96 protein-coding genes and 1 pseudogene (1 of these 97 running past the window's edge) are annotated in these 111595 nt (G+C 71.7%); 38 read left to right on the top strand and 59 right to left on the bottom strand.

Going from position 1 to position 111595, the window contains the following annotated elements:
• Nucleotides 1-118 (top strand): annotated as a pseudogene (locus AB0G15_RS15080) (IS630 family transposase); the annotation flags it as partial.
• Between the two features lie 143 nt (nt 119-261).
• On the opposite strand, the gene AB0G15_RS15075 reads toward AB0G15_RS15080, so the two are convergent.
• The 4 genes from AB0G15_RS15075 to AB0G15_RS15060 all read right to left on the bottom strand — a co-directional run bounded on the left by AB0G15_RS15075 (nt 262) and on the right by AB0G15_RS15060 (nt 6757).
• Nucleotides 262-1122, bottom strand: coding sequence for a tetratricopeptide repeat protein (locus tag AB0G15_RS15075; RefSeq protein WP_362839307.1), 861 nt, complete (start codon nt 1120-1122; stop codon nt 262-264).
• A 105-nt stretch (nt 1123-1227) separates the two neighbouring features.
• Nucleotides 1228-2982: a substrate-binding and VWA domain-containing protein gene (locus AB0G15_RS15070; protein WP_362839304.1), complete on the bottom strand. Its 1755-nt coding sequence runs from the start codon at nt 2980-2982 to the stop codon at nt 1228-1230.
• Nucleotides 2983-3069: 87 nt separating this feature from the next.
• Nucleotides 3070-5679: a bifunctional FO biosynthesis protein CofGH gene (locus tag AB0G15_RS15065; RefSeq protein WP_362839302.1), complete on the bottom strand. Its 2610-nt coding sequence runs from the start codon at nt 5677-5679 to the stop codon at nt 3070-3072.
• Between the two features lie 247 nt (nt 5680-5926).
• Nucleotides 5927-6757: an arylamine N-acetyltransferase gene (locus AB0G15_RS15060; protein ID WP_362839299.1), complete on the bottom strand. Its 831-nt coding sequence runs from the start codon at nt 6755-6757 to the stop codon at nt 5927-5929.
• A gap of 86 nt (nt 6758-6843) precedes the next feature.
• Here AB0G15_RS15060 and AB0G15_RS15055 point away from each other — a divergent pair, with 86 nt between their 5' ends.
• Entirely contained in the window at nt 6844-7482 is a 639-nt protein-coding gene (locus tag AB0G15_RS15055) for a TetR/AcrR family transcriptional regulator (RefSeq protein WP_362839296.1), read from the top strand.
• Between the two features lie 490 nt (nt 7483-7972).
• On the opposite strand, the gene AB0G15_RS15050 is transcribed toward AB0G15_RS15055, so the two are convergent.
• The 5 genes from AB0G15_RS15050 to AB0G15_RS15030 form a co-directional block, all read right to left on the bottom strand.
• On the bottom strand, nt 7973-8878 hold the full coding sequence (locus tag AB0G15_RS15050; protein ID WP_362839293.1) for a DNA-3-methyladenine glycosylase 2 family protein: 906 nt from the start codon (nt 8876-8878) through the stop codon (nt 7973-7975).
• 23 nt (nt 8879-8901) lie between these two features.
• Entirely contained in the window at nt 8902-9996 is a 1095-nt protein-coding gene (locus AB0G15_RS15045) for an NDP-sugar synthase (protein ID WP_362839290.1), read from the bottom strand.
• Nucleotides 9997-10013: 17 nt separating this feature from the next.
• A complete protein-coding gene (locus tag AB0G15_RS15040; protein ID WP_362839288.1) occupies nt 10014-11135 on the bottom strand; it encodes a glycosyltransferase family 1 protein in 1122 nt (373 codons plus the stop codon).
• 91 nt (nt 11136-11226) lie between these two features.
• On the bottom strand, nt 11227-12144 hold the full coding sequence (locus AB0G15_RS15035; protein WP_362839286.1) for a lysylphosphatidylglycerol synthase transmembrane domain-containing protein: 918 nt from the start codon (nt 12142-12144) through the stop codon (nt 11227-11229).
• A 148-nt stretch (nt 12145-12292) separates the two neighbouring features.
• A complete protein-coding gene (locus AB0G15_RS15030; protein ID WP_362679154.1) occupies nt 12293-13132 on the bottom strand; it encodes a class I SAM-dependent methyltransferase in 840 nt (279 codons plus the stop codon).
• A gap of 127 nt (nt 13133-13259) precedes the next feature.
• On the opposite strand from AB0G15_RS15030, the gene AB0G15_RS15025 reads away from it, so the two are divergent.
• Nucleotides 13260-14228, top strand: coding sequence for a lysylphosphatidylglycerol synthase domain-containing protein (locus tag AB0G15_RS15025; RefSeq protein ID WP_362839283.1), 969 nt, complete (start codon nt 13260-13262; stop codon nt 14226-14228).
• Here AB0G15_RS15025 and AB0G15_RS15020 read toward each other — a convergent pair.
• The 5 genes from AB0G15_RS15020 to AB0G15_RS15000 all read right to left on the bottom strand — a co-directional run bounded on the left by AB0G15_RS15020 (nt 14180) and on the right by AB0G15_RS15000 (nt 19286).
• Nucleotides 14180-15271, bottom strand: coding sequence for a glycosyltransferase family 4 protein (locus tag AB0G15_RS15020; protein WP_362839280.1), 1092 nt, complete (start codon nt 15269-15271; stop codon nt 14180-14182). The two genes, AB0G15_RS15025 and AB0G15_RS15020, sit on opposite strands and share 49 nt — an antisense overlap.
• Nucleotides 15271-16164, bottom strand: coding sequence for a glycosyltransferase family 2 protein (locus AB0G15_RS15015; protein ID WP_362839277.1), 894 nt, complete (start codon nt 16162-16164; stop codon nt 15271-15273). The genes AB0G15_RS15020 and AB0G15_RS15015 overlap by 1 nt, the downstream gene beginning before the upstream one ends.
• 257 nt (nt 16165-16421) lie before the next feature.
• Nucleotides 16422-16853 (bottom strand): hypothetical protein, encoded by a 432-nt coding sequence (locus AB0G15_RS15010; RefSeq protein WP_362839275.1) that lies wholly within the window; start codon nt 16851-16853, stop codon nt 16422-16424.
• Nucleotides 16850-17107 carry a type II toxin-antitoxin system prevent-host-death family antitoxin gene (locus tag AB0G15_RS15005; RefSeq protein WP_362839272.1) on the bottom strand — a complete coding sequence of 86 codons (258 nt, stop codon included), beginning with the start codon at nt 17105-17107 and terminating at the stop codon, nt 16850-16852. The genes AB0G15_RS15010 and AB0G15_RS15005 overlap by 4 nt, the downstream gene beginning before the upstream one ends.
• Nucleotides 17108-17189: 82 nt before the next feature.
• Entirely contained in the window at nt 17190-19286 is a 2097-nt protein-coding gene (locus AB0G15_RS15000) for a hypothetical protein (protein WP_362839269.1), read from the bottom strand.
• A gap of 267 nt (nt 19287-19553) precedes the next feature.
• On the opposite strand from AB0G15_RS15000, the gene AB0G15_RS14995 reads away from it, so the two are divergent.
• The 5 genes from AB0G15_RS14995 (at nt 19554) to AB0G15_RS14975 (ending at nt 27202) form a co-directional block, all read left to right on the top strand.
• Entirely contained in the window at nt 19554-21011 is a 1458-nt protein-coding gene (locus AB0G15_RS14995) for a hypothetical protein (RefSeq protein ID WP_362839266.1), read from the top strand.
• Between the two features lie 154 nt (nt 21012-21165).
• On the top strand, nt 21166-22785 hold the full coding sequence (locus tag AB0G15_RS14990; protein WP_362839264.1) for an LCP family protein: 1620 nt from the start codon (nt 21166-21168) through the stop codon (nt 22783-22785).
• Nucleotides 22786-23212: 427 nt separating this feature from the next.
• Nucleotides 23213-25288, top strand: coding sequence for an acyltransferase family protein (locus tag AB0G15_RS14985; RefSeq protein ID WP_362839261.1), 2076 nt, complete (start codon nt 23213-23215; stop codon nt 25286-25288).
• A gap of 100 nt (nt 25289-25388) precedes the next feature.
• Nucleotides 25389-26480 (top strand): glycosyltransferase, encoded by a 1092-nt coding sequence (locus AB0G15_RS14980; protein ID WP_362839258.1) that lies wholly within the window; start codon nt 25389-25391, stop codon nt 26478-26480.
• Nucleotides 26465-27202, top strand: a complete 738-nt coding sequence (locus AB0G15_RS14975) for an acetoacetate decarboxylase family protein (RefSeq protein WP_362839254.1) — start codon at nt 26465-26467, stop codon at nt 27200-27202. Before AB0G15_RS14980 ends, AB0G15_RS14975 begins: the two co-directional genes overlap by 16 nt.
• Nucleotides 27203-27247: 45 nt before the next feature.
• Here AB0G15_RS14975 and AB0G15_RS14970 read toward each other — a convergent pair whose 3' ends face one another.
• From AB0G15_RS14970 to AB0G15_RS14940, 7 genes are all read right to left on the bottom strand, one after another.
• The gene (locus tag AB0G15_RS14970) at nt 27248-28123 is read right to left on the bottom strand and encodes a sugar kinase (protein ID WP_362839252.1); all 876 of its coding nucleotides are present in this window, start codon (nt 28121-28123) and stop codon (nt 27248-27250) included.
• 13 nt (nt 28124-28136) lie between these two features.
• Entirely contained in the window at nt 28137-29018 is an 882-nt protein-coding gene (locus tag AB0G15_RS14965; protein WP_362839323.1) for a glycosyltransferase family 2 protein, read from the bottom strand.
• A gap of 213 nt (nt 29019-29231) precedes the next feature.
• On the bottom strand, nt 29232-29999 hold the full coding sequence (locus AB0G15_RS14960) for a CDP-alcohol phosphatidyltransferase family protein (protein WP_362839250.1): 768 nt from the start codon (nt 29997-29999) through the stop codon (nt 29232-29234).
• A complete protein-coding gene (locus tag AB0G15_RS14955) occupies nt 29977-31017 on the bottom strand; it encodes an iron-containing alcohol dehydrogenase family protein (protein ID WP_344743295.1) in 1041 nt (346 codons plus the stop codon). Before AB0G15_RS14955 ends, AB0G15_RS14960 begins: the two co-directional genes overlap by 23 nt.
• A gap of 5 nt (nt 31018-31022) precedes the next feature.
• Nucleotides 31023-31757, bottom strand: a complete 735-nt coding sequence (locus AB0G15_RS14950) for a phosphocholine cytidylyltransferase family protein (protein ID WP_362839247.1) — start codon at nt 31755-31757, stop codon at nt 31023-31025.
• A gap of 106 nt (nt 31758-31863) precedes the next feature.
• Nucleotides 31864-32511, bottom strand: a complete 648-nt coding sequence (locus AB0G15_RS14945) for a DUF5941 domain-containing protein (RefSeq protein WP_362839245.1) — start codon at nt 32509-32511, stop codon at nt 31864-31866.
• A 222-nt stretch (nt 32512-32733) separates the two neighbouring features.
• A complete protein-coding gene (locus AB0G15_RS14940) occupies nt 32734-34491 on the bottom strand; it encodes a CDP-alcohol phosphatidyltransferase family protein (protein WP_362839242.1) in 1758 nt (585 codons plus the stop codon).
• A gap of 155 nt (nt 34492-34646) precedes the next feature.
• Between AB0G15_RS14940 and AB0G15_RS14935 the strand changes: the two genes are divergently transcribed.
• Complete coding sequence (locus AB0G15_RS14935; RefSeq protein WP_362839239.1) at nt 34647-36152, top strand: bifunctional cytidylyltransferase/SDR family oxidoreductase; 1506 nt, start codon at nt 34647-34649, stop codon at nt 36150-36152.
• A 136-nt stretch (nt 36153-36288) separates the two neighbouring features.
• On the opposite strand, the gene AB0G15_RS14930 is transcribed toward AB0G15_RS14935, so the two are convergent.
• On the bottom strand, nt 36289-37320 hold the full coding sequence (locus AB0G15_RS14930; RefSeq protein ID WP_362839321.1) for an ExoA family glycosyltransferase: 1032 nt from the start codon (nt 37318-37320) through the stop codon (nt 36289-36291).
• Between the two features lie 93 nt (nt 37321-37413).
• Between AB0G15_RS14930 and AB0G15_RS14925 the strand changes: the two genes are divergently transcribed.
• From AB0G15_RS14925 to AB0G15_RS14915, 3 genes are all read left to right on the top strand, one after another.
• The gene (locus AB0G15_RS14925) at nt 37414-38883 is read left to right on the top strand and encodes an LCP family protein (protein ID WP_362839236.1); all 1470 of its coding nucleotides are present in this window, start codon (nt 37414-37416) and stop codon (nt 38881-38883) included.
• Between the two features lie 57 nt (nt 38884-38940).
• Complete coding sequence (locus AB0G15_RS14920) at nt 38941-39309, top strand: STAS domain-containing protein (RefSeq protein ID WP_362839234.1); 369 nt, start codon at nt 38941-38943, stop codon at nt 39307-39309.
• A 341-nt stretch (nt 39310-39650) separates the two neighbouring features.
• On the top strand, nt 39651-40046 hold the full coding sequence (locus AB0G15_RS14915; protein ID WP_362839232.1) for an STAS domain-containing protein: 396 nt from the start codon (nt 39651-39653) through the stop codon (nt 40044-40046).
• 10 nt (nt 40047-40056) lie between these two features.
• On the opposite strand, the gene AB0G15_RS14910 is transcribed toward AB0G15_RS14915, so the two are convergent.
• The 3 genes from AB0G15_RS14910 to AB0G15_RS14900 all read right to left on the bottom strand — a co-directional run bounded on the left by AB0G15_RS14910 (nt 40057) and on the right by AB0G15_RS14900 (nt 45227).
• On the bottom strand, nt 40057-41106 hold the full coding sequence (locus AB0G15_RS14910; RefSeq protein ID WP_362839229.1) for a LacI family DNA-binding transcriptional regulator: 1050 nt from the start codon (nt 41104-41106) through the stop codon (nt 40057-40059).
• 7 nt (nt 41107-41113) lie between these two features.
• Nucleotides 41114-43630: a glycoside hydrolase family 3 C-terminal domain-containing protein gene (locus AB0G15_RS14905; RefSeq protein ID WP_362839226.1), complete on the bottom strand. Its 2517-nt coding sequence runs from the start codon at nt 43628-43630 to the stop codon at nt 41114-41116.
• A 247-nt stretch (nt 43631-43877) separates the two neighbouring features.
• Nucleotides 43878-45227 (bottom strand): DUF1996 domain-containing protein, encoded by a 1350-nt coding sequence (locus tag AB0G15_RS14900; RefSeq protein ID WP_362839224.1) that lies wholly within the window; start codon nt 45225-45227, stop codon nt 43878-43880.
• Between the two features lie 366 nt (nt 45228-45593).
• Between AB0G15_RS14900 and AB0G15_RS14895 the strand changes: the two genes are divergently transcribed.
• The 18 genes from AB0G15_RS14895 (at nt 45594) to AB0G15_RS14810 (ending at nt 71325) form a co-directional block, all read left to right on the top strand.
• Nucleotides 45594-48593 carry a discoidin domain-containing protein gene (locus AB0G15_RS14895; RefSeq protein WP_362839222.1) on the top strand — a complete coding sequence of 1000 codons (3000 nt, stop codon included), beginning with the start codon at nt 45594-45596 and terminating at the stop codon, nt 48591-48593.
• 1179 nt (nt 48594-49772) lie between these two features.
• The gene (locus AB0G15_RS14890; RefSeq protein ID WP_362839219.1) at nt 49773-50333 is read left to right on the top strand and encodes a hypothetical protein; all 561 of its coding nucleotides are present in this window, start codon (nt 49773-49775) and stop codon (nt 50331-50333) included.
• A gap of 59 nt (nt 50334-50392) precedes the next feature.
• Nucleotides 50393-51268, top strand: coding sequence for an effector-associated domain EAD1-containing protein (locus AB0G15_RS14885; RefSeq protein ID WP_362839216.1), 876 nt, complete (start codon nt 50393-50395; stop codon nt 51266-51268).
• A gap of 158 nt (nt 51269-51426) precedes the next feature.
• On the top strand, nt 51427-54621 hold the full coding sequence (locus AB0G15_RS14880; protein WP_362839213.1) for a WD40 repeat domain-containing protein: 3195 nt from the start codon (nt 51427-51429) through the stop codon (nt 54619-54621).
• A gap of 8 nt (nt 54622-54629) precedes the next feature.
• Complete coding sequence (gene amrS, locus AB0G15_RS14875; protein WP_362839210.1) at nt 54630-55697, top strand: AmmeMemoRadiSam system radical SAM enzyme; 1068 nt, start codon at nt 54630-54632, stop codon at nt 55695-55697.
• 62 nt (nt 55698-55759) lie between these two features.
• Nucleotides 55760-55951: a radical SAM-modified peptide, FtsH ternary system-associated gene (locus AB0G15_RS14870; RefSeq protein WP_362839207.1), complete on the top strand. Its 192-nt coding sequence runs from the start codon at nt 55760-55762 to the stop codon at nt 55949-55951.
• Nucleotides 55942-56646 carry a hypothetical protein gene (locus AB0G15_RS14865; protein WP_362839204.1) on the top strand — a complete coding sequence of 235 codons (705 nt, stop codon included), beginning with the start codon at nt 55942-55944 and terminating at the stop codon, nt 56644-56646. The genes AB0G15_RS14870 and AB0G15_RS14865 overlap by 10 nt, the downstream gene beginning before the upstream one ends.
• Nucleotides 56647-56648: 2 nt before the next feature.
• Nucleotides 56649-57905, top strand: coding sequence for a ThiF family adenylyltransferase (locus AB0G15_RS14860; RefSeq protein WP_362839201.1), 1257 nt, complete (start codon nt 56649-56651; stop codon nt 57903-57905).
• The gene (locus AB0G15_RS14855; RefSeq protein ID WP_362839199.1) at nt 57902-59392 is read left to right on the top strand and encodes an effector-associated domain EAD1-containing protein; all 1491 of its coding nucleotides are present in this window, start codon (nt 57902-57904) and stop codon (nt 59390-59392) included. Before AB0G15_RS14860 ends, AB0G15_RS14855 begins: the two co-directional genes overlap by 4 nt.
• Nucleotides 59389-60402 (top strand): JAB N-terminal domain-containing protein, encoded by a 1014-nt coding sequence (locus tag AB0G15_RS14850; protein WP_362839197.1) that lies wholly within the window; start codon nt 59389-59391, stop codon nt 60400-60402. Before AB0G15_RS14855 ends, AB0G15_RS14850 begins: the two co-directional genes overlap by 4 nt.
• Complete coding sequence (locus AB0G15_RS14845; RefSeq protein ID WP_362839194.1) at nt 60399-61340, top strand: hypothetical protein; 942 nt, start codon at nt 60399-60401, stop codon at nt 61338-61340. Before AB0G15_RS14850 ends, AB0G15_RS14845 begins: the two co-directional genes overlap by 4 nt.
• Nucleotides 61337-63499, top strand: coding sequence for an ATP-binding protein (locus tag AB0G15_RS14840; RefSeq protein ID WP_362839191.1), 2163 nt, complete (start codon nt 61337-61339; stop codon nt 63497-63499). Before AB0G15_RS14845 ends, AB0G15_RS14840 begins: the two co-directional genes overlap by 4 nt.
• Entirely contained in the window at nt 63496-64689 is a 1194-nt protein-coding gene (locus tag AB0G15_RS14835; protein ID WP_362839189.1) for an AAA family ATPase, read from the top strand. The genes AB0G15_RS14840 and AB0G15_RS14835 overlap by 4 nt, the downstream gene beginning before the upstream one ends.
• Nucleotides 64689-65465, top strand: a complete 777-nt coding sequence (locus AB0G15_RS14830) for a hypothetical protein (protein ID WP_362839187.1) — start codon at nt 64689-64691, stop codon at nt 65463-65465. Before AB0G15_RS14835 ends, AB0G15_RS14830 begins: the two co-directional genes overlap by 1 nt.
• Nucleotides 65466-65482: 17 nt before the next feature.
• A complete protein-coding gene (locus AB0G15_RS14825; RefSeq protein ID WP_362839184.1) occupies nt 65483-65743 on the top strand; it encodes a hypothetical protein in 261 nt (86 codons plus the stop codon).
• Nucleotides 65736-66323 carry a hypothetical protein gene (locus AB0G15_RS14820; RefSeq protein WP_362839182.1) on the top strand — a complete coding sequence of 196 codons (588 nt, stop codon included), beginning with the start codon at nt 65736-65738 and terminating at the stop codon, nt 66321-66323. The genes AB0G15_RS14825 and AB0G15_RS14820 overlap by 8 nt, the downstream gene beginning before the upstream one ends.
• Before the next feature lie 9 nt (nt 66324-66332).
• Entirely contained in the window at nt 66333-67985 is a 1653-nt protein-coding gene (locus AB0G15_RS14815) for a hypothetical protein (protein WP_362839179.1), read from the top strand.
• 10 nt (nt 67986-67995) lie between these two features.
• Complete coding sequence (locus AB0G15_RS14810) at nt 67996-71325, top strand: WD40 repeat domain-containing protein (protein WP_362839176.1); 3330 nt, start codon at nt 67996-67998, stop codon at nt 71323-71325.
• 126 nt (nt 71326-71451) lie between these two features.
• On the opposite strand, the gene AB0G15_RS14805 is transcribed toward AB0G15_RS14810, so the two are convergent.
• The 4 genes from AB0G15_RS14805 to AB0G15_RS14790 form a co-directional block, all read right to left on the bottom strand.
• Nucleotides 71452-71865, bottom strand: coding sequence for a YchJ family metal-binding protein (locus tag AB0G15_RS14805; RefSeq protein WP_362839173.1), 414 nt, complete (start codon nt 71863-71865; stop codon nt 71452-71454).
• Between the two features lie 139 nt (nt 71866-72004).
• Entirely contained in the window at nt 72005-72445 is a 441-nt protein-coding gene (locus tag AB0G15_RS14800; RefSeq protein ID WP_362839170.1) for a hypothetical protein, read from the bottom strand.
• 67 nt (nt 72446-72512) lie between these two features.
• Nucleotides 72513-73004: a TIGR00725 family protein gene (locus AB0G15_RS14795; RefSeq protein ID WP_362839168.1), complete on the bottom strand. Its 492-nt coding sequence runs from the start codon at nt 73002-73004 to the stop codon at nt 72513-72515.
• Nucleotides 73005-73319: 315 nt separating this feature from the next.
• Nucleotides 73320-74483: an acyl-CoA dehydrogenase family protein gene (locus AB0G15_RS14790; RefSeq protein WP_362839165.1), complete on the bottom strand. Its 1164-nt coding sequence runs from the start codon at nt 74481-74483 to the stop codon at nt 73320-73322.
• Between the two features lie 163 nt (nt 74484-74646).
• Between AB0G15_RS14790 and AB0G15_RS14785 the strand changes: the two genes are divergently transcribed.
• Nucleotides 74647-75948 (top strand): UDP-glucose/GDP-mannose dehydrogenase family protein, encoded by a 1302-nt coding sequence (locus AB0G15_RS14785; RefSeq protein WP_362839318.1) that lies wholly within the window; start codon nt 74647-74649, stop codon nt 75946-75948.
• A 635-nt stretch (nt 75949-76583) separates the two neighbouring features.
• Here the strand turns inward: AB0G15_RS14785 and AB0G15_RS14780 are convergent.
• From AB0G15_RS14780 to AB0G15_RS14760, 5 genes are all read right to left on the bottom strand, one after another.
• The gene (locus tag AB0G15_RS14780) at nt 76584-76820 is read right to left on the bottom strand and encodes a DUF397 domain-containing protein (protein ID WP_362839162.1); all 237 of its coding nucleotides are present in this window, start codon (nt 76818-76820) and stop codon (nt 76584-76586) included.
• Between the two features lie 399 nt (nt 76821-77219).
• The gene (locus AB0G15_RS14775) at nt 77220-77345 is read right to left on the bottom strand and encodes a hypothetical protein (RefSeq protein ID WP_362839159.1); all 126 of its coding nucleotides are present in this window, start codon (nt 77343-77345) and stop codon (nt 77220-77222) included.
• A 97-nt stretch (nt 77346-77442) separates the two neighbouring features.
• The gene (gene purE, locus AB0G15_RS14770; RefSeq protein ID WP_362679025.1) at nt 77443-77946 is read right to left on the bottom strand and encodes a 5-(carboxyamino)imidazole ribonucleotide mutase; all 504 of its coding nucleotides are present in this window, start codon (nt 77944-77946) and stop codon (nt 77443-77445) included.
• Between the two features lie 256 nt (nt 77947-78202).
• Nucleotides 78203-79360 (bottom strand): 5-(carboxyamino)imidazole ribonucleotide synthase, encoded by a 1158-nt coding sequence (locus tag AB0G15_RS14765; RefSeq protein ID WP_362839156.1) that lies wholly within the window; start codon nt 79358-79360, stop codon nt 78203-78205.
• 125 nt (nt 79361-79485) lie between these two features.
• Nucleotides 79486-80430: a hypothetical protein gene (locus tag AB0G15_RS14760; protein ID WP_362839153.1), complete on the bottom strand. Its 945-nt coding sequence runs from the start codon at nt 80428-80430 to the stop codon at nt 79486-79488.
• 295 nt (nt 80431-80725) lie between these two features.
• On the opposite strand from AB0G15_RS14760, the gene AB0G15_RS14755 reads away from it, so the two are divergent.
• Complete coding sequence (locus AB0G15_RS14755; protein WP_362839150.1) at nt 80726-81295, top strand: GtrA family protein; 570 nt, start codon at nt 80726-80728, stop codon at nt 81293-81295.
• Nucleotides 81296-81407: 112 nt separating this feature from the next.
• Here the strand turns inward: AB0G15_RS14755 and AB0G15_RS14750 are convergent, their stop codons facing one another.
• The 9 genes from AB0G15_RS14750 to AB0G15_RS14710 form a co-directional block, all read right to left on the bottom strand.
• On the bottom strand, nt 81408-82685 hold the full coding sequence (locus AB0G15_RS14750) for an ATP-binding protein (RefSeq protein ID WP_362839147.1): 1278 nt from the start codon (nt 82683-82685) through the stop codon (nt 81408-81410).
• A 3-nt stretch (nt 82686-82688) separates the two neighbouring features.
• Entirely contained in the window at nt 82689-83357 is a 669-nt protein-coding gene (locus AB0G15_RS14745; RefSeq protein WP_012888073.1) for a response regulator transcription factor, read from the bottom strand.
• Between the two features lie 251 nt (nt 83358-83608).
• Nucleotides 83609-84091 (bottom strand): bacterioferritin, encoded by a 483-nt coding sequence (gene bfr / locus AB0G15_RS14740; RefSeq protein ID WP_362679010.1) that lies wholly within the window; start codon nt 84089-84091, stop codon nt 83609-83611.
• 15 nt (nt 84092-84106) lie between these two features.
• Nucleotides 84107-84286, bottom strand: coding sequence for a (2Fe-2S)-binding protein (locus tag AB0G15_RS14735; protein ID WP_362679007.1), 180 nt, complete (start codon nt 84284-84286; stop codon nt 84107-84109).
• 298 nt (nt 84287-84584) lie between these two features.
• Nucleotides 84585-85202 carry an MBL fold metallo-hydrolase gene (locus AB0G15_RS14730; RefSeq protein WP_362839144.1) on the bottom strand — a complete coding sequence of 206 codons (618 nt, stop codon included), beginning with the start codon at nt 85200-85202 and terminating at the stop codon, nt 84585-84587.
• On the bottom strand, nt 85199-86284 hold the full coding sequence (locus AB0G15_RS14725; protein ID WP_362839315.1) for an S-(hydroxymethyl)mycothiol dehydrogenase: 1086 nt from the start codon (nt 86282-86284) through the stop codon (nt 85199-85201). The genes AB0G15_RS14730 and AB0G15_RS14725 overlap by 4 nt, the downstream gene beginning before the upstream one ends.
• 76 nt (nt 86285-86360) lie before the next feature.
• Nucleotides 86361-87398 (bottom strand): adenylate/guanylate cyclase domain-containing protein, encoded by a 1038-nt coding sequence (locus tag AB0G15_RS14720; RefSeq protein ID WP_362839141.1) that lies wholly within the window; start codon nt 87396-87398, stop codon nt 86361-86363.
• Between the two features lie 3 nt (nt 87399-87401).
• Nucleotides 87402-87920, bottom strand: a complete 519-nt coding sequence (locus AB0G15_RS14715) for a PH domain-containing protein (RefSeq protein WP_362839138.1) — start codon at nt 87918-87920, stop codon at nt 87402-87404.
• 33 nt (nt 87921-87953) lie between these two features.
• Entirely contained in the window at nt 87954-88778 is an 825-nt protein-coding gene (locus AB0G15_RS14710) for a biotin--[acetyl-CoA-carboxylase] ligase (RefSeq protein WP_362839136.1), read from the bottom strand.
• Between the two features lie 153 nt (nt 88779-88931).
• Between AB0G15_RS14710 and fdhD the strand changes: the two genes are divergently transcribed.
• Nucleotides 88932-89861, top strand: coding sequence for a formate dehydrogenase accessory sulfurtransferase FdhD (fdhD, locus tag AB0G15_RS14705; protein WP_362839133.1), 930 nt, complete (start codon nt 88932-88934; stop codon nt 89859-89861).
• A 165-nt stretch (nt 89862-90026) separates the two neighbouring features.
• Here fdhD and AB0G15_RS14700 read toward each other — a convergent pair whose 3' ends face one another.
• The 4 genes from AB0G15_RS14700 to AB0G15_RS14685 all read right to left on the bottom strand — a co-directional run bounded on the left by AB0G15_RS14700 (nt 90027) and on the right by AB0G15_RS14685 (nt 95729).
• Complete coding sequence (locus AB0G15_RS14700; RefSeq protein WP_362839131.1) at nt 90027-90500, bottom strand: GNAT family N-acetyltransferase; 474 nt, start codon at nt 90498-90500, stop codon at nt 90027-90029.
• Nucleotides 90497-93133 carry a phosphoenolpyruvate carboxylase gene (locus AB0G15_RS14695; RefSeq protein WP_362839128.1) on the bottom strand — a complete coding sequence of 879 codons (2637 nt, stop codon included), beginning with the start codon at nt 93131-93133 and terminating at the stop codon, nt 90497-90499. Before AB0G15_RS14695 ends, AB0G15_RS14700 begins: the two co-directional genes overlap by 4 nt.
• Nucleotides 93134-93267: 134 nt before the next feature.
• Entirely contained in the window at nt 93268-94968 is a 1701-nt protein-coding gene (locus tag AB0G15_RS14690; protein ID WP_362839125.1) for a hypothetical protein, read from the bottom strand.
• Nucleotides 94944-95729 (bottom strand): ABC transporter ATP-binding protein, encoded by a 786-nt coding sequence (locus AB0G15_RS14685; RefSeq protein WP_362839122.1) that lies wholly within the window; start codon nt 95727-95729, stop codon nt 94944-94946. The genes AB0G15_RS14690 and AB0G15_RS14685 overlap by 25 nt, the downstream gene beginning before the upstream one ends.
• A 102-nt stretch (nt 95730-95831) precedes the next feature.
• On the opposite strand from AB0G15_RS14685, the gene AB0G15_RS14680 reads away from it, so the two are divergent.
• The 5 genes from AB0G15_RS14680 to AB0G15_RS14660 all read left to right on the top strand — a co-directional run bounded on the left by AB0G15_RS14680 (nt 95832) and on the right by AB0G15_RS14660 (nt 100703).
• Nucleotides 95832-97436 carry an acyl-CoA carboxylase subunit beta gene (locus tag AB0G15_RS14680; protein ID WP_362839119.1) on the top strand — a complete coding sequence of 535 codons (1605 nt, stop codon included), beginning with the start codon at nt 95832-95834 and terminating at the stop codon, nt 97434-97436.
• Complete coding sequence (locus AB0G15_RS14675) at nt 97433-97639, top strand: acyl-CoA carboxylase subunit epsilon (RefSeq protein ID WP_362839116.1); 207 nt, start codon at nt 97433-97435, stop codon at nt 97637-97639. The genes AB0G15_RS14680 and AB0G15_RS14675 overlap by 4 nt, the downstream gene beginning before the upstream one ends.
• A 101-nt stretch (nt 97640-97740) precedes the next feature.
• On the top strand, nt 97741-98685 hold the full coding sequence (locus tag AB0G15_RS14670) for an NYN domain-containing protein (RefSeq protein WP_362839113.1): 945 nt from the start codon (nt 97741-97743) through the stop codon (nt 98683-98685).
• A 75-nt stretch (nt 98686-98760) separates the two neighbouring features.
• The gene (locus tag AB0G15_RS14665) at nt 98761-100170 is read left to right on the top strand and encodes an AlkA N-terminal domain-containing protein (protein ID WP_362839110.1); all 1410 of its coding nucleotides are present in this window, start codon (nt 98761-98763) and stop codon (nt 100168-100170) included.
• Entirely contained in the window at nt 100167-100703 is a 537-nt protein-coding gene (locus AB0G15_RS14660) for a methylated-DNA--[protein]-cysteine S-methyltransferase (protein ID WP_362839107.1), read from the top strand. Before AB0G15_RS14665 ends, AB0G15_RS14660 begins: the two co-directional genes overlap by 4 nt.
• A gap of 67 nt (nt 100704-100770) precedes the next feature.
• On the opposite strand, the gene AB0G15_RS14655 is transcribed toward AB0G15_RS14660, so the two are convergent.
• The 12 genes from AB0G15_RS14655 to AB0G15_RS14600 form a co-directional block, all read right to left on the bottom strand.
• Nucleotides 100771-101706 (bottom strand): hypothetical protein, encoded by a 936-nt coding sequence (locus AB0G15_RS14655; protein WP_362839105.1) that lies wholly within the window; start codon nt 101704-101706, stop codon nt 100771-100773.
• Nucleotides 101703-102323 (bottom strand): hypothetical protein, encoded by a 621-nt coding sequence (locus tag AB0G15_RS14650; RefSeq protein ID WP_362839102.1) that lies wholly within the window; start codon nt 102321-102323, stop codon nt 101703-101705. Before AB0G15_RS14650 ends, AB0G15_RS14655 begins: the two co-directional genes overlap by 4 nt.
• A gap of 209 nt (nt 102324-102532) precedes the next feature.
• Nucleotides 102533-105418, bottom strand: a complete 2886-nt coding sequence (locus tag AB0G15_RS14645; RefSeq protein WP_362839099.1) for a hypothetical protein — start codon at nt 105416-105418, stop codon at nt 102533-102535.
• Nucleotides 105419-105470: 52 nt separating this feature from the next.
• A complete protein-coding gene (locus AB0G15_RS14640; RefSeq protein ID WP_362839097.1) occupies nt 105471-105878 on the bottom strand; it encodes a flp pilus-assembly TadE/G-like family protein in 408 nt (135 codons plus the stop codon).
• 284 nt (nt 105879-106162) lie between these two features.
• On the bottom strand, nt 106163-106594 hold the full coding sequence (locus AB0G15_RS14635) for a TadE/TadG family type IV pilus assembly protein (RefSeq protein WP_362839094.1): 432 nt from the start codon (nt 106592-106594) through the stop codon (nt 106163-106165).
• Nucleotides 106585-107109, bottom strand: coding sequence for a TadE family protein (locus tag AB0G15_RS14630; protein WP_362839090.1), 525 nt, complete (start codon nt 107107-107109; stop codon nt 106585-106587). The genes AB0G15_RS14635 and AB0G15_RS14630 overlap by 10 nt, the downstream gene beginning before the upstream one ends.
• Nucleotides 107096-107350 (bottom strand): hypothetical protein, encoded by a 255-nt coding sequence (locus tag AB0G15_RS14625; RefSeq protein WP_362839087.1) that lies wholly within the window; start codon nt 107348-107350, stop codon nt 107096-107098. Before AB0G15_RS14625 ends, AB0G15_RS14630 begins: the two co-directional genes overlap by 14 nt.
• Before the next feature lie 2 nt (nt 107351-107352).
• Nucleotides 107353-108288 (bottom strand): type II secretion system protein, encoded by a 936-nt coding sequence (locus AB0G15_RS14620; RefSeq protein WP_362839084.1) that lies wholly within the window; start codon nt 108286-108288, stop codon nt 107353-107355.
• On the bottom strand, nt 108281-109168 hold the full coding sequence (locus tag AB0G15_RS14615) for a type II secretion system F family protein (RefSeq protein ID WP_362839081.1): 888 nt from the start codon (nt 109166-109168) through the stop codon (nt 108281-108283). Before AB0G15_RS14615 ends, AB0G15_RS14620 begins: the two co-directional genes overlap by 8 nt.
• Nucleotides 109165-110466, bottom strand: a complete 1302-nt coding sequence (locus tag AB0G15_RS14610) for an ATPase, T2SS/T4P/T4SS family (RefSeq protein ID WP_362839079.1) — start codon at nt 110464-110466, stop codon at nt 109165-109167. The genes AB0G15_RS14615 and AB0G15_RS14610 overlap by 4 nt, the downstream gene beginning before the upstream one ends.
• Nucleotides 110463-111305, bottom strand: a complete 843-nt coding sequence (locus AB0G15_RS14605; RefSeq protein WP_362678929.1) for a hypothetical protein — start codon at nt 111303-111305, stop codon at nt 110463-110465. Before AB0G15_RS14605 ends, AB0G15_RS14610 begins: the two co-directional genes overlap by 4 nt.
• Before the next feature lies 1 nt (nt 111306).
• Nucleotides 111307-111595 carry the end of a hypothetical protein gene (locus AB0G15_RS14600; RefSeq protein WP_362839076.1) on the bottom strand. Its footprint extends 413 nt past the window's final position, so the window shows 289 of its 702 coding nt (coding positions 414-702); its start codon lies off the right edge, out of view; the stop codon is at nt 111307-111309.

Below are 111595 nucleotides of genomic sequence, written 5' to 3'. Positions count from 1 at the left end.
CGCCTGGATCGCCGACTGGAACGACAACCCACGCCCATTTGTCTGGAAGAAGACCGCCGAAGAGATCCTCGAATCACTCGCCAGATATTGCCGACGAATTTCTGACGCAGGACACTAGGACCTCGTCGTCCGCCGGACCCGCCCGGGGCCTGGTTCCGGCGGGGCCCGGTCAGGCAGGGCCCTGTCCAGGCGGTGCTTTCCAGGGGCCGGGCCTCACCGTCCGGGCCTGGTTCGGACCCGCCCGGGACCGGTCCCGGCGGGTCAGCCCTCCCCGTCCCCGTCGAGTTCCATCGCCCGGTTGATGTCGACGAGCGAGTCCTCGTAGCGGCCGAGGGAGCGCAGGACCTCGCCCCTGCGGATGTAGGCCCAGGTGTACTCGGGGTCGAGCTCGATCGCCCTGCTGAGATCGGCCACCGACTCCTCGTCCCGCCCGATCTCGTGCAGGACCGCGCCGCGGCTCGCCAGGGCGCGGTCGTTGTCGGGCTCCAGCTGGAGGGCGTGGTTCAGGTCTCCGAGCGCCTCGTCGAACGCGTCCATCATGCGGTGCGTCTCCCCGCGCGAGACGAGCGCCCAGACGCTGTTCGGCTCCAGGCTCAGGGCGTGGGAGAAGTCCGTGATCGCGTCCGCGTAGCGGTCCATCTGGTAGTACAGGTCGCCGCGGGCGTTGTACAGGTCGGCGTCCTCGGGAGCGAGCATTATGGCGCGCATCAGGTCGGTCTCCGCGTCGTCGTACCGCTCGAGCCCGCGCAGCAGCCTCGCCCTGTCGCCGAGGAGCCAGACCTGGTCCGGGGTCAGCTCGATCGCACGGTCGAAGTCGGCCAGCGCCTCGGCGGGCCGGTGGAGCGCCGCGTGGGCCTGGCCCCGGCTGCCGATCGCGAACGCGTACTCCGGATCGATCTCGATCGCGCGGTCGAAGTCGGAGACGGCCTCCTCGAACCGCTCCATCCTCCGGTACAGCTCGCCCCGGTTGGCCCACGCGATGTCGTCGGCGGGGTCGAGCCGGAGCACCTCGGTCAGGTCCGCGGCGGCCTCTTCGAAGCGCTCCATCTCCGTGTAGGTCTTGGCACGCTCGATGAGCAGCCTCCGCCGCTGCCCGCCGTCCCCCGAACTCGCCTCACTCACAAACTCAGCCCTCTCTCTAGATCACCAGCGATCGTAGGCGGTGATGCGCCAATAAAGCATCACATTTCACCATGTCGACCTGGTCGTGAGCGAGACGAACGCCGTTCAGGCGGGGGTGCGGCAGGTGGGGTGGCACAGCCGCCTGGCGAGGGCGGACAGGAAGACGTCGATGATCTCCTCGGGGCCTTGGGCGACGTGCAGGGAGCCGTTGGTGACGGAGGTGACCTGGGTGAGGGCCGCGCGGTCGAGGTCGGTGCCGAAGGCGAGGACGACGACCTGGACCGGCGCCTCGGGGTCCCACTCCTCGCGCAGCGCCCGCACCAGGCCGGTGCCCGAGACACCCTTGCCGTCGTCCTTTCCCGCCGTGATGACGACGAGGGTGTTGTTCATGTCCTCGTCGTAGACCTCGGTCATCTCCCGGAACCCGGCGAGGATCGAGTCGTACAGGGCGCTGGGCTGCTTGGAGGAGGCGCGCAGGGTGCGGGTCAGCTCCTCCAGGCGGCCGCGCCGGACGACCTGCCCGCCGTCGGGCTCGACGACCGGGCCGATGCGCACCCGCTCGCGCTGGTCCCTGCCCCTGGCCGAGGAGAAGTCCCACAGGCCCATGTGGGTCGAGTCCGGGAAGAGCTGCAGGCCGAGCCTGGCGGCCTCCAGGGCGACGGTCAGCCTGGTCTTCCCCTTCTGCCCCCTGATCGGCTCCGCCATGTGCCTGCCGGTGTCGGTCATGACCAGGATGTTGGTCGGCGGGGCGAGCCTGCTCCACGCCTCCAGCGCCTCGTCGATCATGGCGGGCAGGATGGTCGGGCGGGTGCGGGGCGCCTCGGTGGGGATCTCGGGACCGGGTGAGTACGGGCCCAGGGAGCCGTCGGCAGAGCGGAACCCCGCCCTGCGGGCCCCCTCCTGGGTCTCCGGGGAGCGCAGCCAGGCGGCGAAGGCCCGCGACCCGCTCGCCTTCGCCTCGTCGGAGGAGGTGACCACGTACGGGTAGTCGAGGTTGATCGTTCCCTCGCGGGGGTGCAGGGCGACCACCGGGTCGTCGGAGGGCAGGCGGTTGTGCGCCCACACCGCGGACTCCGGCACGATCACCACCGGCCGCTTCCAGAAGGAGCGGTCGTCGACGGTGGCGAGCATGCTCCGGTAGTCGGGCGCCGACCCCGCCTGCGCCCAGCGGACGAACGCGGTGAGCGCCCGGTCGGCCTCGGGGCCGCTGCCGACCACGTCCCTGGCCGCGGCCACGGTGGCGATCCCGGCCCCGGCGAGCGACGGGTCGGGGACGCGGACCACGTCGGGCTCGTTCTCGTTGGGCCGGATCCGGCCGCGGGTGGTCGAGGGGAAGACCATCCGCCAGTTCATGTCGGTCCTGCCCAGGGCGAAGCGCCGGGCGAGGGACTTGCGGGTGGCGAAGACCAGGGGCGAGGTCGCCACGACGGTCTCGGTTCCGGCCAGGTTCGCGGCCCCCTGCTTGCGGGCGAGGCGGATCCAGGCCGAGGAGTCGGAGATCCAGCCGTCGGGACGGCGGCTGAGCACCCCCGCGGTGCCGCCGAGCAGGGTCCGCAGCACGGTGGCGGGCGGCTGCTCGGTCACCTGCACCAGCACGCACCGGCCGTCGACGCCCGTCCGGCTCCGGTTGAACCGCCCCGCCGCCTCCATGACGGCCGGGGCGATGTCGATGGCGGCGGCGACGCCGACCAGCACCGGGTCGCGGGACGAGCACGAGTTCCCCACCCGGCCGGACACCAGGGCGGCACCGCCCACCAAGGCGACCGCGACCGCGACCGCCGCCAGTGACAGGCGCAGGCGAGCCTGACGCCGGCGCCGCTCGATGCCGGCGGCCACGCGGTGTCGACCGGAGGAGGACAAACCCGTACCTCTCCCTACATATGCCTACAAGGGAATGATGATTGTGCCCACGAACCCCTCACGGAAGACGGACAGATGTAGAACTCGTTATAATTTCGCCGACGGCTCCAGGGAGAGCAGCGGGAGGGCGTTGGGGCGGACGCTGCGGCAGACGCCGTCGCTCGCCCTGGCCGCGGCCACCCGTCCGGCGTCCGGCACGCCGTAGGAGGTGGTCCGCTGCCGGACCGGCCTCCCGGTCGGGGCGACCATGGCCTCGATCTCGCTGATCGTCTTGAACGAACCGTTCTCCGACCCGGCCATCCTGCTGATCGTCTCCTCCATCAGCGTGCCGCCGAGGTCGTTGACCCCGCCCAGCAGCACCTCGCGGCAGAGCCCGTCCTGGAGCTTCACCCACGAGCACTGGATGTTGGCGATCGCGCCGTGCAGCAGGACGCGGGCCAGCGCGTGCACGGCCCGGTTCTCCCGCGCCGTCGGCCCGGGGCGGGCGATCCCCGCCAGGTAGATGGGGGCGCTGTGGTGGACGAACGGCAGCAGCACGAACTCGGAGAACCCGCCGGTCTCCTCCTGGATGCGGCGGATCAGCCGGATGTGCTGCACCCAGTGCGCGTGGTTGTCGACGTGGCCGTACATCATCGTGGAGGTCGTCGGGATGCCGACCCGGTGCGCGGTGGAGATCACCTCGACCCACTCCCTGGTGGGAAGCTTGCCCTTGGTCAGCACCCAGCGGACGTCGTCGTCGAGGATCTCGGCCGCGGTGCCCGGGAGCGAGTCGACGCCCGCCTCCCTCGCGGCGACCAGCCAGTCCTCGATGGACAGGTTGGTGCGGCTGGCGCCGTTGATCACCTCCATCGGCGAGAACGCGTGGACGTGCATCTCCGGCACCCTGGCCTTGACCGCCCTGGCGATGTCGAAGTACGCGGTGCCGGGCATGTCGGGGTGGATGCCGCCCTGCATGCACACCTCGGTCGCCCCGGCCTGCCACCCCTCCCAGGCGCGGTCGGCGACCTGCTCCAGCGAGAGGGTGTAGGCGTCGGCGTCGGTACGGCGCTGCGCGAAGGCGCAGAAGCGGCAGCCGGTGTAGCAGACGTTGGTGAAGTTGATGTTCCGGTTCACCACGTAGGTGACGTCGTCGCCGGCCGCCTCCCGGCGCAGGCCGTCGGCGATCCGGCAGAGCTCGTCCAGCGCCGCGTCGTCGGCACCCGCTCCGTTCTGGTCGCCGGCGAGGTCCAGCAGGACGAGCGCCTGGGCGTCGCTCAGCCGCGCCGGGTCGCTCTCGGCCTGCCTGAGCGCCTCCCGCACGTCACCCCGCACGATCGAGGAGGCGGCGGGCAGACGCTCCCGCAGCGCCTCCCAGTCGCCGTACACATTGTCGAAGTCGTCGCGGCGGTCGGCGCTGCGGCCCTCGGTGTCGACGGCCGTGTGCAGGTCGACGCGGCCCACGGAGACGAAACCGCCGTCCGGCTCCTGCCAGGGGCGGCCGGTCGGGACCGCGTCCTCGCGGGCGAGCCCGGTCTCCGGGTCCGCCAGGGCGGCCACGTGCGCGTTGAGCCTCGGGTCGAGCCAGGGCTCCCCCGCCAGCACGAACTCGGGGTAGATGGTGAGCCGCTCGCGCAGCGCGAACCCGGCGGCGGCCGTGCGGGCGGCGAGGTCGTCGATCTGCGGCCAGGGACGCTCGGGGTTGACGTGGTCGGGCGTGAGCGGCGAGACGCCGCCCCAGTCGTCGATGCCCGCCCTGATCATCAGCTCGTACTCGGAGTCGACCAGGTTCGGCGGGGCCTGCACCCTCATCTTCGGCCCCAGCACCAGCCGGGTCACCGCGATGGTCGCGGCCAGCTCCTGCAGGTCGGCGTCCGGCATGCCGCGCATCGCGGTGTCGGGCTTGGCGCGGAAGTTCTGGACGATGATCTCCTGGATGCCGCCGTACTCGCGCGCCACCCTGCGCAGCGCGAACAGCGACTCGGCGCGGTCCTCGACCGTCTCCCCGATGCCGATGAGGATGCCGCTGGTGAACGGCACGTTCGTCCGCCCGGCGTCCTCCAGCACGCGCAGCCGCACGGCGGGGTCCTTGTCGGGCGAGCCGTAGTGGGCCTGCCCCTTCTCCTCGAAGAGCCGCCGCGAGGTCGTCTCCAGCATCATGCCCATGGAGGGCGCGACCGGCTTGAGCCGCTGCAGGTCCTGCCAGGTCATCACGCCCGGGTTCAGGTGCGGCAGCAGCCCGGTCTCCTCCAGCACCCGCACGGCCATCGCGCGGACGTAGGACAGCGTGTCGTCGTAGCCGTGCGCGTCCAGCCACTCGCGGGCCTGGTGCCAGCGGTCCTCCGGCCGGTCGCCCAGGGTGAACAGCGCCTCCTTGCACCCCATCGCCGCACCCTGCCTGGCGATCTCCAGCACCTCGTCGGGGCTCAGGAACAGGCTTTCCAGCTTGTGCGGCGCGGTGGCGAACGTGCAGTATCCGCAGCGGTCGCGGCAGAGCCGTGTCAGGGGGATGAAGACCTTACGGCTGTAGGTGATGATCCCTTGCCGCCCGACCGCCTCCAGGCCCGCGTCCCGCACCCTCCCGGCGTGGTCGAGGAGGGTCTGCAGATGTTCGTCCCGCGCGTGCAGCAGGACGGTGGCTTCGGCGATATCGAGAGCTTTGCCGTCGCGGGCCCTGGCCAGAGCCCGGCGCATCGCGTTGTCGGTGGGGTTAGCGCTCATGACGGCACAGTACGGCGCGACACGAACGTATGGGGCGGCGGGTGCCCGCTCGGGCGGATCGGCGTCTCTCCAACATGCGGATCTCGTTGTCAAGACTTCGCGGCAGGGGAAGGGCGGGAGCCGCCGCGTCTCGTCGCATCTGAGGCATGATCGCTGAGATTCGCGTTCCGCGCCGCCGGTTCCGCAGGCCGATGTCGCCGCCTCGTCCGGCCTGTACGGCGTGCCGGTCTCGGATGATCGTGGCGCGTCATGCCTCCTGGCGGGCCAGCCATTCGGCGTGCTGGTGGGTGGTGCGGCTCCACAACGTGTCGATGCCCTCGGGGCCGAGGTCGGCCAGGGGGACCCCGATGTCGTCGGCGAGGGCGGCGGCGAACGAATCCCGGTCGCCGAGCACGCGGCGCTCGACATGGGTGCCGTCCAAGGTTGCGACGGTTACCGTGCGGGCCAGCAGCGTCACCGAACGTTCATCCCAGAGGCGGTAAGCGATGAGCAGCCGTTCCATGAGGGAGCCTGCGGCGCGGGTGGTCGCACGCCGGGTGAAGTCGGCTAGCCGGCGCGGAGCGGTGCGCAGGTCGTAAGAGCGGATGGACCCGCGCTCATGGTGGTACCAGCGCCACGTAGTGGCGTCGACGCGCTCCAAGCGATAGGTCAGCGGCCCCTGGTGGTGGACGCCCTCACGCAGGGGGAGGGGTTCCACGAAACCGTCCGCGATCCCCACGTCGGCCAGCCATGTGCCGGCGTCCAGGTGGACCAGGAGCGCGATGTGGCCGCCCCATTCCGTCTCGCCGCCCGAGCGCCGCCGCACCGCGGCCTCGTGCACGGTGACCCTGAATCCGGCGCCGCGCAGGAGCAGCGCGAGCGCGCCGTTGAGTTGGTAACAGGTACCGCCCCGTCGGTCGGGGCCGAACTTGGCGATCAGGGCCGACGGCTCCAGCCGGATGTCCCGGCCGAGTTGGATGTCGATGTTCTCGTAGGGGACCGTGCGCCGCCACGCGGCGTGCAGGGCCCGCAGGGTTTCCACGTCAGGGCGGAACGGTCCGCTGTGGCCGATGCGCTCCAGGATCGCGTCGATGGACATGGGGATCTCCTTCGCATAAGTGGAGAATTTCTTCCATTTCTGAAGCTATCAAAAATCGGAGAAAAAATTCCACTTATGATGGGCAGGTGACCGCTACCGACCCCGCGGCCGGGCTACGAGCCGACGCGCGCCGCAACCGCGAGAGGCTTCTCGCCGCCGCCCGCGGCCTCATCGCCGAACACGGCCCCAAGGTGTCTCTGGACGACGTCGCGCGCCGAGCGGGCGTGGGCGTGGGAACCGTCTACCGCCGTTTTCCCCACCGAGACGCGTTGATCCAGGCCATCGCCCTCGACGACTTGCGCCGGGTGGTGGACACCGCTCAGGCCGCCGAGGCCGAGGAGCCCGATGGCTGGGGCGCCTTGCGCCGCTTCGTCCGCACGACCACCGCCGACCTGCTGCTGGCCTACCGCCTTTCCGCCTGGTTCGCGTCGGCCTGGGACGCTCTGCGCACCGACCCGGAGAACGTCCGGCTGCGCCGGTCGCTGATGCAGGCCCTCGACCGGATGTGGAGCCGCGCCCAGGCCGAGGGCGCCGTGCGCCCCGACCTCACCAGCGGTGATTTCGCCCTCCTCCTGGCCCGAGTGCTGCGCCCGCTGCCCAACCTGCCCGACGGGGTGGACGATCCCGAGCGCTCCCTCGCGATCGTCCTCGACGGCCTGCGCACCAGTACCCCCACTCCGCTTCCGGGGCGAGGCCCGACGGCCGACGACCTCGACGTGCCCTGAGACTCGAGCCGAAGAACCCTCGGAGCGAGCGGCCGGTCTCATCGTGACCTAGGCATTCGTACAGATGCCTCACCTTCGTTGCAGGTGCCCGGCGACGACCGCCCAACCGACGAACCAGTGGCTCTCGCGCCGAAAGGCCGGCCGTCGCTCCAGCGGCAGACAGCGGAACACCGCCCGCGCCGAACCGGTGAGTGCCGGGCCGGGGACCCGATACTTCAGATCTTCTAAAGCATGCGGTCAAGCAAGTCTCGATAGACGTAAATACTTGCAGGCGCATAAATTAGAGATGTCACCAGGAACCCCGCATTCGCGGGAAATCCACCCGGATCCTCCGAGGAGACCCCCTCGGACCCCGCCCGGCAGGAGCCGAAAATGATCGCATTTCTCATCGTCCTCGTCGCCGTCGCCGTCCTCGCCCCGCTGATCGGCGCCGACACGCGCGACAGCCTCGACTGGCATCGCGACGAACCGTCCCCCGACGAGGGAGCGCTCAGAACGACCGGTAGTCGCGCACGGGCATTCTCGGCCCGCGAGCGGGTGGCCGCACACCGCCCAGCCCCAGCAGCCGGCTGACCCGGTGCCGGTGCCCCCGGTAGGGAGCGAGCAGCCGCAGCATCCGCGCGTCGTCCACCCGCTCGCCGCTGAGCGACCAGCCGACCAGCGACGGCAGGTGGAAGTCGCCCACCGAGACGGCGTCCGCGTCGCCGTGCGAGCGCTGGCGCACCTCGGCGGACGTCCACACCCCGATCCCGGGCAGCGCCCTCAACAGCCGATCCGCGTCGGCGCTGCCCTCGATCGCCTCCAGCTTCCCCGCGTGCCGGGCGGCGTTCGCGATCGTACGGGCCCGCACCGCCTCCGCCCCCGCGCGGTGCCAGTCCCACGACGGGATCGACCGCCACACCTCGGGCTCGGGGAAGACCCTCATCCCCTCGGGCGCGGGACCCGGCGCGGGCTCGCCGTAGCGGCCCAGCAGCCACCGCCACGCCCGCCACGCCTCGGTGGAGACCACCTTCTGCTCCAGCACGGCAGGGACCAGCGCCTCGAACACCCGCGACGTCCTGCCGATCCTGAGCCCCGGATAGCGCCTCGCGGCGTTCCGCAGAACCCCCGGCCAGTCGTGGCCGGGAACGAACCCCGACACGTCGTCGCCGGCGCCGAGCAGCGCGGGAAGCGTCTCCAGCATCCACTCCGCCCCGGGCCCCCACGCGGCGGCCGCCACCCGTCCGCCCGTTAGGGCCACGCGCAGCGTCCCCGGCCCGTCGGGAGTGCGCGAGGTCCGCCAGAAGACCCCGCCGGGCGCCGTCCTCAGGGTGGGGTCGCCGGTCCCGCGCCGGTGCGGGTCGAGGGCCAGCGCCAGGTCGACCGGCCACGGCGCGCACCACTCACGTTCCCTCACGAAGGTGCCCGCGCCGCGAACGGTCAGATGTCGCTGGAGAAGCGGATCGCGAACTCGGGGAGCACGACGCCCGGCCACACCCGGCTGCCCGCGATCAGCTCGTTCCCCGAGCCGACCACGGCGCCGTCGCCGAGGACCACGTCCCTCAGGACCGCTCCAGAGTGGACCCGCGCCCCGAGGCCGACCACCGAGTCGACCACGACCGCGCCCGAGTGCACGACGCAGTCGTCCCCGAGCACGCTGCCGCTGATCTGCGCCTCCGACTCCACGACCGCGCGGGCGCCGATCACGGAACCGCCGGAGACCTTGGCCGCGGGCGAGATCATGGCACCGGGCAGGGCGAGGAAGTCACCGGTGGGGCCCGGCAGGGCCGGTGAGGCGAGACGGCCGAGCACCAGGTCGCGGGAGCCCTTCACGAAGGCGGCGGGCGTGCCCACGTCGAGCCAGTAGGAGGCGTCGGCATGGCCGAGCACCAGGGCGCCGTCCTCGATCAGGCCGGGGAAGGTCTCGCGCTCGACCGAGACGACCTCGCCCGCCGGGATCGTGTCGATCACCGAGCGGGTGAAGACGTAACACCCGGCGTTGATCCGGTTGGTGACCGGATTGGGGGTCTTCTCCAGGAAGGCGGTCACCCGCCCGTCCTCGTCGGTCGGCACGCACCCGAAGCGCGAGGGATCCTCCACCTCGGTCAGGTGCAGGGTGACGGCGGCCTTCCTGGCGACGTGCGCCGCGACCTGCTCGCCGATGTCGTGGCCGGACAGGATGTCACCGTTGAGCACCAGCACCGGGGCGTCGGGACCGCAGGTCAGCGCCTCGGCCGCGTTGCGGATGGCGCCGCCGGTGCCGAGCGGGACCTCCTCCGTCATGTATTCGAGCGAGAGTCCGAACGCCTCGCCGTTCCCGAAGGCCTCGGAGAACATCTCCGCCCGGTAGGAGGTGGCGAACACGATGCGCCGCACGCCGGAGGCCCTCGCCTTGGCGAGCTGGTGCGCCAGGAAGGGAACCCCGGCCGTGGGCAGCAGGGGTTTCGGGGTGCCGAGCGTCATCGGGCGCAGGCGCGTCCCTCGTCCACCGACAAGGAGGATCGCCTCTAGATCGGGCAAGGGGGTCTCCATCATTCCGCGAGGTTAGCTCACTACTCGGCCGCGCGCTGGTAGGAGAGCAGGTGCGCCTCGGCCGAGGCGTCCCAGGTGAACTCCTTGGCGCGGGCGATCCCCGCCAGGGACAGGGCCCCCCTGCGCTCGGGCGACGAGAGCAGCGTGCGCAGCGCCTCGGCGATGCTCTCGGCGTCGGGCTCGGTGTAGGCGACCGCGTCGCCGCCCACCTCGGGCAGCGAGGTGCGGTGGGTGGTGAGCACCGGCGCGCCGCAGGCCATGGCCTCCAGCACCGGCAGCCCGAAACCCTCGCCCCGCGACGGGAAGGCCGCGACCACCGCCCCGCCGAGGAAGCCGCACAGGTCGGCGAACGACAGGAAACCGGGACGGAGCACCCGCACGGTCGAGGGGACCTCCTCCACGGCGGCGTCCACCTCGACGTCGCGGATGCCCCCGGCGAGCACCAGGGCGGGCGGCTCCGGGATGTTCTCGACGGCGCGCACGAAGCCGCGGATCAGGTTTGGCACGTTCTTACGCGGCTCCAGCGGGCCCAGGAAGGCCACGTACGGGGTGCCGTGCAGGCCGAGCCGGTCGGAGGCGTGCGTGATCTCGCGCTCGGACGGCGGGTGGAACAGCGCCGGGTCGACGCCGTGGTAGGCGACGTCGATGCGGGTCGGGTCGGCCGAGAGGATCCTGATCAGCTCGTCCCTGGTCGCCTTGGAGGGCACGATCACCCGGGTGGCGTGCCGGACCGCGGTGCGGGTCGCGGCGCGGAAGAACGCCGCCTTGACCGCGTCGTGCTGCAGCGGCTCGGTGAAGCAGGTGAGGTCGTGAACGGTCGCCACGGTCGGCAGGCCCGAGCTCAGCGGGATCGAGTAGTAAGGGGCGTGGATGACCTGGGCGCCGACCTGCCGGGCGAGGAACGGCAGACCCGTCTGCTCCCACGTCAGGCGCGCCGCCCGGTTGGTGATCCCGTGCGGCCCCGGCACGATCCGCGCGGAGGGCGCCAGGCCGGCGTATCTGGCGGCGTCGGCGCGCTGGCAGACGACCGCGAGGTCGGCGCCCGCCCTGTCCAGTGCGGCGACGAGTCCATCGACATACCTGATCAGCGCACCGCGATCGGCCGGAACCGCGGCCGCGTCCACGAGCACTCTCGGCGGCAAGAAGGATCGCTCCCCTCATGATCCAAGGCGGGACGACCGTCCCCTTCTTCTGTTTACTCTATTGCCAGACTCTCCGGAACCGTGGGGGAAATCACACTGCTTTTCCCGAAGCGTGGCCCTTCCGGGACCCCTCGGCGCGGCGCGCGACCAGCCCCGCGAGACCCGCGCAGAGGAGATCGCCAAGAATGATCACAATCCGGGAGCAGAGCGCCGCCGCGATGGCCGATCCCTGATCCAGAACCGGCGCCAGGACGGCCACCATCGCCACCTCGCGCACCCCCGCTCCCGCCGGGACGACGAACGTCATGATCCCCAGGCACCACGACAGCGCGAACGCGCCGACCGAGAACAGGACCGCGGGAAAGCCGGAGGATCCGAGGTCGTGGACGATCGCCGCCAGGTGCAGCCCGTACGCGATCCAGCCGAGCAGTGCCCAGCCCAGCGCGGTGAACATGCCCCTGCGGGTGAGCGGGCGTTCCAGTGGCTCGCGTTTGAGCTTCCGCAGCCCGAACCCGAGGACCGCGTTGACCACCCTCGGCTCGAAGGCCACCGCGAGCACCGGGATCAGCAGGAACACCCACGCGTACGGCGCCACCGACCCCGGCATCGCCGCCAGCAGGGTCACCCCCGAGACCACCAGCCCGCTGCCGAGCTGCACCGGCAGCGTCAGGAAGAACGCCGCCGCGCTCCGCGACCGGGGCACGCCCAGCTCACGGCCCATCTCCATCTGGGCGATCACCGGCCACAGCGAGCCCGGGATGTACTTGCCCAGCTGGCCCACGAAGAAGACCTTCGCCCCGTCGCGCAGGGGCAGCGGCGAGCCCAGGTCGGCCAGCAACGCCCGCCACGTCATCATCCCGCCGCCCAGCGCGGCGAGCACCGCGACCAGCGACAGCGCGAGCGACGTCCACGACAGCCGGGCGAACCCCGCGCGGATCTCCTCCCACTGGCCCACCACCACCCACGCGCCGAACCCGAGCGCGACGAGCAGGAAGGCGACACGGACCACCCGCCTCAGGGTGGACCTGCCGGATCCGGTGCCCGCGGTCACCGGGGACCCGCCGGAGTCGCGGCCGGGGCCGTACCGGCTCCGGCGGTCACGGCGCGTCTCCCGGCGCGACGACCGAGGAAGGGCTCACCGCAGGCACGTGGAGAGCTCACAGGGGACGTACCGGCTCTGGCGGCCGGGGCAGGGAGGGGCCGGCCGGGCGGCGGTCGCCCTTGGTCGCCACCCACAGGTAGGTGGGCACCACCGGCAGCAGGGCCCGCAGCACCGGGCGGGGCAGCCTCGACAGCACCCCGCCGGCCACCCGTCCCACCAGGCCGGGGAAGAGCTCGTTCCCGGCGAACGCGGCCGGGGTGGCGAGCACGGGGAAGGTGTAGTCCCACACCCGCAGGCCGCGCACCATCCTCCGCAGGCCCCGGCGGGTCCGGTAGCGCTCGTAGTAGCTGTCGGCCCGGCCGGAGAGCCGCACGTAGCGGTCGGCGAGCGCGGGCGGCAGGTAGGACAGGAACGGCAGCTTGTAGTGCGGCTCCATCACCCCGAGCCGGTTGCCCAGCCCCAGGTAGAGGACGCCGTCGTCGGAGAGCACCCGGCGCATCTCGGCCATGATCGCGTCCGGGTCGACCACGTGCTCGTAGATGTGGTTGAAGACCAGCACGTCGACCGAGCCGTCGGGGAAGGGCAGCGCGGTGCCGTCGGCGCACACGAACTCGACCCGCTCGCCGAACCTCTGGGACGCCTTGCGCAGGCCCGGCACGTCGATGTCGACGCCGAAGGTGCGACTCGCGCCCGCCGCGGCCAGCTCGTCGGCGATGAAACCCGCCGAGCAGCCGATGTCGGCGACCGTCAGACCGGCGAGGACGTCCTTGTCCCTGCCGAGGAAGTGCCCGAGCACCGCGACGATCTTCGCGGCCTTCCTGCGGCGCTTCTCCTCGTCCAGCATCGCCGCCTGGAACTCGGAGTACTCAAGCTGCGCGACCCGCTCGGCGCTCATCACTTACTCACCGTTCCTCTTCTTCCCTCCGCGTGACGCGGTCCGCCACCGCTCCGCCACGCCGCCCAAGAGTACCGGTGACCGGTGACCCTACCGCCGGGTAAGGAGACCGTCGTACCCTGGGCGGATGCTCAGCCGACTGCGGTCAAGCCGCCTCCTGCGGGTGCTGCTCGCGCTGGTCGCGGTGGGTTTCCTCGGCTACGGCCTGGTCAGGAACCGTGACGAGACGGCGGCCGCGATCTCGCAGCTGTCGTGGTGGTCGCTCGGCGGCTCCTACCTGTCGGTGATGGCCGGGATCGGCGTCATGGTGCTGGCCTGGCGGGCGGTTCTGGCCGGGATGGGCTCGCCGCTCCCCCTCGGGAGCACCGCGAGGGTGTTCTTCGTCGGCCAGCTCGGCAAGTACGTGCCGGGCAGCGTCTGGGCGTACGCCGCGATGATCGAGCTCGGCCGCGACCACGACGTCCCGCCCCGGCGCATGTTCGGCTCCGTCTCCTTCGCCCTGCTGGTCTCCCTGGGCTGCGCCCTGCTCGTCGCGGCGGTGACCCTGCGCGAGACCCTGACCCGGGCGACCCAGGCGTGGTACCTGCTGGCGCTGGTCCCCGTCATCGCCGTCTGCCTGCACCCGGCGGTGCTCACCTTCGGGCTCAACCTGGCCCTGCGGGTCGCCCGCCAGGAGCCCCTCGGCCAGGGCCGGCTGCTCAGCGGCAGGGCCGTGCTCGTCGCGGTCGCCCTCACGGTCACCGGCTGGCTGGTGTACGGCCCCCACCTGCTGCTCCCGATGGCCGACCTGGGCGCCTCGGGCGCCTCCCTCTATCCGGTGGCGGTCGGCGCCTACGCGCTGGCCTGGGCGACGGGCATCGTCACGGTGATCGTCCCCGCCGGGATCGGCGTCCGCGAGGGGGCGCTGGTGCTCGCCCTGGCGCCGGTGCTCGACTCCCCCAGGGCGCTGGTGGCCGCGGTGGTGTCGAGGGTGATGTTCACCCTGGCCGACCTGAGCTGGGCCGGGATCGGCTTCCTGTGGGGACGCCTCTCCGGCCCCGCGGACCGTCAGCGCGAGGAGCCGGAGTCCGAGCCCGAGACCAGCGTCTCGACGTAGGAGGCCCAGTACGGCTCGGGGTCGACGGCCTTGACCCCGGCGCGCAGCCGCTCGGGCTCGCCCGGCCGGTAGAACGCGGCCAGCGCGGCGCGCAGCGCCTCCACCGAGCCCGGCTCGACCAGCAGCCCGTCCACCCCGTCGGTGACGTGGTCGCCGAGCGTCCCCGCCCGGCTGGCGACGACCGGCACCCCGTGCTCGTGGCCGAGCCACACCTGCTGGCTCGCCGTCCCGCTCCGGTAGGGCAGGACCAGCGCGTCCACGTCCGCGAACAGCCCGGGAACGTCGGCCGAGGCCACGTACCCCGGCCGCAGCTCCACCCGCCCGTCCAGCCCCAGCTCGGTGACCAGCGCCCTGGTCGTCTCCTCCAGGCCGCCCCAGAACTCCCCGGCGACCCGCAGCGACACGCCCTCGGGCAACGCGCGCAGCAGCAGGTCCAGGCCCTTGTAGGGCCGGACGAGGCCGAAGAACAGCAGCCTGTCGTGCACGCCCTCGGCCGGTCCGCGGCGATCGGCCCCCGAGGGAAGGTGCGGGGCCATCTCGGCCACCCGCACGGGCGTGGCCGCCAGTTCGCGGGCCTTGCCCGCCTGTCCCTCGGAGTGGACGAGCACCGCGTCCACCCGGCGCAGCAGCGCCTTCATCAACGGCGTGTCGTACGGCTTGCGCTCGTGCGGCAGGACGTTGTGGCAGAGCGCCACGACCCGGGTCCGGCGGCGCAGGCCGTACAGGATGCCCAGGTACGGCGGGACCTGCACCGGGCTGAGGACGGCGAGGACGACCAGGTCGGCGCTCCGAAGCCGCCTCCCGGCGCGGACCCAGCCGTCCGGGCGGCGCCAGTCGAGGTCGCGCCGGACGTGCGGGAACGGCTCGCCGTCGGGTGTGTCGGCGGTCTGCTTCCCCGGATACAGGAAGGAGGGGTACTGCGCCCGCCACGACTCGATCACCACGTCGTGCCCGGCGGCCCGCAGCCGGTGGGCGAGCTCGGTGGTGTGCGCGGCCCCGCCGCCCTTGTAGGGGTACGTCGGCCCGACGACGGCGATCCGCACTACTCGCTCCTGGAGCGCACGATGAGGTCGGCCAGCAGCGCCAGCGAGCCGATGAGCAGGCCGGACAGGAAGATCACGATGGTGTTGCTGGTCAGGTAGAACCCGTAGCGGACGATGTCGACGACGCCCTTGACCAGGCCGATGCCGACCAGCCAGAGCGCGGGCGGCATGAGGACCTTGAGCGGGTTGAAGTACATGACCATCCGCAGCACCTGCAGGATGTAGCGGTAGGCGTCGGAGACGAAGCTGAACTTGGACTTGCCCGCCCGCTTGCTGTAGCCGATCGGCAGGTAGTAGACGTCGTGCTGGTTCGACAGGAACGACAGCGTGATCGTCGTGACGCAGGAGAACCCGGGCGGCAGCAGCCTCAGGTAGGGCTTGGCGACCGACTTGCGGAACGCCCGCAGCCCGCTGTTGAGGTCGGGGATCTTCTGCCCGGCCAGTCGCTCGGCCACCTTGCGGATGAACCACTTGGCCGGGACCCGCAGGAGCTTGTGCGAGCCCTCCTCGCTGGTCCGCGCGCCCACGACCTGGTCGATCGCCGGGTCCTTCTCCAGGATCTGGATGAGCTCGGGGATGCGCTCGTTCGGGTACGTCATGTCGGCGTCGGTCCACACGACGATCTCGCCGTTCGCCTCCTGGGTGCCGATCCTGCGCACCGTGCCGGAGCCGCCGTTGCGGTGGAAGGCCCTGATCCGCATGTTCGGGAACCTGGGCGCGGCCTCCTGCAGCCTGGCCAGGGTCTCGTCGGTGGAGAAGTCGTCCACCGCCACGAGTTCGTAGGTGTATCCGCTGTGGTCCATGGCCTCGCAGATGCGCTCGACCTCGGCGATGACGTGGTCCTGCTCGTTGTAACACGGCAGGACGATGGTCACGTACGGCGTTGCGTCCACGGCTGATCCACTCTCGGGCTCTCGGGCATGCTCTCGACGGGCGAGGATACTCTGCCCGGGCGGGACCCGAGCGCACATCACCTTCTCGGGACGGCTTCCCGGTGTGGCTTTGGGCCGCTCCCACCGGACCGGCTCATTCCCCGCCCATACCCTCCGTCACCCGGAGGCCACCTGTTTCCCCAGCCCTGCCGACAACCACGCGTTCGTTCCCGATCCAGTGGTCTTGACACAGCAACTTCTCGAGAGGAAGCAATGTCTCAGGGAAGTTTCGCGTCGGCCGGCAGAAGAGTGAAGGCGTCCGCCCCGTTGAGCGGGGCGATCACACGGAAGTGCCGTTCGTCCAGGGTAAAGATCGTCGCCGTGTCGTACCGTGCCGCCAAGACGACGTTCATGCAGTCGGTGACGCCCAACTTCAGATCCGCGTAACGCGTGTTGACCGTGACCGCGTCGTCGAGTTCCCTTTCCCCGCTTGGCACCAGGGTGTAGGCCCCCCTTGCCACATCCGAGAGGAATCGGTTGGCTGTGGCAACGCCAAAACGCTTGGTCAAAAGGTAGTCGGTTTCGGCGATCACCATGTGCGTGATCAACATTGGCCGCCTGAGCTGAGAGAGCACCTGCACACAGGCAAGGTGTTCAGCGGCGGCCGAGTCGATCGTGGCCAGGATCGCCCCGGTGTCCGCGACGATCACTCGCCGAATCCGTCAAGATTCTCGTCGGCGCGGGAGGCCCACACGGGATCTCCGCTGGAGGCGTAGCCCACGGCGGGCATGACTCTCCTGGGTTGACGTAGCGGAATGACCATGGCGATGGGCTCTCCCCTTTCGGTGATCGTCAGCGTCTCACCCGCCTTGACGCGGGCGAGGACCTGACTGGTTCCGTGCGTGAGGTCACGCACGCCCACCGTGTGGTCTTTGAATTGATCGTTGAACAACGGCTCACTCATGTGGCAATCGTAACTCCAAAGTGGTCACATCGGCAGGGAAATCGCGTTCCGACCAGCGAGGACGGCTCATCGGTTCCGTCTCTCACGTGTCCCTGTTCGCCCGCGGAACGGTCATCCAGACGTCGGCGGCCAGGGACCAGGTGCCGTTGGGGGCGTCGACGAGGGAACGGTCGTCCTGGCGGGTGCGGAGGTTCATGATGTGGACGGGGACGCCGTATCCGGAGAGCTGCCGGGACTCGGCGGCGAGCAGGACCGGGGTGCGTCCGGCGGCGCGGACGCGGGCGGCCAGGCGGGCGACGTCGGCGGACCTGGGGATGTCGGAGCGGTAGATGGTGAGCCGGGCGGCAGGGAGGCCGCAGACGCCCCGGACGACCTGGGTGAAGCGGGCGGCGGTGACACGCTCGATGACGAGCACCGAGGCGCGCGGCGGGAGGGCCGCGCACATGGTCTCGACCGCGGCGAGCTCACCGCGGTCGACCGGGCTGAACGCCGTCCCCCCCGAGGTGATCACCGGGGGGACGAGGAGGAGGACCGCCCCGGCCGCGGCGAGGCCCCTGCGCGCGCCCTGGCCGTACCCCGACCTCCGCGCCCTGTCGCGCGTCCAGCGCAGGCCCCAGACGGCGAGCAGGATCAGGCCGGGGATGACGACGGGGACCAGCCGCCGGGCGGCCCACGGGTGGTCGGGGGTGATGCCGGGCCGGTAGAGCGTGGTGACCGTGGTCCAGCCGATGACGGCGAGCGGCAGCAGCCAGCCGGGGGCCGTTCCCCTGACGAGCCTGCGCGTGAGCACGACCGCGGCGAGGACGGCCAGAAGCGCCGCGGGAAGCCCGATGTACCAGATCACCCAGTGCGCCGAGTTCTCGTAGTAGAGCCGGGAGCCGTCGAGCGGCAGGCGGTTGATCCGCTGGACGCCCTTGATGAACTCCGCGGTCGTCTGATCGTCCCGCGTGACGGGGTGCCGGACCACGGTCTCCAGCCACGGCCGGGCGGCGAAGGCCGCCGCGACCAGCGCGACCAGTCCGGCGGCGATCTCGGGCAGCCGCCGGACACCGGCCACCCGCCGCAGCGGGGCCGCGAGCCGCGGGGCGAGCGCCGTCACCACCACGGTGAGGACCACGACCGCGCCGCAGATGGCCAGCAGCGGGACGACCGAGTCCGACAGGTAGTCCAGGTACGGCCTGGACAGCAGGTAGGCGGCGGCCAGGCCCGACCCGGCCCCCGCCACCAGCCCGCCGAGCAGCGGCACGCCCAGCCGCCCCCCGTCGCGGTCCCCCACCCGGCTCAGGGCGATGAGCAGCCCGGCGTAGACGAGCACGGGGAGCACGTCGCGCAGCCCGTCGATCCTGACCAGGACGGCCAGTCCGAACACCAGCCCGGCCAGGGCGGCTCCCGCCCGTGCCGCCCCCTCACCGGGGCCGGGGCCGGAACGGAGTCTGGCCTCGGCGTCGTACAGCAGGGCGAGGCCGCCGAAGAGCAGGACCAGGGACGGGATCTCGCTGAAGGTCGTCCGCGAGGTGTAGAGGATCGGGAGGCAGACGGCGAAGGCCGGCGCGGCGAGGAGTGCCCAGCGAGCCCCGGCGAGCCGGGCGACGACCCCCGCGAGGACCAGCACGGCCGCCGCCCCCAGCACCGGCGGCACCAGCAGCAGCCCCGCGACGTCACCCAGCCAGGCGCCCACCGCGTGGAGCATCGGCGCCCCCGGCATGAACTGCGGCACGACCGCGCCGCCGGAGGCGTAGAAGCCCACGCTGTCGAAGTGGAGCGCCGGGTCGGTGCCGCCGAAGGCCCATTCCTGGGAGGGGATCGGCAGCGAGCCGTGACGGGCCAGCCAGACGCCGTACTGCGCGTAGGTGGCGGGGTCGCGGCGGACGATCAGCTGCTCGCCGTGCAGCAGGCCGTTGAAGATCCCGGAGGCCAGGGCGGCGGCGACCACCCCGGTGACCTGCCAGGCGGTCGCCTCGACGGTCTCCGGCAGGCGGCGCAGGCCGTACCGGCACAGCAGCGCGACGGCCGCCAGCCCCAGCGGGACCGCGACGAGCGGCCGGAACCAGCCGAGCAGCAGCAGCGGCAGCCCGGCCAGCAGCCAGCCCGCCAGGACGAGCACGGGCACGACGGAGACCACGGCGAGCACCCTGCCCGCCGAGGGCCTGCGCGTACGGTCCGTCCAGCCGGTGGTCATGATGCGAACCGAGCGTAGTGCCACTTCCGGCCCGCACCTGGCACGCCGGGCCCGTACCGGGGCCGCGTCCGGGCGGGGCCGGGTTCAGGCGAGGCCGGGTTCAGGCGGGGCCGGGCCGGGGCCGGGTTCAGGCGAGGCCGGGCCGGGGCCGGGTTCAGGCGGGGCCGGGAGCCGAGCGGGACCCGGGGGCGCGGACACGGGCCCGGCGCGAGCGCGGGGCCAGGTCGAAGCCGGTAGCGTACGCGCAGCGTTCGAGGAGGGGGACGAGTGATCGGGTGGGTGCGGCGGTGTCGCGGGTTCCGGGGCGACCGCGAATTTCCTGACCGCCGCGGGCTCCGGGGCCGCCACCTGCTCCTGGAGCACCGCTGGTTCCTGGTCGTGCTGGTCGCGGGGATCGCGCTGCGGGTGATCACCATGCTCGGCTACCGGCCCGCGCTCTGGTTCCCCGACTCCTACACCTACGTCGTCACCGCGCTGAAACCCCGGCCCGACCTGGTCCGCCCCGCCGGGTACCCGATGTTCATGCGATTGCTCGAACCGTTCCACGAGTTCGCCGTCGTCGCGCTGGCCCAGCACCTGCTCGGGCTGCTGATCGGCGTGCTGGTCTATCTCACCGCGCGGCGGCTGCGGGCGCCAGGCTGGGCCGCCGCGCTCGCGTCCGTCCCCTCCCTCCTGGACGCCTACCAGATCCAGCTGGAGCACCTGCTGGTCTCCGACACCCTGTTCGCGGTCCTGGTCGTGTCGGCGGCCTGCCTGGCCGTGCGTGGGTCCGTCGGGTGGCGTACGGCGTGCGGGATCGGGCTGCTGCTCGCGGCGGCGACGCTGACCAGGACCGTCGGGCTGCCGCTGGTGGCCCTCTTCGCGGCCTGGCTGATCTTCAGGGACCGGGGCCGGGTGCTCGCGGCGGGGGTGATGCTCGCCGCCGCGACGGTGCCGATCCTCGGGTACGGGGCCTGGTTCCACGCGACGTACCAGCGGATCGGCATCGTGGGCGCGAACGGCGTCTTCCTGTACGGCAAGACGATGACCTTCGCCGACTGCGGCGTGATGCGACCGCCGCCCGACCTGGCGGTGCTCTGCGACCCCCGACCTGCGGCGCAGCGGCCTCCCGCGCAGGAGTACGTCTGGGCGCAGGACTCGCCGCTGGTCAGGCTGCCCGGCATCACCTTCACGAAGACGAACGACACGCTGGCCGGGCGGTTCGCGTCGCTGGCGATCCTGAGCCAGCCGCTGGACTATCTCGGCTCGGTCGCCTCGGAGCTGGCCCGCTCGTTCACCGTGGGCCGCCCGGTCTACCCGGACCAGGAGATCTACGACTACTACCGGTTCCCGGCGACCCCGCCCGCGCCGCCGGGGCGCTATCCGGCGACGGTGGGCGCCGAGGCCGCGAAGCGCTACGAGAGGGGCCCGATCTCCACCCGGATCGTCGAACCGTACGCGGGCTGGATCCGTACCTATCAGGGAATCGCCGGACTGCCTGGCGCGGCGGTCCTGGTGATCCTGCTGCTACCGCCCGCGGCGGCGTGCGTCCGGCGCTTCCGCCCGGACACCACGGCGTGGGCGCTGCCCTGGTCGGTGGCGGTGGTGCTGCTGGTGATGCCGGCGGCGGTGGCGGAGTTCGACTACCGGTACGTCCTGCCGGCCGTGCCCGCCGCCTGCCTGGCGGCGGCACTTGTCGTACGTAAACCTAATTTCAGTAACATTCCTACTAATGTCCGCATTTGAGTATGCTGGCCGCCGGATCCATCATGGCGGTGTCAGGGGGCGGTCTTGGCCAAGTTCGCATCATCACGACTCCTGGCGCGCACCTCGTGATCTACCCTTTGGGCTCGATGATCGAGCACGAGCACCGGACGACGCCCCGTAGCGGGAGGCTCGCATGAGCGACCACCGGCAGGCGGCCGTCAGGGACCGCCGGAGCGAACCCGCCTCCCACGGCCGCCGCGGCGCGCGGCGCGCGGGAGGGGACGGCCCTCCCCCGGAGACCTCGCCGAGAGACCTCCCGACGCAGCCCAGGGAAGCGGCGCCGAGGAGCAAGGGCCGCAAGCAGCGGCGGCTCACCGGCGGCGCCTGGGCCGGCATCGCGGCGACCGGACTGCTGGTGCTCGGCACCCTGGGCGGCTACGGGGTCTACCGCAACACGGTCGGCAACATCGACGGTGTCGAGCTCGCCGGCAAGCTCGGCAACAACCGCCCGGCGCCCGTCAAGGGCGCGCTCAACGTGCTGATCGTGGGCTCCGACACCCGCGAGGGCGACAACCTCAAGTACGGCCAGAAGATGGCCGACGCGGGCAAGCGCACCGACACGATCATCCTCATGCACATCGCCCCCGACCGCGACAAGGCGACGTTCGTCAGCTTCCCCCGCGACTCGGTGGTCGACATGCCCGCCTGCCAGTCCGAGACGGGCGCACCGGTGGCGGCCCGCACCGAGATGATCAACGCCGCCTACAACGAGGGCGGCATCACCTGCACGATCACCACGATCGAGGCGCTCACCGACATCCGCATCGACCACTTCGTCGAGGTCGACTTCACCGGCTTCAAGAACATCGTGGACGCCCTCGGCGGCGTCAGGGTCTGCCTGACCAAGCCGGTCGACGACAAGAAGGCCAAGCTCCAGCTCCCGGCGGGCTGGCACCTCCTGGCGGGCGAGAAGGCCCTGGGCTACGTCCGGCTGCGCGGCTACGGCGACGGCAGCGACATCGGCCGCATCAAGCGCCAGCAGGTCTTCCTCAGCCAGGTGGTGAAGAAGGCCACCAGCAGCGAGCTGCTGACCGACCCCGTCAAGATGCTGAACTTCATCAACACCGCCGCCAAGTCCGTCCGGATGGACGAGGAGCTGGCCAAGGACACCGGCACCCTGCTCGAGATCGGGAAGAGCGCCCAGAAGCTGACCGCGGGCGGCGTCAAGCTGATCACCGTCCCGTGGGGTCCCCACCCCGACGACCCCAACCGGGTCGCCTGGGTGCAGCCGTACGCGAACCAGCTGTTCGCCGCGATCAAGAACGACACCGAGGTCACCCCGCCCCCGGACCCCAAGGCCAAGCCGGCCGTCAAGCGCGAGCAGGTCAGGATCCAGGTGTTCAACGGCACCGACACCCCGAACAGGGCCAGGGAGGTCGCCGCCGAGCTGGCCGACCAGGGCTTCGTGGTCACCCACGTCGGCAACGCCCGCCCGGCGACCGGCAACGTGCCCACCACCACGGTGCGCTACGCCAAGAAGGACGCCGCCGACGGCGTCTCGTACGGCGACGCGCTGGCCGCCAGGCTCTCCGGCGACAAGCGCGCCCCGGTCGCGGGCAAGGTCAGGCCGGTCACCACCGAGAAGTACGTCCCGTCCGTGGCGCCCCCGCCCACCCCGGGGGGCAAGGCACCGACCGGGCCGGTCATCCAGCTGGTCATCGGCGCCGACTGGCCGGGTGTCCGCGCCCTCCCGAAGATCCCCGACGCCCTCACGGACAAGGTCGTCGACAGCAAGACCAATCCCTGCACCTGACGCCCCCTTCGCGGCGGTCCGGCCGCCGTGACCGGATGCGGCTGGATGCGGCCGGGTGACCGGACCGGGCCGGACGGCGGTGCGACCGGCCGCCGCGTCCGCTCACCCGGCCGGGTGAGCGGACGGAACCGGACCACACGGACGAAGGCGGCGGAGCCCGGCGAACCGGGCATCATGCTCGGGTGGCGGGGAGTCACCGTCCGGGGAGGCGTCGGGAACCGGCTGTTCACCGGGCCGTGGACAGTCACGATTACCCGAGAACCGCCCGAATCAGAGTGCGTGTGTGCGACAGAGGGCGCACAGTCGGTTTAGGGTTGGTCAAGGCCGCGAGGCGAACGCCCGCCCGCACCTCCGGCCCGCCCCCGGGCACCCCGCCAGTCTGCCCGACTACTCCCCGGTCTCCGACAGATAGCTGAGCCTTCCCCTCGTGAGCGACATCCGATCCTTCCAGGTGCCGGCCCCCCAGGACGACGGCGGTTCCGAACCCGGCTCCGGCGGGTCCACCGGCGGGCAGGGCCGGAGATCCGCCCCGTGGCCCGGTCACGCGCAGGCGCCCGGCGGGCCCCAGCCCTCGTGGCCGGAGCCGCCGTCCCCGGATCCGGCCGCCTCCGGCAGGGCGTCCCGGCGCGACGCCGGAGTCGACCGGGAGGAGAGCCCCGGCGAGGTCACCGAGTGGGGGGCCTACCCGGCGTACCGCGAGCCGCACGCCGGCGGCCCTCACGACTCCCACGACCCGCTCGACCTGTCCAAGCCCCTGGACGCCGAGCCGGTCCCCCAGGAGCCCTCGTGGGGCCGCGAGGAGCCCTCGTGGTCCCAGGAAGGTCCGGCGTGGGCGCAGGACTCGTCGTGGGCGCAGGCGTCGTGGGCGCAGGAGGACCCCTCCCCCTCGGTCCCGCCGTGGGCGCGGGAGGACTCCCCTCCCTCGGTGCCGCCGCGGGCGCGGCAGGATCCCTCCCCCTCGGCGCCGCCATGGGGGCAGGAGGACTTCCCCCCGTCGTGGGCGCAGGACGGCCCCACTCCCCCGCAGGGCGCCCCCCAGGTGCCGGCCCCCCGGCCCGACTGGGCCCCGCCGCCCACGTCGCCGCGCGTCCCCCCGCCGCCGGGAGCCGCGCCCCCTCGGGCTCCCGGCCAGGCGCCCGCCCCCGGATATCCCGGGGTCCCCGGGGATTCCCAGCTTCCCGGACGGCCACGGCTGCCCGGAGAGCCGCAGGCTCCCGTGCGGTTCCCGGACACGGGACGACCGCCGTCCGCCCCGCGGCCCCGCCAGGAGCCGCGGCCGGCCGGTGAGCGTCCCTTCTCCTACTGGGAGAACACCAGCCGGGAGAGCGAGCCCTCGTTCTGGAGCCAGGGCCCGCAGGCCGAGCAGGAGCTGCGGGCCGAGCGCGAGCGCGAGCCGGTCGCCGAGGAGGAGGCCCCGGCCCCCGCGGCCAGGAAGAAGCGCGAGCCCTACCTCGACAACGTGAAGTTCGTCCTGATCGCCCTGGTGGTGACGGGCCACTCGCTGGTCCCCACCCTGAAGGCGCACTCGGCGGAGGCCGCGTACCTGTTCATCTACATGTTCCACATGCCGGCGTTCGTGCTGATCAGCGGCTACCTGGGCCGCAACTTCTGGAACTCCAACGCGAAGATCAACAAGCTGGTCGACACCCTGCTGATCCCGTACGTGGTCGTGGAGATCGGCTACGCGCTGCTCCGCTACGGACTTGGCCAGAAGTGGACGCTGACGATAATTGATCCGGCCTGGCTGAACTGGTATCTGCTGGCACTGGTCCTCTGGCGGATCTCCACGCCCATCTGGACGCGGATGCGGCAGCCGCTGCTGGTCGCGGTGGTCATCTACATGGCCGCGGGCTTCTCGGAGATCTCCGGCGACTTCAGCATCGACCGCTTCTTCGGCCTGCTGCCGTTCTACGTGCTCGGCCTGCTGCTCAAGCCCGAGCACTTCGACCTGCTCAAGCCCCTCTGGGTCAAGATCACCTCCGCGGTGGTCCTCGCCGGCGCCGCCGGGGTGGCGATCGTCATCGCGCCCCGCGTCCCCCTCGACCCGATCTACTTCCGCTACAGCTTCAAGGCCATGGACATGTCCTGGTGGCTGGGCTTCGGCGTACGCGGCGCCGTGCTGGTCGCGGCGCTGGTCATGACGGTCGCGGTGCTCGCGCTGGTGCCCCGGGGCGAGACCTGGTTCTCCGACCTCGGCACCCGCACCCTGTACGCCTACCTGCTCCACGGCGTCGTGGTGGTCATCGCCAAGGACCAGGGCTGGCTGAGCTTCCCCTGGCTGTACGGCCCGCTGGGCGTGGCGGCGATCGCGTGCAGCTCGCTGGCCCTGGCCATCGTGCTGTGCCTGCCGGAGACCCGCAAGCTCTTCAAGTGGATGCTCGAACCCCGCCTGGTCTGGCTCTACCGCCGCCCGTCCCCGCCCGCCGACACCACCGCCGCTACCACCGCACCGGCCGACGCCGCACCCGCCGCCAGGGAGAGTTCAGCGCCAGTTACCCGGTAATTAACCCCCCACATCCGGTGATGACGGAACGAACCCTCAGCATCGGGATATGCGGGTATGCGTCGCGACAATCGCTCATCACCCAGAGGACGCCCGGATCATGCATCGGCAGATCCGGTCGCTCCTCGACGCCGGGCATGAGATCACCTACGTCGCCCCCTTCACCGACTGCAACGTCACCCCGGATCCCGGGATCCGGGCGATCGACGTGCCCCGGGCGACCGCCGGGCGCCGCAGGCGGGCGCTGAAGGCCGCCCGGGGGGCCCTGAAACGCGGGGTGGAGGGCGCCGACCTGCTGGTCGTACACGACACGGAACTGCTGTTCCGCCTGCCCAGGCGCCGCCCCGCCACCGTCTGGGACGTGCGAGGAGACGGCGGGAGCGCCTGGGGCGCTGACGCGCCGGGCACCGGCCTCGGCCTCCCCGGCCCCCTGCGCCGGACCCTGCCCGCGCTGGTACGCCGGGTCGAGGCCCGCGCGGAGCACCGCCTGCACCTGATCCTGGCCGAGGACTCCTACCGGGAGCGGTTCTCCGGCCCCCACCCGGTCGTGCCCAACGCCGCCTACGTGTCCCCGAACCCGCCCCCGCCGCCCGGCCGGAACCGGGTGGTCCACGTGGGCCACCTCTCCGAGGCCGGAGGCGTGGCCGAGCTGATCGAGTCGGCCCGGCTGCTGCTCCCGTACGGGATCAGGCTCGACCTGATCGGCTCCGCCGACGTCCGGATCAGGCCGCTGCTGCGGGACGCGCAGCGGGAGGGCCTGCTCGACTGGTACGGCTACGTGCCCAACCGGCACGCGCTGCGGATGGCCGAGGGGGCGATCGCCGGCCTGTCGCTCCCGCACGACGCGCCCGGCCCCCGGCCCGTACCGGCCAAGATCATCGACTACATGTCCCGGGGAGTCCCGGTGATCACCACCCCCCTGCCCGCCGCGGCGTCCATGGTCGAGAGGACCGGGTGCGGTGTCGTCGTCCCCTTCGGGGACGCCCGGGCGGCGGTACGCGCGGTGCTGGCGTTGCGGGACGACCCCGAAGGGGCGGCCGCGACGGGCGCGCGCGGCCACGCCGAGGCCCTGGCCCACCACAACTGGCCGGACCACGCGGGCGCGTTCGTCGGGCGGCTGGAGGAATGGGCGGGCAAACCAGTGACGTCCGGCCTGGAGATTGGTGTACTGGAGGCATGGCACGCCATCTGATTCAGGGGCGCGAGGTCACCATGCCGGTCCGCGTCCGCGACGTCATGGTCTGCAGCGCGTCCTACCTGGTCAGGGCGGACGCCGCGCGGGCGGTGATCGCCTACTCGCATCTGGACGTCGCCGAGGTGCTACCCCGCAAGGCCCTGTGCACGCTGGTGTTCGCCGACTATCTCGACAGCGACCTGGGCGGCTACCACGAGTTCGGCGTCGCCTTCCTGGCCAGGCCCCCCGGCTCCGGCCACGTTCCCCGCGGGGGGCTGCGCGCGAACCTGGCCGAGCTGCACCGCACCGGCGCCGGGGCGTTCGTCCACTGGCTCCCGGTCGACCAGGGCTTCACCCTGGAGGCGGGTCGCGCCATCTGGGGCTTCCCCAAGGAACTCGCCCACATCGATCTGCGCATGTCCTCCCCCTACAAACGGTGCATCGTGCGCAAGGACGGCCGCCTGGTGCTGGACCTGCTGATCAAACCGGGCGTCCCGGTGCCGGGCACCGGCATGATGACCCCCCTCGACGCCTACAGCCACCTGGACGGCGTCACCCGCCGCATCCCCTGGTCGCTGTCCCCCCGGGGGATCCGCACGCGCCCCGGCGGCGCTCTCATCCGCCTGGGCAACCATCCGATCGCCAAGGAGCTGAGCGAGCTCGGCCTGCCCAAGCGCGCCCTGGTGACGAGCACGGTCGCCCACCTGGCCATGACGCTCGGCGAGGCCAAAGAACCCTGAGGGCACTGAGGGCATTGAGGGCTCGGGGAGGAGCCGCCCGCGGGATCAGGCGTCGAGTTCCAAAAGGGGCAGCTCGGCCCTCGTCGGCAGGCCCTGCCAGTCGCTGGGCCCCGACGAGGCGAAGGCCGCGAGCAGGCCGCCCCGGCGCAACCGGTCGGCCGGGTGCAGACCTTCCAGCAGCGCGCTGAGATAGCCCGCGACGAAGGCATCCCCCGAGCCGTTGGGGTCGACCACGGGCGTGGAGAGGCTGGCGGCGTCGTGGCGGACACCGTCGACCCGCACGCTCGCCCCCCGGGCGCCGCGGGTCACGATGACCTCGCGATCCCCGGTGAGCGCGGGCTTGACCAGGTCGAGCTCGGTCTGCCGGACGAACAGCACGTCGGCCGAGCAGGCCAGCACGCTGAGGATCTCCTCGGCCTCGCGCAGGTCGGGCCAGAGCTGGTCGTGGTAGTCGATCGCCACCGAGACCGCGACCCCGGCGGTCCGCGCGGCGCGCACGGCGGCGTGCATGGCGTCGCGCGCGCTCAGCGCGGCGGTGATCCCGCTGACGTGCAGGACGCGGGAGGCCGCGATCCGGTCCACCGGGACGTTCCCCTGGGCGAGCCTGACGCCGGTGCGGTAGTACGTGACCCTGGACGCCTGGCCGAGCCTCGACTCCTTCAGGAGGATCCCGGTCGGGGACCCCTCGTCCACCCGGGCGTCGGAGACGTCCACGCCCTCGCCGCGCAGCGCGGTGAGGATCCTGGCCCCCAGCTCGTCGCCGCCGACCTTGCCCAGCCAGCCCACCCGGTGGCCGAGCCGCGACAGCCCGACCGCGACGGTGAACTCGGCCCCGGCGACGTCCAGCCTGGCCTCGTGCTCGTGGCGGATCCGGCCGCTGGTGACGACGCCGAACGCCTCGCCGAGGGTGTAAACGTCCACTGCGGATCGGGGATCAGACGATCGGCGGGCGGCCGAGGCGGAGCATGCGCCAGGCGGTGTTCCAGCCCATGGGACGGCGCTCGCCCGCGGGCTCGCGGAGCCCCTCGGTGAAGCCCTTGAACCAGGCGCGCAGGGCCGGCCTGGAGCGCTCGCGGACCAGGGTCAGCACGATCCAGTTGAGGAGGTAGAGCGCGGCCAGCGCCCAGGGAAGGTTGCGGCGGGCCAGCCAGACCCGGTTGCGGGCGTTGAGGCGGTAGAAGTCGGTGTGCCGGGTCGGGGGGACCTGCGGGTGGTACATGACCGTCTGGGCGTCGTACTCGATGCGGTAGCCCTCGCCGAGGAGCCTCCAGGCCAGGTCGGTCTCCTCGTGGGCGTAGAAGAAACGCTCGGGGAGACCGCCGACCTGGAGGAAGGCCGAGCGGCGGATGGCGCACGCGCCGCCCAGGAAGGTGGTGACCGGGGAGGACCGCTCGGGGTCGCCCGCGCGCAGGCGGGGGACGTGGCGGCGCTGGCCGATGCCGCCGTCGGGGTCCTTCACCCTGAAGGAGACGACCGCGAGGTCGTGCTCGGTGGAGAAACGCTCCCGCAGGTGGGAGACGAGCCCCATGTCGGCGTACCAGCCGTCGTCGTCGAGGAAGAGGACGACGTCGCCCGAGCACTCCTCGACGCCGCGGTTGCGGCCCGCGGGAATGCCCGCGTTGTGGTTCAGCCGCACGCTCCTGATCGAGGCCGAGGAACCCGGGGGCACGGTGGCCGACAGCTCGGGAACGTCCGTGCCGTTGCCGACGATGACCACCTCGACGTCACCGTCGACCTGGTTCAGCGCGGACTCGACCGCCCGGTCCAGCTCGGGGACCCGGTTGCCCATGGTGAGGATGACGCACGAGATCTTCAACGGGTCATCGTCCTGACGCGTCGAGAGCACGTACGGAGCATACTTTCATGACCACCGAGTCTGCTGGGCCGGGAATTCTGGCGGGGCTGGAGTTTCCCGGTATACCGGAGTTTCCTGGCATACCGGGGGACAAGCGTATCGGAACCGCTGGCGAACACCTGCCAAACAGCGGGGTGTTCGCACTTACGACGCGCCCGGACGCCATCCGGTTCCTCATGAAAGCCGCCTGGACGCCAGGATGCTGATCAGATGCAGGATCGTCTGCAGCACGGCGACGACCACGCAGGCCACCACGAGGATCCTCGTCGCCGCCAGCCCTCCGTTGAGCGCGTCCCAGATCGCGGCGACCACGATGAGGAGGGACAGCTCGACCGCCTGCACGATCCGGTGGAATTTCAGCGCCGCGGCCGCCCTGCGCGCCATGCCCAGCCCGCGCGACCGGAAGTGCTCGGCCGAGGACTCGGTCGCCGCGACCAGCCCGGAGCGGGCCCGGGCCACGTCGACCAGGTCGGTCTCCGCCTTGATCAGGATGGCGCCGAGCGCGGCGGCGAACCCGGTCACGGTGTACCAGTCGGGCAGGATCTCCGACGCCCGGAAACCCAGCCCGATGAGGATGGCCGCCTCGGCGAAGTAGTGGCCGACCCGGTCGAGGTAGACGCCGGTGATGGAGGTGCGGCCGGTCCAGCGGGCCAGCTCGCCGTCGGAGCAGTCGAGCAGCAGGTAGAGCTGGACCAGCAGGGCCGCGAGGACGGCCGCCCAGAGCCCCGGCAGCGCGAGCACCGCCCCGGCCAGCAGGCCGGTGAGGATCATCAGCCAGGTGGTCTGGTTGGGGGTGATCGGCGTCTTGGCGAGGAACCAGGTGACGTAGATCGACAGCTTGCGCATGTAGAGCGCGCCGGCCCAGTGCTCGCCGCTGTTGCGGTCCATGGTCGAGTGCGGCTGGGCCACCGCACGGAGCTCAGCGACCGACGGCCCGGACATAATCCTCCACCCGATCGTGAATCTCCGGCTCCGACAGGCGCAGGTGCTCGAGGATCGTGTAGCGGCCGGGGCGCGTGGCCGGGGCCAGCATGACCGCCTCGGTGAACTGGGCCGGGGACAGCCCCACGTCGACGGGGGTGACCGGCAGCTCGTGCCCGCGCAGGCAGTCGACGACCTGGTTGAGCCTCCGCGAGTCCTCGCGGAGGAAGAAACAGAATGCGGCACCTATCCCGGCGAGCTCGCCGTGGTTGGAGGTGCCGGGAAAGAGCTGATCCACGGCATGCAGGATCTCATGGTCTCCGCCACTCGAAGGACGCGAGGACCCGGCGACCACCATCGACATGCCCGACAGGATGAGCGCCTCGGCCAGCACGGTGAGGAACGCGTCGGACTCGATCGAGTCGGATCTGCCGATCACCGCCTCCGCCGAGGTCCTGGACATCGCGCAGGCCAGGCCATCGATCGGCTCCCCGCGCTCGCTCGCGCCGAGCTGCCAGTCCTCGATCGCCGAGAGGTTGCTGACCACGTCGCCGACCCCGGACCGGACCAGCGAGGCGGGCGCGTCGTGTACGAAATCGAGATCCACCATGATGGCCAGCGGCATGGGCACGCCGAAGGAGCCCTTGCCGCCGTCGTGCGTGAGCGAGGCCACCGGCGAGCAGATCCCGTCGTGCGACAGGTTGGTGGCCACCGCCACCATCGGGATCCCGGCCAGCGACGCGGCGTACTTGGTCACGTCGATGGTCTTGCCGCCGCCGATGCCCACGACCGCCTCGTACGCGCCCTTGCGCAGGTCGGCACCGAGCGAGATCGCCGCGTCGACCGAGCCGTCGGGCACCCGGAAGACCTGGGCCTCGCCGAGCGAGGGAGTGATCACCGAGGCGATCCGGTCTCCCTGGCCCGCGCCCACGGCCACCGCCACCCGCCCCGAGGTCGCCACCCTGCTGTCGGCCAGCAACGAGCCCAACTGGGCGACAGCGCCCCGGCGCACCTCCATGGACAGGGGGGCCGGGAGCATCCTGGCTAGTATCGGCACGCGATCTCCCGCGCCTTGGCGAGGTCGTCGTGGTTGTCTACCTCGACCCACGGGACGTCGCCGATCGGAGCGACGGCGATCTTCTCGCCGCGGGCGACGAGCTCCTGGTAGCCGTCCTCGTAGTAGAGCTGCGGGTCGCGCTCGAAGGTGGCCTGGAGGGCGTCGGCGAGGCGGTCGCCGATGCCCGGCCGGATGAGCGTGGCGCCGATGTACTCACCGGCGGCGGCGGGCGGGTCCATCAGCTTGGTGATCAGCCGCAGGTGGCGGTCGCCGTCCAGGGTGACCTTCATCTCCTCGTCGGCGAGCTTCTTGACGTCGTCGACCGCGAGCAGGATGTCGGTGGTCGCCGGCGCGGAGAGCAGCGTCTCCTCCACCGAGACGGGGTGCACCGTGTCGCCGTTGACCAGGAGCACGCCCTGGTCGAAGTAGTCGCGCGCGCACCACAGGGAGTAGGCGTTGTTCCACTCCTCGGCCTTGTCGTTGTGCACGAGGGTGAGCTTCACGCCGTGCCGCCGTTCCAGCTCGGCCTTGCGCTCGTGTACCGCCTGCGCCTGGTAGCCGACGATGACCACGACGTCACGGAGATCGGCCGCCGCGAGGTTGCGCAGCGAGATGTCCATGATCGTGGTGTCGCCGTCGACCGGCACGAGCGCCTTGGGCAGCGTGTCCGTGTACGGCCGCAGGCGTCGTCCGGCCCCGGCGGCCAGCACCATTCCCAGCAACGTGCACTCCTCATTCGGGTGAGAGCCTCCCGGCGGGCACTCCTAGGCCCCAAAGATTAGTTGCCTTCGGACCCTGATCGTGTAATCCGGGGTTCGCCGGACGTTCTCAATCGTGTGCGCCGAGGTCGGCCGCGTCCACCCCGGTGTTCACCCCGGTGTCCACCCCGACCCGCGGGGCGGCCAGCCAGCAGGTGACGCTCTCCCAGGAGAAAAGGCACCACAGGTAGAGCGCGAACAGGGCGAACACCAGCGTGACCTGCCCGGCGAGCCCGCCGAGGGCGATCAGCAGCATCCGGCCGTCCCAGCCGAGCCCGGAGGTGGCCAGCCAGGACGGCGGGTAGACCCGCTGCCTCAGCCGGTAGACGACGTCGTAGTGGTGGAAGGCCATCGCGCCGAGCAACATGAAGATCAGCCACGGCGGCACGCCGTGCGCGAAGCCCACCGAGGCCACGAAGCCGTACTCGGTGAGGCGCAGGATCGGCGGCACCAGCCAGTCGAGCCGGCCGTCGTGCGGGTGGGAGCTTCCGAGACCGGCCAGCAGCAGCGCCACCGCGGGGGCGAACACCGCCGGCCCGTCGGTGCCGGCCACCCCGACCAGCAGCAGCACCCCGGTCACGAACATCCCGACGATCGCGGGCGGCAGCGGCGGGAGCTGCCCGGCCACCAGGGCTCCCATGCCCCTCGACAGCACCCCGTCGTCCCGGTAGGCGACCACGACGCTCCGCGGCACCGGCGCCATATGCACAGAAATCATGATCGCACCTGTTTTCCCACTCGTCGGGCGGAGGATCCGTCCCGCCGGTCGCGGACCCCGTCGCCCCGGGTCATTCGTCGTGCCGGTCACGGGTCCCGCCGTTCCGGGCCGTTCTTCGTGCCGGTCACGGGTCCCGCCGTTCCGGGCCGTTCTTCGTGCCGGTCACGGGTCCCGCCGTTCCGGGCCGTTCTTCGTGCCGGTCATGGATCCTGTCGTCCCGGGTCATCGGCTGAGCGACCTGCCCATCCGGCCGAAGAGGATGTAGAGGGCGGCGATCCCGCCCCAGGCCAGCAGCGCGATGAAGGTCACCCGGGCGTTGAAGAGGGCGGCGGTCACCGCGATCAGGGCCATCCGCTCCCCGATGGGCAACACGATGATCTTCTTGAACCAGCGGGTGAGCGACGCCTTCTCCATGGCCCGCGAGAGCCGCACGACCGCGTTGCCCGCCCCGGGCCCGGCGCCGTCCCCTGCGGCCGCCCTGCCCAGAGAGTCCGCCCGCCCGCCTCCGGGACCCGCCGTCCGCTCGTCCCCGGGCCCCGCCCGCTCGCCTCCGGCACCGGCGGCCGGTGCGCCGGCCCCGTCTTCCCCGCTCTCGCCCGCGCCCGGTGTCCGTCCCGCGTCGGCCCCCGCGAACGCGGCCCGCCGCTCCGGCCGGTACGGCGCCACCGACCGCCTCGCGTCACCGGCCGGGTCGGCCAGCGAACCCGCCGTCCCGGCCCAGGCCGCGCCCACCCGGCTCGCGTCGGCGCGCGCCCCCGAGTACGAGAAGTCGATCGTGTGGCGGAGCATCTGCAGGATCATCGCGGACACCGCCAGCGCCCAGATGCCGTCCGGGCCGCCGCCCGCGACGTCCAGCCCGGCCGCGTACCCGATGGCGAGGCCCAGGTAGACGGCGTACTCCTTGACGCGGTCGAAGGTGGCGTCCAGCCACGCCCCGAGCGGCGAGAAGGTCCGGGTGTAGCGGGCGAGCTGGCCGTCGACGCAGTCGAGCACGAACGACAGGTAGAGCAGGACCGCCCCGGCGATCAGACCTGGCCGGGTGCCCACGGAGAACCAGATCGCGGCGAGCGCGGCGAAGCCGACGGAGATGCCGGTGACCGCGTTCGGCGTCAGGCCGAGCCCGGCGACCGACTTCACGAGGTGCCTGGACCAGGAGCTCACCCCGTACGTGGCGAAGAAGCCGTCGCCGGTCTTGACCGCGGCGTCCAGCCGGGCCTCGCCCTCGTCGACCTCGGCCAGCCGGGACACGGCCGCGTCGGCGTCCGCCTGCCCGGCCATCCGGTCGGCGTGCAGGCGGCCGAGCCTGGCCGCGCGCACCTGGACGCCGGAGCGGACCAGGCCGACCAGGAGCAGGCCGGGGGCCTCGCCGCCGTCCATCGGGCCGAAGGCGCCCGTCTCGGCCAGCTCGGCGAGCCTCTCGGCGGTCTCGGCGAAACCCGCGAGGTCGGACACGCCGACCTGGAAGGCGCCCCTGAAGGTGCCGTTGGTCTCGCCGGCCTCGTGGAAGGAGGTGCCCGCGGCCACCACGGACCTGCCGTCGGTCCTGACCGGGGGGCGCGCCGGTCCCGGGGCCGCGCCCACCTGGTCCACCCGGCCCGCCTCGCCCACCAGCGCGCCGGTGTCGCGGGCCGGGTGCTCCACGAGCATGGCCAGCGCCTCGGTGTGCGCCACCAGGTCGCCGGCGACCACCAGCACCGGGCCGATGGACGAGCGGGCCACCTTCGCGATCCTGCGCAGGTCGTCGGCGAGCCCCCTCGACCCCTCGGTCCCGATCATGTGGGTACCGCCGGGCGCGTGGATGATGTCGCTGGAACGGGCCACCACGTGCACGTCCCGTACGGGAAGGGAGGCGAGCTGGCCGGTCAGCCTGTCGAGCAGGGTCCCGCCGGAGCACCTGAGGCCGGACGTCTCGGTGGTGGCGAGCACGACCGCGACCGCCTGTGAGGCGTCGGACGGGGCGATGGCGTGAGGGTCAGGCAATCCGGGCTCCTTCGTATCCGACGGGATCACCGTACGAATCGGGGAGTGCGCACTCAGCGTAGCTAGATCTTGACGGGATAGCACGGGAGCACGCCGGACGATCGGGTACGCACCCATTACGCTCGCCATATCCGAACTGTCAAAGGAATCTGATCGTGGCCGAACGTGAACCGCGTCCCCGAACCGTCGGTGTGGTCCTGGCAGGCGGCGTCGGCCGGCGCGTCGGCCACGACACCCCCAAGCAGCTGCTGGAGATAGCCGGCAGGACGATCCTCGAACACACCCTCGCCCTGTTCGAGGGATCACCGGAGATCGACGAGATCATGGTCCTGATGGCGCCCGGCTTCACCGGCGAGGTGGAGCGGATCGTCGAGCGCAACGGCTTCACGAAGGTCGGCAGGATCCTGGAGGGCGGCGCGAGCCGCCCGGAGACCACCTGGCGGGCGCTGCGGGCCCTGGGCGCGCGGGAGTGCCTCGTGCTGCTGCACGACGCCGTACGCCCGCTGGCGGAGCCCAGGATCATCGCCGACTGCGTCGAGGCGCTGAGGACCTTCTCGGCGGTCGAGGTGGCGATCCCGAGTTCCGACACCATCGTGGTGACCTCGCAGGGGCCGCACGGGGAGATCGTCAGCGACGTCCCCGACCGGGCCGGCCTGCGCCGCGTCCAGACCCCGCAGTGCTTCCGGCTCTCGGTGATCCGCGAGGCGTACGAGCGCGCCTTCGCCGACCCCGGCTTCGCCGACCGGCCGCCCACCGACGACTGCGGGGTGGTGCTGCGCTACCTTCCCGACGTGCCGATCCACGTGGTGCCGGGCAGCGAGCGGAACATGAAGGTCACGCACCCGGTGGACCTGTTCATCGCCGACAAGCTCCTCCGGCTCGCCGCGAGCGACGTCCCCGCCCGTTCCGGCACCGCCCTGCGCGAGGCGCTGGAGGGCAGGACCGTGGTGGTGTTCGGCGCGGACGGCGGCGCCGGCGCCGAGGTGGCGGAACTGGCCGGGCGGCACGGCGCCCGCGTGTTCCCCCTCCTCGGCTCACCTGGCCTCCCGCGGCCGGCGTGCTCCCCGGGGTCACCGGGGTCACCGCCCCCCTCGGGAACACCGGACCCCTCCGAGACGCATGACCTTCCCGGTACGCGGGACCTTCCCGGTGCGCCGAGCCTTCCCGGTACGCCGGACGGGGTCCGCGTCGACGACTTCCGGGCGGTGGCCGACGCGCTCGCCCGGGTCGTCAAGGAGACGGGCGGGATCGACTACGTGGTCAGCGCGGCGGGCGCGTCCCCGGGCAGGATCGACGCGGTGGACGACACCGCGATCGCCGAGACCGTGAGCCTGAACCACCTGGGCCCCGTCACCGTCGCCAGGGCGGCCCTCCCCCATCTCCGCGAGACGCGGGGACAGCTGCTGTTCCACGCCCCCTCCCGTGCCCGGGACGCGGCGGGAGACGGCCTGCGCTCCTTCGCGGGAGCCGCCGTGGCCGGCCTGACCCGGGCGCTCGCGGAGGAATGGGCCGGGTACGGGGTACGGGTCAACTGCGTAGATCCCGGGCGGGCCGAAGCCACGGCGCCGCCGGGCCCGCCCGCCCCGCACGCCGTCGCCCGCACCTCGCTGGACGTGCTCGCCTCCGGCGTCACCGGCCAGGTCGTCGACGCCCGCCCCTGAGCGGCACCCGCCCCGGGCCCCCGCCCCGACCGGCACGGTCCCGGACCGGCGCGCCTCCCCGGCACCCGTCCGGGCCAGCGCGGCCCTTTGCCCCCGTCCCCGCGGGCGCACGCTCCCGGCACGCGCCCCGGCGGGGTCAGCCGCCCGCGCGGCCGGGCTTGCCGAGCCTTCTCGGGCTCGTCAGGAAGCCCCAGCCCCACGACATGTGCATGGTGACGTAGACCAGCGGCAGCCGGACGAGCGCCGGGGCGGGCAGGCCGCTGCCGGTGACCGCGGAACCGGCCAGGATCGCCGCCAGGTAGCCGCCCGGGATCAGCAGTCCCGGCCAGAAGAACGGGGAGACCACCAGGCCCGCGAGGATGGCCAGCACGGCCATGGGCGGCGCCAGGTAGCGCAGGTTGATCGTGCCCTCGTGGGTGCGGGCGACCACCCTGCGCCAGCGGCCGTAGTGGAAGTACTGCTTGGCGAGCGCCTTGAGGTCGGGCCTGGGCCGGTAGGAGACGCGCATCCGGGGCTGGAACCAGACCAGGCCGCCCGTCTCGCGGATGCGGTGGTTCATCTCCCAGTCCTGGGCCCGCTGGAAGTGCTCGTCGTAACCGCCGACCCGCTCCAGCGCGGAGCGGCGGAACACGCCGAGGTAGACCGTGTCGGCCGGGCCGGCGGTGCCGCCGGTGTGGAACCGGGCGCCGCCGACACCGATCTTGGACGTCATCGCGCGGGCCACCGCCTGCTCGAACGGCGTGACGCCCTCGGCCGCCATGACGCCGCCCACGTTGTCGGCGCCGGTCTCCTCAAGGGTCTCCACCGCGACCTGGAGGTAGTCGTCGGGGAGCATCGCGTGGCCGTCCACCCTGGCGATGATCGTGTTGCCGGAGGCGGCGATGGCGGCGTTGAGCGCGTTGGGGGTGCGGCCGGTCGGATTGGGCACGACGACCACGCGAGGGTCGTCGGCGGCGATTTCGTCGGCGACCTCCTGGGTACGGTCGCGAGAGGGGCCGATCGCGAGAACGACCTCGATCGGTCCCGCGTACCGCTGCGAGAGCACCTGACGCACCGCCTCCCGCAGATGGCGCTCCTCGTTCAGCACCGGGATGACGATGGAGATGGGGGGCCAGACACGTGTCTCGGAAGACGACGCCGGCGCGGGCGAGTCGGGGAACTGCTTCATGGCGTCGCTCACGCTACTGTACGAACGGGTACCTCATCGACCCAGCTGGAGCCTAGGGGGCCATGCATGCGCGACCCGGAGGAGGATTCGGGTGTGCACGTAGGCGGCGACGCCTACGGCAGCGTTCGGGTGAACCCGAGGCGTGATCGCAGGTCGGCGAGGGGTGCCCGCACCAGGCGGCGCGGCCTCGTGATCGCCGGCGCGCTCTCGTGCCTGGTTCTGGGCAGTTCCGGGGTGACCTGGGCGCTGACCAATTACGCCACGACGAAGATCGAGGCGGTCGACGCGGGGGTCCCCGGCTCGCGGTCGAGCACCGGCGCCATGAACATCCTGGTGGTCGGCGTCGACAAGCGCGACGACCTCACCCGCAAGCAGCAGAACCAGCTCAAGCTGGGCCGCGAGACCGGCGAGCGCACCGACACCATGATGGTGATCCACGTGTCGGAGGACCACAGCAAGGTCACCGTGGTCAGCCTTCCCCGCGACACCTGGACGACGGTCCCCGGCAAGGGCATGCACAAGATCAACGCCGCCTACCAGCTCGGCGGCCCGAAACTCGCGACGCGCACGGTGCAGACCGCCACGGGCCTGACCCTGCACCACTACGTCGAGGTCAACGTGCTGGGCTTCATCGAGGTGGTCGACGCCCTCGGCGGCATCTCGGTCTGCACCCCGGTCCCGATCAACGACCCGAAGACCGCGCTCGACCTGCAGCCGGGCACCTACTCCTTCGACGGCGTCAAGGCCCTCTCCTACGCCCGCACCCGCGCCACCGCCCGCTCCGACCTCGACCGCATCGACCGCCAGCAGCAGGTGATCTCCGCGCTGCTGAACCAGGCGCTCAGCGGGGAGACGCTGACCAACCCGGTCAGGCTCGCCTCGTTCGTCGACACCGCCCTCGACACCATCCGGGTGGACGACGCGCTGCGCGGGGACCTGCTCGGCCTGGCCGACCAGCTCAAGGACGTCTCCACCGACGACGTCGCCTTCGCCACGGTCCCGCTCGCGGACGTCGACTACAAGACGCCGACCGGCGAGTCCGCCGTGCTCTGGGACAAGGAGGCGGCCAAGGAGCTGTTCCGCAGGATCGCCGCCGACGAGACGCTGGTCAAGCCCGTCAAACCCGGCAAGTCCACGCCCACCCCGGCGGCCTCCCCCTCGGCTCCCGCGCTGACCGTCGCGCCCTCGCGGATCGCCCTCAGGGTGCTCAACGGCACCACGATCACCGGCCTGGGCGCGCAGACCAGGGCCGACCTGCAGAGAGTCGGCTTCCTGGTGCCCGAGACCCCGGGCAACACCCCGCAGAAGGACTTCGACAAGACCGTCATCCGGTACGGCCCCGGGCGCGAGGATTCGGCGCGCACGGTCGCCGCCGCGCTGCCCGGGGCGGAACTCCGCCCGCTGGAGAGCCTGGGCGACGAGATCGAGGTGGTCGTCGGCCGGAAACACGCCCCGGCGAAGAAGGTCACCGTGAAGGAGACGGCCGCCTCGCCCGCCCCGAGCGCCACCCCCGCCGCGACTCCGACAGCCAGAACGGCAACGGACAATATCTGCAAAAAGTGAGCTAAGTGCATAACAACCTTCTGTCAGGGCAGCTAGGAAGGCACGGAGGTGATGATCGTGATCTCAACATTCGATGTTCAGACATGGCGCAGCGGCACCTGTGTGGTCGTGCAGGCGACGGGCGAGCTCGACATGGCCGTGGCTCCCCGGTTGCGAGCGGAGATCGACGGCGCCCTGCACGAGGCGGGCAGCCCGAACCTGGTGATGGACCTGACCGGAGTGCCGTTCTGCGACTCGGTGGGGCTGGGGGTCCTCGTGGGCACGCTCACCCGTCTCAAGGAGGCCCACGGCCGCCTCATGCTGGTGGTGAGCCCCGGCATGATCACCCACCTGTTGACGATCACCAATCTCGACCGGCACTTCGAGACGCGGGACAGCCTGCGCGAAGCGCTCGACGCCATGGCCCCGAGCCACTCCTCGGGCTGACCTCTCCCAGGTCAGGCCGGCTTTCCCAGCCGGCTCACGCTTCTCTCCCGTCATTCGGGAAACGGTTTCCCGCACGTCCACACCCCTGTGCCGCCGAGGCCACCAAGCTGTTTCCTTGAATAGCTGGCACATATGCAGGTTGGCATCTACACTTCGCTTCGAAGCTATACGATCACGGAAAGCGATGATTCGCACCGTTAGGGAGTATCGTGGCTTCAGATAGTCCACCCCCTCCGCGCCCGCACGACGCGACCGGGGAGACGACGATCTGAGGCCAGGCGTCAGAGCGACACCCCCTGGCCGGATACGTACATTCACGTGAGCCTGCAGGGAAGTGGGCGATGAACGCACTTCAACTCACGAGCGAGCACGCGGACGGCTTCGTGGTCATCACGGTGGCCGGTGAGCTCGACCTCGCCACCAGGCCGGACCTGTCGGCCTTCACCCAGGACGTCATCGACGTCCGCCCCGGCACGGTCATCATCGACCTGGCCGGTGTCACCTTCATCGACGCCTGCGGCCTGAGCGCGCTGATCGCCGTCAAACGGTACGCACGCGAGCACGACACGCCTCTGCTCCTGGCCGGAGCCCCACCGGTCGTCCTGAAGCTCCTGAAACTGACCAACCTCGACGCCTCCTTCACCGTGATCTCCCGCACGATGGCGATGAGCCCCCCACCGGGCTGCTCACAGGCCGCCTCGCACGTCCAGGCGACCAGCCCCCTCGCCGACCGCTAGGAGGCCCGGCTCAGGCGGACTCCCTGATCACCAGCGTCGGCTCGAAGATCCGCGAGGTCACCGGCTGGTCCGGATGCTCGATGTGGGTCAGCAGCAGCCGTCCCATCTCGGCGGCCATGTCCTCGACGGGGTGGCGGACGGTGGTGAGCGGCGGCCGGCAGGCCAGCGCCGCGCTGCTGTCGTCGAAGCCCACCATGGCCACGTCGCCGGGCACGCTGCGCCCGTGCTGGCGCAGCACCAGCAGGGCGCCCTGGGCCATCAGGTCGTTGGCCGCGAAGACGCCGTCGATGTCGGGATGCTCGGCGAGCAGCCGTTCCATCGCCACCTCGCCGCTGTGGAGGGTGAAGTTTCCCTCGGCGCAGGGGATGTAGGGATGGCCGTGCACGGCCATCGCCTCCTGGAAGCCCGCCAGGCGGTCCTGGCTGGCCGGGACGTCGAGCGGGCCGGAGATGGTCGCCAGCCTGCGGCAGCCCCGGGCGACGAGATGGTCGGCGGCCAGCTTGCCCCCGGCCCGGTGCCCGACGTCGACATAGCTGATCGGGATCGGCCTGGCCGGTCTGGCGAAGAGCACCGCGGGCAGCGAGGCGTCGGCGAGCAGCTTGGGCAACGTGTCCTCGGCGCTGATGGAGACCAGGATGGCCCCGTCGACGTTGCCCCGGCGCAGGTAGCTGACGACCTGGTCGCGGGTCTCCGGGGTGTCGGCGAACATCAGGATCGGATAGATGCCCAGCGGGCGCAGGAAACCGACGACACCCCCGGCCACGCGCCCGAAGAACGGATCGGCGAAGACGTGGCCGGGAAACGGGCTCTCCTCGCTGCTGCCCGCCCCGGAGACGATCAGGGCGATCGTCCCCGTACGCCGGGTGACCAGGGAGCGCGCGGCCTGGTTGGGAACGTAGCCGGTGAGGGCGATCGCCTGCTTGACCTTCTCCTGGATCGTGAGATCGACATTGCGGATCCCGTTGATCACGCGCGAGACCGTGGCACGGGAGACTCCTGCCGCCCGCGCCACATCCTCCAAGGTCGGGGGTGCCGACACTCGCGGTGGGCCTTCGCTCATAGGGCTTTTATAGCACAGCGAGAGAGCGCTCTCCCGAGAGCTCTCCCGAGGTCGGCGGCTCCGTGCCGAGAAGCACCGCCGCGCTCAGCGGCAGATCGGCGGCCGAGCGTCCGGCCAGCACCGTGAAGACGCCCTCCTCGGCCCGCCAGGCGTGATGCTCGGCCGACCAGTGCCGGAAGGCCCGCGCCGGGACCTCCACCGTGACCTCGGCGACCTCGCCCGGCCCCGCGTCGGCGAGGGCGTAGCCGGCCAGCCAGCGCGCGGGACGGGTCACGCCCGTCTCCGGACGGGACAGGTAGACCTGGACGACCTCGCGGCCGACGCGCTCTCCGGTGTTGCGCAGCCGTACCCGGACGGGCAGTGGGCTCTCCGGGGAGACGTCCCAGGGCGCGGAGACGTCCTCGTAGGACCAGGACGTGTATCCGAGGCCGTGCCCGAACCAGTACGCCGGCGGCTCGGGCCACCGCAGCCAGGCGCGGTACCCGATGTCGAGGCCCTCGGCGTAGGCGAGCGTCCCGTTCTGCGGGACGGTGGAGACGAGCGCCCTGTCGGCCCAGGTCGTGGGCAGCCGCCCACCGGGTTCGGCCCGGCCGAACAGGACGTCGGCGAGGCCGTGCCCCGCCTCCTGCCCGGGGAACCAGCTCAGGAGCACGGCCGGCGCCTCCTCGCGCCACGGCAGGATCATGGGACCTCCGGAGTTGACGACCACGACGGTCGCCGGGTTGGCCGCGGCCACGGCCCGGACCAGCTCGTCCTGTCGTCCCGGCAGCTCCAGGTGGGTGCGGTCGGCGCCCTCGTTCTCGATCTCCTCCGTGGAGCCGACCACCACGACGACGGCGTCGCAGGTGCGGGCGAGCTCGACCGCGGCGGCCAGCTCCACCTCGTCGGCGCGCCGGGGCGGGTCCGCGGCCAGGACCGAGGCGATCCCGCTGCCGGGGTCGAGCCGCCGCCGGGAGACGAGCTCCACGTCCCGGCCCGCCGTCACGGGGAACCGGGCGCGCCGGTACGGCGGGGACAGGTGCACGGTGGCGGGGTCGTCGGTGTCCCGCTCCACCTCCTCGTCGACCAGGACGTGGCCGTCCGCCTCCAGCAGGACGTGCCCCCATCCGGCGACGGCCAGCTCCCACAGTCCGTCCACCTCCGGACGCAGCAGGGCGTGGATCTCGACGGTGGCGGCGGCGTCGATCCGCGCGGGCTCCAGGATGCGGCCGGTCAGCCGGTGCTCGGCGTGGATCTCGGCTCCGGCGGCGTCCAGCAGCCGGACCAGGACGCCGGGCTCACCGGTCAGGGGATCGCGGGCGTTGTCCGTGCCCAGCGGGGTCGGCCGGTCGTCGAGGTGCGGGCCGGGGCGGTGGAGCACCTCCGCCGTACCGGACAGCGCCTCGCGGATGCCGTCGAGGGGAGACACGACGGACACGGGGTACACGCCCGCGCTGCCGCCTCCCTGGATCCGGGCGGCGGCGGCGTTCGGCCCGATCACGGCGACCCTGCGCAGCCGCGCGGGGTCCAGGGGGAGCAGCGAGCCCTCGTTGCGCAGGAGGACGGTGCTCGCGGCGACGGCCCTGCGCAGCAGCGTGCGGGCGGCCCCGTGCCCTCCCCGCTCGCCGCCGTCCTCCCGCCCGGCGGCGCAGGGGAGGGTGGGCGGGGGGTCGGCGGCATCGGCGCCGAGGTCCAGCGCGCCGACCCGGGAGGCCAGCCGGAGCAGGCGCCGGACCTTGTCGTCGATCGCGGCCTCCGGCACCTCGCCCGCGCGCACCGCGGCGACCAGCGCCTCCCCCCAGGTTCCCTCCGGCCCCGGCATCGCGAGGTCCTGCGCGGCGCGGGCGGCGGGGCCGGTGGAGCGGACGCCGCCCCAGTCCGACACGACCACCCCGTCGAACCCCCACGCCCCCTTGAGCGGGTCGGCCAGGAGAGGACTCTCCGACATCGTGGTCCCGTTCACCCCGTTGTAGGCGGACATGACGACCCAGACGCCCGCCTCCACCGCGGCCTCGAACGGCGCCAGGTACAGCTCGCGCAGGGTCTGCTCGTCGACGCGGGCGTCGAGGGTGAGCCGTTCGGTCTCGGAGTCGTTGGCGACGTAGTGCTTGGCGGTGGCCGCCACCCCGCCCGCCTGGACGCCCCGGACGCAGGCGGCACCGATCCTGCCGGTCAGCAGGGGGTCCTCGGAGTAGCACTCGAAGTGGCGCCCGCCGAGCGGCGAGCGGTGCAGGTTGAGCGTCGGGGCGAGCAGGACGTCCACGCCCTTGCGCCGCGCCTCGCCGGCGAGCAGCCCGCCCAGCAGTTCCACCAGGTCGTCGTCCCAGGTGGCGGCCAGCGCGGTCGCGGAGGGCAGGGTCAGGGAGGTGCTCCGCTCGTCCCACCCCTCCCCGCGCACGCCGACCGGGCCGTCGGAGGTGACCATGGCCCGCAGCCCGATGCCCGGCTCCGCGTGGGTGGACCACACGGTCGCCCCGGTGAGCAGCCGCACCTTGCGTTCCAGGTCCAGCTTCTCCACCAGCCGGTCGAGCTCGTCGATGCCCACGTGTGTTTCCCTTCGCTGTCGGAGAGCGCTCTCCAGTACGTCACGGCGCTCCCGCGGTGTCAATGTCCGGCAACGGACACGCCGGGGCCCGCGTCGGGAGAGGCTCTGTCGAAAAAGGCCCTGTCGAGGAGGCCCTTGCCGGGAGAGCCCCTGCCGGCAAGGGCCTTGCCGGGAAAAGCACGTGCCCGGCCCCGGCCCGCGGGTGCCGGAGTCCGGGGCACCCGGGGCCGGAGCCGGGCACATGCGGTCAGGGGAGCTCGAAGTTCTCCGTGAGGGCGGCGCCGCGGTGCGGCTTGTACAGGTCGTAGCCGCGCGGGTTGCACTGGAGGCCACCGTTGATGCAGTGGGTCACCAGGGCGTCCAGGATGGCGGGGTTGTCCCAGGCGTTGAAGAAGTCGTAGTGCCAGGTGTAACCGCGCCCGCTGGCCAGCCGCGCCTGCGACAGGTCACCGCCGGCGGGGAAGGCGATCTTGAACTCCAGCATCGGCACCGCCACCGGGTGGCTGGGCGGGCAGTAGCCGGCGACGGGGTAGGACATGTGGCTCTTGTGGTCGGCGCTGTCGAGGTTGACGCCGTCCCAGCAGCTCGGCGCCTGGTAGCGGACGTTCACCTGGCTGCCCGCCACGCAGGACGTCGGGATGTCCCAGCTCTTGGAGATGTCGCCGCACTCGAAGCCCTCGACGGCACCCGGGGAGTCGCGGAACTCCGCCAGCGTCGCGGTCGGGCTGCCGACGACGAAGCGCAGGCCCTGCGGGAAGGGCCGCACCTCCCAGTAGCTGAGGATGCCGGACTTGTAGTAGATGACCTGGTTGCCGGTCGGCTCGATCAGCTGGTTGCCCTTGTAGAAGCTCGGGAACCAGTAGGCCGACCTGTCGTGCGGGTTGGTGCACGAGGTGCCGCCGCCGAGGAGCGACGACTGCGTGCTGTGCGCGTTGGTCGTCCTGTTGCCGACGAAGGTGTGCATGTGCGAGGCGCCGGGCAGGCCGGGGTAGATGATCGGGTCGTCGGGCCGGTTCGCCGTCGGGGAGCAGTTGGCCTGGAACTCGTGGTGCGTCACCTCGTCGGTGAACGTCGGCTTCGGCCTCGGGGTGACCGGGGATCCGCCGGTGCCGTACACCTTGAACTCCCACAGCGAGTAGCCGTAGCCGGTGCCCCGGGCGGTGCCGTACATCCGCACGTACCGGCCCGAGCCCGAGACGTTGAGGGTCTGGGTGCCGCCGGTGCCTGTGGTGGTGGAGTGGACGTCGGTCCAGGAGGAGCCGCCGGCCGAGGTCTGGATCTTGAACGACCTGGCGTACGCGCCCTCCCAGTTGAGGACGACCTGGGAGATCGTCGCGGTGGCGCCCAGGTCGACCTGGAGCCACTGCGGGTCGGCGGCGGCGCTGGACCACCGGGTCCCGTTGTCGCCGTCGAAGGCGGCCCCGGCGCCGTAACCGCCCCCTTCCGAGGAGGAGGCGGTCGCGGGCCGGCTCTGGGAGATCAGGCCGTCGGCCGCGCTTGCGGGGGAGATGATCGCCAGACCGGCCGCGACCAGCGTGGTGAGGGTGGCGGCTACCAGTCCCAGGCGGAACCTGACTGGACTTCGGGATGGGCGCATTGCCTCTCCTTCAGTGGGGGGTGGCCGTTGGGAACGGCGCAGGGAGAGCGCTCTCCTATGAGGTTGATCCCCTTTGTTGCGAATTGTCAAGATGACGGCCAACCCGATCTGAAACCCGCCGTTCACGTCACCGACACAGGGACACGCCCGCTTTGTCGCCGCGGACGCGTCGAAGGACGTGCGGAAAAGTGGACTTTGAAGGGGTATGTCCATCGAGACGAGGTTTCGGGTGCGTGATCAGCGCGTTTCGATCTCGCGAGAAGAAGGGCCTTGACACCGCTCGATCTCCGGGAGCACCCTCGATTACGGAGAGCGCTCTCCCCTCCTGTCGTCCCTTGGCAGGCATCCCCCTTTCGAGGAGAGATCGTGTATCCAGCTCGTAGTTCGGGCCGCTTCCGGTTGGGCCTGCTCATCGCCGCCCTGGCGGCACTGGTCCTGTCCGGCCTGGCGTTCCCCGGCCCCGCGGCGGCGGCCGACGGCCTGCTGTCGCAGGGCAGGAGGGCGACGGCCTCGTCGTCCGAGGGCGCCGGTTACGTCGCGTCGCTGGCCGTCGACGGGAACCTGACGGGCACTCGCTGGGCCAGCGCGTTCAGCGACCCGCAGTGGCTCCAGGTCGACCTCGGAGAGACGGCCACGATCAGCCGGGTGGTGCTGACCTGGGAGGCCGCGTACGGCAAAGCCTTCAAGATCCAGACCTCGGCCGACGGCTCCTCCTGGACCGACGTCCACTCCACCACCACTGGCGCCGGCGGCACCCAGACCCTGGACGTGACCGGCTCCGGCCGGTACGTGCGGATGTACGGCACCGCCCGGGGCACCGGCTACGGCTACTCGCTGTGGGAGTTCCAGGTCTACGGCAGCACGGGCGGCTCCCAGGAACCCGAGGAGCCCGGCACCTGGACCGAGGTGTGGAAGGACGACTTCAACGGCTCGGCCGGCACCTCCCCCTCGGCCGCCGACTGGATCCTGCGCACCGGCACCTCCTACCCCGGCGGCGCCGCGAACTGGGGCACCGGCGAGGTCGAGACCATGAGCGCCTCGACGGCCAACGTCTCCCTCGACGGCACCGGCAACCTGAACATCAAGGCGATCAGGGACGGCGCGGGCAACTGGACCTCGGGCCGGATCGAGACCCAGCGCACCGACTTCGCGCCGCAGCCGGGCGAGATGCTCAGGTTCAGCGCCCGGCTCAAGCAGCCCGACGTCGCGAACGCCCTGGGCTACTGGCCCGGCTTCCGCGCGACCGGCGCCGCCTACCGGGGCGACTACAACAACTGGCCGTCCGTCGGCGAGACCGACATCATGACCGGCGTCAACGGCCGCGACCAGCTGGCCAACACCCTGCACTGCGGCACCGCGCCCGAGGGTGTGTGCAACGAGTACAACGGCCGCACCAGCGGTTTCGCCACCTGTGACGGCTGCCGGACCGGCTACCACGAGTACGCGCAGGTCATCGACCGCACCAAGACGGACGAGGAGATCCGCTTCTATCTCGACGGCAGGCAGACCTGGGTGGTGCGCCAGAGCCAGGTCGGCGTCACCGCGTGGCGGGCGGCCCTGCACCACGGCTTCTACCTCCGCCTCGACCTCGCCATCGGCGGCTCCCTGCCCAACGCGCTCGCGGGAACCACGACGCCGACCGCCGCCACCACCTCCGGCGGCGTGCTCAGCGTGGACCGGATCTCGGTCGCCAGGCAGGCCGGCACCGTCCCCGCCGCGATGACCGACCCGGCGACCCCCGCCGGGCCGAGCACCGTCAGGGTGACCGGCTCGCAGGGCAACTGGCAGCTCCAGGTGAACGGCGCCCCGTACGTGGTCAAGGGCCTGACCTACGGCCCGCCGCAGGCCGCGGCCGACGGCTACATGCGCGACCTGGCGGCCATGGGCGTCAACACGATCCGCACCTGGGGCGTCGACGACACCCACACCCCGGCGCTGCTCGACAGGGCCGCCCAGCAGGGCATCAAGGTCATCGTCGGGCACTGGCTCAACCAGGGCGCCGACTACGTCAACGACACCGCGTACAAGAACAGCGTGAAGAACGAGATCGTCGCCAGGGTGAACGCCCTCAAGGGCCGCCAGGGCGTGCTCATGTGGGACGTCGGCAACGAGGTCATCCTCACCATGCAGGACCACGGCCTGCCGGCCGACGTGGTCGAGCAGCGGCGGGTGGCGTACGCGAAGTTCGTCAACGAGGTGGCGCAGGCGCTCCACGCCGCCGACCCCGGCCACCCGGTCACCTCCACCGACGCCTACACCCACGCCTGGACCTACTACAAGGCCCACTCCCCCGCCCTCGACCTGCTCGCGGTCAACTCCTACGGCGCCATCCACACCGTCAAGCCGGACTGGATCAGCGGCGGGTACACCAAGCCGTACATCGTCACCGAGGCCGGGCCCGACGGCGAGTGGGAGGTGCCCGACGACGTCAACGGCGTCCCCGACGAGCCGACCGACCTGCAGAAGCGGGACCAGTACACCGCCGGCTGGAACGCGATCAAGGGCCACCCCGGCGTCGCGCTCGGCGCGACCGAGTTCCACTACGGCCTGGAGAACGACTTCGGCGGGGTGTGGCTCAACACCACCACCGGCGGCTGGCGCAGGCACGGCTACCACGCGCTCAAGGCGGCCTACACCGGGCGGCCCTCGGCGAACACTCCCCCGGAGATCACCTCGATGACGGTCGGCTCGCGGACCGCCGTCCAGGCCGGGAAGACCTTCACCGTCGAGGTCGCCGCGACCGACCCGAACAGCGACCTGATCCGCTACAACCTGATGTTCGGCAACAAGCACATCAACGGCAACCGCGGCTTCGACAACGTCAGGTTCGTCCAGACCGGCCCCGGCAGGTTCACGGTGACCGCGCCGGAGCAGATGGGCGTGTGGAAGGTGTACGTGTACGCCTTCGACGGGCACGGCAACGCGGGCATCGAGCAGCGGTCGTTCCGCGTCGTCCCGCCGGCGGTCGCCGGGACCAACGTGGCGCTCGGCAAGCCGACCACCGCCTCCTCCTACCAGGCGACCGGCGACGGCGGTCCGTTCACCGCGAACCGGGCCACCGACGGCAGCTTCACCTCCCGGTGGGCCAGCGAGTGGGCCGACCCGCAGTGGATCCAGGTCGACCTCGGCGCGACCACCGCGATCAGGCACGTCCAGCTCGGCTGGGAGGGCGCCTACGGCAGGGCGTACCAGATCCAGGCCTCCGCCAACGGCTCGACCTGGACCAGCGTCCACTCGACCACGACCGGCGACGGCGGGTTCGACTCCGTCGATCTCAACGCGTCGGCCAGGTACGTCCGGGTGAACCTCACCCAGCGCGGCACGGCGTACGGCTACTCGCTCTGGGAGTTCGGCGTCTACGGCTAGTTCCTCTGGCTGCCCGTATGAACCCGATCGACGGTGCCGCTCTCACCGCGTCCGGCCCGCGACGGAGCCGCACGCGCGAGCGACAGCCCGTTCCGAGGACGCGCCGCCCGGGTCACCGACCCGGGCGGCGTGTCACCGGCCTCCTCCCGGAAGCCCTTCGGAAGTCCCGCGTCGGAAGTCCCGCGAGGCTTTGGTCCCGACCGTCAGGCAACGCGCGAGGAGGGCACCGCCCAGGTCCTGCAGGAGCCGGGGTCGCCGCTCCTGAAACCGCGGTCGAGCCAGTGGACGATGTTCTTGCCCCTGGCAGGTAGTAATCCTCGTCCACCAGGATCGCCGCCGTCCTCGTCGAGAAGCAGTAACGGGCGTTGATGTTCTTCTGCCACTTCCTCGCGAGAGCCGCGGCCACGATCGGCCGGGCATGATCGACGTGAGCCCGCACACGCGTCCATCCCCGTCCGCCATGTGCCCGTCCGGTTCACGGCCCCGAATTCTGGACCGTCACCAGGGTCTTACCGCAAGCCCCCCTGCCCGCTATACGTTGAAAGTGGCGAGGAGTCCGGGTGTTTCCGTGGGCCTGACGCGGGGGTTCGTCACCTGACGGAACCCGGCGTCGCCGCCGTGCGCCGGTCGTCCCCGACACCTCCAGACGCGCCGCAGAGAGCGTTTCCTGTTGCCGGATAAAGCATGACATATCAGCATAAAGATATAATCGACAACAGCAGTGCGGCTCCGTAGGACAACAACCCGAAACCTCCGGCACATAAGTCGATCTTTGTGGTCCGCCCTTTGACCAGGGCCTCTCCTTTCATCGATCAAGACAGTGGCCACATTAACCCCAAACCGCGCTTTTGGTCATAAAAGACTCGTCAGGGGAATGGGAAAATCTCGCGTCAGATCCCTGGAAAGAATGTGGGCTTCACCGCGCATCGACCCATTACAGTCGACCACAGGCATACCGTCACGCCCCGCGCCGGGCTCTTCCCCCGTTCCCGCAGCACGAGGACGCAAATGATCGAGATTCCTCTCCCCGCCCTCCAAGAACAGGACCTGAGCCTCAGATCCCTGGACGTAGCGCGATCCGAGGATTTCCCGTCCGCACCCGGCGATCGACACTCGCCGCCCCTCGGGGAGCACCTTCCGCCCCTTTCCGGCCGGATCAGCCTCGGCGGCCCTCTCGCGGTGCGGGTCACCCCCGACTACGTGGCCGACGATCCGGGCCTGCGCGCGTTCGTGGAGCAGGAGTACGAGCACGTCACCTACCACGTGGTGCACCTCTCGATCAGCTTCGCGGCCGAGCCCAGGACACCACGCCTGTCCACCGCCGACGTCAAACTGGCGCTGTCCTCGACATCCACCTCCGTCGAGCCGGTGGCGTGGTCGATGACACCAAAGCAGGTGACCGACGTGGCCCAGGTGGAGCGCAGGTTCACGCTCGGGCCTCAGCTGAGCCTTCTGGGCGCCGACGTGAGCCTGGGCGAGATCGGGCGGACCACCTCCAAGCAGCGCACCGACGTCTTTCTCCAGGCACGAAACGAGTTGCGCGCCAACCCGGAGTGGGCATTCACCAGCACCAAGACCATGGCCATAAATGGCTCATATCGCCTCATTTTGGTCGTACGAGGAGCTCGGGAAAGCGCGACCGGTATCAGCGTCACGATAAGCGCCTCCACCGAGGGAAACCTGCTCCGCCGGTACGGGAGAACGCTTCCCGATCCCCTGCGACTCGCGGCCGTTCTGTGATCACGGCGCGCCCGCGCCGACCGGAGACGAGACCACCACGCCGAGAAAGAAGTGACCGGGTGAGGGACGAATTCACCTCAGAGGAGATCACCGAACTCGCCGGCGCGTTCTCGCCCGGTTCCGAAGCCCGGTGGCTGCTCAGCAGGGCGGGATTCCCGCCCACCCTGATCCCCTCGATGAGAGACGTCAACGGCGGCGACTTCTGGTGGGCGGTGGGGCAGGAGATCGCACGCGGAGCCATGCCGGACGGCCGCCGCCGCCTCATGGCGGTGGCGGCGGAACGCTATCCCAGCAACCCGGTCTTCCGGGCCGCGCTGCGCGATGCGGCCCCCGAGACGGCCCGCCGCCCCTCGGAGACCGTTACGGTGACGCGCGTCATGGCGGTGGGTGCCAGCCCGCGAGATCATCCGAGAGTCCGCGCCGACCGGGAGGCACGGGCGATACAGGAGGCCGCCAGGCTGGGGCACCTGGACGTCCTGATCTGCCCGGCCGCCCAGGCCACCGACCTCAAACGCCTGAGAGAGTTCCAGCCGGACATCCTGCACCTGAGCTGTCACGGCGACGGCAAGAACCTGATCTTCGAGGACGTGCACGGCGGGGAGCACCCGGTGCCCGCCGGCGACGTCGTCGAGACGCTCCGCCATCACCGGGAGGCCGAGGGAGGCCACCTGCGGGGCCTGGTCCTCGGCTCGTGCCACAGCGTGGAGATCGCGTCCCGCTTCACCGAGGTCGCCGATCAGGTGATCGCCCATCGCGGCGAGCTTGACGACGCGTGCGCGATCGCCTTCGCCCGGCACCTCTACGAGGATCTGCACCGGATCCCCGACCTCGGCCGGGCCGCGCGGAACGCCGCGAGGGACGCCGTGAACACCGACCACTCCTGCACCGGCGTGCTGACCGGCCTCGTCGTCCTGCCGGAGCGGGGGCCGGGATGAACGCGGGCTTCGATCCGGCGGTCGCGGCCTGGGCCGAGGCCCACGCGGCGACCATCAGGACGCGCACCGCGCACCCAGCCGGCAGCGGGCCTCAGGAAGCAATCGGACCGGTGACCGTCAGCGCCGCGACCGAGGTCAGGGTATGGTCCACCGGCGGGATGCGAATACAGTCCCTGGCCGGAGTCACGCTGCCCGACGGGCGTCTTTTCCTCGCCACCGCGAGCTTCGACGGCATCGTGCGCATCTGGGACGGACACACCGCGACCCTCCTGCACACCCTCACCGCACACACCGGCCCGGTCAACTCGGTCGCCTGGGCCACCCTCCCCGACGGACACGCCCTCCTCGCCACCGCGAGCTTCGACGGCACCGCACGCATCTGGGACGGACACACCGCGACCCTCCTGCACACCCTCACCGCACACACCGACGCGGTCCACTCGGTCGCCTGGGCCACCCTCCCCGACGGACACGCCCTCCTCGCCACCGCGAGCATCGACGGCACCGCACGCATCTGGGACGGACACACCGCGACCCTCCTGCACACCCTCACCGCACACACCCGCCCGGTCAACTCCGCTGCCTGGGCCACCCTCCCCGACGGACACGCCCTCCTCGCCACCGCGAGCATCGACGGCACCGTGCGCATCTGGGACGGACACACCGGCATCCTCCTGCACACCCGCCGCAGTCCGGTCAGATCGGTCGCCTGGGCCACCCTCCCCGACGGACACGCCCTCCTCGCCACCGCGAGCTACAACGGCACCGTGCGCATCTGGGACGGACACACCAGCACCCTCCTGCACACCCTCACCGGACACACCGGCCCGGTCTACTCCACCGCCTGGGCCACCCTCCCCGACGGACACGCCCTCCTCGCCACCACCAGCTACGACGGCACCGCACGCATCTGGGACGGACACACCGGCACACCCCTGCACATCCTCACCGCACACACCGACGCGGTCCACTCCATCGACTGGATCCCCCTCCCCGACGGGGGACTGCTCGTGGCGAGCAGCGTGTCGAGCGAGGTCCACATGTGGGACATCCAGCTCGACCCACCCCCACGCCCGTTCTCCCCGGCTCCGGCCCTCGATCACCGTTCCGACTCGGCCGCCAGACCGCGAACCGTCCTGGAGAACGTCGAAGAGATAACTCCGACCAACTCGTCAGCCGAACTGGGAGCGGAGAAAACCGACAGGGTCGCGTGCGTGGCACTTGACGACGGACGGTTCCTCCTCGCCACCGCGAGCAGCGACGGCACCACTGTGCGCATCTGGGACGGACACACCGGCACACCCCTGCACGCCCTCACCGCACACACCGGCTCGGTCTGGTCCGTCGCCTGGATCGGCCTTCCCGACGGACACGCCCTCCTCGCCACCGCGAGCAACAACGGCACCGCGCGCATCTGGGACGGACACACCGGCACCCTCCTGCACACTCTCACCGCACACACCCGTCCGGTCTGCTCCGTCGCCTGGATCGGCCTTCCCGACGGACGTCTCCTGCTCGCCACCGGAAGCTACGACAACACCGCGCGCATCTGGGACGGACACACCGCAACCCTCCTGCACACCCTCACCGCACATACCGAGGACGTCTGGTCCGTCGCCTGGATCGGCCTTCCCGACGGACGTCTCCTGCTCGCCACCGCGAGCATCGACAACACCGCGCGCATCTGGGACGGAAACACCGGCACCCTCCTGCACACCCTCACCGCACACACCGGTTGGGTCAACTCCGTGTCCTGGGTCACACCGCCCGACGGACGACCCTTGCTCGCCACCGCCGGCGACGACCACACCGCGCGCGTCTGGGACGGACACACCGGCACCCTCCTGCACACCCTCACCGCACACACCGACAACGTCTGGTCCGCCGCCTGGGCTCCCCTCCCCGACGGACGACCCTTGCTCGCCACCGCAAGCGACGACGGCACCGCACGCATCTGGGACGGACACACCGGCACCGAGCTGTACCAGTTCTCGCTTCACGACGCCTACCCCGAGGGGATCGACTGGGCGCCGCTCCCCGACGGACGGCTGCTTCTCGCCGCGGCGCGTGGCCACGACCCGATCCACAGCCCCGCGCGCATCTGGGAACTGCGGCTCGATCCCCCGGTCGGCCACGCCTCGCCGACTCGGCAAGCACGTCCTCGCAGCAGGCCGGGGATCCCCGCCGAAGCCCTCCTCACCTTCGGCGGTGCCGGGGTGTGGCCACCGATCGGGCTGATCGACGACCTCGTCACGCTCACCGGCCCCCGATGGACGGGAGAGCCGGCGCTGAACGACGGGCGTCTCGGGACACTGGCCGAGCGGCCCGGCATCCGGCGGCTGCGTGACCTGGGATGGCCCCGCAGGGCCAGGCTCGCCTTCGCGGCGCTGCTGGTCGGCGGCCTCACCCCGCAGGACCGCTACGTCCCGCCCGCCGAGGCGGAGCCGTCCGCACTGCGGGCCGCGCTCGCGGCCTCCCTGGGCAGGCCGGGAAGCCGGTGGGGACAGACGGGAACGGATGTGGCCGAGCTGACGAGCGCCGCGGAGGAGATCACCACCCGTACGATCACCCTGCTGACGATTCTCGGGCCCGCCGCGTGCGCGACCGACCCCCTGCTGCCGCTGCGGCTCGCCCACCGGATCCCGCAGCTGCCGGCGCTGAACCAGCGGCAGCTCCGGTTCCTGGCGGCTCCCGCCGCGCGTGAAAAGGCGGGGGCGAGGCGGAGCGGCGCGGGAACCTCCCGCTACAGCCCCGGCACGGCGGACATCACCCGCCACGGGCCGCTCACCGCGCTGCTGGGCACCCAGCTGGCTCTGCCTCCCGACCTGATGGCGCTGCGCCACCTGGAGAACCAGCTGCTCTACCGCAGGCACCTCGCCCCGGTCCCGCCGACGCCGGAACCCGTCGTTCTGCTGCTGGACACGACCCCGCCCACCCACGGGCAGCCCGAGCAGGTGCTCCGGATGGTCGCGCACCTCATGACCACCGAGCTGTGGGAGCACGACCGGCGGCCGACGCTGATCTCGCTGACCGATCCGGGTGTCGCGGCGCCGCTGGCCGGTCCGGCGGATCTCGCGAGGCTCTGGTCCACCCGGACGCTGGAGCCTCCGCTGCCCGCGCTCCGCCGGGCGATGGAGACCGCCCGCGAGATCCCCTGGCCGGTCGTGCTGCTGACCCATCACCACACCGCGCAGGACGCCTATCCCATCACCGAACGGACACGACTGGTGACCACCCACCACCCGCCGGAGACCGCGCCGCGCTCCCCCCGCCACCCGCGCCACCGGCATCTTCCGCCGGACCCCACGCGCGAACAGCTGCGCGCCGCCGTCCACGCCCTCCTGCTGCCGTGACGGACGCGATGGACACGGCGGACACGCGCAACACGACGGACGCGACGCGCGGCGGGCCGGTCTGGCGGGAGGCCGTGCTGGGAGAGCCGTACGACGGCGGGCGAATCAGATGCGAGCTGTGCCCGTTCCGGTGCGTGCTCGCCGACGGCCAGGTGGGGGTGTGCCAGGTGCGGCGCAACCGGGCCGGGGTCCTGGAGACGGCCACCTTCACCGCCGCGACCGCCCACCTGGACGCCATCGAGCGTAAGCCGCTCTATCACGTACGGCCCGGAATCCGGGTGCTGACCGTCGCCGGCCCCGGCTGCACGTTCCGATGCGACTACTGCGTCAACCATCGCCTGTCGCAGTACGGCCGGGTGGACACGGCGCCGTGGATCGGCGATCCGGCGCGTCCTGGCGAGCTGGTGGAGCAGGCCGTCGCGGCGGGGGCGGCGGTGGGCCTGTCCTACGCCGAGCCGGGGCTGGCCCCGGAGCTGACACTGGCGCTGGCCGAGCACGCGGACGGCACGGGGGTGCCCCTCGTGTGGAAGAGCAACGGGTTCCTCACGTCCCGGGCGATCGATCTGGTGGCACCGGCCCTCACGGCGGTGAACATCGACGTGAAGGCGGCGGGCGAGGCCGAGCACAGACGCCTCACGGGCGCTCCGCTGAAGCCGGTGCTGGACGCCGTCGAACGGTTCCTCGCGGCGGGCGTGTGGGTCGAGGTGAGCACGCCGCTGATTCCGGGCACCTCGGCGGAACCGGCGGCCCTGCGCCGGATCTCCGGCTGGTTGCGCGGGCTGGGGCGGGAAATCCCCTGGCATCTCCTGCGCTTCACACCGGATTTTCGGATGCGCCGCCATTCACCGACCGTGCCATCCGAATTGAACGCGGCCCGGGAAATCGGACATGAGTCGGGATTGGATTTCGTCTACGTGGAGAGGGCTCTGGGCGCGGAAGGCCGCCACACCCGGTGCCCGGTTTGCGAAACGATGCTCGTGGAACGCGGAATATGGGAAACAATGGAAAATCACATCACGGGCGGTCGCTGTCCGCGATGCGAGAAGCAGGTTCCCGGCCGATGGGGGGATCCGTGACGGTCCGACATTCAGAAAGCCCTCGCGACGACAAAGGCGGCGGAGAGACCACATACGAATTCGTGGAGTCCCTGCCGGATCTCATCGACGCCTCGGAATACGGCCGGTATCCGGACGGCGGTCTGGTAAGGCTGCGAATCACGGTGACCGAGTCGGGTGTCGAATTGCTCGGAGACGGCATGCGCCCGGAGGCGGTGGAGGCACTCCTGGCCGCACTCGGCGGCGGCACGATGGAGCAGATGCTGTGCGGATAGACGAAACGGGCGCTTCCGCGGGTTCCGGTGCGGAGACCGGCTCCGCGCGTTCCCACGCTCCGGACGGGGAGAGCGGTGTTCTCCACGCTCGCGATCCCGGCGAGGAGGGCGAGTTCCTTCACGGCCTCCGGCTGGGCCTCGACCCCCAGCCCGCCTTCGCCGCCGCGGACCGCGGCGCGGCCACGACGAACCCCTCCTCATGGTGGAATCACCTGTCCTGCACGACCTGCGGCCACACGTTCCGGCGCGGTGACCGGGTGCTGGTGGACGAGGAGACCGGGACGGTCCGGCACGCCGAACGGGCGCTGGAGTGCGGAACCGGCCTCCCGGACGACCCCGGAGCCGTCCGGGAGGATCCGAAGGACCCGGACAACGAGGTCGCGGAGTTCTCGGTCGGGCTGCTGAGCGCCTGGCCTCCCGCGGTGCCGATCTCGCGGCTGGCGGCCGGAGACTGGAGGATCCCCCGGAGGGGTGCGGCGGGGAAGCCGCGGGGCTGCGGCTTCTGCGGTCACACCTTCCGGGCGGGCGAGTACGTCGTCGTGTGCCCTTGCAGCCCGGACGCCCCGAGGTGCGAGGCGGCGGTCCATCGTGACCCGGCCATCGGGCTGCCCTGCTGGGAGCGGTGGCAACCGTCCGGAGGACTCAGCGTGTGCCCGGTGACGCAGACCCGGATCGTCCGCGCGGGGGACCGGTGACCATGCCCGAGGTGACCATGCCCGAGGTGACCGGACCGGAGAAGACAGGGCCGGAGAAGACAGGGCCGGAGACGGCCGACCGGTTCGCCAGGCAGCGGACGATCCCCGGCTGGGACCAGGAGCGTCTCACGGCGGCGACCGCCGTCATCGTGGGCGTGGGGGCGCTCGGCAACGAGACGGCCAAGAACCTGGCGCTCGCCGGGGTGGGACGGCTCATCCTGTGCGACCCCGACACCGTGTCGGCCACCAACCTGAGCCGCACGGTGCTTCTGGGCCCCGGCGACGTCGGCAGTCCGAAGGTGACCGCCGCGGCCGGGGCGCTCCGCCGCCTGGTGCCCGGGCTGGAGGTCGAGACGCGCGCCACCGACCTCGTCGCCGGGATCGGCCTCGGCGAGCTCGCCGACGCGGACGTGGTGGTCGGCTGCGTCGACACGATCGAGGCCCGTATGCGGCTGCTGGGCCGGTGCGCGCTGGTCGGCGCCCCCCTGCTGGACGGTGGCACCCACCCGTGGGGAGGCGAGGTGCGGGTGCGCGTCTCGCCGGAGGAGGCCTGCTACGCGTGCACCCTGACGGCACACCAGCGCGGTGCGAGCGACCTGCCGTGGAGCTGCTCCGAGCCGGCCGGTGCCGGGCCCGAGACCGCCACGATCGCCACCACCGCGCTGGTCGCCTCGTGGCTGACGCTCGCCGCGCTCCGCCTGCTGTTCGGCGAGCCTCCCCCGTACCGGATCCTGAGCATCGACGCGATCGGCGGGCGCACCGCGCCGGTCGCGATCAGGCGCGACCCCGGGTGCCCGCTGCACCGGCCGCTGAGCGGTCCCGTGGAGCGGTCGTCCCTCGACAACCGGGCCACCGTCGCCCGGTTCCTGGACACGCTTCCCCCGGGCGCGGACCCGGTGACCTGGCAGGCGTTCCCGCTGCCCGGCCGTTGCCCCCGATGCCGTGAGGAGAGCTGGGAAACGCCCCGTGCGACGCCCACCGGCGCCACCGAAGCGACGGCCGCCGACGCCACGGGCACGGCGCCCGCCGGCGTCGCGCATCCGGCACCGGCCGGGACGCCGGGCAGGACGACCGGCGCCGTCGCGGACGGCGCCCCCGCCACGTGCGGGCGTTGCGGGGCACCCGTCAGAGGGAGATCGAGCGAGCATCTGCGCGACGCCGACCCGCGGGCCGGCCTGTCGGAGCTCGGCGTCGCTCCGGAAGAAATCCTGATCGTCGGCATGCCGGGAGGTGGGTTCACATGTCATCGGCTCAGATGAGGCGAGGATCGGGTGACGGGGAGGGACCGCGGGCGCAGGACATCCATCTCACCCCGGACAACCGGGACATCTTCCTGGAAGCCCTGGCCTCGACCTTCGGCAATTCGAGGGAGGCGAACCACGTATTGGAGGCGATCGGGTTCCCGATGGCCTCCGTCCCCGGCTTCGACAGACCGTTCGACTTCTGGAACGACGTCTTCAGGGAGTTCAACCGCGGGATCATGTCGATGCCGTATCGCCTCCTGCTCACCGCGTCGTTGCGCAGGTACGGCCACAACGACGGCTTCACTCGCGTGGCGGCCGCCTGCGGGCTCACCACCGGTGGCACCGGCGCCGGCACGGGGGCGGGGATTGAGACTCTCGAGGATCCTCCCACGTGCCACGTCATCGTCCGGGCCGACTCGGAGAGCGAGCGGCGGGCGACGGCCCGGTGGCTGACCGCGGAGGGACTGGAGCCCCGGGAGGTCTGGTCGACGCCGACCGCCGTCTCCTACCGGCTCGGCGAGACGGATCCCGGCGAGGTCCGGCTGGCCCTGGAGAACCGCCCCGACCTGGGCTGGACGGTCGTCCCGCCGGGTGCCCCCGACTATCTCCTCCACCGCATCTACGTGGAGGGCCCTGACGGGAGGCGGTTCAGCGTCATCGACGCCCCGGCGCAGCAGACGGTCGGCAACCTCGCCGAGGAGATCGTCGAGCAGTACCGGGAGAACGGGGGCCTGCCGTCCGGCGACCGGCCGACGGTCGTCGACAAGGTCGGGCCCGCCGGGCAGGGCGAGCGGACGAACCCGGACAACACGCTGCACGAGGAGGGCGTCGGGGAGGACGACCTGCTCCGCGTGGGCTTCCAGGCGACGGCCGCCGCGATCAACCCGCTCGACCGGCAGGACGCGCTGTCCCGGGCGCGCAACCAGATCCGGGCGTACGCCAGGGCGCGGCCCGGTTTCGTCGTCCGGTCCAACTCCACCGAACTCCCCACCGAGTACGAGATCAGGTTCGAGGGGCGGAGTTTCGGTCCGCCGGTGTCTCGGGAGACCGAGCCCCTGGACATCGGCCACCACGTCGTGTCGATCCTTCTCGGCACCCAGTTCCCGCTGACCGCTCCCCAGGTCTTCTGGGAGTCGCCGATCTTCCATCCGAACGTCTTCCCGACCTACGAGTGCGAGGCCCTGCGGGGAAGACCGCACATGCAGGGGCTGGTGTGCCTGGGAACGCTCGCCGAGTCGTACAGCCCGTCGCTGGACTTCGGCGAGCTGTGCGCGACGCTGCGTGACATCGCCGGTTTCCGCAACTACAGCGTGTTCGTGCTCTCCGATGATCTCGATGCCGGCGGACCGAGAGTCCGCGGGGACTACTACGACGAAGAGGCGGCGTTGTGGGCGGTTTCGTCGGCGGGCCAGGAACGCATCCGGAAGATCGGCGGGGCGGTGGCCTTCTCGGCACCCCGGGCGCCGGGTCACTACCGCAACGTGATCAGTCCGGACGCATGAGTCTCACGATCCAGATCTTCAAGAGCGACGACTATCTTCCCGACGGCGAGATCCCGCTCCTGCCGCTGCTTCACGAGTTCTTCAGGCCGGTGATCGGGGAGGTCACAGAGGGACGGGTCACGTTCAGGCTCCTCTTCCTGGGAGTGAGCGACAAGGCCGTCCTGTCCGGCACGCCGTCGGTGGTGAACCTGCGGTCCAGCCACGGCTACGTCCAGGTCCAGATCCGCAGGGACGGGCAGCTCCTGTACCGGCATCCCCATCCCGTACGGGAGATCATCGCTCAACCGTTGCGGAACATGCTGGCGGCGCGCGATCCCGAGACGACCCACTGGGGGTTCGGCGTCCGGGGGCAGGCTCTCGACCGGATCCCGCTGGTGCGTCCCGCCCCGCGGGTGGCCAACGAGATCGGTGTCGCGGCACGTCCCCGGCGGGCGCGGCTGTTCCGGCTGGAGGAGATGGCCGAGCCCGAACCGCCCTGGGCCGGGCTGGCGGAGCTGGGAGTGGCCGTGCCCGAGGACGGGGACGCGGCCGATCCGGAGTCCCCGATACGCGTCGTGATGACCGAGGAGATCCGTATCGCGTTCGCCGAGACGTTGCCGTTCTCCTCAGAGGTGGAGGAGGGGGGTTTCCTCGCGGGAAATGTTTTTCGCGACGTAAACCGGGAGGGGGGGTACCTCGTCCAAGTGAATGCGGTCATTCAAGCTGAACGCACCGGAGCGTCGATGCTGAACTTCACCTTCACCGGGGAGAGTTTCCTGCGGATCAACGAGCAGATCGTCACCCGGGGGCGCGGCGAGAAACTGCTGGGCTGGTATCACACGCATCTCTTCCCGGCGACGGATTCGCTGGGGCTCTCCTCCGTCGACGTCGATCTCCATCGGTCGATCTTCCGCCAGCCGTGGCAGGTGGCCGCTCTGGTCAATATTTCCGATAATGGCCGAACGCTCCGCTTTTACCGAAATAACGGAAAAATCATGGCAAAAGCTCCTTATCTAACGGCGAGCGGATGAACGCCGAGATCACCGCCCAGCGGGTGCTGAAGTGGGCCGTGACGCGGGAGGGAATCCTGCCCAGCGGCCCCCTCTGGGAGACGGCGCGACTGGGCCGTCCCGGACGGGAGACCCGCGTGCTGGCGGGCGAGCTGGCCCGGCGGACGGCGGCCACGCTCGGGATCGGGGTTCCGGCACCGGGCGACGCGACCACGATAGGGCTGGGCACGGTCTTTCTGGCCGCGGCCGTGGGGGGCCGAAGACAGCCGGAGCCCGCGCGACGGCTCGCCGAACTCGCCCGCCCGGCCGGGCACCGGACCGTCGGACCGCGCTGGTACGACCTCGTCGCCCGGCACGGGCTGGTCGCGGCCGTGCTCCGGGACCGGCTCCCCCCGCCCTCGCCTTCCGGCACCACGACCACCATGTCCACGACCGTGTCCGGCGACGGCGACGAGCCCGAACCGCTCGACGAGATCCTGCTGCGCGTCTCACCGCTGAGCGCCGTGCTCCACCGGCCGCCGCTGAGGAAGCTGGCCGCGCGGGCCACCGGTGAGGAGGTCGCGACGGCGGTCCAGCTGCTCGCCCGGCCGCGCGGCGCGGCGACGCTCGCCTCGGGCCTGGCGCCCTGGTCCCCGGAGCACACCGTGCTGGGCTGGCGTGTCGAGCTCATGCGCAGGCTCCGCGCCGACCACCCCGACGCGGTCCTGGACATCCACTGCCTGGCGCGGTCGCGGCACGGAGCCGAATGGGACCGGCGGCTGAGCTGGGCCCGGCGCGCGCTCAACAGGCTCGGACCGCCGGATCCGCTCGCCATCGCCACCGTCGAGTTCTGGGCCCCGCTGTTCTCCGCGGTCCGCTCCGGCACGGAGCTCGCACGCGTGCGCCCCCTCCTCCAGGGACACGAGCGGGCACTCGAGCTCGTCCGATTCCACAACCTCGACAAGGTGGGCGCCCGATGACGAGGAAACGCACGATCACTCTCGCGCCGGCCGACCCCGACGCGTTCAGCGACCGCTACATCCTCGCCGAGACGGACGAACCCGACCTCACCCTCGGAGCGCTGCTGCACGACCTGCCGGCCCTCTCCCTCCAGCCTCTGGAACCCGCCCTCCTCGGGCTGCTCGTGCGCAGCCTGCTGATCGAGGTGGTCCGGGCGGAGCCCGGCACCCCGCTGTTCCTGCCACCGGGAACGAGCCTGGCCGCCTTCTCCGCGGGCATCCCCGGCGAGGGCGACGAAACCGTGCCCCCACCCGAGACCGATCCCCGTACGGACCCGGAAGAGGACGATCGGGTGCCGCCGGTCACCGACGCCCACCCCGAGCTGCTGAGCGAGCGCCAGGCCGTGCTCATCGCCCACGCCAGGGAGATGAGCACGGCGGCCTCCTACCTGGAGAGCGGCCTGTCGGTGCTGGTCCGCTGCGAGAAACTCCTGGTGGAACACCTCGCGCAACAGATCGCCGCCATGTCGGGCAGGCCCTTCCGGCGGATCCGGGTGCCGTCGGGCCACGACAGGCCCGAGTCGAACCCGCTGATGGGAGGCGGGCGCCGATCCGAGCTCATGGCCGGGCTGGAGAAGGCCGTCGTGGAGAGCGTGCCCGGGGATCTGGTGGTGATCCCCCAGCTCGACCTGCTGGCGGGCGGCAGCGACGCCTCGCTCAGCGGCGAGGCCAGGGAGCTCACGGACCTGCTGTACGAGCACAGCGAGCGGGTGATCCTGGCCTTCACCGACCCCTCGCTCGTCATCCCCGAGGTGCTCGCCAACAGGTTCGCCGTACGGCTGGCGATGGACATTCTCCCGCGCGAGGTACGGGGGGCGGACGGCAGGGCGGTCCCCATCGGACGGGCCCTGGTCACCCGCGAGGAGGCCGAACTCTTCACCGGGTTCGACCCGGCCGTCCTGTACAAGCACATCGCGGGCATGAACGCCGTACGGCTGCGGCACGGCATGCTCTTCGCCCACCACCAGCACCGGATGGCGAGCGAGTCGGTGGAGGTGCCGGGCAGCGGCCCCACCTTCACCAGCCTCCGGCCCGACCTGGCCGGGCCGCGCGAGGCCCCCACCTTCGCGGGACTCCTGCAGGAGTTGCGCACTTTCAAGGCGCGCACCTCCAGCGCCTTCGACGTGCCGAACGTGTCCCTGGACTCCATCGGCGGCTACGGCGACGTCAAGGAGGAGCTGAAGCAGGCACTGAAGATCATCAGCGGTGCCGCGGCCGCCGAGCACAAAGTGCCGGAACATCTGCGGCACGACCTGATACCGCGCGGTTTCATCTTCCACGGCCCTCCGGGCACCGGTAAGACCCTCTTCGCCAAGGCGATCGCCAGCCGGCTGGACGCCACGATCCTGGTGGTCTCGGGGCCGGAGATCACCGACATGTACGTCGGCGAGAGCGAGCGCAAGCTCAGGGACCTGTTCACCGAGGCGCGCCGCAACGCTCCCGCGGTGCTCGTCTTCGACGAGTTCGACTCCATCGCGGGCAGGCGCACCGGCCGCGACGACGGCGGCAGCCGGGCGGGCAACGCGATCGTCGCCCAGCTCCTCACCGAGCTCGACGGCTTCCGGCCGGAGGTGCCCGTGCTCATCATCGGCACGACGAACCGGATCGACATCATCGACGACGCGCTGCTACGGCCGAGCCGGTTCAAACCGATCAAGATCGACCTGCCGAACGAGCCCGCCCGCCTCGCCATCGCGAAGGTGCACGCCGAGCACTTCGGGGTGGACGTCAGCGAGCGCCTGCTGCTGACGATCGCCCGCGCGACCGAGGGCATGAACGGCGACGAGATCCGCTCGATCTTCAGGAACGCCCGTGCCGAGCAGCTGGTCGGCCAGGGGCGCGAGCCCGACGCCCGGCACCTCGGGGAGCTCGTCGGGAGGCTGCGCTGGGACCAGCAGCAACGCGACATCGACAAGCAGGACCAGAACGGGCGCGCGAGACCGGCGTCCGGGGAGAGAAGACGCCCCCAGATCCTGTGGGAGACCCAGGTGGGCCCGGCGGACGACGCGGACGCGACAGGCCCGGCGAACGCACCCGGCACAACGAACACGACAGACCGGGCACACCATGCGGGAACGCCCGCCTCGCACGACGGCGAAGGGAACGGCACCACATCGTGAGCGACACGACCCGCCCGGCACGCATGCTGGCCCGCACCTACGCGCAGCGGCTCAACGAGGTCAAGGAACGCTTCGTGGGCCGGGACCGGGTCATCGACCTCCTGGGGATCGCGGCGCTGTGCAACGAGCACGTCCTGGTGATCGGCCCTCCGGGGACCGCCAAGACCAGGCTGCTCAACGACTTCTGCGGAATGCTCGAAACCAAGCCCTTCACGTACCTCCTGACCCGGTTCACCGAACCCGCGGAGATCTTCGGGCCGATCAACGTCAAACGCTTCCAGCAGGACGGCGTCTACGAGATCAACACCGAGGGGATGCTGCCCACCGCCCGCATCGCCTTCCTCGACGAGGTCTTCCAGGGCAGTTCCGCGATCCTCAACACCCTGCTGACACTGATCAACGAGCGGACCTTCCACGACGGGCGGACCAGCGGGACGACACCCCTGATCACCCTGGTCGGCTCGTCCAACGAGATCCCCGACGATCCCGTGCTGGCCGCCTTCAGCGACCGGTTCCTGCTGCGCTGCAACCTGGACTACGTGGACGACGAGCAGGTGGAGGAGGTCCTGGCGCTCGGGTGGAAGGCGGAACGTCAGAGGATCCAGGCCGACGGCGTGGCGGCGGATCCGCACGGGAACCGCCTGTACGCCCCGATCTCCGCGTCCGACCTGAGAAGTCTCCAGCGGGCGGTCGGGGAGATCGACCTCACGGCCGTACTCGACCGGTACATGGAGATCATGCGGGTGCTGCGCGGGGAGGGGATCGCCTTCTCCGACCGGCGGGCGGTGAAGGCACAGAAGATCTTCGCGGCGTCCGCGCTGCTGGCGGGCCGGTCGAGGGCGGAACTCTCGGATCTGGCGTACCTGATCCATCTCTGGACGGCCCCCGAGGACGAGGAGTCGCTGCGCCGCATCGTCTCCGACCACGGCGTGCCGGTCGACGAGCCCGGCGGCCGCGTCCGCGAGGTGTACGAGATCGTCCAGGTCGACCTGGACGAGATCGTGACGCGGCGCGGACAGGTCGGCACCGAGCACGAGCTGCGCGAGCTGACCCGCCGGATCCAGCGGCTGATCACCGAGTTGCGGCGTGACCATCCCGACGAGGAGGCCGCGCTGGAGCGGGTGAAGCGGGAGCACCGCACGACACTCACCCTCCTGGGAGAACGATTCGGCAGGGAAGGACTGGGCTGATGTGCAATCCACGCCGGGTGCGCGTCCGGGCGACGCGCGAACTCGCCGAGGCATGGGGACAGGAGGTGCGCCGCCAGGTCACCCGGAGCGGCCGGACCGTCGGGGAGGCGCGGGTCAGGGAACCGCTGGCGTCCACGGTGGGCGGCCCGACCCTGACCGCCCTCACCGCCGTCCTCGCCAGGACCGAGGGCTGGACGCGGGGCGACGACGGCGTGTTCCGGCACGAGCTCGACGGAGGGCTGATCGCCTTCGACCCCGGCACCCGCGAGCTGGAGATCGTCGCCCGGGTGTCGGGCGAGGTCACCGGCGTCGGTGAGGCGTCCAGCGTGGTGGAGACCCGGGTGACCGACACGGTCGAGGCCGAGGGGGTCGGCACCTACTACGACGACAACTGGGGCGGCGTCACCGAGCAGGACGCCCGGCGCGCCGCGGAACAGAACCTGGAGCGGTCCCTGGCGGAGGCGGCCGAGGCGCGCCGTGCCGAGGCCAGGCGGGCCGCCGAGGCGAGCGCGGGCGACGAGGTGGAGTCGCGGGCGGCGCGGCGGGCGGACGAGGCGTTCGTGAGCGCGTCGGCGGCCAGGGAGGAGGAGCTCCGCGAGCGGGCCGCCGAGCGGCTGACGGCGGTCGGCGTCGAGGGGCGGACGCGGTTCCACCACGCCCTGGCCGAGGCGTACCGCGACGCGGTCCTCGCCTTCGCCAGGGCCAGGCGGGCCGACAACATCCACCACCGCGCCGAGAACGGCGTGCTGGAGATCGAGTTCGACCTGCAGATCTGATCCTTCAGGAGGCTGACATGCGTGTCCGGGTCAAGTTCCGCTACCGCGCCGAGACCGGCGAGGTCGAGATGTTCCAGATCGAGGATCTCCATGACGGGCCGCCGCTCGCCGACCACGACGCGCGCCACGACCGCGCCGCGGCCGACGTGGCCCGCGTCGTGGAGAACAACGCCCTCATCGAGGAGACGTTCCCCGGCGCCGAACCCGCCACTCCCCGGACAACCCGGACGGCCGGGGAAGGAGCCGGCGAGCAGAGGGAACAGCGCCTCCGTGACTGACCCCCAGCTGTACGAGAAGGCGGCCGACTGCTTCAGACGGGCGGGCCTCACTCTCGACGCGGCGCGTTGCTACCGGCTCGCCGGGGCGTACCGGCGGGCCGGGGAGCAGTACGCCGCCATCGGGGAGTACCGGGAGGCGGCCCTCGACTACGAGCGGTCGAACCAGGCCGACCTCGCGGCCTGGCTGCTGGCCCACCGGGCCGGCGATCCGGCGGCGGCCCGCGCCCTGATCGCCCGGAACACCTCGCGGGAGGCCGGCCTCACTCTCCATCAGCGGCTCGCGCTCGCCCGCTGCGCGATCGTCGACGGGGCACCGGCGGAGACGATCCCGCCGGTGATCGGTGACGTCTGCGCGGAACTGTCCGACCAGGACGCGCTGTACGACCGCTTTCTCGAGGAGTGGGCCGTGGCGCTGGCCGAGCACCTGCGACGGTACGACCAGGTCGCACTGGTGTACGCGGCGTCGGTGCGCGGGCGCCGGCACGGAGCCGAGACGCGCTGGGCGCAGTGGGCTCTCCGCGTGCTGGGGACCGAACTGATCATCCCGACCGGAACCGATCCGGTCCGACAGCCTGCCTGAGGACGATCGATGTCAGAGCGACGCACGCCGGGAACCGGAACACCGGACGGCACGGGACGTCCCCGCCGGGCGGCCGGTGAGGTGAGGGCGCTTCCCGAGCAGCCCCCCTCCGTCCCACCGGACCCGCCGCCGAGCCGGCAGGCGTCCGGCGCGGTGCGGGCCCTCGTACGTTTCGAGACGGCCTCGGCGGCGCTGGTCTTCGCCGAGCAGCTGGCCGGCGACCGGCCGATCGGCACGGTCGGCTGCGCGCGCGGCGGGCCGGGAGACCACTGGTGGGTGCGGAGCGATCTGCCCCTGGAGGTGGGCAGGGAGATGGCCGCCGTCTGCTCCGGCAGGCTCCACGTCCTGTCGGGGGACGTGCTCGTTCCCGACACCCCCGGCCGGGAGACCGTATCCGGGACCTCTCCCGCCCGCGCCGGCCTCACCACCCTCGACGACCTCGTCTCCGTCTCCGTGACGGACCTGGTGCGGCGAGCCGGGCTGAGTCCCGTCCGCCGCGAGCCGCTGCGCGAGGCGGTGCTGCTGCTCCCCGGGCACCTGGTGCCGGGTGTGGTCCGCCGGGCCCTGGACCTGCGGCTGCGGGCGGAGTACAGGCCGGTGGCGCTCACCCCGCTGTTCGAGGGCGGCACCGCCGAGCGGATCTCCTACGAGGTGCGCCTGCGCGCCGCACGGGAGACCGCCGTCCCCGGAGCGCTGCTGGCCGCGCTGGGACGCGACCCCTCGGTCCTGGTGTGCCGGTCCGTCGAGGAGACGCTGCTCGTGCAGCACGGAACCGGCACCCCGCTGTCGGACCGCTCCCTGGCCACGCTGGTCGACGACGGCGTCTGGGTGCTCGCCGGACCGGGGTACGGCTGCTCCCGCCTGCGCCCGCTGGCGGAGACGGTCGACGGGGCGGCTCTCGTCCGGCGCGGCGAGGACCACGCGCTCCCGGACATCGGCCCCGCCTCCGGACACGCACAGCCGTACGACGCCCACAGCGAACCGGCCCCGCGGACACTGACCCTGGTACGCGCGCCCACGCGCGGCGTGGCGGTCGACGCCGCCCTGCTCGACGACGCGGACCTCGAGTGCCTGCCGCGACTCCTGGCCGGGGAGCCGCTGGCGGAGTCCGCCTTCCTGGTACGCGGCCGGGACCGGCACCTCCTCACCGCACCCGGCGGCCTGCTGGAACACCTGCCGGTCGGCGAACCCCTGCACTGTGTCGGCCCCGGCGGCCTGTACGTCCCGCTGGGCCGCCGCATCGACCCCCTGCTCCCGGCGGCCGCGCGGAACGCCCTGTTCCCCACCGACGCCTCGACAGCGCTCGTCCTGCTCGCCTCGGCCGTCCTCGCGTTCGATCTGGAGACGCGCCTCCCGGTGTGGCGGCTCTGGGCGGGACCCGTACCTCCGCTGGACGAGCAACTGCCCCGGTCGGTCGCGGCCGAGTTGCGGGACATCGACGAGCAGGTGACACCGACCAGGCCGCAACCCCCCGCGCGGCAACCGTCAGGCTGGGACCACGTCTTCAACCGCCGGCCGCGCGAGACCCCGCCCGACTGGCGCGACGAGGCCTACGCGGCCGAACGCGCGAGACAGTACGCGGTCGCGGCGGAGCTGTACTCAAGGAACAACGACCCCCTCCGCGCCGCGCGCCTGTACGAGCGCGCCGCCGAAGAGTCATAGGGCCCGCCCCGTGGACCCCGCCCTCCGATCGTGGGCCGCGGCCCACGCCCGCACGGTCACCCCGCGGCGAACCGCCCCCGCCCCGCGGCAACCCCTCTGGACCCCGGGTGCCCCGTTCACGGTCACCACCCGGGAGAGGCTTCTGCTCACCGGTCACACCAGCGATGTATGGGGAGTCGCCGGGACGACGCTCTCCGACGGCCGTCTCCTCCTCGCCACCGGCAGCCCTGACAGCACCGCACGCATCTGGGACGGCCACACCGGCGCCCTCCTGCACACCCTCACCGAACACACCGACGCGGTCAGATCGGTCGCCTGGGCCACCCTGCCCAACGACCGGCTCCTCCTCGCCACCACAAGCTACGACCACACCGCACGCATCTGGGACGGCCACACCGCCACCCTCCTGCACACCCTCACCGCACACACCGACGCGATCTACTCCGCCGCCTGGACCACCCTGCCCAACGGACGACTCCTCCTCGCCACCACGAGCAACGACCACACCGCACGCATCTGGGACGGCCACACCGGCGCCCTCCTGCACACCCTCACCGCACACACCGACGCGGTCATCTCCGCCGCCTGGACCACCCTCCCCGACGGACGACTCCTCCTCGCCACCGCGAGCACCGATGGCACCGCACGCATCTGGGACGGCCACACCGCCACCCTCCTGCACACCCTCACCGCACACACCGACCCGGTCTACTCCGTCGCCTGGACCACCCTCCCCGACGGACGACTCCTCCTCGCCACCACGAGCAACGATGGCACCGCACGCATCTGGGACGGCCACACCGCCACCCTCCTGCACACCCTCACCGCACACACCAATGCGGTCTGGTCCGTCGCCTGGGCCACCCTCCCCGACGGACGACTCCTCCTCGCCACCACGAGCAACGACCACACCGCACGCATCTGGGACGGCCACACCGCCACCCTCCTGCACACCCTCACCGAGCAATCAGAAGTCCTGGGGACAGATTGGCTACAGGAGTCCGCCGGAGGGCTCACCTTGGCCATCGCCTGTGGCAACGACGTCCGTCTCCTGGAGGTCGCCGTCGATCCTCCGGTGCCACCACCCGTCCCAGCCCGGACGACCGAGCCGAGCGGCGCCCCGCCCCCGGCCGTGCTGGAAGGCGTCGAGAATGTCACCCCGGCCGCTCTCGCCGCGAGATCAGACGCCGTCTACTCCGCCGCATGGGCCCTCCTCCCCGACGGACGACTCCTCCTCGCCACCGGCAGCGACGACGGCACCGCATGCATCTGGGACGGCCACACCGGCACCCTCCTGCATACCCTCGAACACACCACCACGGTCTACTCCGCCGCCTGGGCCCTCCTCCCCGACGGACGACTCCTCCTCGCCACCGGCAGCGACAACGGCACCGCACGCATCTGGGACGGCCACACCCGCACCCTCCTGCACACCCTCACCGAACACACCGACGGAATCTGGTCCGCCGCCTGGGCCCTCCTCCCCGACGGACGACTCCTCCTCGCCACCACCAGCGACGACGGCACCGCATGCATCTGGGACGGCCACACCGGCACCCTCCTGCACACCCTCACCGAACACACCGACGCCGTCCTCTCGGCCGCCTGGGCCCTCCTCCCCGACGGACGACTCCTCCTCGCCACCGGCAGCGACAACGGCACCGCACGCATCTGGGACGGCCACACCCGCACCCTCCTGCACACCCTCACCGAACACACCGACGGAATCTGGTCCGCCGCCTGGGCCCTCCTCCCCGACGGACGACTCCTCCTCGCCACCGCAAGCGCCGACAACACCGCACGCATCTGGGACGGCCACACCGGCACCCTCCTGCACACCCTCACCGAACACACCGACACGGTCGTCTCGGCCGCCTGGGCCACCCTCCCCGACGGACGACTCCTCCTCGCCACCACCAGCGCCGACGGCACCGCACGCATCTGGGACGGCCACACCGCGACCCCGTTGCAACCGGTTCTGGAACATGCGGGCTGGGCCGACGGCGCAGACTGGGTGCTGTCGCCCGACGGACGCCTCCTCCTCTCGACCGGCAGTGCCGACGGTGCCCGGATATGGGACGTCCGTCTCTCACCACCCGTCTCCACCCCCGCCCCGGCCACCGGAGCCGCCGGCACTCCCACCACACGCCTCACTCCCGCCGTGACGGCGCTTCTCGCCTGCGGGGAGAACGACCTGTGGCCACCGCTGGGCCTGGTCGACGATCTGATCACCCTCACCGGCAGGAACGCCTCGCCCCCGCATCTGAACGACGGCCGGTTGAACGTGCTCGCCGACCACGAGGGCGTCAGGCGGCTCCGGGATCTCGGCTGGCCGCCCAGGGCCAGGGGCTCGTTCGCGGTGCTGCTGGCGGCCCGGCTGGCACCCGTCCCCGCGTTCGCGCTCCCCGAGGGCGCCGACCGGCCTTCGGCCCGCGCGGCGCTGACGGCCGGGCTGGACGCCGCGAGCTCGCCCGCCGTTCCCGGTGGCGTCCCGCCGGGCGAGCTGGTCGCGGCGGCCGACACGATGACCGCGCGCGTCGCCTCGCTGCTGACGATCATCGGTCCCGACGCGGCCGCCGCCGATCCCGCGTTGCCGTTGAGACTCGCCCACCACGCCGCGCAGCTTCCCCCGTTGAACCGCAGGCAGCTGAGGCTTCTCGGCGACCCGGCCGGAACCCGCAGGAACGCGCGGCGATCCGGGGGCGGGACCTCCCAGCACGCCCCGGGAACGGTCGGGGTGAGCCGTCACGGCACGCTCGCACAGCTGCTGCACACCCAGCTCGCCCTGACCGAGGATCTGTTCTCCGTCCAGCACCTCGGCGACCAGCTCCTCTACCGGCGGCACACCGGCGAGGTCCCGCCCGCTCCCCGGCCGGTGACCATGATCCTGGACACCACGCCCCCCACCTACGGAGCCCCCGAGCAGACCCTTCGCCTGGTCGCACACCTCGTCACCGTCACCCTCTGGGAGTACGGCGAACAGCCGGTCCTGATCTCGCTGACCAGGCCGGGGGCCGCGCTCAGGCTCACGGGCCGCGCCCAGCTCGCGCATCTCTGGTCGACCAGGACCCTCGACCCGCCGGGTTCCGCCCTCCCCGTCGCCGTCTCCCTCGCCCGGAGCACCGGCAATCCGGTCGTCCTGCTGGCCCACCACCACAGCCCCGGCCGTGCCTACGTTCCAGGACGGGACGAGCGGCTGATCACCACCCACCACCCGGTGGAGCCCGCGCCGCACGCGGCCACGCGCTCCGAGCACGTCCACCTGCCGCCGGACCCCACGGAGGCCGAGCTCGGCAGGGCCGTACGCCTCGCCCTCGCTCCCGCCGGACGGGACCGATGAGAGCGGGCTCGCAGCGCCGCACGGCACCGGCCCGCTCAGCTCGTCTCCTCGCTTCCGTCGTCCAGCGGGCCCGTTCTCGCGGCCGCTCTCGTGCGCTGTCGCCGCCTCACGGGAATGTCGCCGCCGTTAAAGCGCTCCGACGTACACCCAGTTACCCGCGTGCCGGGCGAAGCGGCTGTGCTCCTCCAGGTGGCCCGGCTCGCCGCGCTCGACGTAGTGGGCGCGGAAGCGGACGGCGCCCTCGGTGTGGAAGGAACTGCCGCCGGTCGTCTCCAGCACCTCCAGGCGTGTCCACCGGACCGAGTCGTCGAGCTCGACGACCGGTGGACGCGTCGACGGATGCCAGGTGCGCTGGAGATACCCGGCGTCGCCGACGCCGAAGGCGCTGAACCGCGACCGCATCAGCGCCTCGGCCGTCGTCGCGGACGCCTCGCCGCGGTGCAGCCGCCCGCAGCAGTCCCCGTACGTCGCGGGCAGCCCGCACGGGCACGAGGCGTCGGGCGCGGAACGGACTCGGGACCGTGGATCACGTCGTGGCACGTCCCCAGTATGCCGCGCGCTCCACCGGGCCCGTTCCCTGCGTCTCAGGCGCGGTCCGGTGACCTACGCGGTCCGTTTCCCGGGCTCGCCGGGCAGGCGTGGGGGCGCCGATCACCGTACCCGTCTCCGGTTCGGCGACCTACGGGACGTGCCCCTGGCGCCCGTCCCCGGCACCGCTCGCGCGCCGGGCGCGGATCGCCGTGATCAGGCAGGCGACGAAGGCGAGGGTGAAAAAGATCGCCAGCGGCCAGACAAGGCCGGGAACGGGATCGCACTCGGGGTCGTCCCACGGCACCCGTTTGAAGACGATGTCGCCGTCGTAGACCGGGCACCTGCTGTCAGGGTCGAGGTGGAGGAACGGCAGTTGCGTCAGACCGTAGGCGACCGTCGCCCACGCGGCGCAGGCCGATCCGGCCGCGAGCCCGCGCCAGAACGCGGGGCGCCGCGACGCCGTGCCGCCTCGCCATTGGGCGCGTACCGCCCCGACGCCCGCCGCCAGAGCGAGGACGCAGGCCGCCAGAGCGAACAGCGGCCACGCCGCGACGAGCGCCAGTCCGGCGACAAAGAGGAACCCCAACATAGAGGGGCGAATCTACACAAAAAGCGACGGAACGAGGCGTCGCCCGCACCGTCCATGCTCCCGTTTCTCAGTTCCCCGCCCGATGGTCGGGCCAGAGCCCCGTCGCCGCCAGCGCCTCCTCCGGGGACGAGACGTGCCTGACGCCGGCGACCGGATGCCCCTCGTGGTCGAGGATCCGCCAGCCACCGAGCTGGACCACGGGGACACAGCCGTGCCGCATCGCGAACGCCAGCTCGGACAGCGTGCCCCACGATCCGCCGACGACGACCACGGCGTCACCCGAGTTGACGATGACGGTGTTCCGCGCCTCCCCGACACCGGCCGGGATCACGATGGAGAGATCCGGATTGGCGCCCTCCCTGTCCGCCCGGGACAGGATGCCGACCACCGTCCCGCCCGCCGATCTGGCCCCGGCCGCCACGGCGGCCATGACCCCCGCGTAACCACCGCAGATCACCACCGCACCGCGCTCCGCCAGCAGCCTGCCGACCTCGCGGGCATTGGACTCGTCCTCGTCCGTGCAGTCGCGCGGGCCGCACACCGCCACCTGGATCGTCACGACGAGATCATGCCCGCGAGCGACGACCACCGACCGGGAATCCAGGGCGGATGTCGGCGATCTCCTCGGCCGAGCGCCGGGAAAGCTCGTCGCCCGACCAGGCAAGACGCTTCTTCCTGGTGCGGGTCTCCTGGCCGGACCGCTCGACCGGCTCTCAGAAGGCGTCCTCGTCGACGAGACGTGATCGTGGCATCCACGGGCACCCGTGTGCACGTCCGCGGCACGTGGAACCAAGGACCTCTCCCAGGACCCACCCTCCACATGCGAAACCCGGCCCGCGGGTATGGTCCGGGCCGGGTTCCGCCGATCGACGGCCTACTTCAGGAGCTGGCGGGCCATCACCATGCGCTGGATCTGGTTCGTGCCCTCGTAGATCTGGGTGATCTTCGCGTCGCGCATCATGCGCTCGACCGGATAGTCGCTGGTGTAGCCGTACCCGCCCAGGAGCTGGACGGCGTCGGTGGTGATCTCCATGGCGGCGTCGGAGGCGGCGCACTTGGCGGCGCTGGAGAGGAAGGTGAGGTCCTTCTGCGGCTCGCCGTGCATGGCCAGCTCGGACCTGGCCGCGGCGGCGTAGGTGAGCTGGCGGGCGGCCTCCAGCTTCATGGCCATGTCGGCGACCATGAACTGGACACCCTGGAACTCGGCGACGGCCTTGCCGAACTGCCTGCGCTCCTTGACGTAACCGATCGCGTAGTCCAGCGCGCCCTGGGCGATGCCGAGCGCCTGGGCGGCGATGGTGATGCGGGTGTGGTCCAGGGTGGCCAGCGCGGTCTTGAAACCGGTGCCGGGCTCGCCGATCATCCGGGACGCGGGGATCCGCACGTTCTCCAGGATGACCTGGCGGGTCGGGGAGCCCTTGATGCCGAGCTTGCGCTCCTTGGCCCCGAAGCTGACGCCCTCGTCGCCCTTCTCCACGACGAACGCGGAGATGCCCCTCGCCCCGGCGCCCGGCTCGGTGACGGCCATCACCGTGTAGTACTCCGACACCCCGGCGTTGGTGATCCACATCTTGGCGCCGTCGAGCACGTAGTGGTCGCCGTCGAGGACCGCGCGGGTCTTCATGGCGGCGGCGTCGCTGCCCGCCTCGGCCTCCGAGAGGGCGTACGAGAACATCGCCTCGCCCCGCGCGACCGGCGTGAGATAGCGCTCCTTGAGCTCCTCGGAGGCCGAGAGCAGCAGCGGAACGGTGCCGAGCTTGTTGACGGCGGGAATCAGCGACGACGAGGCGCAGGCCCGCGCCACCTCCTCGATGACGATCACCGCCGCGAGGGCGTCGGCTCCGGCGCCGCCGTACTCCTCGGGGATGTGCACGGCGTGCAGGTCCGCCGCGACGAGCGCCTTGTAACTGTCCGCCGGGAACTCCGCCGTCTCGTCGGCCTCGGCGGCGCGAGGGGCGATCTTCTCGTCGGCCAGGGCCCGGACCGTCTCCCGGAGCATCTCGTGCTCCTCGGGCAGTGCGTAGAGAGGGTAGCTCATGGGCAAATACTAGGACGTCCAACAAAATCTGGAGCGCTCCACCCCATGTGATATGTACTCCGGCGTTTGCGCAGGTGGCAAAGTAGAAGCGCTGGATGCCGGTACCCTGTCGGCAAAGAATTGGGCAGAACCGAAAGGAGCACCAGTGGCCTACCGCCTGACGATGGTGGGAACCGGATACCTCGGTGCGACGACGTCCGCATGCATGGCCGAGCTGGGCTTCGAAGTCCTCAGCCTCGACGTGGACGCGGAGAAGATCGACCGCCTGCGGGCCGGCGATCTGCCCATCTACGAGCCGGGTCTGCAGGAGATCCTGCGGCGCAACCTGGCCAACGGCCGGTTGCGCTTCACCACCTCGTACGAGGAGGCCGCGGCCTTCGGTGACGTGCACTTCCTGTGCCTGGGCACCCCCCAGAAGCCGGGAGAGTACGCGGCCGACGTGTCCTACCTGGACGCCGCGATCGAGTCGCTCGCCCCCCACCTGAACCGCGAGTGCCTGATCGTCGGCAAGTCGACCGTCCCGGTCGGCACCGCGCAGCGCCTCGCCGACAAGCTGGCCCGGCTGGCACCCATCGGCGCGGGCGCCGAGCTGGCCTGGAACCCGGAGTTCCTCCGGGAGGGCTTCGCGGTGAAGGACACCCTGCACCCCGACCGGATCGTGCTCGGTGTCGCCTCCGACAGGGCCGAGAAGATCATGCGGGAGGTGTACGCCTCCATGCTGGAGATGGGCACCCCGATGGTCATCACCGACTACCCCACGGCCGAGCTGGTCAAGGTGGCCGCCAACGCCTTCCTCGCCACGAAGATCTCCTTCATCAACGCGATGGCCGAGGTCTGCGAGGCCGCCCACGCCGACGTCAAGCAGCTGTCCCTGGCGCTGTCCTTCGACGACCGCATCGGCGGCAAGTTCCTGAACCCCGGTCTCGGCTTCGGCGGCGGCTGCCTGCCCAAGGACATCCGGGCCTTCATGGCCAGGGCCGGCGAGCTCGGCGCCGACCAGGCGCTGACCTTCCTGCGGGAGGTCGACGCGATCAACATGCGCCGCCGCGCCCGTATGGTCGACCTGGCCCGCGAGCTGGCCGGGGGCTCCTTCCGGGGCTGCACGGTCGCGGTGCTCGGCGCCGCGTTCAAACCCAACTCCGACGACATCCGTGACTCGCCCGCCCTGGACGTCGCCGTCAAGATCAGCGAGCAGGGTGGCCGGGTCACCGTCTACGACCCCGTCGCCCAGGAGAACGCCCGCAAGGCCCATCCCGGGCTCTCCTACGGCGACTCCGCCCTGGACGCGGCCAAGGACGCCCACGTCGTGCTGCTGCTGACCGAGTGGCAGGAGTTCATCGCCATGGATCCCGAGGAGCTGGGTTCCGTGGTGGCCTCCCGCAAGATCGTCGATGGTCGCAACGCCCTCGACGCCGAGACCTGGCGGGCCTCCGGCTGGCACTACCGCGCCCTGGGGCGCCCCTGAGCCCGGCCCGCCCTTCGCGCACCGAGCCTTTCGCGCACCCTCGGACATGACAACGGGTTCCCGGTTGATCCGGGAACCCGTCGGGTAAGCGTCGACTTCTCAGGGACCACATCGGTCACCATGGCCTTCTCACGTCACCGATTCCGCATCACCAGTAGTCCCAGCGGTACCAGCGACGCCAGCGACGACGACGGCGACGACGACGGCGCCAGTAAGGATCGTGGGCGGGCCAGCCCCCTCCCGGGAACATCGTGATACCCATGAGGACGCCCCCTTTCGCAGTAATCTCTCGGATACGACAATTACTACGATATGGGACATATAGCCGCAAAACGGACTAATCGCTTCTAGATTAGTTATAGAACGTTTTTGAGGGTTATTACGGTAAGACCACTTCCGTTGCGGCGAATGCGAGCACCTCGCGAAACCACTTCTTCCTGTGCGTTCGACAAAATGCCCTTTACCCTGGCGAGAAGCCGGCGACCGTGACGGTGAGCCCCGCGAGCACCGCTTCTTTCACCAGGCCGGACCGGTACGCGGTCCGAGCGCGGCCATCGGGTAAAGCTCCCGGAAGACGCCCGGCGAGAAGGCCCCGTCCTCGGCGGAGGCCTTCTACCGGTCCCGGTTCCGCCCGGTCAGTTGTCGAACTCGCCGAGCTTCACGCCCCCGACGAAGGCGTCCCACTCCGAGCGGGTGAAGAACAGCTTCGGCCCGTCGGGATTCCTGGAATCGCGCAATACGTAAAGAGAGCCCGAACCGGCCTTGTGGCCCTCCGCCGGGGCGTCGACCACGGCCACCTCGACGCAGTTGCCGCCGTCGTCCCCCTCCGGAGTCGCCCTGCGCCAGACGGCCCTGCTGAGGTCTGCTTCCACGTCGTCTCACCTTCGCTATGTCGGCGGTCGCCCGGTGGGCGGAGTGTTCGAGCGGATCGCCCCCGTGACCGGCACGCCTGCGCCACGTCCCGGGAGCACCCCGTGACGCATTCCTCCGGCACCGGGCTCCCACGAAGGGCACCGGTCTCCACGAAGGGCACCGGCTCCGTGAGCGGCACCGGTTCCGTGAACGGCGGCGGGTTCCACGAGGACAGTATCCGGACCGCCCGCGACGTCCGCAACGACAAAAGCGCAGGACGCGCGCCCGGCACGGCGACCCGCCCGAAAGGCCGTGCGACGTCGGCGGTGCCCGAGCCGCCCGACGCCGGTGGCGGCCACGGAACTCGTCCGGGCGTACGACGCCGGAGGCCGCGGGGGCCACGCCGGAGGCCGCGAGGGCTAGCGCGTCGAGACGGAACTCACCGTGGAGTCGACGGGCTTGCCGCCCTCACCCGCGCCCACGCTCCCCCATACCGCCAGCACCGCCATCGTGAGTCCGAGGACGGCGCGGATAGCGTTCCTCATGATTCTCAACCTCCGGGATATTTGAAGATCCTCCCCCTTCCCCCCGCGTTCTCTTCTATCCGCGATGCGGTCGAGCTATCGGTCAAAGATGGTGATATCAGGCGCCGAGCTGGGCGGCCTCGGCCCGGAGCCTCGCGCCCTTGGCGTGGGCTTGATCCTTGAGAGCGACCTGGAACGCCTCCATCTTCACCCGCAGCCCCTCGTCGGCGGCGGCGAGGATCCGCACGGCCAGCAGGCCCGCGTTGCGGGCGCCCCCGACGGCGACGGTCGCGACAGGGACCCCCGCGGGCATCTGGACGATCGAGAGGAGGGAGTCGAGGCCGTCGAGATACTTCAGCGGGACGGGGACACCGATCACCGGCAGCGGGGTCACCGACGCGAGCATGCCCGGCAGGTGAGCGGCTCCCCCGGCACCCGCGATGATCACCTTCAGTCCGCGCCCGGCCGCCTCCGCGCCGTACGCGATCATCTCCTCGGGCATGCGGTGCGCGGAGACCACGTCGGCCTCGAACGCCACCCCGAACTCGGCCAGCGCCTCGGCGGCGAGTTTCATCACCGGCCAGTCGGAGTCGCTGCCCATGACGATGCCGACGGTGGTCATTACGTCTCCTTGCCTCGCGGCCCGCGGGCCGCGCGCGTTTCGCGGTGGTGCCGTGGTCAACGCCGGTGTGGCGCTTTCGCCGGCGGTACGGGGGCTCCGGAGGATCTCGGCGCCCTTTCCGGTGGTGCGGGGCTTTCGGCGCTCCCGGTCCCTCGCGGTGGTGCGGGGCTTTCGGCGGCTCCGGTCCCTCGCGGTCCCGGTGCCCCGGCGGGCCGGGGGATGCGGGCCGGAAGGGCGAACCTGCCGGCCCGCCGGCTCAGGTGTATCTTCCCTCGGTGAGGTAGACGGCGGCGTGCCGGGCACGCGCGCGGACCTCGTCCAGGTCGGTGCCCATCGCGGTGACGTGGCCGATCTTGCGCCCCGGCCGCACCTCCTTGCCGTAGAAGTGGACCTTGATCCCCGGGTCGTGGGCCATCACGTGCTCGTACCGGGAGAAGATGTCCGGGTCGTCACCGCCCAGGAGGTTGGCCATCACCACCACGGGGGCGGTCGGCGCGGGCGACCCGAGCGGGAGGTCGAGGATCGCGCGCAGGTGCTGCTCGTACTGGGAGGTGCGGGCCCCGTCGATCGTCCAGTGGCCGCTGTTGTGCGGGCGCATGGCCAGCTCGTTCACCACCAGCCCCGAGGAGGTGGCGAACATCTCCACGGCCAGCAGCCCGGTCACGCCCAGCTCCTTGGCGATGGTCAGGGCGATCCGCTGGGCCAGCGCGGCCCACTCGGGGTCGAGGCCGGGAGCGGGGGCGAGCACCTCGACGCAGATGCCGTCGCGCTGGACGGTCTCCACCACCGGGTAGCTGACGCCCTGCCCGTGCGGCGACCTGGCGACCAGCACGGCGAGCTCCCGCTCGAACGGCACGAACCCCTCGGCCATCAGCGGCACGCCGGAGGCCAGGACCTCGGTCGCGTCGTCCGCGGAGCGGCAGACCCAGACGCCGCGCCCGTCGTAGCCGCCCCGGACCGCCTTGAGCACGACCGGCCAGCCGTTCTCCGCGGCGAACTCCTCGACGTCGGCGGCCGTCTCGATCCGCCGCCAGGGCGGGCAGGGCACGCCGATCGCGGTCAGCCGCTCGCGCATCACGGCCTTGTCCTGGGCGTGGACGAGCGCGCCGGCCCCGGGGTGCACGGCGAAGCCGTCCTCGGCCAGGGCCCGGACGTGCTCGGTGGGCACGTGCTCGTGGTCGAAGGTGACCGCGTCACATCCCTTGGCGAGATCGCGCAGGTCGGCCAGGGACCGGTAGTCGCCCAGGCGCACGTCGGCGATCACGCGGGCGGCGCTCTCGTCGGGCGAGTTCGCCAGCACCCGCAGCTCGATGCCGAGGGCGATGGCCGCCTGCTGTGTCATCCGGGCCAGCTGGCCCGCTCCGATCACGCCGACGACGGGTCCGATGGGACTGGCCAAAGAAGGGCTGCTCACAGCGGTTAAGTTTACTGTCACGCGGTACGGGACCGGGCGGCAGGTGGATGGCAGGCGGGCGTCGGGCCACCCGCCGGGACCCGCGAAGGACCTGCCGGTGACCGGGAACGGCCGTCCGCGGGCGTTCAGTCCGCCGTGAGGGTGGCGAGGCCGCGGCGCAGGCCGGTCGTGGCGAGCTTGGAGCCGCTGCCGCCGATCACGGTGGCGACGAGCACGACCTCGGTCCCGGTCAGTTTCGCGGCTCTGGTCCTGCCGGTGAAGCCGCGCAGGTCGGCCCTGCCGAAGAGGGGACGGGCCAGCGAGGAACGCCCCTGACGGGCTCTCTGCCGGTATTCGATCTCCAGGGCGTGGATGACCAGGGCGCCGCCGGTGGGCATCAGCAGCGCGCGCTGAGGGCCGACGAGCAGGCGGACGTCGGCGGTGAGGCGGTCGGGCCGCACGCTCAGCGGCCGCCTGACCAGATCGTCGAAGAGGTCCCGGACCGGGTCTCCCCTGGGGAAGGTCACCCCGCTCACCCCCGCCGGGTCGGTCAGGTAGGTCAGGTAGCGCTGCGGCACGAGACGGGCCCTGACCCCCGTGTCGGGGTCGTCGGCGGGTACCGCGCCCTCGGTCGGCTCGCGGATCTCGCCCAGGACCGGGATGGGACCGGCGCCGAGCCGCCACTCGCCGTCCTCCTGGATGAACAGGAAGTAGGCCGGGTCGGGCTCGCGGGCCAGGGCGACGAACCAGCGGTCCTGGCCGTCGACGCCGGGCAGGTACAACTCCACGTCGGTGTAGGACTTCCTGGCGGGGGCTGGGCGGCCGTTCCGGGTCGCCTCGCAGGCACGACCGCCCAGCGCTCTCTCCGCCCAGGTGGTGAGCTTCCCGACGGTCGCGCAGTCCCGGTCGCGCCAGGCCTTGTCGAGCCTTCCCAGCAGCGCGAAGGCCCTGGACGCCTCGGCGAGCTCCACCCCGGCGGACGCCTCACGCGACGGGCCGGTCTCGGGGGCGGTACCCGGCGTCTCGCTCCCCGCGCCGCAGCCGGTCATCATCGACAGACCGAGGATCAGGGCGAGGAGTCGGCGGCGCAAGGGTTGATCCCCGGGGTAGTGGCCGTCGCGTACGGCAGTCCGTCTGGACCGATCACAGGAGGCGGAGGTTTCCGGGGCTTCCCGCGATCTGGGGGATCAGCGTAACGCCAATACCCCCTATTTATCCGGCCTTATACGACATTTATTGAAAAAGTACTTGTTGACGGCTATAGACATCAACGAGTCAACCTCGCGCGGATCACGCCTCCTCACCGGTAGCCTGGCCCGAAGAGTGTTCGAGGTCCTCCGACGCGGCGGATCAGCAGCCGACCCCCGAAAGGACCGTGCAGGAAACGTGGAGTTTCTCCGACTCGCCTACCGGCGGCTCGCCGAGCTGGCACGAGAGCTGGCGAAGTTCGGGACGATCGGCGCGGTCGCCTTCGTGATCGACACCGGCGGCACCAACCTGCTGAGGTTCGGCGTCGGCTGGGGACCGCTCACCTCCAAGGTCATCGCCACGATCGTCGCGGCCACCTTCGCCTATCTCGGCAACCGCTACTGGACGTTCAGGCACCGGGAGCAGAGCGGCCTGGCCCGCGAGTACTTCCTGTTCTTCGTCCTCAACGGCATCGGCCTGCTCATCTCGCTGCTGGTGATCGGTTTCGTGACCTACACCCTGGGTCTGCAGGACGTGCTGAGTTACAACATCGCCCTGCTCACCGGCACCGCCCTCGGCACCCTCTTCAGGTTCTGGTCGTACAAGAAGTGGGTCTTCCTGCCCGGCACGCCGCCGGACGAGCCGGCCGGAGCCGTCCCCGGCACGCCACCGAGCCGGCCGGCGACACCGAACAGCCAGGTCAACGGCCACAGGTATCTCCTGAGCAAGACCTCGGAGGAGAACGCGCCGCCCCCCGGCCCGCGTTAGCACGTACGCCCCCTGCCGGCGCCCGCGTTGGTACGTACGCCCCCTGCCGGCGTCGGCGCGCCCCCTGCGTCCGGCCCGGAAGCCGTCGCGCCCGGAGCCCCGGCCGGAGCGCTCAGGCGGGCCCGCGCACGACGCGGTTCCTGCCCGGCTCGCCCACCTGGCGCAGGAAGAACGCGAACGTCGCCGGACGCGCCCGTACGAGCTCCAGGCGTCCCCCGTCGGCGGCGGCCAGCGCCCTGGCGAGGGGCAGGCCGAGACCCGTGCTGCCGCGCCCGCTCACGTTCCGTTCGAAGACCCTGGGGGCCAGCTCGTCGGGAATGCCGCTCCCCTGGTCGGCGACCTCGATCACGATGGACCTGTCCCTGGCGCTGGTGGTCACCGTCACCGTGCCGCCGCCGTGCTCCAGCGAGTTCTCCAGCAGGGTGGAGATCACCTGGCCGATGCCGCCGCCGGTGCCCAGCGCCTGGAGGCCGCGCGTGCCGACCAGGCTCAGCCGCCGCCCGGCCCTGCGGAACGCCGGGCCCCACTCGATGAACTGCTGATCGAGCAGCACGTCGAGCTCGACGATCTCGGACTGCGCCTGACGCTGCCGTCTGGCGGTGGCCAGCAGCTCGTCGATCACAGCGGTGAGCCGCTCGGCCTGCACGATGGCGGCCTCGCCCTCCTCCTTGACGATCCCCGGCTCGTCGGCGGCGGCGACGATCTCCTCGAGTCTCATGGTCAGGCCGGTGAGCGGGGTGCGGAGCTGGTGGGAGGCGTCGGTCGCGAACTCCCGCTCCCTGGCCAGGAGGTCGGAGATGCGGGTCGCGCTGCGGTCGAGCACCTCGGCCACCCGGTCGAGTTCCTGGATGCCGTAACGGTGCTTGCTCGGTCTGGCGTCACCGGAACCGAGCCGCTCAGCGATCATCGCAAGGTCGCTGAGCGGTAACGTCAGGCGGCGTGACTGGACGATGGCGAGCCCGACCGCGACCGCGAGGGCAGCGGCGGCGAGTCCCAGGATGAGGAACAACCACGCGCGGACCTCACGCTCCACTCCCGTCTTGTCCCGACTGACCGCGACGTACACGCCGTTCTCCGACTGTGCGTCCTCGGTCATCTTCTGGCTCTCGGGGGGCTCGGTGCCCACCGTTATCACCTGGGGAGGAGTCCCCTTCGCGTAAATCTGGATGTAGAGATCGGGATACTTGCGTTCCAGCTGTTGCTCGTCGACGGGCTGGTCCTGGATCCGGGCGTACTCGACCTCCCCGAGCAGGCTTTTGGCATGGGAGGAGAGTTCCTGGGTCGCCTCCTCCTCGATGAGCCGGTTGACCGCCACACCGAGGGGAATGCCGAGCAGCAACACCCCGATGACCGCGACGAGGAGAGTTGAGGAGAGCAGACGGCGGCGCATCTCCTACTCGCGCTCGAACCTGAAGCCGACTCCTCGAACGGTTGTGATGTATCGGGGCTTGGCGGCGTCGTCACCGAGTTTCCGGCGTAGCCACGAGATGTGCATGTCCAGGGTCTTGGTCGACCCCCACCAGTTGGTGTCCCACACCTCGCGCATGATCTGCTCTCGGGTAACCACCTTTCCGGCGTCGCGGACCAGGACCCTCAGCAGGTCGAACTCCTTTGTGGTCAGATGCAGCTCCTTGTCTCCCATCCACGCGCGACGGGAGTCGGCGTCGATGCGCACGCCCTGGACCACGGGCGTCTCGGATGTGCCGCGCCGCAGCAGCGCGCGGACGCGCGCCAGCAGCTCGGCGAGGCGGAAGGGCTTGGTCACGTAGTCGTCGGCCCCGGCGTCGAGGCCCACCACCGTGTCGACCTCGTCGACACGGGCGGTGAGGATCAGCACGGGAGTTCCGTGGCCCTCGGCGCGGATGCGCCGGGCCACCTCCAGGCCGTCCATCTCGGGCAGGCCCAGGTCGAGAACGATCAGGTCGATGCCACCTGACAGCGCCCGCTCCAGAGCCTGCGGGCCATCAGGGCTCACCTCTACTTGATAACCCTCGCGGCGCAGAGCTCGCGCCAGTGGCTCGGAAATCGAGGTGTCATCCTCGGCGAGTAGTACACAGGTCATGTTGCGATCGTAGGACCTTAGGGGATCGTTTCCCGGGTACAGCGCGCGGTTTGACTCGTCGTTGACCTATCCATTGACCTGGGCAAACACTGATAAATCCCGGATAGTCATCCCGCAACGGCCGAGGGCCACGGAGTAGGTCTCCCGCATTGGAAGTCCCTGGAAAGCACAGGCTCACCAAAGGATGGAGCGACAAAACAGAACACGCCCTACCAGAAGGGATCCGGCGGGCGTGTTCTGCTTGATTCATCTCAGGAGGCCGACGGCGGCTCGGCATAGCGGGCGAGATAGAGCTGCTCTCCAAGACTCCCGATGAGACCGAGCTCGGTCTCCAGGTAGTCGATGTGGCGCTCCTCGTCCTCGAGGATCTCCTCGAACAGGCGGGCCGAGGTGGCGTCACCCTTCTCCCGCATCAGGATGATGGCCGGCTTCAGCCGGGTGACCACCTCGAGCTCGACGTCCATGTCGGCGCGGAGCTGCTCGGCGACGGTCTGGCCGATGTGCAGGGTGCCCAGCTTCTGGTAGTTGGGCAGCCCTTCGAGGAAGAGGATGCGATCGGTCAGCTTCTCCGCGTGGCGCATCTCGTCGATGGACTCTTCGCGGGTGTATTTGGCCAGCCTGGTGTATCCCCAGTTCTCCTGCATCTTGGCGTGCAGGAAGTACTGGTTGATCGCGGTCAGCTCTGCGGTCAGCTGCTCGTTGAGCAGTTCGATGATTTTCTTGTCGCCCTGCATGGCGAGCTCCTCGTGCTATGCGGTCGGCATTAAATCTTCGGACCGCTTTAGGATCGCACAGATTTTGCGCACGCAAGAAGCGCAGTCGCCACCGGCACCCGTGGCATCGCGGATCTGGCGCGCACTCTTGGCCCCTGCCGAGATGCAGTCGTGCACCTCGTTCTCGGTGACCGCGCGGCAGAGGCATACGTACACGGGGATGCGACCTTTCTGGAGGCTATCATAGGTTAGGCACACCTAAGCTAACTCATTTGGTTAGGCTTGCCTATGTGAACTAGGACACAAACCCTTAATCCCTCTGTCACAAGCCCGAATTTCCCGTCTGGAAAAACCCATCCCGACCTGCGGAAACACCCCGGGCGGTCCCGGCGGCGCCCCGCGGACATCTCGCCGGCACGAATCCCCGCGAGCACGGGACATGCCCGCCGAAAACACGGACGCGCCCCGGCGAAGGCCGGGGCGCGTGATCGGGGCGAGCGCGGTGAACCGCGGGTCAGTGGCCTCTGGCCAGCCACTCCTCCAGGTGCCCCGCCTCCGCGCCGATGGAGGTGGAGGCGCCGTGACCGGTGTGCACGGCCGTACCCGGCGGCAGGTCGAGCAGCCGCCCCTTGATCGACTCGATGATCGTGTCGAAGGAGGAGAAGGACCTCCCCGTCGCACCGGGACCGCCGTTGAACAGGGTGTCGCCGGTGAAGACCGCGCCGATGTCCGCCCCGTACAGGCAGACCGCGCCCGGGGCGTGGCCCGGCGTGTGCAGCACGGTCAGCTCGATCCCTCCGGCCGAGAGCACCTGCCCGTCCTCGATCGGGGTGTACGGCAGGTCGGTGTAGACCATCTCCCACAGCACCTGGTCGGCCGGGTGGAGCAGGATCGGCGCGCCCGTCCGCGCGGCGAGGTCGGCCGCCGCGTTGATGTGGTCGTTGTGCGCGTGGGTGCAGACGATGGCCTTGACCTCGCGGCCACCGACCCGCTCGGCGATCGCGGCGGCGTCGTGCGCGGCGTCGACGACGAGGACCTCGCTGGCCGAGCCGACGATCCAGATGTTGTTGTCGACGTCCCACGTCCCGCCGTCCAGCGAGAACGTGCCGGAGGTGACGACCCTGTCGATCACAGGACCACCACCGAGCGCAGGACCTCGCCGTGGTGCATCTTGGCGAAGGCGTCCTCGACGTCGCCGATCCCGATCGTCTCGGAGACGAAGCGGTCGAGGTCGAGCCGCCCCTGGAGGTAGAGGTCGATGAGCATGGGGAAGTCGCGGCTGGGCAGGCAGTCGCCGTACCAGGAGGACTTCAGCGCGCCGCCGCGGCCGAAGACGTCGAGCAGCGGCAGCTCCAGCTTCATGTCCGGGGTGGGCACCCCGACCAGGACCACGGTCCCTGCCAGGTCGCGGGCGTAGAAGGCCTGCTCGTAGGTCTCGGGGCGGCCGACCGCCTCGATGACCACGTCGGCGCCGTTGCCGCCGGTGAGCTCCTTGACCCTCTCGACCGCGTCGGAGGTGCTGGAGTTGACCGTGTGGGTGGCGCCGAAGTCCTTGGCCCAGCCGAGCTTGCGGTCGTCCACGTCCACCGCGATGATCTTCGAGGCGCCCGCCAGCCGGGCCCCCAGGATGGCCGCGTCGCCGACGCCGCCGCACCCGATCACCGCCACGCTGTCACCGCGGGTCACCCCGCCGGTGTTGATCGCGGCACCGAGGCCCGCCATCACGCCGCAGCCCAGCAGCCCGGCCACCTGCGCCGGCGCCGCCGGGTCGACCTTGGTGCACTGCCCGGCCGCGACCAGGGTCTTCTCGATGAAGGCGCCGATGCCCAGGGCCGGGCTGAGCGGCGTGCCGTCCTCCAGGGTCATCTTCTGGGTGGCGTTGTGGGTGTTGAAGCAGTACCAGGGACGGCCCCGCAGGCACGCCCGGCAGTCACCGCACACGGCCCGCCAGTTCAGGATCACGAAGTCACCGGGGGCCACCTCGGAGACGCCCTCGCCGACCGCCTCGACCACCCCGGCCGCCTCGTGACCGAGCAGGAACGGGAACTCGTCGTTGATGCCGCCCTCACGGTAGTGCAGGTCCGTATGACAGACGCCACAGGCCTGGACCGTCACCACGGCCTCGCCAGGGCCCGGATCGGGCACGATAACGGTCTCCAGCGATACGGGCTCGCACTTGCCACGCGCGACCACGCCTTGCACGGTGTACGGCATGTCCTGCACCTCATCTGTCATGGTTTCGACCCTCGCGGGCCCACTTACCGGTTGAACGGTCCTGGGGCGCCCAGTCTCAATGATTACCAGCCCGGCGCAACACGTACGGCTGCACGACCCCCAGGCCGCGGGCCGGCCGCTGGCGGATGCGGCCGACCTCGACGCCGGGCGCGTCCTTCAGCGCCTCGGCGAGCCTGTCGTCGACGACGACGCTGCCGGGGCGGGCGATGGCCGTGAGCCTGGCCGCCAGGTTCACCGTCGTGCCGAAGACGTCGCCCATGATCGGAAGCACCGGGCCGTACGCCAGCCCGACCCGCACGTCGAGCCCGTACTGGCGGACCGCGCCGATCAGGTCCAGGGCGATCACCGCGGCCGTCCGCGGGTCGGTCGCGGTGAAGAACACCTCGTCACCGAGTGTCTTGACCATCCGCCCGCCGTGCTCGGCGACGACGTCGGAGGCCCGCGACTCGAAGCCCTCGACCAGCTCGGCCAGGCCCCGCTCGTCCAGCTCGCGGGAGACCCGGGTGAAGGAGACCAGGTCGGCGAAGCCCACCGCGAGGGTGAGCCGGGCCGGCACGATCTCGTCGGTGATGTCGGCGAGCGTCAGCAGGCGGGTCCCGGCGGCGGCGAGCTGGGCGCGCCAGACGTGGACCAGCACCTGCTCGAAGTCGGGGAGCAGCCGGCGCGAGGTCTCCATGACCGCCGCCAGGTCCTCGTCGGTGGGCCGGCGGCCGGGATCGAGCATGGCGCCGATCATGATCTCGGCCTGCCACTGGGCGAGCCTCGCGGTCGTCTGGCCGAGTGCCCTCGCCATCCGGATGACGGTCCGGTCGTCCAGCAGGCCGCTCTCCATCATCGCCCGGACCCGTTCCAGCGCGGCCACGTCCGCGTCGGTGAAGGCCACGGTGTCGTCGGGGAGCGTGGCGAACCCCAGCGCGCGCCAGATCCGCTCGGTGAGCTCCTGCGGCAACCGGGCCAGGCTCGCCACCTGGATCCGGGTGTAGCGGGGAGAGGCGCCGACGAAGAGGTGCTCGATCTGCCCGGCCGTCGGGCGTCCGGCGGGAACCTCCGTCTCGTCCCCGTCCTCCGTCGGGCCCGGGAGGTCAGGCCCCATGGGTCACCGCCCGCCGGGTTCGGAGGGCTCCCCGTCCGCCGCGTCGTCGATCGCGCGGAACAGCTCGGCCCGCACCTCCTGGATCCGGGGGATGTCCCGCAGCGTGATCCGGCCGTGGTCGCCCGCCGACTCGACGACCAGCGTGCCGCAGCCGAAGAGCCTCTCCAGGAGGGTCTGGTCGGCGCTGACCGTGTTCACCTTGGTCATCGGGATGTCGTCGACGGACGTGTTCAGCACCCCGGTGCCGATGGTGAACCGGTGCGAGGTGAGGACGTACGAGGTGTTCTTCCAGCGCAGGTACGGGATGAAAGACCACACGGTCAGCAGGCCGACGGCGATCACGGCCACCGCGACGAGCGCGTGGAACCGGTACTCGAAGTCGGGCATGAAGAAAAGAGCGGCGCCGGAGCCCACGATGATCAGGATCAACGCGAGGAACGGGCCGATAAGTCGCTTCCAGTGAGGGTGGAACGACCTGATCCGTCGCTCCCCCTCCGTCATGTGGTGATCGGGTAGACCCATGGGGCAAATCGTGGCACGCCCGCATGCCCCACGTCATGAGCTGTGAGGTCGAACATGCACGACGTCGCCCGCGCTGAGCGTGTGCTCCTCCCCCTTGGAGCCGACGATCAGGCGCCCGGCGCGGTCGACACCGGTGGCGGTGCCGGTGAGCACCCGCTCGCCGGGCAGCTCCACCCTGACCTCCCGCCCGACCGTGGCGCTGACCGCGAGGTAGGCGGCCCGCAGGCCGCAGGCCTCGACGTCGCCGTTCGCCTCCGACCACTCGCGGTAGTGGGTCTCGATCTCCCGCAGCATCGCGCGCAGGATCGGATCGCGGTCGACGCAGGCGGCCTCCTCGATGGCCAGGGAGGTGGCGGTCTCCACCGGCAGTTCCTCGGGGCGCACGCTCACGTTGAGCCCGACACCCACGATCACCGCGCTGTCGATCCGCTCGGCGAGCACCCCGGCCAGCTTGCGCTCGCCGATCAGCAGGTCGTTGGGCCACTTGAGCCGTACGTCGACCTCGGCGACCTTCCGCACGGCCGACGCGACCGCCAGGCCGACGAGCAGGGGCAGCCACCCCTGCTCGGACAGGGGCGGGTCGGGACGCAGGAGGATCGAGAACGTCAGGCCCGCGCGCGGCGGGGCGCTCCAGACGCGGCCGAGCCTGCCACGTCCGGCGAACTGGGACTCGGCGACGACGACGGCGCCCTGCCGCGCGCCGTCGCGGACGGCGTGCGCGAGGTCGGCGTTGGTCGATCCGGTCCTTTCGACCACGGAGATGCCGGACCAGAGTCCACCGGGACGGACCAGCGCGCGGGTGAGCGCCGCCTGGGAGAGCGGCGGGCGGTCGAGATCAGTGAAGGGCGAGTCGAGCACTTAGCCATCTTGCCTCCACTAACGACCCCCTGTTACCGAATTAATCCAATGACCAGGGAATACTGTTGTCGAAGTCTGGGGCGGCGGGCAAGGTCCGGCTTTCGGCCGGGGTGAGAACCCGTTCAGGCGGCGGCGAAAAGAGATGATGAACGCATGAGCAGACATCTCCCCGCACGCAACGGCGCCGACCTGGAAAACGCTCCGAGCTCGAAGGCGGGTCCGGGCTTCGAGGCGGTGGAGGTCGTGCGGAGGCCGGGGCCCACCACCCGGGCGCGGGTCGGGCAGATGCGGTCGGGGACGATCCATGAGCGCCGGGACGACCTGGCCACCGAGGAGCCGCTGGAGATCCGCATCCAGGCGGGCGAGGAACGTCGCACGGTCGCGATCACCATGCGCACCCCCGGCCACGACTTCGAGCTGGCCGCCGGATTCCTGTACGGCGAGGGCGTCGCGGCACCGGCGGACATCGCCTCCATCGCCTACTGCACCGACGAGGACGTGCCGCCGGAGGCGCGCTACAACACGGTGACCGTGCGGCTGCACGGCGGCGGGCTGCCCGGCCTGCCCTCGCTCGACCGGCACTTCATGACGTCGAGCGCGTGCGGCGTCTGCGGCACCGCCAGCCTCGACGCCCTGCGCGGCCGCTGCTCGCCGCTGCCCGGCCAGGAGGAGGTGTTCGTCACCCCCGAGGTCCTGTACGGCCTTCCCGGCAGGCTGAGAGGCTCCCAGGGGATCTTCGGCAAGACCGGCGGGCTGCACGCGGCCGGCCTGTTCACCGCCGGGGGTGAGCTTCTCGCGGTCCGCGAGGACGTGGGGCGGCACAACGCGCTGGACAAGCTGGTCGGCTGGGCCATGATGGCCGGGCGGCTGCCGCTGGGCGGGCACGTGCTCATGGTCAGCGGGCGAACCAGCTACGAGATCATGCAGAAGGCCCTCACCGCGGGCCTGCCGGTCGTCTGCGCGGTCTCGGCGCCGTCGTCCCTCGCCGTCGACCTCGCCAGGGAGTTCGGGATGACACTGGTCGGGTTCCTGCGCGAGGAGCGCTTCAACGTCTACGCGGGGGCACACCGCATCGGCCGCTGAGCCACCCGCACCGCTTCTCGAACGACCCCGTCCCGGACGCACCGCCCGAGACATCCCCTAGCGGCCCCTGAGCTGCCCGCTCCGGCCCCCGAACGTCCACCTCGGCACCCTTTAGTCCACTTCCATTAAGAATCACCCATATTGGATCCTGGGGAGCCGTCTCCGTCAGCCGGGGAGCCTTTTGGCCATGAAGACGACATCGCGCGGGCCGGACTCGCGGCGCTCGGTGATCTCGTACCCGAGGCGCCGGTAGAGGGCGATGTTGGGCTCCATGCGGGCGTGGGTGTACAGGCGCAGGGCGTCGAGGCCCGCGGCGCGGGCCCGTTCCTCGGCGAAGGACAGCAGGCGCCTGCCGAACCCCCGGCCGTGCAGGCCGGGAGCCACCGCCACGTTGTCCACCAGCAGCACGCCCTCTTCGGGAACCAGCACGATCAGCCCGGCGATCCCGGCGTGCCCGCCCTCTCCGGGAAGGCCGCCCGGAAGGTCCAGCACGTGCAGACGGCCGGCCGCCACGTGGGCGGCGTAGTCGTCGTCCATCGGCTTGGGGCGGACCCCGATGAGGTCCGCCCACGGCCGGTAGGCCGCCTCGACCAGGCTCTCCACGACCGGGAGGTCCCCGGCCCTCGCCTCGCGGATCATCCGGTGTTCTGCAGGCCCGCGGCGACGCCGTTGACCGACAGGAGCAGCAGCGTGGACAGGCGCTCGCGCTCCTCCTCCGACAGCCCCTCGGCGGCGCGAAGGGTGGACAGGGCGCGCAGCTGCAGGTGCGAGAGCGCGTCCACGTACGGGTCGCGGAGCTGCACCGCGCGGGACAGGACCCTGCGGTCCTCCAGAAGGCGGGTGTGGCCGGTGATCTCCAGGACCAGCCGGCGCGTCAGGTCGTACTCGGCCAGGACCTGCTCGACGAAGTCGTCCCTGGCTCCGAGCGCGAGGTAGCGGGCGGCGATGTCGCGGTCGGTCTTGGCCAGCGACATCTCCACGTTGTCCAGCAGCGAGGCGAACAGCGGCCACTCGCGGTAGGCGGCGCGCAGCTCGTCCAGGCTCGCCTCGGAGATCACCGCCTCCAGGCCGCTGCCCAGGCCGTACCAGCCCGGCAGGTTGACCCGGGTCTGGGCCCAGGCGAACACCCACGGGATGGCCCGCAGGTCGTCCAGGGACCGGGGTGCGCCGAGGCCGCGCCGGGCGGGGCGGGAGCCCAGGCGGAGCGAGCCGATCTCCTCCAGCGGGCTGACCAGGGAGAACCACTCGGGGAAGCCGGGCGCCTCGGTCAGCCGCCGGTAGGCCTTCTCCGAGGCGGAGGCGACCCGCCCGGCCACGCCGCGGAAGCGCCCGGCCGCGTCGGCCGTACGGGCCTCGATGGACGGGGTGGAGGCGAGGAGCACCGCCGAGGTGACCTGCTCCATGTGGCGGCGGGCGATGGCGTCGTGGCCGTAGCGGGCGAAGATGACCTCGCCCTGCTCGGTGACCTTGAACCTGCCGCCGACCGAGCCGGGGGCCTGCGCGAGCACGGCCCGGTTGGCCGGGCCGCCGCCCCGGCCCAGGGCGCCGCCCCGGCCGTGGAACAGCGTCAGCGGCACGTCGTGCTCGGCCGACCAGGCGGCCAGCGCCTCCTGGGCCTCGTACAGCTTCAGGGTCGCGGCGGCCGGGCCGAGCTCCTTGGCGGAGTCGGAGTAGCCGAGCATGACCTCCAGGCGCCGGTCGGCGGCGAGCCTGGCCCGCACGGCCGGGATCTCCAGCATCCCCGACAGGACCGTGGGGGCGGCGGCCAGGTCGGCGCCCGACTCGAACAGCGGGACCACGTCGAGCAGCGGCGCCCGGTCGCCCATCGCGTGAGCGGCCAGCGCGTGGACGGCGGCAATGTCGTCGGCCGAGCGGGTGAAGGAGACGACGTAGCGGGAGCAGGCGGTCACCCCGAACCGCTCCTGGATCCAGGCGATCGTGCGGATCGTGGCCAGGACCTCCTCGGTCCGCTCGGAGGTGCGCCCGGCGGCGATCTCCTCCAGCGCGGCGGCGTGGACCTGCGAGTGCTGGCGGACCTCCAGCTCGGCCAGGTGGAAGCCGAACGTCTCCACCTGCCAGATGAGGTGCTGCAGCTCCCCGTACGCCTGCCGGTTCGCGCCGGCCTCGACCAGCGAGTCCTGGGCGATGCGCAGGTCGGCCAGGAGCTGTTCCGGCGAGCGGTAGGCCAGGTCGAGGCCGCGCTGCCGGGTGGCCGCGATGCGGGCGGCGACGAACATCAGCCACTGCCGGTGCGGCTCCCTCGGGGAGCGGGTGGCCATCTCCGAGACCACGTCGGGGTGGTCGTTCACCGCGCTCGACAGCGCGGCCCGCAGCCCGGCGGAGGCGGGGGTGTAGTCGGCGGTGAGGGTGAGGGAGCGGCCGATCCTGAGCGTGGCGTTCTCCAGGGCGATCAGCACGTGCTCGGCCTGGATGAGCACGGCGTCCCTGGTCACCTTGGAGGTGACGTTCGGGTTGCCGTCGCGGTCGCCGCCGATCCAGCTGCCGTACCTGATGAAGGCGCGGGCCCGGGGCTTGCCGGTGCCGGCCCCTCCGCCGAGCGCGGCGTCCAGGGCGCGGTAGACCTGCGGGACCACCCGGAAGAGGGTCTCGTCGAAGGCCGCCATCGCGGTGCGCACCTCGTCCAGCGGGTCGAGCTTGGTGGAGCGCAGCTGGGCGGTCCGCCACAGCAGGTCGATCTCCTCCAGCAGCCGCCGCCGGGTCTCCGCCCGCTCGGCCGCGCCCCTGTCGGAGCTGTTGTACGCGGCGAGCTGGCCGCTGATGCGCTGGATCGCGGTGACCACGGCGCGCCTGCGGGCCTCGGTGGGGTGCGCGGTCAGCACGGGGTGCAGGCGCAGTCCCTCGACCAGGTCGGCGACCTTGTCGTCGCCGAGCTCCTGGACGGCCTGCGCCAGGGACTCGGGCAGCGGCTCCTCGCCGGTGTCGCGGACCCGCAGGGTGCGGATCCTGAAATGCTCCTCGGCCAGGTTCGCCAGGTGGAAGTAGCAGGTGAACGCGCGGGCGATCTGCACCGCGCGGTCGATCGGCCACTCGGCCACCATCGCGGTGATCTCGTCGACCGACACCTGCTTCCTGCGGGCCCCGATGACGGCCTTGCGCAGCCGTTCGACATCGGCGAGCAGGTCATCGCCGCCATGCTCGGCGATGACCTGCCCCAGGAGTTCGCCGAGCAGTCGCACGTCCGCGCGCAGCTCGTCGGGCATCTCGGTGACAGCGGTGGAACGCTCTGCCTGATGGGACACGGTGGCGGGCATGCCCGCCAGCGTACCCAGTCCGTTTTGTCGAACGGAGACCGGTCTCACCCATTGGACTAGACCATTGGAGAGGCTGTTCACGGGCCGTCCGGACGGCTTCCGGCGGGCCGTCCGGACGGCCCGCCGGATGATCGTCAGGTGGCCGCGGAGGTCGCCTTCAGGAGGGCCGGATACCTGGCGAAGGCGATCTTCCCCGCGGCCCTGCGGCCGCCCCAGGAGACCAGCAGCCCGTACGCCACCGCCGGCACGCCGACCCAGGTGAGGCCGAACAGGACCGGCAGGACGATCGGCAGCGCGAGCAGGCCGGTGCCGATCAGCGCGGCGAACGACCCCGCGAAGGCGATGCCGCCCTGCCCGGGGGCCGCGCCGGTGAAGGCGTTCAGGCGCTCGGGCACGGTGTAGGGCATCAGCACGCTGGTCAGCGCGCCCACGCCGAGCCCGGCCCCGAGGACGCCCCAGGCGGTGAGCGTGGCCGGGACCGCCCAGGTGACGTTCCCGGCCAGCAGCGCCGCGACCGTGGCGAGCACGAGCAGCAGCGGGACCGCGATCGTCGCCACGGCCAGGTGCCGCCCGGCGATGTCGGTGCGCCAGTCGCGGTCGGTGCCGTAGGCGACGGCGTTCGTCCACAGGGAGCGGCCGTCGATGCCGAAGGCGTTGCACCCCTGGATGCTGATCATCAGCGCGCCGATGCAGGCGGGGAGGATCGCCAGGAAGCTCCCGGCCGCGCCGTCGTTCTCCCCGTACATCGAGAAGGCCATGATGCCGGTGACCGCGACGGCGGCGAACCAGCCGACCCTGCCCCGCGGGTCGCGGCGGGCGTACTTGAGCTCCTTGCCCGCGACCGCGGCGAGCGGGCCGTCGGGCAGGACCCTGGCCAGCAGGCCCTGGGAGTTGCGCACCGACGCGCCCTGGGTGGAGGCGTCGGAGGAGACCAGGGCGCGGCGCAGCGCGGCGATCCACAGCCATCCGACCCCGGCGACCAGGGCGGCGAGCAGGACCACCCCCGCGACCGCGAGGAGGCCCCCGTCGGCGATGGAGCGGGCCGCGACGCCGGAGGGGGTCCAGCTCAGCACCGAGGCCAGACCGTGCAGCACGGCCATGGGGTCGGCCGCCAGGCCGCCGTTGAGCAGCAGGTTGGGCAGCTGGGCCGCCAGGATGAAGAAGATCACCGAGACGGCGAGCACGTCGCGGCCCCTGCGGGTGCGCAGGATCCCCGACAGCGACGTAGTGATCAGCCGGGAGAGCACGACGCAGAGCGCGAAGTGGAGCAGCACCGCGACCAGGCCCAGGATCACCCCGCCGATCCCGGTGGCCAGGCCGACGACGGCCCCGGCCGTCACGGCCAGCGAGGCGAGCGGCCACACGCCGGTGACCGAGGCGGCGAACATGCCGGCGGCCAGCCGGCCGGTCCCCAGCGGGAACAGGGCCAGGCGCGACGGGTCGAGCGTGTCGTCCAGCCCGAACGCCAGCAGCGGCACGACCGCCCAGCCCACCAGGAAGACGGTGAACACCACGATCGCGACGTCCAGGGCGACGCCGGCGGGCGCGAGGCGCAGCGTGGCCGTCAGCAGGAACCCGAGGGCGCCGAAAACGAACGCGGCGATCGCCGTGAAGACGAACCCCAGCAGGCGCTGGGTGCTGCCGCTCAGGTTCCCGGCGACGAGCCGCAGCTTGAGCCGTACGAACACCATGGGCCCCACCCGCACGGCACCCGCGCCTCCCGCGCCTTTCGCAACGGCGTCTCCCCGCACGCCCGCGCTCACCCCGTCGCCCATTCCGTCCTCCTGCCGCCCGGTCCCGTCCGGCGCGCTCACGAGGGGGTCGCGCCCAGCCACGACAGGCCCTCCCGTCCCTCCGGGCCGTCGCCGCCCCGGGCGCCGACCAGGCCGAGGAAGGCCTCGTTGAGGCCGCGGCCCGCCCTGACCTCGTCCAGCGGCCCCTGGGCGACGATCCGCCCTCGGTCCATCACCGAGACCCAGTCGCACAGGCGCTCGACGAGCTCCATCACGTGACTGGAGAAGACCACCGTCGACCCGGAGGCGGTGTAGCGCCTGAGCACCTCGACGAGCGTGTTGGCGCTGACCGGGTCGACGCCCTCGAACGGCTCGTCGAGGAAGAGCACCGCGGGGTTGTGCAGCAGCGCGGCGGCCAGGCCGATCTTCTTGCGCATGCCGGTGGAGTAGTCGACGACGAGCTTGTCGGCCGACTCGGTCAGGTCCATGACCTTCAGCAGTTCCTCCGCCCGCCGCCCCACCTCGTCCCTGGGGATGCCGCGGAGCTGGCCGTTGTAGGAGAGCAGCTCCCTGCCCGACAGCCGCTCGAACAGGCGCAGCCCCTCGGGGAGCACGCCGATGCGGCCCTTGACCGCGACCTGGTCGCGCCAGACGTCGGCGCCGCCGATGTGGACCGAGCCGTCGTCGGGGCGCAGGAGGCCGGTGACCATGCTGAGCGTGGTGGTCTTCCCGGCGCCGTTGGGGCCGACCAGCCCGGCGAAGCTGCCCTGCGGCACCACCAGGTCGACACCTCCCACGGCCACCTGCTGCCCGAACCTCTTGAGCAGCCCCCGCGTCCTTACCGCCTCCGTGACGTCCGGCATGGCGCCTCCCCTTCCGCGGCCCGCGTGATCGGCCGCCTCGCACGGGAAACGAACGATCGCCCCCGATAGTTCGCGATGTGAGACGACGGTTACCCTGCTGGGATGAGCGAGTCCCTGAGCGCCGAACCACTGGATTCCGGACCCGACATCCACACCACGGCCGGGAAGCTGGCCGACCTGGAGCGCCGCCTGGGCGAGGCGGCCCACGCGGGTTCGGCGCGCGCCGTCGAGAAGCAGCACGCCGCGGGGAAGATGACCGCCAGGGAGCGGGTGCTCGCCCTCCTCGACGAGGACAGCTTCGTGGAGTTCGACAAGCTCGCCAGGCACCGGTCCACGAGCTTCGGCCTGGAGCGCGAGCGGCCGTACGGCGACGGGGTCGTGACCGGGTACGGCACGGTCGACGGCCGCCCGGTGGCGGTGTTCGCCCAGGACTTCACCGTCTTCGGCGGCTCCCTGGGCGAGGTCTTCGGCGAGAAGATCGTCAAGGTCATGGACCACGCGCTGAAGACCGGCTGCCCGGTGATCGGGATCAACGACTCCGGAGGGGCGCGCATCCAGGAGGGCGTCGTCTCGCTGGGCCTGTACGCCGAGATCTTCAAGCGGAACGTCCACGCCTCCGGGGTGATCCCGCAGATCTCGCTGGTCATGGGCCCCTGCGCGGGCGGCGCCGTCTACTCGCCCGCGCTCACCGACTTCGTGCTGATGGTGTCGGAGAAGTCGCACATGTTCATCACCGGCCCCGACGTGATCAGGACGGTCACCGGCGAGGAGGTGACGTTCGAGGAGCTCGGCGGGGCGCACACGCACAACTCCCGCTCGGGCGTGGCCCACTACGAGGCGTCCGACGAGGCCGACTGCCTGGAGTTCGCCAGGGCGCTGCTGTCCTACCTGCCGTCCAACAACATGGACGAGGCCCCGGCGTTCGACGCCGATCCGCCGCTGGAGACCACCGACGAGGACCTCGAGCTCGACACGCTGATCCCCGACTCGGCGAACCAGCCCTACGAGATGCACACGGTCCTCGAACACGTCCTGGACGACGGCGAATTCCTGGAGGTGCACGCGCAATTCGCGCCCAACATCCTCGTGGGTTTCGGCCGGGTCGAGGGGCGCTCCGTGGGGATCGTCGCCAACCAGCCGATGAGTTTCGCCGGCACGCTGGACATCGCGGCCTCGGAGAAAGCCGCGAGATTCGTCCGTACGTGCGACGCCTTCAACATTCCCGTCCTGACATTCGTCGACGTCCCGGGATTCCTGCCGGGCACCGACCAGGAATGGAACGGGATCATCCGGCGCGGCGCCAAGCTTCTCTACGCCTACGCGGAGGCGACCGTCCCCCTGGTCACGGTCATCACCCGCAAGGCGTACGGCGGGGCGTACGACGTCATGGGGTCCAAGCACCTGGGCGCCGACGTCAACCTGGCCTGGCCGACCGCGCAGATCGCGGTGATGGGCGCGCAGGGCGCGGTCAACATCCTCTACCGGCGCGAGCTCGCCGCGGCCGAGGATCCGGACGCCCAGCGGGCCAGGTTCGTCACCGAGTACGAGGACACGCTCGCCAACCCGTATCTCGCGGCCGAACGTGGGTATGTGGACGCCGTGATCCGCCCTTCCGACACCCGGGTCCAGATCGTCAAGGCGCTGCGGACCCTGCGCAACAAGCGCGCGACCCTGCCCCCGAAGAAGCACGGGAACATCCCGCTATGAGACATTTGAAGATCATTAAAGGAGACGCGACGCCCGAGGAGATCGCCGCGGTGGTGATCGCCCTCTCGACGCGTGCCGCACCGGCGAGTCCGGCGTCGAAAGCCTCGCAGACATCGAAATCATGGAGCAATCACTCACATCGCATGCGAAAAGCGCTTCCTGTCGGGCAAGGCGCATGGCGATCGAGCACACTGCCGAGATAGATCCCGGGAACAGGGTGTCAAGTTGCGCGAGAGTTGGGACCATCTAAGAAATGGGCGCATATAGTCAGCCGATCAGCTAGTTCCGAGGCCTGGAGGACGACATGACCATCCTGGACCTCACGTCACGTCCCATCGCCGCGAAGTACGCCGTCCTGGTCGACGTCGGTTATCTGTACGCGGCGGCCGGGGAGGTGCTCCTGAGCGCCAAGGAGCGCAAGGAGTACCGGGTGGCGGCGGACGAGCTGATCCAGGCGTTGCAGAAGCACGCGGAGGAGCGCATCCACGGCGAGCTGCTCCGCATCTACTGGTACGACGCCGCCCGCGACCGGGTGCCGACCGTGGACCAGCGGGTCATCGCCCAGCTTCCCTGGGTCAAGGTGCGCCTGGGCAACCTGAACGCGCGGGGCCAGCAGAAGGGCGTGGACGCGCAGATCAGGAGCGACCTGGAGGCACTGGCCAGGCACCACGCGGTGAGCGACACGATACTGCTGGCCGGGGACGAGGACATGGTCCCCGCCGTCGAGGCCGCCCAGGCCTACGGGGTGCGGATCCACCTGTGGGGTGTGGAGCCCCCCTACGGCACCAACCAGGCCGAGCGCCTGGTCTGGGAGTCCGACACCGTCGAGATCATCAGCGCCGACTTCCTGCGGTCCTTCTTCAGCCGCGCCCCCGCGCCGGTGCCGGTGCCGGTCCCCCCGATCGCCCCCTCCCCCGCCCAGGTCTTCGCCGGGCGCACCGCCGCCGCCAAGCCCAAGGCCCCGGCGGGCCAGGTCACCAAGCTGGGCCCGAGCCGCCCGCGCGTCGAGGAGGTCGGCGAGCACGTGGCCCAGAAGTGGATCCTCACCCGCGGCCGCGACAACATCCGCGACCTGCTGCCGGGGCCGATCCTGCCCACGGTGATCGACACCGAGCTGCTCATCGAGGCGGAGAAGGAGCTGGGCCACTCCCTGCGCCCCTACCCCGAGGCACGCGTCTGGCTCCGCGACGGATTCTGGGCCCGCGTCTACCGGGAGTTCGAGATCGGGGTCGGCGTCTCCTCCAAGTGAGGGTGGCGACGGTCGCCACGGCCACGTCCGATTCCCGCCAGCCGTGCCCCGTGCGCCGCGGGTAACGTCGTCGGCGTGTCCGTGAAAGAGCTCGACTTCGACTCCTGTTACCGCGCGGTGGCCGCGAGGGACGCCCGGTTCGACGGGCGGTTCTACACGGCGGTCACCTCCACCCGCATCTACTGCCGGCCGATCTGCCCGGCACGCACCCCGTCCACCCGCAACGTGCGGTTCTACCGCCACGCGGCCTCCGCCGAGGCGGCCGGGTTCCGGCCGTGCAAGCGCTGCCGGCCGGAGCTGAGCCCCGGCGATCCCGGCTGGGACCACCGGGGCGACCTGGTCGGCCGGGCGCTCCGGCTGATCGACGAGGGCGTGGCGGACGACGGCGGGATGACCCGGCTGGCCGGGCGGCTGCACATCACCGGACGGCACCTGCACCGGCTGTTCACCGCGGAGATCGGCGTGGGCCCGCTGGCCGTGGCCAGGACCAAGCGCCTGCTGCTGGCCAAGCAGCTGCTCACCGAGACCGGGCTGCCGATCGTCGACGTGGCGTTCGCGTCGGGCTTCGGCAGCGTCCGGCAGTTCAACGCGACCATGAAGGACACCTACGGCTTCACCCCCGGCGAGCTGCGGGCGACGACGGGGGGCAGGCCCGGGATGTGCGGCGACGCCCTGACCCTGCGGCTGCACCGCAGGGAGCCCTACGACGCCGCGACCCTGATGCGGTTCCTCGCGGCGAGGGCGATCCCCGGCCTGGAGCGCGCGGACGACACGTCCTACAGCCGTGCCGTCCCCGGCGGCACGATCACCCTCACCCCCGGGCCCGGCCACGTACGGCTGGACGTGAGCGTCGACGACACCCGCCGCCTGGCCAGGATCGTGGCCCGCTGCCGCCGCCTCCTCGACCTCGACGCGGACCCCGAGGCCATCTCCGCAGCCCTCGGCGAGACCTCGCTGGGACCGCTCGTCGCCGCCCGCCCCGGGCTGCGCGTGCCCGGCGCCTGGGACGGGTTCGAGGTGGCCGTCCGCGCCGTGATCGGCCAGCAGATCTCCGTCGCGGGCGCCCGTACCATCCTCGGCCGCGTCGCGGCCCGGGCCGGGCGCCCCACCGGCGGGCAGGGGCTGACCCACCTGTTCCCGTCGGCGGAGGAGCTCGCCGAGGCCGACCTCGGCGGGCTGGGCCTGACCGGGCGGCGGGTGGCGACGCTGAGGGACCTCGCCACGAGGGTGGCGGGCGGCGAGATCGACCTGGACGGCGCCCAGGAGCCCGCGGAGGCGGTCGCCGGGCTGCTGGAGGTTCCCGGGATCGGGCCGTGGACCTCCGGCTACATCGCGCTGCGGGCGCTGCGCGACCCGGACGCCTGGCCGGGCGGAGACCTCGGCCTGCGGCGGGCCATGGCCTGCCTGGGCATCCCCGAAGACCACATCGAGCGGTGGCGCCCCTGGCGGGCGTACGCCGCGCTGCACCTTTGGAGCTCGGAATGATAGAGGCACAGGTTCTCGACACCCCGGTCGGCCCGCTGGCTATGCTCGCCCGCGAGGGCGTGCTGCTGGCGGCGGGTTTCACCACCACGGGGCCGGAGGAGATGTTCGCCCGGCTCTCCCCGGAGCTGCGCGCCGAGGGGCTGACCCTCACCGACGATCTGGGCCTGCCCGCGCGGGCGGTACGCGACTACCTGGACGGCGACCTGACCGCCCTCGACGCGGTGCCGGTGGAACAGCCGGGCACGCCCGTCCGGCAGCGGCTGCTCACCGCCCTGCGCCAGGTGCCCGCGGGCGTCACGATCAGCTACGCCGAGCTCGCCGAGCGGGCGGGGCTGCCCAGGACCGCGGCCAGGGCCGCCGGGAGCGCGTGCGCGCGGAACCTGATCGCGCCGTTCGTCCCCTGCCACCGCATCCTGCCGTCCACCGGCGGGTACGGCGGCTACTACTACGGCACCCCGGTCAAGCAGTGGCTGCTCACCCACGAGGGGGCACCGGCCGCCGAACGGCTCCGGACCCGGCGGGAGGGCCGCTGACCGGCCTTCCCCGTCGTGCTCCGCACCCCGCCGTGGCCGGTCACGGGCCCGTGACCGGCCCGGACGGCTAGCCGGTCTTCCTGACCGTGCTCTGCACCTCGCCCACCGGGATGTCGCGGGTGGCCCCGACCTGGACCGGCTCGTAGACGAAGGGCGCCACATCACCCCCGACGCCCTCGACCCCGATGTCCCAGACCGAGGTGACCTCCAGCACGTAGACGCCGCGCGGCTGGTCGATCGAGGCCCGCCGGTAGTTCACACCGCAGGTGAACTTCTCGCCCTTCGCGTACGGCTTGCCGCTCACCCCACATCCCGTCTCCACGACATCCGCCCGCTCGCCGGTGGTGCCCGAGTCGATCTCGATGTTCCCGAGGTTGGCGGTCACGGTGGCGCTCATGATCCCGGGCAGCGTCGCGGTCACGGACCTGGTGGTCTCGCCGACATCGCCCAGCCAGACCCAGGTCGGCAGGTTGACGTAGCTCTTGGCGTCCGGATTGATCTCGACCTTCGGCTCGGGCACGGTCAGCGCGGCGCGGGCGATGTCGACCAGCTCGGCCATGGTGATCCCGGCGGGCGGGGTCGTGCCGGGCGGCACGAACACGTAGGTGTCCAGCGCCATCTGGCAGCTCACCCCGTTGGGATCGGACGCGTCGTGGGCGACCGTCCACCAGCGCCCCTCCTCGCCGAGCTTCTCCACGAACGGCTCGAGGGCCTCATGCCGGGTCTGTGGCGCGCCGGGGTCCACCCGGGTCGACCGCTGCTGGAAGTCCAGCATGTCCGAGGCGTTCTGAGCAGGTTCGTACCAGCAGGGACGCTTGAGCCGGTAGCCGTCGCTCCTCCCCCCGCGGCCGTTCCCGCTGATGATGATCTGGGAGTTCTCGAGGCTGATCCGCGCCGTGTTCCCATCCTGGCCGCCCCGGACCTGGACGTCGGAGCCGCCACCGCCGCCACCGGGATTCGGAGCGAGCAGGAGCAGCCCCGCGACCACCATATTCATGATCATCGATGACATCCCTTCGAGGCTTCACTGAAAGGTTTGGCGTGCTGGAGCAGCTTGATCCGCCAGATCCCGTCGTCGCCCCGCCGGAGGCCGGCGACCTGGAGGAAGGGACGCCTGGCCCAGTCGGGCTGCCTGCGGACCGCCTTCCCGGTCTCCGCGTCCAGCAGCCGCATCCCGGTCTCGTCCACGCACGCGTTCAGCTCGGCCCCCCGGCCGGTGACCGAGACGACGTTCAGCGAGTACAGCCGGGAGATCCCGCGCACCGAGCGTCGCTGGTCCAGGAACGCCTTCACCCACGCGTACGCGTCCTGGCTCGCCCCCTCCTGGACCGTCTCGCGGTATGCGACGTCCCGGCCCCCGGTGACGACCGCCCGGAAGGACCCGGCGCGGTAGTCGCGGAAAGAATTGATCATCGCGGTGGCATCCCGGTCGGTCGTGGCCGGCCACTCCACCACCACCTGGACGTCGGGAGAGACCTGGACCGTCTCCACCTTCGGCGCCGTCGGCGTGGGGCTCGGCGAGGAGATCTCGGGGGGAAGGTCGGCGGGAGTGAACCGCTCGGCCTCCGAGGGGGCGCAGGCCGCCGACAGGAGCACGACCAGCGCGATCGCGACACGCACACCGATCACGTTAGGAGCGCCCAACCGCCGAAACCACCGATATGCGCGATTCGGCATGACTCTCTCCTCGTCGTCCGCCTCCGTACGGCGACCCGCCACGCCACCGCCCTCACCAGGCCCTCCCGCGTCCCCCGCTCGGCGGTCGTCCGGCACGGCACCCGCCCGCCACCGCGTGACGTCCGCCGCGCGGGCCGGGTCCGTCCGGCCCGTCATGCCGTCGGGGCCGAGCGCATCCGCCACGAGGGCAGCAGCTCGTCGATGAGGGCCTCGGTCTCGGGGGCCATCCCGCCGCCGTAGGGGTGGGAGGCGGCCCGCCGGTGCAGGGCGTCGACCACGGCGCGCAGGCGGACGGGGTCGGCGGTGAGGTGGGTGGCCCGCAGCAGGTCGCGCCAGAGCCCCTCGTCGTCGGCGGCCAGCAGCAGCCCGGCGCGCACCGCCGCCACGGCCTGGTCGGTCTCGCCGCGGGCCAGCCGCACCTCGCAGAGCCGGTGCGCGGCGTCCGCGACGCCCGCGGTCACGTTGTACTCCAGGTCGTCGGCGGCCAGCCAGGCGTAGCGGCCACGCGGGCGGCCGTTCAGCAGCGGGCCCCGTACCAGGCTCAGTGCCCGCTCGAGGAGGGCGGGGCGCCCGGCGGGGTTGGCGTGCGACTGGCGGACGAGGTCGCGGAAGAGCATCCAGTCGGTGCGCACCTCGGGACCGAACCGCAGCCGCCCGGACTCGTCGGCGTAGAGGTTGGGCCGCCCCTGGCTGTCGGTGCCCAGCCAGGCGACGACCCGGGCGATCGTGGCGTCCCTGACCACCGGCTGCACGCCCCTCGGCCAGAGGATGCCGCCGAGCACCACGGGGTGGACGCCGCCGGGGTGCGTCGCCAGGTAGACGACCATCTCGACGGCGATCACGGCCCGCCCCTCCTCCATGGGCGGGGGGCCGACGACCTCCGCGGGGCCGAGGACGCGCACCTCGACCGAGGGCGTGTGCGTGACCGGCTCCGGCTCGTCGGGAAGCGGCTCTCCCTCCAGCCGCTCGGTCGCCAGGAACAGGTCGACCAGCGCCCGGTACTGGCGGCGGGGCAGCAGCTGCGCGGCCACGTCGAAGCCGAGCGCGTCGATCTCGGCGCGGCCCTCCTCGGTGATCGTCCAGTTCCAGGTGGCGTGCGGCACGTCGCCCGCGATGACGTACCCGGCGGCCGTCCTGACGCCCTTCCTGGCGAGCAGCGCCAGCCGGCGGCCCTCCTCGGGGGTGGGGGCGATCGCGGACAGCAGGTAGTGCGGGGTGCAGGCCGGGTCGGCGGCGCGCCCGTGGATCCGGCCGGTGAGCACCTCGCCGCCGTGGACGCGCCCCCCGGCCGCGGCCTCCAGCTCGGGCAGGATCTCCGCCAGGCCGCCCACGTACCTGATCCGGTCGGAGGCGATCACGGTCAGCTCCTCGCCGAAGCCGACCAGGGTGACGCGCATCCGGTCCGACCAGCGGTTGGTGGCCAGCTCCACGGCGAGCGCGGCCAGGGCGGCGGTGGCCTGCGGGCCGTTGATGCCGATCGGCCCGTGGGCGGCCTCCAGGTCGACGAGCACCCGGCCCTCCCCGTTGGAACCGAGCGAGACCAGCCCCGGGTACGGGGCGGGCGCGTCGGCGAGCGCCCGCTCGTCGAGCATCCGGCCCTCGTGCGCGGGAAGCCGCCAGACCTGGCCGCCGTCGTGGGCGGTCCAGGGGGCGGGGGCGTCGGGGTCGGGCGGGTGGATCCACAGGTCGAGGGTCTGCGGCGACAGGTGGGCGGCGTAGATCGTGGGCGGGACGCGGTTCTGGGCGGCGAGGGACCTGCCGAGGAGCCGGAGCCCGACGTCGAGCATCCGGCTGCCGGGGGCGTCGGCACCGAGCCTGAGCGCGAGCTCGGCCTGGGCGGCGTCGTCCCTGGGCCGGGTGATCCGGTGCCCGAACGCCCGGTGCCAGAGCTGCTGCCTGCGCCTGCGTCCGAGCGCCGCCAGCAGCCCTGCCGCCGCGAGCGAGGCCCCCGCCAGGTAGTCGAGCATCCCCAGCCCGGCCTCCTGCCCCGCGTCCTGCCCGCTGCCGGGGGGTTCGGCCACCGCCGCCGGGTCCCGCCGCTCCACCTGCCCGGGGTCCTGCCGCCCGCTGTCGGGCACGGTCTGCGACGGGCGCTCGGCCGCGTCGTGGCGCGCCTGTCCAGGACCGGTCTCCCGCGCCCCGCCGGCACCGCTCCTGTCACCGGCCCTGTCGCGGGGGTCGGCGACCTCGGGCGCGGGCTCCGCCGGGAGGTCGGCGCGGCCGGGGGTGAAGGTCTGGGTACGGCCGTCCAGCTCCACCGGCTTGTCCCGGTGGTCCTTGAGGGTGTCCTCGCGCGGCTGGGAGGCCGGGACGAGGTGGATGTTGCGCGCGTCGTCCGGCATGTCCAGGACCCAGCCGGGCCTGATCAGGTCGGCCATGTGGAGGCGGCTGCCGTCGGGCTGTTCCTTGTGCTGGTTGAGCCGGTAGATCTCCGGGTAGCGGCGCCCGTCGCCGAGGCACTTCTCGGCGATCTCCCACAGGCTCTCGTGGTGGCGCCCGTGCGGCGGCTGCACCACGTAGACCTTCTTGGCCTTCTGCACCGGCTCCAGCTCGGCCCGCTCGTCGGCGGCCGGGCCGGACGTCGCGGAGAGCCCGGTGGAGACGATGCCGGGAGCGGCGGGCGGCAGGCTGGTCAGCTTCGCGACCGGCAGGGCCACCGCCGAGACGGTGAACAGCAGCATGGCCGCGGAGACCAGCCGGTTGGCGAACATCTGCGTGCCGCCGGAGAGCGGCACCCTGGCCGGCATGCCGACCCGGCGCAGCCCGGCGTAGATCTCGACCAGCACGCAGACGACCAGCTGCAGCCACGCGAGCCAGACCAGCAGCACGAGGATCGCGACGATCGTGCTCGTGCCCACCTGGCTGGTCAGCAGGTCGAGGTTGAGCAGCTCGGGCGGGAGCGGCGGCCCGGCCAGCCGGAACAGGGCGTAGGGGACCCCCGCGATGAGCGCGACCAGGACGGCCAGCGCGCCGAGGCCCGCCAGCAGGTCTCCCGGTGTGCGCCTGGCCTTGATGCGCGCGGGCTGTCGCGTGGGCATTCGTCTCCCTCCCCGTCCAGATTCTTCGTCGGTCAACCGGTGGGCCGGTGATTCATGGCAATTGGTCTTCCCCGATGTCCGGCCCGGCCGTGGCCTCGGCCTCCATGTCCGAGCCGGGGAAGCCGAAGGCGGCCAGGAAGAACGCCTTCCAGGTGACGGAGACGTTCACGGTGACCTCGGCCTGGTCGCCGCCGAGCGTGCACTCCGTGAGCCGTACGTCGTCGCCGCCGTGGGCGGAGACGATCTCCTCGGCCTTCCCGCAGGTCTCCCCCTCCCCCAGCAGCCGGGCCTCTCCGGTGGCGCGCAGGTGCTCGACGTCGATCTGGTCGGCGGCGGCCCTGGCGGCCTGCTCGGCGACGTCGGCCGCGCGCAGCCTGGCGTTGATCGCGGCCCCTCCGTCGACGAGCAGCCCCGCCAGCAGGAACACCACCACCGAGAAGATCACCGTGAAGATCGACATCGACCCCCGCTCGCCGAGCCCGCCCGGCCGCGCGCGGCGCCCCTTCCCATTGGCCGAACGCACCGGATGCCCGGCCGAACGCACCGAGCGCCCGGCCGTCCGGCACACCGCCGGCGAGCGCGGGAGCCTCCGTCGCGCCGCCGGGCGCGGGAGTCCCCGCCACGCGGGCGGGCGCGGGAGCCTCCGGCACACCGCCGGCGGGCGCACGGGCCCGCTCCGCGCGGCGGCCCGGAGCGCGGGGCTCCGGTGCGCCCCGACGGCGGAAGGGGGCGGGTCGACGGGGTTCACTCCTCCACCTCGATCCTCCGGTACCGCTCCAGCGGGACCACCGAGTCGCCCTTCATCTCCTTGGCCGCGCCGAAGCCCAGGAACTCCAGGTCCAGGGAGCAGGTCACCTCGACGCGGACCTGGCCCTCGCCTTCCTCCGTGACCCACTTCGTACCGGACAGGCTGACCTCCGGCTCGCACTCGCCCGACAGGGCGCCGCGGGCCGCCTCGTCCGCGGCGGCCTCGGCGTCGGACAGGGTGCGCTCGACGGAGGCGGCCCTGGCGGCGTCCCTGGCGGCGCCGTTGACCTCGCCCTGGGCCTCCACCACCCTTCCCGCGCCCACCAGGAACAGCAGGAACAGCAGGAAGACCGGGGCGAGCAGCACCGTCTCGGTGCTGAGCGACCCGCGGTCGCCGCCGGTCTCGGAGATCAAGGGGATCACTCGCACCCTTCGCTTCCGTCGTCGGGCCGGAAGCACTCGATGGGACCGCCGAAACGCGCGGTGACGGTGAACGTGGTGGACGGCAGCAGCGGGACGACCTGGACCGCCGAGGCGGTCACCTCGACACCCCGCCGGTCGCCCTCCTCCCAGGCCGTGACCGTGGCGCCCTCGAGGAGTTTCGGGCCGACGGCCCGGATCAGCTCCTGGGCGCGGGACTCGGCGTCCTGCTGCCAGGACTCGGTGTCGACCCGGGCGAGCCGCGCCCCCTCCCTGGCCGCGGCGTCGGCGATCTGGCGTCCGTGGAACCACAGGGCGGTCTGCACGATGAGCAGGATGACGACCAGCAGGACCGGCATGATGATCGCCAGCTCGACGACCGTGGCGCCGCGCTCGCCGCCACGGTCTCCGGCGCCGCAGCGCCCGCGGCGCCCGCAGCGCCGCGGTCTTCCCGCCCGGTCGCGCTCGCCGTCCCTCTCCCGGTCCTCCCGGTCGCGGTGCCGCGGGCGATCACGGGTCGCCAAGTTCGCCGCCCCCGCCCCCGCCGCCTCCGCCGCCCCCGCCGAACTGGTTGGAGATCTCGGCCTGCTTCCCCTCGACGAGGGTCTTGATGAGGGTGGCGAGCCCGAGCGCCACCCCGGCGATGATGGCCGTGATGATGACCCACTCGACGGCGGAGGCCCCCCGGGTGGGGGCGCTGCGCGCCTTCTCGATCCGGACGCTCAGGACGGCGGCCGCGTAGACGATCCACGGATGGCTCAGCATGGTCAGGACCCCAACATCTTCATAGCGGCAGGGAAACTCAGAAAGATCACGAAGCCCGCGCAGAGCAGGAGCTGCGCGACGAGCATCGACTGGGAGCGCTCGCCCGCCTGCCCCTCGATCTCGGCGAGCTCCCGGCGCCGCATGGTCGCGGCGCGGGCGGTGAGGGAGGAGCGGACCTTGGCGCCGTCGTCGGCGACCAGTCCGAGCGCGGCGGACAGGTCGCGCAGCTCGTCGACGTTGATCTCGTCACCGAGCTGGCCGAGGGCCTGCCAGGGGGTGATGCCGACGATCCTGGCGTTGCCGAGCGCCTCGCGGATGCGGGACATCGCCCAGTTGGCCCCCTCGTCCTCGGGACCCGTGCTGCCCACGGAGACCGCCATCATCAGCGCCTCCGGCACCCCCCGCCCGCCCGCCAGGTTCATCGCGACGAGATCGAGGAAGGAGCCGACGACGTGCCGGAAGTCGCGGCGCATCCGCGAGGCGTCCCGCTTGACCTGCAGGTCGGGCAGGACGAAGAAGACTCCGGCGACCGCGAGCGCCGCCCACAGCGGGACGGTGAGGGAGACGCCCCACTCCATCAGCACCAGCCAGCCGACCAGCAGCGGGAACGCCAGCAGCCCGGAGACCGCGAGCAGCACCTTGGTGGCCAGGAAACCCTCGAACGACCTGCCGAGCAGTGCGAGGTCGGCCCTGGCCGAGCGCGCCTCCCAGCCCCTGGCGGCGTAGAAGCGGGCCATCCGCTCGCCCAGACCGCGCCGGAACGCGCTGACCTCCTCGTCGGGCAGGATGAGCCGGGTCCGGGGCGCGTCGGTGCCCTCCCTGGCGGCGTCGAGTGCCAGCAGCCGTGTCACCAGCCCGGGACGGGCCGGGAACAACGCCCGCAGCAGCAGGAACAGGCCTATCCCGAGCACCGAGCCGGCGAGCAGCGCCTCAGTCATCGCGCACCTCGCCTCCTGAGGGCAGGCCGAGCAGGCGGGCGGGCTTGTCGAAGCGGGCCAGGCGGCGCATCCAGGCGAACCCGGCGCCGAAGAGCCCGGCGACCACCACGAGCACGGCCTGGCCGAGCGTGTTGTCGTACTCCTCGACGTAGGAGGGGTTGAACACGACGAGCATCACGGCGAAGGCGACGGCGGTGCCGACCACGATCTGCACGCTGCGGCGGGTGGAGCGGCGCTCGGCCTCGACCCGGCGGCGCATGTCGAGCTCCTCGCGCGCCGACACCGCCAGTGCGCCGAGGACGTCGCGCAGGCCGGGGCCGCGCAGCTTGGAGTTGAGGATGAGGGCGGCCACGACCAGGTCGGCGGAGGGGTCGTCGAGCTCGTCGGCGAACAGCCTGAGCGCGTCGGGCAGCGCCATCCTGGTGTGCAGGCGGTCGACCATGGACCGCAGGTGCGGGCGGAGCGTGGGGGCCGCCGCCCGGATCGAGGAGGGGATCGCCTGCTCCAGCCCGGCCGCTCCGGCGATGGTGTCGCGGAGCGACTCGGTCCAGGCGGCCAGGGCCTCCAGCCGCCGCATCGCGGTCCGCTCCTCCGCGGCGCCGCCGGACAGGCCCCGCCAGGCCATCGCGAGGAGGACGGCCCCCACCGCCATGACCGGCCACCCGGTCACCACGAGCACGACCACCCCGGCGATGGCCCCCACCGCGGTCCGGGTGGACAGCGCGCGCAGGAACTCGCGCCTGCCCGCCGTCCTGCCGGGGGTGGCCGGCTTGACGGGCACCCCGTACAGGGAGAGGAAGAGCAGGAACAGCCCGGCGCCGAGCGCGAGTCCGGAGAGCAGCACCAGCGGGTCGAACAGGCCCGGCGGAAGGGAGGTCATGCCCAGCCTCCCGGGTCGTAGCCGAAGTGGGCCAGCTCCTCCAGGCACGACAAGGGCGCGTGCGGCAGGACGCGGCCGTCGGGCGCCATCGCGAACACCTCGGAGGAGAGCACCCTGCCGTCCACCCCGGCCACCTCGCGCACGCTCGACACGAAGCGGCGCAGCCTGCCGCCCACCGCGTAGTCGTTGCGCTTCTCGATGAACACCACGAAGTCGATCGCGCCCGCGATGAGCATGTGGGTGGCCTCGATCGGCAGGCGCTCGGTGGCCTGGAGCGCGTAGGTGGCGATGCGGTTGAAGACCTCCATCGAGGAGTTGGCGTGGATGGTCGACAGCGAGCCGTCGTTGCCCTGGGTCATCGCGTTGAGCATGGTGACGATCTCGTCACCGAGGACCTCGCCGACGATCACCCGGGACGGGTTCATCCGCAGGGAACGGCGGACCAGCTCCGCCATGGTGATCTCGCCCTGGCCCTCGGAGTTGGGGAGCCGCTGCTCGAAGGCGACGACATTTGGATGGAGCTCGGGAAACTGGTCGAGCCCGAGTTCCAGGGCGCGCTCGACGGTGATGAGCCGTTCGGACGGTGGAATCTCATTGGCGAGGGCGCGCAACAGGGTCGTTTTCCCGGCGTTCGTCGAACCGGAAATCATGATGTTCTTCCTCGCCGCCACCGCTGCCGAGAGAAAACGACCCAATTCCGGGGTCAGGCTGCCGTTTCCCACGAGATCGGTGAGAAACACCTTGCCCAGCCGGGAACGGCGGATGGAGATGGACGGGCGCACCGTCACGTCCATCACGGCCGAGAGACGCGAGCCGTCGGGAAGGCGAAGATCGAGCTGGGGGTTGGCGGTGTCGAACGGCCTGCTGGACAGGCCGCTGTAGGCGGCGAGGATCTGGATCAGCTCGACCAGCTCCTCGTCGGACTCGGCCACCGGGTCGCGCATGAGCTCCTGGCCGTCGGCGTAGCCGACGAACACCCGGTCACAGCCGTTGATGTCGATGTTCTCGACCTCGGGGTCGTCGAGCAGCGGCTGGAGGCGGCCGACGCCGAACAGGGCGGCGTGGATCCCCGCGGCCAGCGCCTCCTCCTCCTCGGCGGTGGGCGGCGTCCTGCCGACGCCGATCTCGCCGCGGGCGAACTCCTCCAGGATCTGGGCGATCAGGGCGCGGGCGAACTGGCGCTCGTCCTCGCCGGTCATCGGCAGCAGGCCGCTGGCCTGGTCGAGGCGGCGCTGGTGGGCCAGCCTGTCGCCGACGTCCTGCCGGAAGCGTTTCACCAGCGTGTGGTCGATGGTCACGGCCTCGCCCCGCCCGACGGCTCGACGGGCGAGCGGGACGGCTCGGCGGGCAGGCGGGCGGCCTGCTCCCGGGCGCGGTAGGCCGACTCCGCCGACTCCTGGGCGCGGAGCTGGGCGTCGAGACGACCGCCCAGCTCCCTGGCGGTGCGGATCAGCAGGGAGCGGTCCAGCCGCCCGCCCCACTGGCCGCGCAGCAGCTCCGCGCCCTTGGGGTCGTGCGCGAGCCCGCTCACGAAGGCGACGTGCCTGCCGGTGCCCGTGACGATCCGGCGCACCTCCTCGATGGTCGTGCGGTACTGGCGGGGGTCGGCGATCACGACCACCCCCACCTGGGGCTCGCGCGGCATGATCTGCAGGCGTTCGCGCAGGTGGGCGACGTGATCGAGGCTGGCCCTGGTGAACAGCACGACCAGCGAGGCCTCGGTGGTCAGCTCGGCGAGCTGGGGGTGCCCGCCGATGCGCCCGCAGTCGGCCAGCACGTCGGCGTCGGGCATCGTGGCCAGCGCCCGGCCGAGCGGGCCCCAGAGCCAGGTCAGCCCGGCCGCCTGCTCGCCGTGGGTCAGCCCGGCCAGCACGTCCAGGCCGCCGATGATCTTCTGGGTGTGCTCGTGGATCTGGTCGGGGTGCAGGCCCCGGCGGGCCGTGGCCCCCAGGGTGAGCAGGCCCCTGGCGGGGTTGAGCACGCCGCCGTCGGCGGCGGGCAGGCGGTAGGCGAGGTCGCCGCCCGCCGGGTCGCACTCGGCGAGCAGCACCGGGCGCGGCCAGATCGCGCCGAGCGCGGTCGCCGCCGTCGTCACGCCGGGTGCGCCCTTGTCGGCGGCCAGCACGATGAGCGCCACGTCAGCGCGCTCCCGGCAGCTCGGCGAGGGCGATCTCGCCGGTGGAGGCGTACGCGACGATCTCCGGCGAGATGGTGCTGTCCACGATGATGGTGACCAGGCCGTTCGCCCCGGTCCTGCCCGGCGTGCCGATCTGGTGGACCAGGGCGCTCTGCGCCAGCACGCGGCTCTCCCGGTCGCCGCCCGCGCCCCTGCTCGGCACGTGGACGACCTGGACCCGGTCCCCGCGCTCCAGCGTGCCCGGCGTCTGGCCGGGTTTGAGCGACAGGCCGACCTGCGCCTTGCCGGGG

It is taken from the genome of Streptosporangium sp. NPDC023825, assembly GCF_040639575.1.
GTDB lineage: Bacteria > Actinomycetota > Actinomycetes > Streptosporangiales > Streptosporangiaceae > Streptosporangium.
Note: the sequence above shows the minus strand (reverse complement) of the source record. Positions and strands in the feature narration are given on the sequence as shown.

What these genes read in the sequence shown, in the direction of transcription:
- AB0G15_RS14625 (WP_362839087.1), bottom strand. Translation starts at nt 107,350, where the DNA reads ATGCTGAGCCATCCGTGGATCGTCTACGCGGCCGCCGTCCTGAGCGTC.
- AB0G15_RS14830 (WP_362839187.1), top strand. Translation starts at nt 64,689, where the DNA reads ATGTGCAATCCACGCCGGGTGCGCGTCCGGGCGACGCGCGAACTCGCC.
- amrS (WP_362839210.1), top strand. Translation starts at nt 54,630, where the DNA reads ATGGACACGGCGGACACGCGCAACACGACGGACGCGACGCGCGGCGGG.
- AB0G15_RS15045 (WP_362839290.1), bottom strand. Translation starts at nt 9,996, where the DNA reads ATGATGGAGACCCCCTTGCCCGATCTAGAGGCGATCCTCCTTGTCGGT.
- fdhD (WP_362839133.1), top strand. Translation starts at nt 88,932, where the DNA reads ATGAGCAGACATCTCCCCGCACGCAACGGCGCCGACCTGGAAAACGCT.
- AB0G15_RS14855 (WP_362839199.1), top strand. Translation starts at nt 57,902, where the DNA reads ATGAGGCGAGGATCGGGTGACGGGGAGGGACCGCGGGCGCAGGACATC.
- AB0G15_RS14980 (WP_362839258.1), top strand. Translation starts at nt 25,389, where the DNA reads ATGCATCGGCAGATCCGGTCGCTCCTCGACGCCGGGCATGAGATCACC.
- AB0G15_RS14620 (WP_362839084.1), bottom strand. Translation starts at nt 108,288, where the DNA reads ATGACTGAGGCGCTGCTCGCCGGCTCGGTGCTCGGGATAGGCCTGTTC.
- AB0G15_RS14695 (WP_362839128.1), bottom strand. Translation starts at nt 93,133, where the DNA reads ATGCCCGCCACCGTGTCCCATCAGGCAGAGCGTTCCACCGCTGTCACC.
- AB0G15_RS14775 (WP_362839159.1), bottom strand. Translation starts at nt 77,345, where the DNA reads ATGAGGAACGCTATCCGCGCCGTCCTCGGACTCACGATGGCGGTGCTG.
- AB0G15_RS14840 (WP_362839191.1), top strand. Translation starts at nt 61,337, where the DNA reads ATGACGAGGAAACGCACGATCACTCTCGCGCCGGCCGACCCCGACGCG.
- AB0G15_RS14815 (WP_362839179.1), top strand. Translation starts at nt 66,333, where the DNA reads ATGTCAGAGCGACGCACGCCGGGAACCGGAACACCGGACGGCACGGGA.
- AB0G15_RS14990 (WP_362839264.1), top strand. Translation starts at nt 21,166, where the DNA reads ATGAGCGACCACCGGCAGGCGGCCGTCAGGGACCGCCGGAGCGAACCC.
- AB0G15_RS14790 (WP_362839165.1), bottom strand. Translation starts at nt 74,483, where the DNA reads ATGAGCTACCCTCTCTACGCACTGCCCGAGGAGCACGAGATGCTCCGG.
- AB0G15_RS14900 (WP_362839224.1), bottom strand. Translation starts at nt 45,227, where the DNA reads ATGCGCCCATCCCGAAGTCCAGTCAGGTTCCGCCTGGGACTGGTAGCC.
- AB0G15_RS15025 (WP_362839283.1), top strand. Translation starts at nt 13,260, where the DNA reads ATGCTCAGCCGACTGCGGTCAAGCCGCCTCCTGCGGGTGCTGCTCGCG.
- AB0G15_RS15030 (WP_362679154.1), bottom strand. Translation starts at nt 13,132, where the DNA reads ATGAGCGCCGAGCGGGTCGCGCAGCTTGAGTACTCCGAGTTCCAGGCG.
- AB0G15_RS14715 (WP_362839138.1), bottom strand. Translation starts at nt 87,920, where the DNA reads ATGGGTCTACCCGATCACCACATGACGGAGGGGGAGCGACGGATCAGG.
- AB0G15_RS15060 (WP_362839299.1), bottom strand. Translation starts at nt 6,757, where the DNA reads ATGTCCATCGACGCGATCCTGGAGCGCATCGGCCACAGCGGACCGTTC.
- AB0G15_RS14725 (WP_362839315.1), bottom strand. Translation starts at nt 86,284, where the DNA reads ATGCCGTACACCGTGCAAGGCGTGGTCGCGCGTGGCAAGTGCGAGCCC.
- AB0G15_RS14915 (WP_362839232.1), top strand. Translation starts at nt 39,651, where the DNA reads ATGAACGCACTTCAACTCACGAGCGAGCACGCGGACGGCTTCGTGGTC.
- AB0G15_RS14680 (WP_362839119.1), top strand. Translation starts at nt 95,832, where the DNA reads ATGAGCGAGTCCCTGAGCGCCGAACCACTGGATTCCGGACCCGACATC.
- AB0G15_RS14750 (WP_362839147.1), bottom strand. Translation starts at nt 82,685, where the DNA reads ATGCGCCGCCGTCTGCTCTCCTCAACTCTCCTCGTCGCGGTCATCGGG.
- AB0G15_RS14675 (WP_362839116.1), top strand. Translation starts at nt 97,433, where the DNA reads ATGAGACATTTGAAGATCATTAAAGGAGACGCGACGCCCGAGGAGATC.
- AB0G15_RS14880 (WP_362839213.1), top strand. Translation starts at nt 51,427, where the DNA reads ATGCGAATACAGTCCCTGGCCGGAGTCACGCTGCCCGACGGGCGTCTT.
- AB0G15_RS14615 (WP_362839081.1), bottom strand. Translation starts at nt 109,168, where the DNA reads ATGACCTCCCTTCCGCCGGGCCTGTTCGACCCGCTGGTGCTGCTCTCC.
- AB0G15_RS14850 (WP_362839197.1), top strand. Translation starts at nt 59,389, where the DNA reads ATGAGTCTCACGATCCAGATCTTCAAGAGCGACGACTATCTTCCCGAC.
- AB0G15_RS15000 (WP_362839269.1), bottom strand. Translation starts at nt 19,286, where the DNA reads ATGACCACCGGCTGGACGGACCGTACGCGCAGGCCCTCGGCGGGCAGG.
- AB0G15_RS14670 (WP_362839113.1), top strand. Translation starts at nt 97,741, where the DNA reads ATGACCATCCTGGACCTCACGTCACGTCCCATCGCCGCGAAGTACGCC.
- AB0G15_RS14745 (WP_012888073.1), bottom strand. Translation starts at nt 83,357, where the DNA reads ATGACCTGTGTACTACTCGCCGAGGATGACACCTCGATTTCCGAGCCA.
- AB0G15_RS14910 (WP_362839229.1), bottom strand. Translation starts at nt 41,106, where the DNA reads ATGAGCGAAGGCCCACCGCGAGTGTCGGCACCCCCGACCTTGGAGGAT.
- AB0G15_RS14955 (WP_344743295.1), bottom strand. Translation starts at nt 31,017, where the DNA reads ATGCTCCCGGCCCCCCTGTCCATGGAGGTGCGCCGGGGCGCTGTCGCC.
- AB0G15_RS14945 (WP_362839245.1), bottom strand. Translation starts at nt 32,511, where the DNA reads ATGATTTCTGTGCATATGGCGCCGGTGCCGCGGAGCGTCGTGGTCGCC.
- AB0G15_RS14645 (WP_362839099.1), bottom strand. Translation starts at nt 105,418, where the DNA reads ATGCCCACGCGACAGCCCGCGCGCATCAAGGCCAGGCGCACACCGGGA.
- bfr (WP_362679010.1), bottom strand. Translation starts at nt 84,091, where the DNA reads ATGCAGGGCGACAAGAAAATCATCGAACTGCTCAACGAGCAGCTGACC.
- AB0G15_RS14720 (WP_362839141.1), bottom strand. Translation starts at nt 87,398, where the DNA reads ATGGGGCCTGACCTCCCGGGCCCGACGGAGGACGGGGACGAGACGGAG.
- AB0G15_RS15065 (WP_362839302.1), bottom strand. Translation starts at nt 5,679, where the DNA reads ATGAGCGCTAACCCCACCGACAACGCGATGCGCCGGGCTCTGGCCAGG.
- AB0G15_RS14845 (WP_362839194.1), top strand. Translation starts at nt 60,399, where the DNA reads ATGAACGCCGAGATCACCGCCCAGCGGGTGCTGAAGTGGGCCGTGACG.
- AB0G15_RS15005 (WP_362839272.1), bottom strand. Translation starts at nt 17,107, where the DNA reads ATGAGTGAGCCGTTGTTCAACGATCAATTCAAAGACCACACGGTGGGC.
- purE (WP_362679025.1), bottom strand. Translation starts at nt 77,946, where the DNA reads ATGACCACCGTCGGCATCGTCATGGGCAGCGACTCCGACTGGCCGGTG.
- AB0G15_RS14975 (WP_362839254.1), top strand. Translation starts at nt 26,465, where the DNA reads ATGGCACGCCATCTGATTCAGGGGCGCGAGGTCACCATGCCGGTCCGC.
- AB0G15_RS14685 (WP_362839122.1), bottom strand. Translation starts at nt 95,729, where the DNA reads ATGCCGGACGTCACGGAGGCGGTAAGGACGCGGGGGCTGCTCAAGAGG.
- AB0G15_RS14800 (WP_362839170.1), bottom strand. Translation starts at nt 72,445, where the DNA reads ATGTTGGGGTTCCTCTTTGTCGCCGGACTGGCGCTCGTCGCGGCGTGG.
- AB0G15_RS14700 (WP_362839131.1), bottom strand. Translation starts at nt 90,500, where the DNA reads ATGATCCGCGAGGCGAGGGCCGGGGACCTCCCGGTCGTGGAGAGCCTG.
- AB0G15_RS14660 (WP_362839107.1), top strand. Translation starts at nt 100,167, where the DNA reads ATGATAGAGGCACAGGTTCTCGACACCCCGGTCGGCCCGCTGGCTATG.
- AB0G15_RS14860 (WP_362839201.1), top strand. Translation starts at nt 56,649, where the DNA reads ATGCCCGAGGTGACCATGCCCGAGGTGACCGGACCGGAGAAGACAGGG.
- AB0G15_RS14825 (WP_362839184.1), top strand. Translation starts at nt 65,483, where the DNA reads ATGCGTGTCCGGGTCAAGTTCCGCTACCGCGCCGAGACCGGCGAGGTC.
- AB0G15_RS14960 (WP_362839250.1), bottom strand. Translation starts at nt 29,999, where the DNA reads ATGTCCGGGCCGTCGGTCGCTGAGCTCCGTGCGGTGGCCCAGCCGCAC.
- AB0G15_RS14655 (WP_362839105.1), bottom strand. Translation starts at nt 101,706, where the DNA reads ATGATCATGAATATGGTGGTCGCGGGGCTGCTCCTGCTCGCTCCGAAT.
- AB0G15_RS14785 (WP_362839318.1), top strand. Translation starts at nt 74,647, where the DNA reads ATGGTGGGAACCGGATACCTCGGTGCGACGACGTCCGCATGCATGGCC.
- AB0G15_RS14640 (WP_362839097.1), bottom strand. Translation starts at nt 105,878, where the DNA reads ATGTCGATCTTCACGGTGATCTTCTCGGTGGTGGTGTTCCTGCTGGCG.
- AB0G15_RS14930 (WP_362839321.1), bottom strand. Translation starts at nt 37,320, where the DNA reads ATGAAGCAGTTCCCCGACTCGCCCGCGCCGGCGTCGTCTTCCGAGACA.